Below are 115343 nucleotides of genomic sequence, written 5' to 3'. Positions count from 1 at the left end.
ACCCTGGCTTCGGTCGGCGACATTCTGAGTATCAGCATGGGGGGCTCGAGCGGCGTTCTGCTGTCGATCTTCTTTACCGCCGCAGCCAAGGCCATGGCGGAAAAATCCGATATCGCCGCGGCTCTTCTTGCCGGGCTCGATCGGATGACGTTTTATGGTGGAGCCGGGATCGGTGACCGCACGATGGTCGATGCGCTGGCCCCGGCGCTCGCAGCCCTCACCTCCGGCAGCGTCGCGGCGGCGGCGAAGGCGGCTGTGGCAGGTGCAGAGTCGACGAAGGCAATGAAGAAGGCAAAGGCCGGACGTGCCTCGTATGTCGGAGAGAAGGATCTGGAAGGAGTGCCCGATCCTGGTGCGGTGGCGGTCGCGGGCGCATTCGAGGTCGCGGCAGCCATTGCAGCGACAAGCATGGCGTAAAAACGCGCCGCCGTTGGGAGGATATGAGGTGCAGGCAGAACCAGTGCTTGTTTTGGGACTGATCGAAGCTTGCCGGGCGGTCATCACGGCGAACACAGATCATCTTTGCGCGCTTGATTGCGCGATCGGCGATGGAGACCACGGCAGCAACATGCGGCGCGGATGCGAGGCGGTGAGCGCGCAAGGGGCTGCCCTTTCCAACCTCCCCTTGCCGGATGCCGTGGAGAAGATAGGAATGACTTTGGTGATGAATGTCGGCGGCGCTGCGGGTCCTCTTTACGGGACACTGCTGATGGAAATCGGCCGGGAGCTGCGCGCACGGGACGGGACTGAAGAGTTTCCGATCGTGCTGAAAAAGGCGATCGATGCGGTTGCAAGGCGCGGACGTTCGCATGCAGGCGACAAGACGCTGCTCGACGTGCTCTATCCGGTACAGGATGCGCTTGCCCAATCTTCGACGCTGATCGATGTCGCGCGGCGCGCCGAGCTCTCCGCCAATCTGACCGCCGCCATGAAGGCCATGCGCGGCCGCGCGTCTTATCTCGGCGATCGTTCGATCGGTCATGTCGACCCGGGTGCGTCAAGCTGCGCGCTTTTGACCACGGCCATCTGCCATTATTTCGGGGAGAACCATCGGGGATGACGACTGGAAATGCCGCAAACGTCGGAATCGTAATCGTCTCCCACTCGCCGCTGGTCGCGCGAGGTATTGCCGACATGGTGCGGCAGATGGTGGGTGATTGCGTGCCGCTCGCCTGGTCCGGAGGCAATGTTCGCGGCGAGCTCGGCACCGATGCTGGCGGCATCCTGCGGGCAATCGAGGCGGCCTGGTCGGATGCAGGCGTCGCCGTCTTCGTCGATCTCGGCGGGGCGGAAACGAACAGCGAGATGGCGATCGAAATGCTCGGCGCGCCGCGGTCGGCGCTCGTTGCGATCTGCAACGCCCCTTTGGTAGAAGGCGCCGTCATCGCGGCGGCAGAGGCCTCCGGCGGTGCGTCGCTTGCAAAAGTCGTCGCCACGGCCGAGGAGCTCTCACCCTGATGAGCAGTGAATTGCGAATAGAGACCACGGAGGCCACGCGATTGCATGTCAGCTGCCAGACGGAGGTGGAGGTCAAGCATGTCGTTGGACTGCACGCGCGCCCGGCCGTGACATTCACCCGGCTAGCAAAGTCGTTCCCATGTTCGATCGAAGTCGCCGTGAACGGCAGCGATGTCTGGCTGAACGGCAAGAGCATTATCAAGATCATGAGTGCCAGAATCCGCAAGGGATCGGTTCTACGCATAAGAGCTGACGGCATTCTGGCGGAAGAGGCAATCAAGGCATTGAAGGAACTCGTCGAACGCAATTTCGACGAGGACAAGAACCATGGCCGAACGGGATAGCCTGAAAGCAACGAGCGCTTCTTCCGGCGTCGCCTACGGACCGGTGCACCTTGGGGAACTGCCTGATGCCGCCCTCTCGTCTCGACCGCAGTCCGCTTCAGGATATCAGGCGCTCATGGACGCCATCGAAACATCGGTCGACGAACTTGAAGCCCTTGCCGGGAGGTCGGACGCCGAAAGCCGGGACATCATCGATTTCCAGATCGAGGTTCTTCGCGACCCGACGATAGCGGAGACGGCTGAAGCGCGTATGAATGCCGGAGAAAATATCGTCTTCGCATGGGCAGGTACGCTTGACGACTACATCGGCGAATTGGAAACGGCAGACGAAGAGCAGGTACGGGCGCGCGCCGTCGATATCCTGGACATCAAGAACCGTGTGCTATGCGCATTGACCGGAACGCCCATCGCGGACTTTCCGGCCGGCTCGATCTTCGTTGGCAGGGATATGGAGCCGAGCCGCTTCCTGGCACATGATTGGTCGGGGGGCGGAGGCATCGCGCTCTTCAATGGCAGTGCCATCGGCCACGTCGCGCTGCTCGCACGGGCGAAATCGATCCCTATGGTCGTCAACGCTGGGCGTTTCGCCGTTTCGGAAGGCGATTATATTCGGGTCGATGCGGACAGCGGTGCAGTCGCCGTCCATGCCGACGGTGCACGCGTTGAATCGGCTTCCCCGCAATCGATTTCCACGTTCACGCATGCCAGTCCTTGTGACAACGGTGAGGTACGCACGGCCGATGGAACGCGAATCCTGCTGTCGATCAATGTTAACGACCCGGCCGAACTGGACTCAGTTGAGCCGGTGACGACGGCAGGCATTGGATTGATGCGATCGGAATTTGCAGTCTCGTCGGTCGCGGATGCGGCGAGCGAAGAGAAGCAGATTGTCATCTATCGTCGCCTCCTGAAATGGGCGGCTGGCAAGCCGGTGATTGTCCGCATGCTGGATATCGGCGGCGACAAGCCGCTTGCCGGGCTCGGTGTACCGCCTGCCGGACCGACAACGGATCTTCGGGGCATCAGGCTCCTGCTCGCACACCCAGAAATTGCTCGCGTGCAGGCACGCGCCCTGCTGCGTGCCGCAGTCCACGGCGATCTTCGCGTGATGCTGCCAATGGTGACCTTTCCGTCAGAGATCAACGAGATGCGGAGCATATTTCATGAGGAAGCCGTGCGGCTCGCCACACGCGGCATACCTCACCCCATCCCTGCGATCGGCATGATGGTGGAAGTGCCGGCCGCTGCAGTGATGCTGGACACCTTTGAAACCGCAGATTTCTTTTCGTTCGGAACCAATGACCTCACACAGCATCTCGCTGCTTCGTCTCGCGACGGCGCCAACTCGACGGTCGTTCATCGCGCGACCATACCCGCGCTGTTTCGTTTCCTTGAAGGAGCGATGCGCCTTGCGGCAAAGGGCGGCAAACCTGTTAGCATCTGCGGAGACATCGCGGGCGATCCGCAATGGCTTGCGGGATTGCTTGCGATCGGCCTGCGGCACTTTTCCGTGGCGCCCGTACAGCTTCCCGCGATAAGATCCGCGATCGTCGGATTGAGAGCCGATGGAACAAAGGCAGCCGGAGAGTAAAATGGCGCGCGACGACACCGAAGACGCCATTATCGCCTACAAGTCCATCCTGGCGCAGATCATCGACAATCGCCCCTCCGGCACCCGCCAGCGACTTGCCACGGAGCTCGGAAAACACCGAAGCTTCGTTACGCAGGTCACGAGCCCGACCTATGCAACACCTCTGCCGGCCCGGCATTTGGCGACGATTTTTCGGGTTTGCCACTTCAGTGCCGCCGAGCAGGAGCGTTTCCTGAACGCCTATCAAACAGCGCATCCGGGGAAACTTCCGGAGCTTGGCAATGCTGAAAAGTTGCGGCAACTTTCCATCATGGTTCCGGATTTCGGCGACGACAGGAAGAACCGTCTGCTGGAGGAGGCGATCTCCGACTTGGTGCAGAAGATCGCCGCGCTTTCCGCAGGTACGGATTGATCAGCATTTCGCGGAACGGCTGAGGACCTCAAACATAGCGCCGCCTTGGGGAGGGCTCGATGAAGAAGTTCATGAACACTGCGGCAACCATGGTCGCCGAAAGCCTGGAAGGCTTCGTGCGCGCCCATGGGGAGATCGTCGTGTTCGGCGCAGGGCGAAAATGCGTCCGCCGTCGACACTTCACACCAGGTAAGGTCGCACTCATCTCGGGTGGCGGCGCCGGTCACGAGCCTATGCATATCGGATTTGTCGGCAAGGGAATGCTGGATGCGGCCTGCGTCGGGCATATTTTTACCTCGCCGACGCCCGACCAGATCGTGAGCGCCATAGAGGAGGCGGACACAGGTGCCGGATGCCTGCTCATCATCAAGAATTATGACGGCGACATCATGAACTTCGAGATGGCGATAGAAATGGCCGCCCACCGGCACAGGATCGAAACTGTCATCGTCAGCGACGATATCGAGACGGGCAGAACCGGCGAAGGCCGAGGACGCCGCGCCGTTGCAGGCACACTGGTCGTCGAGAAAATCATCGGTGCGGCTGCGGAACGGGGCCTGCCGCTTGAGGAATTGAAGCGGATCGGCGACCGCCTGAACGGACGTATCCGGACAATGGGGGTGGCGCTTAGCGGAGTCACGATACCACAGATCCAGCGCACGACATTTTCATTGAACACGGACGAAATGGAAATGGGCGTCGGCATCCATGGGGAGCCGGGCCATTCGAGACAACGCCTCCTGGCCGCCGACGCCATCATCCGTCATCTTTGCGAAACAATCTCGGCAGACATCTCCATCCAGCCGGATACGAAAGCCTTGCTCTTCGTCAACGGCCTTGGCGGCACGCCGCCGGCCGAACTCTACCTTGCCTACAACGCCGCTCACCGTTTCATGGAAGAGCGGTTGATTCACATCGAACGCGCGCTGGTTGGCACCTATGTCACCTCGCTCGATATGCAGGGCTTGTCGGTCACACTGGCTTTGCTGACCGACGACGAGATCGCTTTATGGGACTCGCCGGTGGCAACGGCAGCGCTGCATTTGTCGCCGTGACGGGGCATGCCGTCGTCTCACGCCCCCGCCGAGCGATCCTCGACGCATTGTTCAAGGGAAGGCATCCATCGCGAACCTGCGGGTGCCGTTCCAAATACCTCCGCACGAGCTTTAAACACGTCGCGATCCTTAGAGTCGCTAGTCTGGTCGTGCGGCGAAAGCGCGCGCAACGCCCGCCTAATAGGGCCGCCGTTACTTGCCGAATTTCATAATTGCACCCTCACGCCCCACAGAGTGTGCGCGCGTTCAAAAGCCCCCACCCGAAGATCGGATCCTTGCCGGGTTCGCCGAGATCTTCCGCGCTTCGCGTCAGCGCATCGCGAATGCGCTCGGGGGCAAGACCAGGACTTGCGCCTTTCATCCGCGCGGCTGCCGCGGTGACAAAGGGCGCCGCGAAAGAGGTACCGGTTTTCGCTCGCCCACCGCTGACGGATGCAGCAGTCCAGACCGCGACACCGGGGGCTGCCAAGTCGATGTGCTGACCACGCCCCGCGCGTCTGTAAGGGTTCTTGTTCCGGTCGATTGCCGTAACAGCAACGACCTCCTCATAGGCCGCAGGATAGGATGGGTCGGACCTAGGGCCGGCATTGCCGACGGCGGCAACGATGATGATGCCGCGTTCGCTGACCCTCCGCACAGCCTCTTCGAGCAGCAAATTGGCGGGGCCGGCAAGACTGAGATTGATGACCTCGACCTCACGCTCAGCCAGCAAGTCCAACGCCCGTACGAGATTATAGGCCTCCGAGCGATCGTCCTGACGTCGCGCCCGATAAAATGGGTCGACAGCGATCAACGTCGCGCCTGGTACCAACCCCGGCGTCCGGCTCGTCGTCGCCCCGACCAGAAGGGCCGCAACAGCCGTTCCATGCTGCTGCCCCGAATCCGGCAGCGTATCGTCGGCGAGCCGGATGGTTTCGATGCTGCTGCCGGCGAAAACGCCGTGATCGGCATTGACAGCTGTATCGACCAGTCCGATGCCAACTTCGCTTGCGCAAGTTCCCTCTCCTTCCTGCTCCGCCGGCCAGCCTATAACGGTCCGCGCAAGGCAATCGGCCGTGCCGCAGCGCAGGTCGGGGCTCTGCTCCGGCCGATAGTAGTGATTGAAGTCGATCCTGGCTTGCGGCGCCAAGGTGGCCGCCAACTCTCGCGCAGCATTGAGTGCAAGACTGGACGGAATGCGCAGCTTTACCACTTCTGTGTTGACAGCGGAGAGCGCTTGCCGCTCGATGATTTCGAAACCGGCTGCCGATAGCTGGTCGAGCTGTAGCGCAGTAAAACCCGAACCCACGATCTCGTCGGGGTCCTGGATCGGCAAATCGGCAACCGATGAACGCGCGCGCCGCGGCGCGCGCGGCGCATTGCCGAACATCCTAAAAAGGCTCCTGCCGCCTGAATCGGAGGCATCAGACCTCCCGCCGCCATGATCATCGCCATCGTCATCACCATCATCACCACCATCATCGTCATCGGCAAGAGCGGATCCTATGCCCACCAGTTCGGCCGCGGGCCAGCCGTCAGCAAGCGTGAGGCCGCTGGAAAGCAAAAGAGCCACAAGAAAGCGTCCCTTGGTCCTTGGTCCAAACAGCGATAACCATTCTCGCATTTTATGCCTCCTCAATGGCTGCGGGTTGTCTATCGGGCAGAACCAATCACTTGGAGTAACTGGGCAATAACGATAGATTGCCAGAAAACGCGCTTAACCGCGCGTTATTCCGATCAAGGGAAGAACCAATCGACCATGACCATGCGGAAGGAGAGCGTTGAAGACCAACTGATCGCCTTTCTGCCGAACATGCGGCGATTTGCAATATCGCTCTGTGGAACGCGCGACATCGCCGACGACCTCGTGCAAATGGCTTGTGAGCGCGCGCTTGCCAATACAGAACGATTCGAACCCGGTACACGCTTCGACGCCTGGATGTTCCGCATTCTCCGCAATCTCTGGATCGACCAGGTCCGCCGGCAGAAGACGGCAGGCATTCAGGAGGATATTTCAGAGCGTCACGACATCGCAGGCTCTTCCGGCGAGCGCATTGTCGAAGCGTCACTGACGCTCAAGAGCGTCGCTGAGGCAATTACCGATCTTCCAGACGAACAACGCGAGGTACTTATCCTCGTCTGCGTCGAAGAGCTCTCCTACCGCGAGACAGCCGATATACTCACCATTCCAATCGGAACGGTCATGAGCCGCCTGGCCCGAGCACGAAAAAATCTCGCAGACGCCGCTGGAATAACGGCGGAGACAACCCGTTCTGAGGAGACGAAAGAGGCCAAGGCATGACCAAGACGGATTTTTCAGATGAGACACTGATGCGCTTTGCCGATGGCGAGCTTGATCCTAAAACGGCGGCCGAGATTGAACGTGCCATGGAGACGGACGATGAGCTCGTCCCCCGCGTGGCATTTTTCCTGGAGACACGAGCAGCGGCACAGACGGCGCTGGAACCGCTTTTGGACGAACCGGTTCCGGCCGAGCTGACCCAGGCAATCGAAGCCATGATCGCAAAAAAGAAGGCCGCCGATCAGGGTGCTGCATCCGTGTTGCCATTCCGGCGACGTACAGCCAACGATCAGGTCGTCGCCCGCCGCTGGTTCACCCCGATCGCCGCGTCGCTTACCGCCATTCTCGGTGGATTGGGCGGGTATTGGCTGGCGCAGTCCGAAGAGCCTGCCTCGGCCGGCCTTCAGGTTGCCGGGGTCAGCGCCTCCGCGCTCAACGAGGCCCTGGCAACGGTTGTTTCCGGCCAGGAGCGGCAGTTGGCCGGTTCCAACCAGCGGTTCCGGGCAATCGCAACCTTCCGTGACAATGCGCAGGCGCTTTGCCGCGAGTTCGAAGTCGATTCGCCCGACCGCTCGACCGTGGTTTCGGTCGCCTGCCGGTCCGGTGAGCAATGGCGCGTGGCGTTCGCAGTGGCTGCTGCTGGCGGCAGCGGCGGCTATGCGCCGGCTTCATCCACGGATGCGCTCGACGCCTACCTTTCAGCCATTGATGCCAAGCCGCCGATCGAGGCGTCCGAAGAGGCGAAGGCGCTCGCCGAAATCCGTGACGGGGCGTAAAATTAAAAGCGTTCGGAAGTCGGGAATAGAACCTTGTGCCGCCCGTTACTCTGCCGGACCGGAGCAGCCGGTCCTGTTTTCAAAAGGAGTAACTGGCATGAAAAAATCCTGGAAACTGAGCACGGCCCTTATCGCCGGCGTCGCGGCGCTGGCAGGTTCTGCCGTACAGGCCAAGGAATACACGACGATACAACCTGACGGCGGGAAACAGTCGAGCAGCCAGAGCGACGGTGCAATCGTCGTTGCCGGCAATAGCTCGTCAAATTCGAGTTCGAATTCATCAAGCAATTCGAACTCCAATTCGTCTTCGAACAGTTCATCGAATTCTAACTCGAACTCATCGTCGAACCGTTCTTCGAATTCCTCTTCGAACAGTTCTTCCAATTCGAGCTCGAGCGGTTCTGATGGCTCGTATCATTCGCGTCACCATTGGCGCTCCTGGCGTTAATGACAGCGCAGGATAAGGAACGGGGGCCGGACTATCCGGCCCCCGTCTCGTTGCTCGCTCGCTGAAATTTCAGCGGGCAGCGCGTGCGCCCTTGCGGTACCACCCGTGGCCGGCAATGGTGTTGCGGTAGATTGTCTGGCGGTTCATTGCCTCTTCCCGGGTTTCGCGGCGAATTTCCGCATTGATTGCCGCGCGATTGCGGTGAATCGGGATCACCTGCACAAGCGGCGTTCCCTTCTCGATGACATAGAGTCCGTCGGGCGCCGTCGCAAAAAACGGAAAGTGGATATGAGCCGTGTAAGTGTCGGTGTCGACGATACCCGCCACGCATTCGAACGGCTGCGCTGGCCGGTTGAGCGGCGGCACGAAGAGGCAACTCCATCCAGGTGGCGTGCGGATCGACCAGTAATTATGAAACTTGCAGGGCGGGCCGGGCTCTTTCGGATTGCCCGCGACCTGATGGACGCCGTGATTACTGACCATGACCCGGTCGAACTCCCAGCCCGCCTCGACGCTCCTGCCGTCCTCCTTGATCTCAAGCCGTACCGTCGCTGCCAGCGGCAAGATCCAGCCGGTCATCATAGCGTCGAGAAACGGCATGCAGCGTTTAATGGTCAGACCGCTATCTGTGGTCGACTGATGCTTTGCATCGACCACCGGCAGCTTGCGATACCACTCCGGCAGAACCGACTTGGCAGGCACTGGTGGCGCGATGACCTCAAGATCTTCCGGCTGGCAAAGGAAATGAATCTTGTCTGGGTCTTTCTGTCGAAAATGAAACATGCTCGTTCTCCGGTCCAATGATCGGGTAGAACGTGAAGAGACCGACTTTATTCCCGCGAAATCGCGACAGACTACCGGATTCCATCTAGGCCGGTTGAAGCCGTGCGCGCGGCAGCGCCGGGAAGGCAAGCGCGACCGCGACTGCGCCGAGCCCGACCATGGCCGAACCGATGAAGAGCCAGGAGTAGTTGGCGAAGGTATCGAAGACCCAACCACCGGCCAAAGGGCCGACGGCCATGCCGATGCTCGAGAGCATGGTCACCGCCCCGAACACCGTGCCGATGATGCGCGGTCCGAAATATTCGCGGGCAAGCACTGCATAGAGCGGCATCACACCACCATAGGCTCCGCCGAAAACAACGGCGAGGGTGTAGAATTCGCTAAGCCGGCTGACGAGAAGATAGGCAGCGATCGCAACTGCCTGGACCATCAACCCCGCGACCAGCACCGGTTTTACGCCGAGCCTGTCTGCAAGCAGGCCGAACACAATCCGGCCACCGAGCCCCGCCAGGCCCTCGATGCTGTAGATGCTGACTGCGGCCATTGGCGCCACGCCGCATACCATTGCATAGCTCACCATATGAAAGATCGGGCCCGAATGCGCCGCGCAGCAGGCAAAGAATGTCAGGGCGAGGACGAGGAGCTGCGGCGAGCGGAACGCTTGCTTGAGCGACGTTCCATTGCTCTGCGCAGGAAGGTCCTGGTCTATATCGCCGGAACCAGCGGCAGCCGGCGGACGGCGCACCAGCAGAGCCGCCGGCACCAGAAGCGTCCAGGCCACGATGCCGATCGTGAGCATCGCTGTGCGCCAGTCATGGGCCGAGATCAGCCAGCGCGCGAAGGGTGAGATCGTCATCGGCGCCACCCCCATGCCCGCTGAGACCAGGGAAACGGCAAGGCTGCGGTTCTTTTCGAACCATGCGGTGGTGATTGCGATCATCGGCGCGAAGAAAGCGCTGGCAGCAAGGCCAACGAGAACGCCGTAGTTCAATTGAAACACGAGCAGCGACTCCGCCCGGCTGGCAAGGACAAGTGCAAGCCCCAAAAGCCCTGCACCAGTCAGCACGACGATACGGGGACCGAAGCGGTCGGTTGCCGCGCCCCATGCGAAACCTCCGACGCCCATGACGAGAAAATTGAGCGTCATGGCGCCTGAAATGCCGGCACGCGACCAATGGGTGGTCGTGGCCATCGGCTCGAGAAAGATCGCCAGCGAAAACATGGCGCCAAGAGCGACACAGGTCATCAATGCGCCAATCCCGACAATGATCCAACGATACGAAACGCCCATCTCCATCATCTCCTTGCTCTTGCGAGATCGCAAAACCGCTTTCGGCGCCGTGGCGCCACTACCGACCTTAGGACGTTCAGACAGGCAAAAGATCGACACGAGGAGCACAAATTTTTGGCAGATGCGGACATTTTCATTCTGGCGGAAAATGGAAAAAACGATTCTGCCGGCACATCCCAAACGCGATCCGGGGGCGTGGGACGTGGCCCATTTAAATTCGGATGGGTCTGCGTTAAATGCAGCATATGAGCGGATTTGGGCCTGTTCAGCCGGAACCGGCTGATGGCGGTCAGTCGTCATATGGCTTCTGAGGCGGCGAAAGACAACCTAGACGGACGATGGATCATTTCAACCAGGGCGCAGCATTGAACGAATTGCGCTGCGCATATGGCCGCTGAATTCAGCACCCTCTTTGCCAATTAGTTTAATCGGCATGCGATATGCGAAGCAAATCGAAAAGATGCCCAGAAACAAGGTTTCGGAAAGTAGTACGATGCTCGCATGCGTATTTTCGAGCCGCAGAACGTAAGCGATGACAAAGCAAGGAATGCCAACCATGGCCGATACACGCATACCGTATCGATGCTCCATGATTAACTCCATGAGGGAGACGCGGGCTACTTGGCAGGCAAACGCGGTGATTACGCAAAAGTATACAAAAATGGCAAGTCCCACTGCTGTCGCCACTGCTGATAGTCCATACTCGACAACTAGCAAAGTGCCGCATACTGACAGGCACGCATAAACAGCTTGCGATAGTATAAGCGCGCGTATGGACGCCGTTGCGCGCAGCAGAGACCCACTCACGCGTGAAGCCAACCTAAAGTACATTCCGATAGCAAGATAGGAAAACACGGGGATAACCTTCTCCCATTGCTTGCCGAGGAGGGACAAAACAATTTCCGGAGCAAGAATATAGATCACTGCGCTCATTGGCATTCCAAAAAGAGCGGTTAGACCAACGCCTCGCAGATACGCTTTCTTGAGCCGCTCTGGGTTAGACTGCACTTGCGCCATCGCCGGAAAAACGACCCGATCCGCTATTCGAGCGTAAACGTCCGTCGGAAGACTCATGAGACGATATGCTCGTGAGTAGAGGCCAAGGTGAATTGCATCCAAGGATCGGCCGACAATGGTGATGTCTGCGCGAAGCGCGATAAAGTTGATTACCCGTGATGCAGTAAAGCCAGATCCCTTTCCCATAAGGCGACGGCTGGATTGGCTATCAAATAACGGTCGAAGGTTCGGTTTAGCAGCATAAACCAGGACGAAGGACAGGAAACTGGCCTCACATATCGATGCCGCCGCAAGGGCCCAGTATCCGAAGCCCGCAAATGCCAAACCGATGCCGGTCGTGCCGTATGCGAGCGTTTTGGCCGCAATCTCGCTCATTCGGATGCGGCGCATTTCCAGTCGCCGTAAGAGCAGGCCCTCTGATATCGAGGTAAATGCTTGAACGATGATGATGAACGACAATACTCTAACAACATCTTCCGACGCGGGCATGTTCATGAAGCGCGCAAATGGCGCAGCACAAGCCTGTGCCAAAAAGAAGAGAATGGCAGACGAGATCAGCACTAACGTGAGTGCCGTCCGCTGCTCAACTTCTGTGAGGCTTGGCAATTGAACGATCGTCGCGCCAATTCCGATTTCACGCAAAAGATTGCAAAATGAGAGGAACAAGATCGCCGTTGCCATGACGCCAAAATCCGCTGGCGACAGGAGGCGTGATAGGATGGCCATGTAAGCCAAATCGATGGCTATGCCTGCGCCTTGGAATATCGAGGTCATCGCGACCTCGGATCGGACTTTGTGACTGAGACCTTTGTTCCCGGGCTCTGACGAAATCATCTAGATCAAGCGGCCCTGTCCGCGCGGGGCGCTGCCCCCCAGCCTCTGAGTAGGCCCATAAGACGATTGGCAAGAAGAGCCAGTGGCCTCAGCCACGGAACGAATAAAATAACGCGCGTAAACCAAGCTGAGATGACTGGTTTCTCGTTGAAAGCTGCCTTTAGCAGATAGCTTGCATCATCTTCCAGCCCTATCAAGGCCCGCCGCCTGGCCTCCGAGGCGAGGCTTGTCGCAAGATCCTTTGACCGCGGCCGCATCAACGCCGAAATCGGCCCATTCGCGTCCAAGGGATCGGGCCTCCCTGCCATGCGCTCTCGGGCACAATACAAGGCGAAATCTCTGCAGCTCATCGCAACTGCCAGCTTGCGCGGATCGCCGGTTACGGAATCCTTGCGCTTCCAAGCTTTGTATAAAATCTCGGGAACGACAGCCATCTCCCCGTAGTCCGTCATGCGCAGCCACAGATCGAGATCCTGCCGATATACGAAGAAAGGTCTATATCCCCCAGCCCTTTCATATACAGAGCGTCGCATAAGGACTTCGCCCTGCGAAAAAGGATTGCCGTTAAAGAGTTGTACTTTTATATCCTTATGGACGAGCGGCCGAACGGTGTAACTCCTCGAAGCTATGTCTGATACGACTTCCCGATAGCAGCCGACTGCAACGACATCAGGATACTCCTCTAAAAATCGAACCTGGCTCTGCAGGCGCATTGGATAAGATATATCGCCTGATCCCTGAACTGCGATGAATTCGCTATCCGTGCAGGCGATAGTCGAGATCATAGTCCGCGTGAACCCTACGTTGCGTTGCGTAGAAACGCGTATTTTATCCGACTTGTATTTCAAAAGTGCATGATAGGTGCCGTCTTGCGACCCATCGTCAACGAAATAGGCCTCGAAATCCTGATATGTCTGATCGCGAATTGCCGTGACGGTCTCATCGACTAAGTGAGCCCTGTTGTAGTATGGGGACACGACAACCACGCGAGGCATCAATTCCACTTTCCTGATTGAACCGAAAGATGAGCTGGTTGGAGCAATCCGTCGGGACGAACGTGACGAACTTCGCAGTCCATTAAAAAGCCGCTTCGTTCAAAAATCGTCCTTCTTATTAAATCGATCAGGCCCAGCACGTCCGAGCTCGTTGCACCGCCGAGGTTAACGATAAAGTTCCCATGACCAGGGGCAATCTGAGCTCCACCTATGCGACGTCCCCGCAAGCCAGCATCCTCGATCGCTTTTCCGGGGGGACCTACAACGTCATACATCTTGGGGTCACTGAGGAAAACGGAACCGCAGTTTGGGAGGCGAAGGGGGAATTTCTTTCGTCTCGACACCATAATTTCAATCATCCTTCTTCGCACGTCCGCCTTGTTAGCGGTGGAAAACTCAAAAGCTGCTTCCAAGAGAACCAGGTCCGGCCGCTGCAGGTTGGATTTTCTGTATGAGAATTCACATGCGTTTCGATCCAAGATGTTCACCTTGCCATCAATGTCGACGACCGTTGCACTAACAAGGTTGCTGCCGATCCCCTTTCTCTGGCTGCCACCGTTCATAACAACCAGGCCGCCCAGCGTTCCTGGAATTCCCACCGTGTGCTCCGCACCGGTCAATCCTGCACATCCGACTTTTCGCGCAAAAACAGGAGTCCAGATTCCGGCTTGAGCAACGACGTGTGTGCCGTTGATTGCAATCTGGGACATTCTTCTTCCGATCCGCAGGACCACACCTCGAAAACCTGCATCATCAAAGAGAAGGTTCGTGCCATCGCCAATCACCAAGAATGGCACTTTCTCCGCACCGAGGCACTTCAAAACCTCGCTGACCGCTCGCGCATCGAGCGGTTCAACCACGACGTCAGCCGGTCCGCCGATCTGCCATCGCCCGACGTACTTCAGCGGGACATGAGATGAAATCTCAACGTTCTTGATGTTCCCGAGAAGCGACGAAACATTCTTGCTTGATATCTTCGGAGTGTTCACAGTCAGTTCCACGGTGACCAACAGCGCCATTTCCGCCTGTCTTCATTCGGCGAGGACGTCCCCACCCAGCGATGTAACTTTCTCGATGAATCGATCGTAACCACGTTCTATTTGCCAGGCGTCGCGCACGATCGTCTCTCCGTCGGCGACGAGACCGGCCAAAGTCAGGGCGATGCCTGCGCGAAGATCACGTGCTGTAACTTCCGCCCCACGCAACTTGGTGCCGCCGCGAATGCGTAGGAGATTATCTTCGATGGAATAGTCAAGTCCCATCAAACCCATCTCTTCCGCGTAGAGGTAGCGTCCCGGAAAGCGCAGATCAATTATCTTGCTCTCACCGCGTGACATGGCACCGAACGCTGCAAAGAGAGGCTGCATGTCGGAATTTATTCCTGGATAGGCGCCCGTGCTGATCTCCACGGGATAACAGTTGCCGCCGCGAACGATTATGCTCTCTTGACCGGTATAGACACGCGCGCCGCTTTCCTTGAGGTGTATGAGGGGAACTTCCAAGTCCGATAGCGGAAAGCCATGGATCTCGACGTCGCCGTTGGTGATACACGCCCCGACCAGCCACGTTAGAGCTTCCATGTTATCGCCAATGACCCTATGTCGAACACCCGTGAGCCCTTCTCGACCTTCAATCTCGATGCGCTCCTGACCGAATAGCTTGATCTTCGAGCCCATCGTTCGAAGCATGGAGATCAGATCGATTATTTCAGGGCGGATATGCGGGTTCCAAACGGTCGTGACACCGCGGGCCAATGCGCCGCACAACAGAGCGTTCTCGGTAGCGCCGGTTGAGCGGATCGGCAAACGGATGTCGGCGCCCGTCAGGCCTTGCGGTGCATAGGCTTCGAGATTGGTGTCTGTTTCTGTAACGGTCGCACCAAGTGCTTCCAAAAGCATAACATGCAGGTCATGCTTTCGTTCACCGAGTTTGCAGCCACCCGGCAACGGCACAGAGCCTCTCCCGGTGCGAGCCGTTAGGGCACCCAATATCAAGAGTGTGTTGCGAATTGAGCGGCCCTTCCACACCAACTCCGACGGCGGGGGGACAATCTCCTCGATATAGGCCGTCTCGCCTTCGACAATGCAATGTTTTCCAAGCGCCTCCAGCATCCCAAGATGAACCTGAGCGTCCAAGAGCATCGTGGGATAGTTCGAGATCTCGATTTTGCCAGATGTCAGCAGCGAGGCTGCGAGAAGACGCAGAACACTATTCTTCGCTCCACTTACTAACACTTCCCCTTCGAGGCGGGACGCATGGACGCGATATCTCGACACTTGCCGTTCGCTGTGTGTTTGAGAAAATGGCTGATACGCTCCCAACTCAGCTTTGGTTTCAATGAGCATCTCTCAACTCCTGGTGAAGCTCTCGATATCGACTGGCTAGGATTCAACAGAGCATCAGTAAATGCGCATCAGCTGGTCGCAGGAATAACGCCGCGCTTCATGTTAGAATATTACTGACAAAAAATCTAATCTTAAAAAGCAAATCTATTTTCAACAAACCAAGAATGCGATACAATAAAATACAATCTTAAATTGACCTGCAGACGTCGCGCATCGAACTGAATATAATACTGACGGGCTATAGAAGTAACCTTTCATAGCCTGAATGCAATAGACGTTTCCGTACTACTGCGACGCGCCGTTTAACATTTATTTACTTGACGTTAAAAGAAACAACTTTCTTAGATAGAGATCGAATCCACGTCGCTCGTGCGACAACCGATGGTTCAATGGGGGACATGATGTCATCTCATCCTTGGGTGAAAAGCGGCGCAATTTCCGGCGAACGCAATGCTTCTCGCCGGGCTATTTGGGTCGCCATTGCAATGCTTGTTGCGGCCGTAACTGATACGCGATCGGAGGTTTACCAGCTGCAGCCCGGAGACGCCGTCAATTTTGATTTTCTTGACGACGCCCTACTGCCAGTTCTGTTGACAGTTGATGCAGATGGGGCTGCGCAATTTCCCTTGGTCGGCGGCGTCGAGATCGGAGGGCTCAGTGTCAACCAGGCGCTGGAAAAATTGCGGACCGAATACAAGAACCGGCAGATATTGGTCGATCCTAAAATTGCGTTGAACATAGCGACCTACAAGCCGGTTTTTGTTCTGGGCGAGGTCAAGAACCCCGGATCCTTTCCCTTTTTTCCGGGCTTGACGGTCGAACAGGCTGTCGGCCTTGCAGGTGGAACTTTGACGGCGGCGTCGAGTGCGGCTGACAAGATCATGGCCCGCGCGCGATTGCGGGGGACGATGGACGGCGCCGAGGTGGAAATCGTCCATGAGGCGATTTATGCAGCGCGGTTGGCGGCCCAGTTACGTGGGGCCGAAACCATCGATTTGCAAGACGCCCCAGAGAGCGCACGCCCCTATCTCGAAAGAACATCTCTCAAGAGCGTACTCGAAATCGAGGAGAAGATCCTGAAAACCGATCTGATCACGACACAGGCTCAAGTCCAGATTCTGACACAGGGGATTGCCGAAACAGAGGCAGGTTTGAAGATTCTCGCTCAGCTTGAAGTCGAACAAAAAGGCGTCGTCGAGATGAACGAGCGAGATCTTGAACGTGTGACCGCGCTACGCAAACGCGAACTGAATACGGAGACCGAGATCGCGCGGGTCAAGAATACGACTTCGAACGAGAAAACCCAGCTTCTGGAGATATACGCGGAGACATCCCGGTCGAGACGCGAACTCGGCAACCTCAAGCTGGAACTCGCGAAACTGCAGGCGGATCGGGAGAAAGACATATTGCTGAAGCTCCAGGAGCGCGAAACGGCGATCAAGAAGCTCGAATCCACACGCCAATCCGCCGAAGAGCAATTCTATCTCCTTGCTTCGGTAGCCGCGGACGAAAGAAATCGCGACCAGATCTCCTTCACTTACGAGGTTCGCCGCCCCAAGAGCGGGGTCAATACCGTGATCGATGGTGCGCCATTCACGGAGTTGCTTCCGGGGGATGTCGTCGCCGTCTCGATCGCGGGCATGTAACAATCCGAGGAGCGAACGTGGACCCGAGCATCAACGCCACCTCCCTATATGAACGCGGGATCGAAAACCGATGGAAATAGGCGGCGTACGCATGTTGAGCGACGTCTTCGGCAGGACGCTTGTCATCGCCCCCCATGCGGACGACGAGGTTCTCGGGGCAGGTGGTACAATTGCGCGGCTCGCTTCGGAGGGAGCCGAAGTTCGGATCGTCATCGTAACCGAGGGCAAGCCTCCGCATTACGCATCCGAGGCCGTCTCTCGCGTGAGGGAAGAGGCGCGCCGGGCGCACGCGATCCTTGGTGTCGGCAGAACCGATTGGATGGGTTTCCCCGCAGCCGGCCTGGCCGAGACGGCCGTCTCCGATTTGAACCGCTCGCTGTTCGAAATCGTTTCGGCATATTCCCCGCAAACGCTTCTCCTCCCTTTCGTCGGAGACATGCATGTCGACCATCAGATCGTCTTCACGTCTGCGCTCGTGGCGGCAAGACCTCATCAGGAACAATATCCGAGATTGATTCTGGCATATGAGACGCTCTCGGAGACGAATTGGAACGCGGCCTATGTGACGCCCAGTTTCATTCCACACGTCTTCATCGATATCGAGGAGCATCTCGAAACCAAATTGGAAGCGATGTCGGCTTTTCAATCGCAGCTCCGGCCAACCCCACATGAACGCTCTATCGAAACCTTGAGGGCGCTGGCGACGTTGCGCGGCGCAACCGTCTTCAGTCGAGCAGCGGAAGCCTTCGTGATGGTTCGTCAGGTACTGTGATGCAGGAACCAGTTTCGGGAAGCGGATATCGCGTCTAAGACGGAGGGCGAAATGGCGCAGTGGCCCGTTTTTGATGAAGAGCAGATCGAAGCGGTCGCTTCCATGCTTCGGAGCGGTCGGGTCAATGCCTGGACAGGTCCCTATGTGGCGCAATTCGAAGAAGCGTACACCGCCTTGCTCGGGGTTGAACACGCCATCGCCGTCACAAATGGAACCGCTGCTCTCGAACTCGCACTGTTCGCGCTCGGCTTGCGCGCTGGGGACGAAGTAATCGTGACGCCACGCAGTTTCGTCGCATCTGCTGCTTGCGTACCCTTTTGCGGGGGGGTGCCGGTCTTTGCAGATATCGATCAGGATAGCCAGAATATCACGACAGCCGCGATAGCAGAGAAAGTTTCGTCAAGGACCAAAGGCATCATCGCCGTCCACCTTGCAGGATGGCCATGCGACATGGCTGAGATCATGGCTTTTGCCCACGAGAGAGGTTTGTGGGTCATTGAAGATTGCGCCCAAGCGCATGGCGCCGACATTGACGGGAAGCCGGTCGGGTCGTTCGGCGATATTGCGGCCTTTTCGTTCTGCCAGGATAAGATCATCACCACCGGCGGCGAAGGCGGCCTCATTGCGATGAACGATACAGCACTTTGGAAGAAGGCATGGAGCAGAAGGGATCACGGCAAGTCATATGACGCCGTTCAGCAAAAGTCGGTTCGAAGCGGTTTTCGATGGCTTCACGAGTCCGTTGGCACCAACTTGCGGATGATGTCGTATCAGGCGGTGCTTGGCCTCTGCCAACTCGCCCGGCTAAAGGAGTGGCAAGCGGCAAGAGAAAGAAACGCGCAGATTCTTATCGCAGCGACTGCCGACCTCGACGCTCTTCGAACACCCGTGCCGCGTGAGGGCATTCGCCATGCATATTACCGCTTTTATACGTTTGTTCGTCCGGATCGACTGAAGATGGGCCATGATCGTGACGAGATTCTGGTGAAGCTGAATACCGCAGGCGTTTCCTGCTTTGCCGGAAGCTGCTCAGAGATCTACCTCGAAAAGGCATTCGCTAACCTGGCGCAACCGGCGCGAAGATTGCCTGTCGCGCAAAAACTCGGCGAAACGAGCCTGGCTCTCCTCGTCGATCCGAGTTTAACCGAAGAGGCAGTCCATCAAAATGCCAGGGCGCTGCGGGAAGCTGTCCTTGTTGCAACCGATGGCGCCAGAAATTCGGCGTAAACCAACAGTCGCCAGCAGGCTTGTTTCGGAGCGAGCTGCCTACGGTCTAGCCGGTTTCTGCCGGTAGGCGACCCGCATCATCGTGGATACCGACCAGCGATCCGTTCTTCCGAGAGCCATTCCATGAATTCGTCGAAATGGGCTGGGCCGTCAGGGTTCCTCACCGACCAGGCATCACTCACGCCGGGCTTGGCGGCAAATTTGGCCTCGACGGAGTCGGCCATTCCGTCCTGATCCTCGTCCCTATAAGGGGCTCCGGTTGCCATCGACGGAATCTGACCTGGTTCGCTCACCATCCTCCCGTCGCCCTTCTCCCCCTCCGCTCCCATAGCGTTGGCCCAGCCATGATCGAGACTGTCGCGCGGGAACGCGCCCGACCGTGTTCGCACGTCATGGTAAGCCTTTGCTGCCGGAGCGACGGCAGTTACGCTTAGGGCGCAGGGCGGACTGGAGACAAGGAAGCGCTCCGTATCGGGCGCCACCGTGACGATCGTCTTAGAAGGCGGTGCCCAGGTTACATTGCCTTCCTGATAGATCTGCGGATCTGCAACCCTTGCGGCATCTTTCGACCGAATGGCATAGGTTAGGTCGTTTGTATTCGGGCCTGCTTTGAAATAATTCCCGGCATATGCGATCGGGGTCCCCCCAGGAAACTGCGAGAAAATCTCCGCCCACTCGGACCGCGCATTGAAGAAAACGTTATTAACGATCTCAATACAGGACTGTCCGTAGTGATTGTTGTCTGGATTCCGATCATTATTCGACAGACACAGGTTCCTGAGAAATGTCAGTTTTTGCGGCGCCCGTGGATCGGATCCAAGCAACGTGCATTTGCTGTGTTTGTTGAGGCCCTCCGCAAGGATCGAATTTGCGATCGTGACCTCCGTGGCGTCGGCATGGGTACTGATGTTCTCGTCCGTCGCCCAGGAAACCGACACGTGGTCGACGTACACCCTTTGGCTATTCTCGATGACCAGCCCGTCAACGTTTTTGACAGTGTTTGGGAGCTGCGGCCGGATGCGAATATGTCGCACGATAACGTCATTCGTTCCCTTGATTCCCAGCAGCGTATTTTTTCCCTTTTTGTCAGGCCGCTCAATCGTCAAGACTATGCCGCTGCCGGGTGCCGTCTGCCCGAGGATGGAGACTGACGCATTGTCGCTTCGAACGATCAGCGTTCGCTTGAGCTTGATCGTACCGCCAATCTGGAAGACGCAGTTCCTCGGACCCGCCGCCTCGATGCACGCTCTGAGGCTTCCGGATCCGCTGTCTTCCAGATTTGTGACAGCGATGATCGCGCCGCCTCTTCCGCCTTGCGCACTCTTTCCGTAACCTTCGGCGCCAGGGAACGCATCGGATGCTGCGTTTGCAGCCTGAGCGTGGCCGACAGCCCCAAGGCTGATTAAAGTGAGTGCTAGTAGGCAGGTTGCAGCGATGAACATTGGAGCGCAGCGGCGCCCTTGCCAATGCATACCATCTCTTGCGTCCATGCCGTTCGCATCCACCATCTCACAACCCAATAACAGCTGAAAAGAGCGCCCCTCCTGCTATCGTCAGTTAGCGTTCAGCCGGACGAAGATGAACGCTTTTCGACGCGCTCTGTCGAATTGGGCAGTGCTCCAGTACAATCAATAACTAATTAGGGTGATATCAAATATCGCACCATTCGGCGATACTATTGCCAATACGGTTTACACAGGTAAATCCATGGGTTCGAGGCCAATAGTCGTAGTCTATCCGTTTGTTGGCGATAAATTCGGCGGAAGCGACATCTCAGCAATCAAGCTGATTGAAGCGCTTCAGCCCTCCGAGGTGCGGCCGGTGGTCGTGCTCCATAAGCCAAACGGAGATTTCGTAAAATATTTGGACAAGCGTCAGATTGACTATCTGACGGTCAAGGTGTCCGTCCTCAGACCTCGATATCGCGGCGCCGGAAGCGCGGCGGCAGCAGGCTACCTTTATACCGTCGCCCGATTGATCCGTTTTCTTCGCCGGCACAAGGCCGATATCGTCCACACCAACGACGGGTCGATACACGCGACATGGGGGCTTCCAACCGTGCTTTCCGGAGCGCGCCTACTATGGCACCATCGCGGCGACCCGGCGGGACGGGGCATAAACCTTCTCGCGCCGTTTATTGCCAGTCATATCGTTACCGTCTCCAACTATGCAAAGCCGACCTCACCTTTGCTCCCCATCAGCGCCCGAACCTCGGTGATCCATAGTCCTTTTGACCATCCCGAGCCCCTGCTTGACAGAGAGGAGTGTCGTCTGGATCTCGTGCGGGAGCTCGGACTGGATGAGAAAACACGCCTCATTGGATTTTTTGGCACACTCATCGATCGCAAGCGGCCAATCCGCTTTGTCGAAGCCATACACGCGTTTTGCGCGCAGCATCCTGAACTGACGGTCGCAGGCTTGTTGTTTGGCTCGCCCGAGCATTGCGGCGAGCGACTTGATGTCGAGGTGGCGGCGCGTGCGCGCGAGTTGGGGATAGAAAAGGCCATTCACCTGATGGGTTTCCGCTCGTCGATCAACCGTCTGATGTGCGCTATGGATATTCTACTTGTACCCGCAATAAACGAACCGTTCGGAAGAACCCTCATCGAAGCGATGCTGGTCGGGACGCCGGTCGTCGCGACGAACCACGGTGGAAATCCCGAAGCAATCGTCGATGGAGAGACCGGCTATCTCGTCGAGCCGGAAGTGCCGAGCGCTTTTGTGCCGCCGATGGCCAAGCTCTTAAAGGATCCGTCTGAATGGCAGCGCGTGAGCGCAAACGCGCAAAAATCTGCTTTGGCACATTACGGAATTCGCCCTCATACAGAAAAAATAATGCATATCTATCGCGAGCTTGCCGGCAGAACCGCATGATCAAATGCTTTGGTCAGCATAGGTGGGGACTGAATTGCCAATCTGCGGCAAAGCGCGCCGTCCCCAACGGGGCCGCCGCCGGCCACTTGATCCCCGATTTCAAGGGATTTCGAGCCCTCGCGCGGCCGAGGGCTGTTTTCGGATGGCGGGCCGCTTAAACGCAATCGTCGCGCCCGCGCTTTCTTTTGTCCAATCTCCTCTGCCCATAAAATATTGTAGGATGCGCTGACCTGCGACCTTCTCGGATGAGAGGATGGATTTGGTTTTCAGTTTTTCAACTATCCGGCTTCTCATGTGGAAGCTCATTCATGCGGTTTCTTTCTGACGAAACCGTGCTTTGACTTGCGCCCACAGCCCGGATTTCGCCAGCGCTGCCTTGCCGGCTTCAGGCTTCGCGCCTTGGTTGAGAACGCCTCCAAGGATGAAAGGTTGGTTGACCGAGAGGCGGTTCAACGCATTGACCAGCTTTCGTTCCGTTGTGCGTCCCGCCGAGACGACCACGATGATGGAATCCACATGGGCGGCGAGCCAAACGGCCCCTTCCTCGTTCTCTAAATTAGGCGCGTCGATGATGACCAGATCATACATTTTGCGCAAATAAGAGCAAAGTGGTCCTGAATCGTCGGCAGTGAAGCTTGCGAAGACGACGTCAAGCCTGGGATGGGCCGGCGAAGTCATGCTGGAGATGCATAAATCGGGCGGATCTGCGATCTTTGGCACCAGGCCAGGCGTGGCTATGCCAAGAAGCGCGCCCGCACCTTTCGCTGATGAGTCAAAGTCAACCAGAACCGTGCGAAGATTGCTCGTTGCCGCCGCGGCGGCCATGCCGAGGGCGAGCGCGGTCTTGCCCTCACCAGGCGAGGGTGAACAAAACATCACGATCTTTCCACCAATCGAGCGTTCGATTGTTCGCCACCCAAGACACAAATTTCGCATTGCCTTTCCGAAGGGCGAGGATGGATTGTCGACGGCAAATTCGAATGAGCTGGAACCGTGCCGGAAATGCCGGGTCAGGCGCGGAACGGTCACCAGGTTCGGCCGGCCCAGAATGTCTTCCAGGTCGTTCGAGCGATACAGGCGATCGTCGAGCACATCGACAATGATGACCGTCAGGACCGCGAGGATGAGAGAACCCATCGACCCCGACACGACGACGAGAGCCGGCTTCGGAAACGTCGGGCTCGTCGGCACCTCCGCATAGGACGCGACACTTGCTGACGCTTTGTGCTCGCCCCGCTCGGGATCTAGATCCCCTAGTCGAAGCACGACCTGATCATAACGCTTTTGTTCGGCCAGCAAATCCCTCTCAAGTTCGCGTCTACGGATTTCCGCAAGACTGCGCCCTTGTATCTGTTTCTGGAGCATCGCTACATCGGTACTAAATTTGGCAGCACGGCCGGCCGCGACCTCTGCGCTATTTGCCAATTCCTGGACAATTCGTTCTGCTTCGTCCGTCATCATCCGTCGATTGGCTTCGAGTTCGGCATCGGCATCGGCGACCAACGGATGGTTCTTGGCGAATTTAGAGCTAAGCTGTGCCTTCAGTCGTTCCAGGCGTGACTGCTCGGTGCGAAGACGATCCAGCGGCTCTGACGCGACCACACGTACAACGGATGATACATCGCCCGACGCAATCAGTGCTTTGGCCTCGAGATACTTCGACCGCGCGGCGGTCTCGTCAGTACTTGCCACTGTAAATTGCTCATTCAGAAGCTCCAACCGTGACCTGAGAATGTCATCCTTCGGATCGAAAGTGAGATCGCGATTGGCCGAAAACGCGGCTATCTCGCGTTCCATTGCCGCTATGCGGCTGCCAAGCTCCCTCGCCTGACCTCGAAGATAGTCGATCGTGTTCTTCGTTGCTTCGTCCGTGAGTTTGGCAGTCCAATCAACATAATGTTGAGCAATGGCGTCGGCGATCGCCGCTGCCTTCAGCGCCCTTGTCTGCCGCACCTGGATCGTCATCGCAAGGCTTTCACCGTTGCGGTCGACGGTGAAGGAACCGAGCAACGCCGATATAGCCCTGTCGCGTTGAACGCTCTTTGAAACCAGCCGGCTGCGAACCGTGTCGGGATTCTGCTTCGGGGCGAAGAATTTGGTCGTAGCAGAAACGAGAAGGCTGATACCTCCTTCATTTTCGTCGTCACGACGCGGAAGGTAAGTATTGTAGTCGGGGTCGCTCACCAAGTCGAGCGCGTCCACAACCGTGCCCACGAACACCCGCGATTTGATTACGTCCAGTTCCGTTTCCATTACGGACTTGTCCCGCTCCTGTTTGCGGAGTTCCTCGACGGCCTCATAGGGACGGGCATCGTTCCGATCGAAAACAATGGCAGACGAAGCGACATAGACCCTTGTCATAAAGCCGGCGGTCAAGGCTGTGAGAATCAGCCCGCCCACAAGGACCGACCCAAAGGACCATAGGTGCCTGCGCACCAATTCCAGCAGATCGACAATTCCATAGCCTGAACGCGGGCGGAGCAGGCGCCGCTGATAAGTGATGCTGTGATGTCTGCCCGCAGGCGATGGAACGAGCCCATGTGGTGTTATTTTCACCCTCTCCAAGAGATGACCCTCCTCGTTGCATCGAGCTGTTGGTTGATCGCGTCGGCCTCCCGCCCACAGGCTCCTGCAGCCTCTCGGCCCGCATGGTCATGATTTGAGAGACCCATGCGATCGATAAGTATTTCGTTGATTGAGTGGACATTGAACCTGGTGCAGGCCAGTTCGCGCGAACGCCGACCCATCTCAGCAGCCAGCCGTAGCCCGTCGGCAAGCGGCCACATGGCGCTCAACAGGCTGTCTGCGCTTCGCGGCATGACAAGATAGCCGTTCTCCCCAGGTTCGATGGTTTCCCGGCAACCCGGCAGGTCCGTTGTAATAATCGCGCGCCCGACTGCCATCGCTTCCAGGATGCTGCGGGGTATTCCCTCTCGGTAATAGGAGGGGAGGACGAATATGTTGCAATTCGCGAGGAAGGGGCGGACATCCTTTGTCTCGCCAAGATAATCCACGATCCCTTCTTCGATCCACTCTTGAACCTGCAGCCGCGATATCGCCCCTGGATTGGGATCAAACGGTCCGAGAAGTTGGAATTCGGCATTCGGCCGCTGCCGCTTCAAGCGGCGCGCCGCCTCCACATACTCGAAGACGCCCTTGTCTTTGATCAGCCGGGCCACCAGGAGAAAGACAGGCTTTTCCAATGGGGCGGGTGCGAAGGCGAAGTGATCGACATCCACGCCGGAGCCGGCAACACGATGAATAACGGAAACGTCGTGGACCAATGAATTTTCAATGATGTCCGAGCGATCTGCATCATTGTAGACAAAAACCGTCCTCGCTCCCGCCATCGCCAGCCGATAAAGCCGAACGCACAGTCGTTTGATCCAACGGCCCTTTAGCGTCCTGAGGCTCGCTTCTGAAAAAACATGCCCCAGACCGGTTACGAGAAAACAACGCCCCGGAACACCCGCTGAGCGGGCTGCGATTCCGCCGTAGACGATCGGTTTCATCGTATAGGGGACCACGACGTCGGGCCTTATCTTCTTTATAAGTCGCCGGATCTGGAGGAACGTCGCAATGTCCCTGACCGGGCTCAAGCTGGCGCGGGCCATCGGGATTGTGGCGAACTCAACCCCGATCTTGGAAAGATCGGCCTTCACCTCCGCGTCGTCTTCAGGACCTGCAGCTACTACGACATGGCCGGCGCGCACCATGGATTTCAGAAGTTCCAAACGGAAATTCGTCAACGAACGGCTATAGCTGGACAGCACCAGAATGCGCTGGCTTCGTTCCTGCTGCCGCCAAAGCAAGCGATCCAATGGAGTGCTATCCGTTGGTGCCGCATCTACATTCAACACAGTTCTCTCCAGACGAGATCCAATAGACTAATTTCGTGGGAGCGACCGGCGCCTGCCGCTGATTGGGTTTCATTGCAGCCGTGATGGGCTGATCCACCCAGACACCTCAGCATTTCCTCCATCAGTCTCAGCCACAAGAGCTGCAAGTAAGTTGTCCGGGAGACCCACGTCATCATGATCCTCGCCCTCTTCGCGAGTTCCATCATGCACTGGAGCCAGTGCCGCTCCGGCGAATGCGGGACGCTGCCACGCATAACCTGGGACAAGGCTGCTGATGAGGGCGAGCACCATGGATGCATCACCCAATTCAGCGAAGCGCTCCAGCCTGGCGAACGTCGTGCGAAGCTTGGAAAGGGGCACGGGCCTGGGAATTGCGCCGAAAACCCCCGGAACAGGTGACGGAACCGGAGTATCATTCATATCGAAAAGCTCCTCGTAGCACTTTTCGCCGGGACGCAGCCCGATGACCTTGATCGCTATATCCTTGTCGGGGACAAGACCTGCAAGCCTGATCATCCTGCGTGCGATGTCCATGATCTTCACCGGCTTTCCCATATCCAGAACGAAGATCTCACCTTTTCCGATGTCGCCCTCGAGCCCGTAAGCGGAGGCCTGTAGGGTAAGTTCCACGGCTTCCCGAATGGTCATAAAAAACCGCGTCATGTCCGGATCGGTCACGGTCAACGGTCCACCGCTGGCGATCTGTCTCTTGAACAACGGGATGAGGGAGCCGCTCGAGCCAAGAACGTTGCCGAACCGCACGGTCATGTAACGTGGCCCGCTTCCCCGCTCCACTCCTTCGAGGTCCAGCGCCTGACAATAGAGCTCCGCGAGGCGTTTCGTCCCTCCCATGACGCTTGTCGGATTGACCACCTTATCGGTAGAGATCTGAACCATCGCAAGGGCGCCGATCTGCCTGGCGGCATTGGCGACGTTCATCGTGCCGATCACGTTTGTGAGCGCGCCTTCACACGGATTGATCTCCACCATCGGGACGTGCTTGAGCGCTGCCGCATGGAAAACCAGCTCCGGCCTATATTCTTCGAAAACGTCGTTGACACGATTGGCCCGCCGAACATTGCAGAGACAGGTTGCGCGGGGCAACGTCGCGAAGCGTTCCGCGAGCTCAAGGTCAATTGTGTAAAGATTGAACTCGCAGTTCTCGACGAGAACGAGCTGCGACGGCTCACAGGCAGCGATCTGGAGCGTGAGCTCGGAGCCGATCGAGCCGCCGGCACCAGTGATGAGAACGCGGCGCCCCTTTATGAGCCGCAAAATGGCATCCCTGTCCAAAGCGGCCTGCGGCCGCTCCAACAGATCCGTCAGCTCGATCGACTTGAGTTCAAATCGGTTTTCCCGCTTGGCATTCTTCAGCTCGGTCATCTGGGATAAACGGGAAACGGTGATGCCGAGCGCTTCGGCCTGCCTGATGAGCTTTTCGCAGACCTCCTCACCGAATACGGAAGGCGCCTCGGTGAAGACAAGGTGCCGCGGGAAGGAATTGGCGAGGCGTAGTTCCCTTACAACCCTCTCAAAATCCGTCAGGGCACCCAAAATCGGCACGCCGTGCATCATTATCCCTTCGCAGGCGCCTGTCGGCTCGATGATGGCAACCGGACGATGGAAGCAGCTGCGGTCGCGGCTCACAGCGCGCAGATAGAGATCCGCAGCATCTCCCGCACCAACCAGCAGCGTCGGTATCTTTTGCTCCCGCTCGGGCGCTTGCTTCAGCCATCCAGCGTTATCCGGCAGGGACAATTCGTTAATGCGAAAGGTCAGCCGCGACGCCGAAAGGAACAGTGAGAGCAGGAGCGCCTCGAGAAGCAAGGCTGCGCGCGGGATATCTTCCAGCCTTGTTATGAAGAATAGCACGCAGACCAAAAGGGCCGTGGTTATGAGGACTGCCCGTAGGATTGTCCAGAGATCGGAGATCGAACCGTACCGCCAATTGCGGCTATAAAGGCCGGCCATGGGAAAGACCACGATGCAAATCGCAAGATACTGCGGACCCGCAAATAACAGCGTTTCGATCAGCTCCGGACTTGCCTGAACCTGCTCCAGTCCATAGCGCGCGACGAACGCGAAGCTCAGGGCGAAGCATGCGGACACGAGGTCGGTCGCAAACAGCAAGGGTGCCTGCCGAACCTTGCGAAGGTGAGAACGGGCTGTCTTTTTTGATAGAAGAACCGCCGCGCTGACCACAGAATCGGCATAGCCAACCGCGGCCTTCCAAGCCGCCAACACCTCGTCCTGTCTAGCACCCATCTCCCGCCGGTGAGCAGAGATGACTTTGTCACCCCGAGCCATGCATGCATCCCCCGTACAACTGCAACGCGCGCCGTTGTCGCGACGCGAATAGCAAGATAAACTCCGATGCCTTGCGAATCCCGGCTTTAGCCGGTAAAACATAAGCGTACCGTGACGTTTCCGTGACAGTTTTAATCAAGTCTTCTGTTTGTTCTAGGACGGTACATCAGCAATTTTTTTTGTAAAGCCACATTATATTAAAGCTAAATGATATTAATACTTTAATATACTGATTAATCATTTAGTTTTATATACATAAGCGATAATATTATATTCGCAATCCCAAGGCGAATTCAATTAAAACGTGTTTTTCAATTCGTGGGCGGCTACTCTTTCCCCTCTATCGCGAGTAAACGCCCGGACACTCTCGGAACGTTTAATCGCGCCGCAATTTCCGATTGCTTCTTATTGAGTTTCTCGTTTGAAGACTCACGTTCTCTGGACGTTGTAACACTTATGATGTGTGCGGATATAATGCGCGCTGGCGGCTCAGAGACAACCCTGCGGACTTGGCGGTATCAGCGCATTATAAGTCACGCTTGGCGTGAAAAGAAAGGCGGCCTTCAAGCAGACTTTCACGCTGCAACAGTTGCAGCCAAATGTTATGCCATTCTAGCGGACGCGAGCAAGCGATCGTACCCTTTTTGCAGGAAGTACGCCGCGATAGCGGTTGTCGGAATCCCCACCGCGACAATTAGGATCAATGGATCAAGCTCAATTGCAGCCGAAAGTGCTTCCAAGATCCTGTATACGGGACGGTGCAGAAGATAGGCGAAGAAGCTGGCATAGGCCGCCCGCTCAATCCACATTGTCGCCGTATCCGAAAGGTCGTTAAGCCGCCGGGTGGCTAAGCAAAACGCGGAGACCGAGGCGAGCACAGCCCAAGGCAAAAGGACAATATCTGTCCCATCGATCGGCACAGAAAGCGTGGCGATACAAGCGATTGCGGTCACAAGCACTACCGGCCAGACCGCTTTGGGCGGAGCCGATCCAGACAAAACAATTCCAGCCACGAAGCAGGGGAAGTAGATCATCAAACGATTGTCCAGGCGCTCCCAGAGCCAGTCGACAGCCAGCAATCCCAATAGGATTATGACCGTTACAATCAACAACAACGTCAGCGATCTCCGTTTGATCCAGAGCAGCACTGGTGCACACAGGTAGAAGAGCATAATCATATTGATGAACCATAGCGTAACCGCTGCCGGTTCATCCAACATAGCCACCAGGAAGACGCCTTTAATCAGCGCAAGATGATCTCCGATATTCATCACGAGGAATATCAGGCTAGCTCCAACGAATGGTACGTAAATCCTCCAAAAGCGTCGCCTATAGAAGTCGAAAAGATCGCGGCCGCGGCCTCCTTGTAGGTAGCCAGATAGAAGCACAAAAAGCGCCAAAGCGGCGACCGTCACCATCAAGGTCACGGCGTTCTTGCCTACTTCCCTGATTGGCGAATATCCTATCGGATGCCAGACGCCAACGATCCAAAGGACGCTGACTGCCCTTAAGAGGTCAACGGTCGTGTTGCGCGCTGGTATTGCTGCAACCAGCCCCAAGTCGTTCTGATTGCCGTGTTGCATTATCCAAATTAACCCCCGGCGCACATTAGAAATTCATCGGCGTCGCGGCCCATTGTGTCAAGGTGGCCGAGATATAAATTCGTTGACGTGATTTGATGCTCACTTGGTGAAAGGCCGGACCATGCTGCCGAAGCCGGAAAGCTCTCGTCACACCGGAGTACGAAGCGCAAGAGCTGCAAGATCCGAGCACGACCTGGGATCATTTGGTGTCCGGGTAGCAGTGGCACATCTTTCCTGAGCCGCGTCTTCAATGGAGGATCATAGCTGACCCCTACCGTTGCCTCCAGCCACGGCAGGCTCGCGGCTACGAAGTCAAACAGGGCGCGAACAGGCTGTCCAAAAGACTGCAGCTGAAAGGAAATACCGCGACCCGCCCACTTGCATATTAGCAATCTATAAATAATATGGTCCTGTTCTCTCGGGAACGTTTGTCTGCAGCGGCCTGCGATATACAGAATGTGACCCCATTCGCCAGCACGCTCGGCCTGAATAGGAGCAGATGATGAAGGCCGCGTTTAAGTCTGTTGCCGGATATGCTTTGCGACCATCATTGTGGCCGACCATCCCATCGCTGGTTTCCCGTACGCTGTTTCCCGCTGAAGGTGAGGCAACTGGCCACCTCGCGAAAGCTCGTTGTGCAACAGAGGCAATTGAATGTGATCGCCTTCCTTCTGTCATGTCCGGATTTGTTTGGACCCCGTTCGAGGACGCGCAGCCTGAACTGGCGCGCCTAATAGCTAAGGCCCGAAGTGTCGCCCCCCAATACATTGGGGGTGGGGCCGATATGTCCTTCCTTTATAGCATGGCTGAATCGTTGAACGCCAAGCAAGTTGTTGAAACGGGAGTCGCCCTGGGTGATTCCAGTCTCGCTATTCTTGCGAGCGTTTCCAAACGAAGCGGGGGAAAGCTTATCAGCGTTGATAGACCCTACCTGCGTTTTGGAAGCGAAAAACATGTTGGGGCAGCGGTTCCTCCATACCTTCGCATTTATTGGGAACTTATCCGAGAAGCCGACCGCAGCGGGATAGGCAAGGCACTAGGGCGCTTGTATCCGTTGGATATGTGTCACTACGACAGTGATAAAAGCTATTCAGGAAGAATGTTTGGCTACAGCCGCCTTTGGCAGGCTCTGAGGCCTGGTGGTGTTTTTATCTCCGATGACATTCAAGACAATCTCGCTTTCTTCCATTTCTCAGAAACTGTTCAGCATAAATACTTCGTTGTAAAAAGCAGGAATAAGTATATTGGCGTCATGGTAAAAGGAACCACTGACAGGTGATCTGTTGACGATACCTGGGGACAAATGGACATTCACCTTTACCTGCGAGCACAATAAATGCTCGGCAGCTTGACCGGGCGTTCTTCGTCGATCTTCAAACGAGCTTTACTTTGGTCCCTTACGGAGCGTATCGCGACTGCTCGCAGCAAGAACGGCCGCAGCAAGGCGTTTCTCGTTCCGTCTTTCGCCGAAAATCATAACCAAAACGGTCTTAGCGATTATCTCGGCATCCATTAGGCATGTGCGGTTCTCGATATACCAGATATCCAGATCAACCTTTTCATCGTCAGTGAGCTTGGTGTTCCCATTTACCTGTGCCCAGCCGGTTAGTCCGGGCCTCACTGAACACCGCAAGATCCCGCGCTCGCCAAGGGCATGTATTTTTTCCAACAGTATCGGCCTTGGCCCTATGACGCTCATGTCACCAATGACGATACTCCACAATTCGGGCAGTTCATCCAGCCGGGAACGTCGCAACAGCCCGCCGAATTTTCCAGTGCGTTCGTCGTCGCTCAAGAGCTTCCCATCAGGATCCACAGCGGTGGTCATTGACCGGAACTTCTTCATCCTGAATGGTCGACGCTCTTTGCCAGCTCTCTCCTGGCTGAACATGATGGGAGAACCGAGAACGATTCTTACAGCAATAGCCAAGATGATAAGGACTGGCAGTGCCAATAGTCCTGCGGTAACGGAAAACAGCACATCGAACAGCCGTTTCAACATCGCCAGCCACCTCGAAGCGTCGAAACCGTTACACATGAGGTTCCAACTCATATCCAATACCGGGCTTTCGGGCATTGAAAGACGTCTGACAAATATTGCTTAAAAATAGCAAGCTTGCCAATAAAGAACGACGGAGTTCGCCTCAACCCGATTATGCGGTCTTACGGAGCGATGTTATTTTCTCTTTTAACTGCTGCCTTGCATTGGTTCAGAAAATAATCGTATTTTCGTACTATTACGCCCAAGTCGTACTCTTCTTCGATGCGCCGTCGTGCCGCCCCCGCATATTCAGCATATCGAGCAGTTCCACCGTCAAGAAGAGTTCGTATCGCCGCGGCCAGCGCGTCCGGATCCTGGGAGGGAACTGCCAGGCCGCCGTCGCCGATGATACTTGCAGCGTCACCCACATCAGTCGTAACAACAGGTAGCGCATAGCTCATCGCCTCCGCCAGGACGTTTGGAAAGCCTTCTGTTCTCGAAGACAGCGCGAGAATGTCGATCGATCGATAGAAAGCTGCCATGTCCTCGACTTCGTCCAAGAGCTGGACATTTTCTGGCGCCAAGCCTGCGGACAAGATCATCTGTGAGACGGCTGGATTGCTCCAGGACAGGCCACTTCCCGCAGCCACGAATGTCAGTCCCTCATGCGTTTGAAGAAGGCGAGCCGCGGCCCTGAAGAATGTCGGGTAATCCTTCTGCGGATGGAAGCGCGCTGCAATCCCGATCCGCTTGGCCGATCGAGGTTGAGGGGTCACGGATTGCGGCAGCTCAAAGCCGTTCGGTATGACCACGGCATTGTGCGTTCGATAACCAGCCGCCGCATGCATTTTGAGCGCCCTCGCTGAATTGAAGACGAAACCCGCCGGATGCCAGGATAGCCACTTTGCCAAAGTCACAGCGGCGCGTGAACTCCGGGTCAAAGACGTCCAATCGTCCAACGACTGACGCACGTTCCAGATCACTGCAGTGCTGCGATGTGCCAGCAAGGCCGCGACCGTGCCAACAATCATCGCATGATACATCCAGCACAATATGACGGGTGGCCTCTCCTGCCTGATGAGTTTGGCAAGTTTCAGCGAGGCGTGTGCGAGAGACGTCAATTTTGTGGCTTCGAGCGATACGTACTCCACACGGGGATTGCTCGAAATCTTAAGATTTCGCTCCGAAATCCCCATGAGCGAAACAACCACTATACGCTGGTCGACTGAGGCATGCAGCAGCCGTGCCAGCATTGTCTCAGCGCCCGCATGCGCTGTGAAATTGGTAATGACATGCATGACATCTGCCTTGGCCATAGTGCCCCTCAGCGCGTGGCAAGACGACAGCGCCCGCAAGGCCTCTGGACAGGAATTGCGTGCTCGTGTTTTTATACCTTCTAAAGAGCCTCCCGTGAAGGCAAGCCTTGCTTGATATAACATGACCGAGCCCGTAGCCTCGCTCGGCATAACTCGATGTCGTGGCCCCAGAATGCGGATCGTTCTCGTCGGAGCAGTGGAAGGTTCAAAAGTCGCCCTTGCAGCGCTCGTATCCTCTGAGCGACCGCCAGCGCTTGTCGTAACCCTGCCGCCAACCGCTGCTGATCGTCACTCGGATTTTGCCGATCTCAGTTCAATGGGCCGCGCGAGCGGCATTTCGTTCTTTTATACGACGAATGTGAACTCTGCGGAGACCCTGGCGAAGATTGCCAGTATCGGTCCGGATGTGACCCTAGTCGTCGGATGGTCCCAAATGTGCGGGCGCCCATTTCGCGAGCTTGCAAGCATCGGAACGATCGGCTTTCATCCCGCCGCCCTTCCACGACTAAGGGGGCGGGGGGTAATACCTTGGACCATTCTTCGCTCCGAAAAGACGACGGGATCGACCCTTTTCTGGCTTGATGACGGCGTGGATTCGGGACCGATCCTGCTTCAGCGCCTCTTTGACATAGCCGATAATGATACCGCCCGCAGTCTATACGAAAAGCATCTGCTGAATATTCGAGAAATGGTCCCCCAGGCCGTCAGGATGGTCGAGTCCGGCAACGCGCCAAGGATCCCTCAGGATGATGAAAAGGCCTCTTATTGCGCGAGGCGCCGGCCTGAAGACGGCTTGATTGACTGGCGCCTGCCAGCCGCTGACATCACGCGCTTCATACGTGCGGTCGGAGACCCCTACCCCGGCGCTTTTACCCATTCTGGAAGCGAGAGGATATATATCGATGCAGCCGATCTATTCCCCAACCCGGATCGCTACATAGGCCTTCCGGGACAAATTCAAACGGTCAGCGCCACCGGTTTTCTCGTCATGTGTGGCGACGGCAATTGTGTTGATGTCAGCGCTTGGCGTCCTCAAACATCGCGGCTGCGGACGCATAGCCATTTGCGGTCCGTGTCCTCGCTCAAGGCTTGATCGCAATAAGCATAGTTCAGTCTGGAAAAGCCGTCGCCGCTTCAGACGCCTAAAGGGATACGGGATGACGTCAGCAGCGATCAAGATCCTCGTTTCATCCGCCGGTCGACGGGTCGCTCTCATCGACTGCTTTCGCAGGGCGGCGAAAGAGATCGGCATATCCCTGACGGTGGTGGCATGTGATCTCGATCCAAGAATGAGCCCGGCCTGCCGATGCGCCGATACGAGCTATGCTGTCCCAGCCTGTGACGATCCGGGCTTCGTTTCAGCGCTGCAAGAAATTGTATCGCGTGAAAAAATCGATCTGATCGTTCCAACGATCGATCCCGAACTCCCGGCTCTCGCAGGGGCGATGGACGATTTTGCGGCACTTGGCTGTCGCGTTCATGTCAGCCAACCGGCGGTGGTCGACATCGTTCGCGACAAGCTTGAAACGATGACTGTGCTTGAGGCGGCGGGAGTCCCCGTCCCGCGCACCATCGCACTTGAGCAGTTCGCCGCGACCAGCGAATGGTCTTGGCCGGTATTTGTAAAGCCGCGGTCTGGAAGCGCCAGCCGCGCGATCAGCGTCGCCGGTTCGAGAGATGAGCTGCCCGCCAAGGTCACCGAACCGATGATTGTGCAAGAAAATCTGACCGGCGCGGAATACACGGTCAACGGCTTTGTCGACGTGCGCGGCAGACTACAGACAGCCATTACACATCGTCGCGTTCGTGTCAGAGCCGGCGAGGTCGAAAAAGGCATCACCGAGCGCCAGCCGCGACATTCCCGCATCGCGCATGATATCGTCGCTGCGCTGCCGGGCCTCAGGGGTGCGTTCTGCTTTCAGATTATGGACGACGGCGCTGTCGGCCCCAAAGTGATCGAGATCAACGCACGGTTCGGAGGAGGCTATCCTCTGGCTGATCATGCGGGCGCGCATTTTGCAAAATGGCTGCTCGAGGAAGTCTCGGGCTTACCTGCAAGCTGTCATGACAACTGGCATTCGGGCGTGTTGATGCTGCGTTACGACGAAGCGATCTTCGTGGATGGTGAAGATGTGTGAACCACGAGGTGGTGTTCTAGTCTTCGATCTGGATGACACACTCTATCTCGAAAGCGACTTTGCCAAGAGTGGTTTCGAGGCCGCGTCCGCGTGGCTGGATCGAGAAATGGGCGTTGCGAATTTCGCTGATCATTGCCACGCAATCTTTGCTACGGGCAGACGCTCACGCGTGTTCGACGAAGCGCTCGCCGCTGCAGGCATGGCCGGGGACCGGACGTTGACTGCAAAGCTAATTGAAGTTTACCGGCAACATCATCCACGCATAGCGTTGGCCCCCGATGCTTTGGAATATCTTTGCAATCCTGCGAGGAAGGCGCGCCTGGCCCTCATAACCGACGGCTACGCAGCAACACAAATGGCAAAGGTCAAGGCGCTGGGCCTTGAGGAGATTCTAGACCACATCATTTATACAGATGTCTGGGGCCCAAAGTTTTGGAAACCGCATCCGCGGGCGTTCGAGGCTATCCAAGAATGGTCAGGAGTGCCGTGCGCGGAGCTGGTTTACGTAGCTGACAATCCCGCCAAGGATTTTATCGCTCCGCGGCGTCTGGGATGGAGGACGATCCAGATTGCCCGGATCGGCCGCATCCACATGGCATCCGCCACCAAGCCTGACCAGAGACCCGATGCGGTGATAACCAGTCTACTTGATCTCGACGCGTGCCTCGCGACGCTCCGCACTGCGCCATAATTTACAATCACGACCCCTCCCAAGGGACTACGCTTGCGATCGTTTCACAAAGGCCTGCGCTAGAACGGCAGGAATAAGCAGCGGAACCGGCCAAAAACGTCCATACATATGAGTCATTGCGTTGCCCATAGCCAAAAACGCCGCAACTGTCGCAAAGATGCAGATCGCGAACGGAAGGCCGTTCTTGATGCGACTAGCCGCAAGCGCCGGTCCCAAGAGGCTGATCACCATGACGGCAAAGCCAAGGGCCGCGATGAGGCCCCCCTCCGTCCAAAGAAGCAGGTAGATATTGTGTACGGGCCTCTGTACGGCGCTGCTCACTCGGTACTGATCCGCTCCAATCCCGAGCAAAAGCGTGGAGCCCGTTTGACCGGCCGCCTCCTGTATGAGCTCAAAGCGACGACCAAACGTTCCCGCCTGGCTGATGTCTCCTGTATCGACAGCGGTAAGCACGCGTTTTTGGAAAACGTCCGGCAGATAGTCGCGCAACGGTGTAATCGCGACAAGTGGAATGCAGAGGCAGAGAGCGGCGGCAGGCACAACCGTTCTCCACGTAAGATTGAACAAGAGAAAGATCGCAATGCCTATCCCGCAGCCAATAAGCCCGGTATTAGAGCCAGTCAGAAGAAGACCGTAGGTCATGACTATAAACGCGCAAAGCGCGAGCAACCTGTTTAATTTTCTTAAGGAAACGAGCAGAAGCAGGACCTGAATTGCGAGCGCAATAACGGCGGCGCACGCATTTTCTCTTTCCATCAATCCGTTAAAGCGTCCGCTCCCGGTGACGAACTGCGTATTTGTCTCTCCGAGAACATGAATGAGAAAAATACCGTGTATACAAATTATAAATATCGAAAAGACATAAATCTTTGCGGCCACTAAGAGCTCGTCATAGCTCCTTCCACCAAACAAAAGCAGCACAATAAAGTACGCGTAGAAATACTGCAGGACGACCACGAGTCCCCGTTCCGGCGCGGGGCTTACGATGCTGCTTGCTGTCAATCCCAAAAGCAGCAAGGCAAGCCCAAAACACCAGGCGGCCGTGCTCAGCTTGCCAATTACATCGACGACAATATTCGCATTCGCAACAGCGAGGGAAAAGCAAAGAAAAAAAGACAGATCTGCAAGCGTGAAATAAATGTAGTCACTTCTAAAATAATTCATCGAGCATAGAAATATAGCAGCAAAGAATGCATATAATTCCAAAGATTGCGAAATTGTCGCGACCGAAGGTTGTCCATGCCCCTTTGCACGTTCATCGATTTTATCAGCCGATGTAACGTCATTTAAGCTCATCGCCAACGCCTCCGTCTGTTTAAGGTATTCTAAAACGCAAAAAAGTGAAGTAACTTCCAAGCTTGGAGAGCTTGTCCTTCAATCATCTTCGATCGGAGACCGTACGATGCCGCTGCGAAGTCTGGCGAGATACCGTCCTCTGCGGCGAGTTGCACTACATTTCCTTCGCACTTGGGGAACGCGCGATATTACCGTGCGCCATCATTGGTGGCGCGATGCGCCCATAAGATTAAACCTGTATAGACATCGGGGATATTGGTTCAAAGGGAAGCACCGCGAGAAGCATATCATGAAGACGCTCGCCGAGCTTGCAAAGCCCGGAGATATCGTTGTCGAGCTGGGCGGCCATATCGGCTATCTTTCGGTTCATTTAGCAAAGATTGTTGGCAATGACGGTACTGTTATCGTTTTCGAACCTGGGCCCAACAATTTGCCATATCTTCGAACCAATACAGAGCGCTTTGCGAACATTAAAATCGTTGAGGCCGCGTGTGGAGATCTCGATGGCCCCGTGGAATTCTGGATAGAAGGCCTATCGGGCCAGAACAATTCATTGGACAAAAACTATAAAAATTTTGAACAAAACCGAGAAAATGCGTTCAGCGATGCGCTGATGGAATCCGTCACGGTCGAGATGATGCAGCTTGACACGTTCTTGGAAGAGACGGGCCTTCGTCCGGCGCTGCTGAAGATAGATGTGGAGGGTGCCGAACACCGTGTGCTTCTCGGCAGTTCGCACTGTCTGGCGAATATAAGGCCACTTATAGTGGTGGAAGTTACCGAGAATTTTGACGATGTAGCCAGGATATTTAGCGAAAACGATTACGCAATTCATGATCGCAGTCGCCCCGAGTGGGTGTGCATTCCGGCCGAACGCGCCGGAGCGTCCCAACAAGTATCGCAGCATTGAGGGGTTCGTTCTCGTCATCCCGTCATCGAAGCTTTCAACTCCGCCGCTTGCCGAAATACAAGAGCGGCATGAAAACGTCGTTATTCCCGCCTTCGCTCATAAGGCTCTCAAAGCGCAGATGTTGGTAGCGGGATCTGACGTCAGGCAATACAGCCATGCTTTTTTTAGGGGTGACAGACAGAGATTTGTCTGCAATGAAGACCGCGATGAGAGACAGGGGCGTTCGTTGCAAGACGGGCTGAGAAGTACCCTTCGAACCTGAACCGGATAATGCTGGCGGAGGGAGTCGCTCGGAGCCTTGTTCAGTCCGGCTCCCCGCGCATTTGCCCCGCCGGAAAGGGGCAGATGCCGATACGAAGTTCACCCGGACACTCGCTGCCAGGGGCGCGACGCCGCTGCTCGTGCAATCATCACCGACTACGTCGCGATGAATATCGGGTCTGGATCCATTTCAGGCGTTTCGTTGACGCGCTTGTGCAGCTCGCGACCATGACTGACGCAATCCGAAAGGCACGCGCATGATATGTAACGTTCTTTCCATTGCCGGCTCCGACCCTTCGGGCGGCGCGGGCGTCCAGGCCGATTTGAAAACCTGTTCGGCGCGCGCCACCTATGGCATGGCCGTTTTGACCGCCTTGACGGCTCAGAATACCCAGGGCGTTTCCAGCGTGCATGCAGTTCCCGCTGACTTCGTCGCCGAGCAGATCGGCATGATCTTCGCCGATATCCGCGTCGATGCGGTGAAGATCGGCATGATCGCCAATGCACCGATTGCCGAAGCTGTCGCCAATGCGCTCTTGCCGCACTGCGGCATACCGATCGTGCTCGATCCGGTGATGATTGCCAAAGGAGGTGCTGCCCTCCTAGATGTTGAAGCCATCGATTTTCTCAAGACCCGGCTTTTGCCGCTCGCAACTCTTCTTACCCCCAATCTGCCAGAAGCCGCCGCTCTGCTCGGAGAGCCGGTTGCAGGGACCCGAGATGCAATGGAGCGGCAAGCGGAAAAGCTGCGTGGGCTCGGTCCCTCTGCCGTTCTCGTAAAGGGTGGCCATCTTGGCGGGATGCAAAGCCCTGACGTCCTGGTAAGCGAAAGCGGGATTACCTGGTTTGAAGCGCCACGCGTTCCGACCAAGAACACGCACGGCACCGGCTGCACGCTTTCGAGCGCGCTTGCAGCAGAGCTCGCAAAGGGCGGATCGCTCGAGGCCGCGGTCGCGACAGCCAAAGATTACCTGGCTGCCGCCGTTGCCAAAGCCGGCACGCTCAGCGTCGGTTCGGGCCATGGTCCGGTTCAGCATTTTCATCAGCTCTGGCCATGATGCACGGGTCTGCTTAGGTCTTCACGGCGCCAGCGGTCAGACCGGCGATGATATGCTTTTGGGCCACGAAGAACACGATCACCGTCGGCAGGATGGTAAGCGTGATGAAGGCGAGCACCAGCTGCCATTCGGTGCCATACTCGCCGCGATAGACCATGATGCCGAGCGGCCACGGATATTTCGATTCCGAATTCAGCATGATCAGCGGCAGGATATAACTGTTCCAGCTGCCAACGAAGGAGATGATGCTGATGGTTGCAATGATCGGCCGCGCAAGCGGTAGCGAGATGTACCAGAAGAAGCGCAGATAGCCGCAACCGTCGACAAAGGCCGCCTGGAACAATTCTTCCGGGAGGTTTTTGAAATAATTCCTGAAAAGCAGAATGCTCATGCCGAGGCCGAATGCGACCTGCGGCAGCACCACGCCCCAATAGGTATCGAGAAGACCCAGATCGCGGATGCGGATGAAGAGCGGCAGGATCGCCGTTGCTGCCGGAAACATCAGGCCGAGCAGGAAATAGTTCAGCAGGAACGACGAGCCGAAGAAACGGACATGCGCAAAGGTGAAGGCGGCCATCGACGAGACGATCAGCGTGAGAGAGACCGTGAGCGCTGCAATTACCAACGAATTGAAGATCTGCAGCCAGTATCGCTCCGCGAAGAGGATATCGGTATAGTTCGACCATTGCCACTCTGTAGGGAGCCCAAAGGGATTGGTGCGCAGGTCGCCCAGCGTCTTGAAACCGCCGAGCGCCGTCGTCAGCAACGGTATGAGAACCAGCGCCGCAATCAACGTCAGCGACACGTAGAGATAAACGCGCGTCTGCAGCGGCATGCGAATGGTGGAGCTCGTATCAATCATTGCGCATGAAAATCCTCTTGTAGCCGAAGGCGAGTGACATGCAGATGATGAAGAGGACGACACCGACGGCGCTGCCGAGACCAACCTGCATGCGCATGACCCCGTAGGTGTAAAGGAAAGTCACCATCGTCTGCGTCGAATTCGATGGCCCGCCGCCTGTCAGCGGCATGATCATGTCGAAGAGCTGCAGCGAACCGATGACCGCAAAGAAGATGGAAAGGCGCAGCGTGGATCCAAGCAGTGGCAGTGTCACATAGCGGAACTTCTGCCAGCCTGTCGCCCCGTCGATCTCAGCTGCTTCGAGCACATTTTTGTCGACCGATTGCAGGCCGGCGATGAAGAGCATCATGTGAAAGCCGAAATACTTCCAGACGATAACGGCAAGCACTGCGTAGATGGCGAGATCCTTGTCGGCGAGCACATAGGGGGTCGCGAAACCGAAGAAGTTCGAGATTGCGGCAAAGAGCCCGTAGTCGCCGTCATAGACGAAGCGCCAGATCAGGCCAGCTGCGACATCGGCAAGAACGTAGGGGAGAAAGAAGATCAAGCGGAAGGCGACGACGCCGGGGATACGGTGGGCCAGCATCGTCGACAGCCAGATCGCCAGCGGAACCTGGATGGCGATGGATATCAGAATAATGAGCCCATTATTGACAAGCGCCTGTGTGAAGGCGGCGTTGCGCAAGAGGACTTGGAAGTTGCGGAGCGCGATGAACTCCGTCGGCATGCCGTAGCCGTTCCACTTATAGAGGCTGTACCAGGCCGCCTCGCCCATCGGCATGATGACGAAGAGCGTAAAAAGCAGCAGAGCCGGCGGCAGAAAGAGCAGAAGTACGGCCCAGCGGTCATGCGCGGCCGAACTGCGGTTTCTGGTCGCGCTCCTGACCGGTCTTGCCGCACCGATCGCCGATGAAATGGAAATATTCGCCATTTGTCTTGCCTTCGCATGCGCCTGGTTCGATCCCGGCACCTGTTGAGAAGGCGCCGGGACAAAGGAAGCGGAGGGGTTATTGCTCCAGTTCGAAGGCGTCCTGGATCTGCTGGGCGCCATCCTGCGAACTCATCTGGCCGGAGACGATTTCAACGGAGACGTCATTGACGACACGGCCAACGGCAGCGCCGAGATCCTGATCGAAATAGTTCTGGTGCCAGGTCGAGGCGGCGAGTTGCTTGGCGGATTGAGCCAGAAGCGAATTCGTCACACCATCATCGGCGCCGACGGCCACCGGCAGAAGCATCGCGGCTTTGGCCATGGATCTTTCGTTTTCTGCATTCGTCAGGAAGGCGAGAAAATCGATTGCTTCCTTGGAAGCCTTCTTGGTTACCGCCCAGCCGTTCAAACCACCCAGAGTATCGGTTACCTTACCGGCGCCGCCTTCTACGGCCGGGAAGTTAAAGCGGCCGATGTTTTCCGGCGAAAGTCCCTTTCCGTCACCGGCATTCTTGCGCTGATTGGCTTCGGTATTCTCAAAACCGAGGATCATAGCGGCCTTACCATCGCCGAAGACGCCCAGCGTTTGCGGCCAGGTCGCACCCAGATAGCCAGGCTGGAAGGGTTCAAGCTTCCCGAGTTCGGCAAGATCCTCACCGGCTTTGATGATCGCCGGATCCAAGAAGCCTTCGCCCTCGCCTTTCTTGGCAGCATCGAAGACCTTTTCTCCGCCTTCGCGCATGACGAGATAGCTCCAATAGAAGTGGATCGGCCATTTTTCGCCGCCGCCACCTGCGATCGGCACGATGCCGGCGTCCTTGAGCTTTTTCACGGCTTCGAGAAAGCTGGCCCAGGTCTTGATATCCTCGGCCTTCACGCCAGCCTTTGCAAAGAGCTCCTTATTGTAGAAGAAGCTGACGAGTCCGACCTTGTATGGCATTGCCCAGACCTTGCCGTCAAAGGTCAGACCACTGACAGAGGCGGCGCTATAGGCATTGCGCAGCTTGCCGCCATCCGCATTGAGCGCGGCTGTCACATCCTGAAGCGCACCGGTCTCAGATTGTTGTTTGAGGACGCCCCCGCCCCAGCTGAAAAAGAAGTCCGGTAAATCGTCGGACTGGAGAAGCGTCGGCAATTTTGCCTTGAATGCCTCGTTTTCGAGAAACTGCATCTGGATGTCGACATCCGGGTGCTTTTCTTCATAAGCCTTGGCAATTTCCTCCCACTTGGCCACGTAAGCTGGATCGAGCTCCAGATGCAGCCACTTTACGACCGTTGTTGCGCAGGCTGCACCGGCTCCGAGCATCACGGAAATGCCTGCGGCAGCGGCCAGAAATGCGATGCGCTTGGCGCGAAGAGCAGCATTCGTGCGAATATACGTCATGGATTTTCCTCCCGGGGGCCAACGTCCTCACTAATTTTTCCCCTATGCGGAATAATTCAACGCAGCTCTGACTGATGTCAACCCGATAGAGCAAATTTTTGGCAAATCTGCTTGACAGCATCCGCAAACTGTTTGTTATTTAATTCGTATCCCGTCGAAAATAATCGGGGCTGAGCCCTGAAGCAAAGCGATTGCCCGGCTAGTTTTCATGAAGACCGCAGATCCTGAATTAATGCGCGCGATCAATCGCTTGAACGTGCTGGACACGATCCGCCGCCACGGACCGATCGCACGTGTAGAGATCAGCGAACGCACCGAACTTTCGACCACGACGGTATCGGCAATTACCGCCTCGCTTCTCGATGACGGGCTCATTTTGCCGCGCCACGAAGGCGATATCCGCAACGAGGGGGCTCGCGGCCGTCCCCGTGTGATGCTGGAATTGAACCCGGATGCCGCGCGCGTCGTCGGTGCCAAAATTGCCGCAAGCCGGCTCGTTTTCGTCCTCACCGATTTCCGCGGAGACGTGCTTTCGAAACTCACCCTGCCTATCCGCATCGACCGGCAGCCGATCACAGTCATCGCCGACCTGGTGGAGGATGGCGTGCGCCGCTGCGTCGTGGATGCCGGCTTGTCGCTGGAAGATGTCGATACCGTTTGCCTTGGGCTTCCGGGCGTTATCGAGCATCGCACTGGCCATGTTCGCAGCAGCCCCATCTTTCGGGATACGAATGTCGATTTCGCCTCGGAGATGACTGCGCGGCTTGGGACGTCGACCATCATAGAAAGCGATGCACATGCAATCACCCTTGCTCATCACTGGTTCGGCAAGGCGCGAGATCTCGAGGATATGGTGTTGATCTCCCTGGAACAGACGCTCGGGCTTGGCGTGCTGCATGGCAATCAACTCTTCCGCGGTGCCGGCGGCCTCAGCCACAATCTCGGCGATCTCGTGCTCGGCACGGGGTCGCAGGGCACCGTGCGGCTGTCGAGCCGGGCTGGCGAAAGTGCAATCCTTGGCGAACAGCAGGCCGACGGGCGTTTTGCGGAAGCAATCCGTCTCGGCCGCGGCATGGCCCATGCTCAGGCGCTGATCAAGGCGGAGGACAATGTCCTCATCGGCGCCGCCGTCCGCGCCGGCGAGGCCGTCGGGCTGACGATTGCCAACATCGTCACGCTCTTTGCCCCGCCGCGTGTGATCCTCGTCGGTTCCAGCCTGGCGCTCGGCGAGCCCTTTCTGAACAGCCTGCGCGATGCCTATGCACTTGCGATCCCACCATCCTTAAAGGGCGTCACCGAACTCATCTTCGACGACTCCACAGACGATTTCTGGGCGCAAGGTGCGGCAGCCGTTGCCCTTTACGAACTCTACGAGTCTCCTTGGAACACGACGGGGCCGGCACTGTAAAAGCTGTAACTGTAAAATCGATTGGGAGGAAATCATGGAGAGAGTCGGCATCGGCATCATCGGATGCGGCAATATTTCAGGCGCATACCTCAAGGCCATGGCCTCTTTCCCGATCCTCGATATCCGCGGCATCGCCGATCTCAACCGATCGCTGGCGGAGGCAAAAGCCGCCGAATTCAACGTCCCGGCGAAAAACATCGACGAGCTCCTTGCTGATCCAAAGATCGAAGTCATTGTCAACCTAACAATACCGAAAGCGCATGTGGCAGTCGGCCTGCAGGCACTTGAAGCAGGAAAACACACGTATTCGGAAAAGCCGCTCGGAATTAGTTTCGTGGAAGGGAAAAAGCTCGCTGAAGCCGCGAAAGCGAAAAACCTTCGCATCGGCGCGGCACCCGATACCTTCCTCGGCGGCGGGCATCAGACGGCGCGTGCCCTGATCGACAAGGGCGTGATCGGCCAGCCGGTCGGCGGCACGGCCACCTTCATGTGCCCCGGCCACGAACGATGGCACCCGAACCCGGCCTTCTACTACGAGGTCGGCGGCGGGCCGATGCTCGACATGGGACCTTATTACATCACCGATCTCCTCAATCTCTTCGGACCGGTAGCGCAGGTCGCGGGCTTTGCGATTGCGCCCCGCAAGGAGCGTATCATCACCAGCGAGCCGCACAGCGGCGAGCATATTCCCGTGCACGTGCCAACCCATGTCGTCGGCATCATGGCCTTTGCCAACGGGGCGGTCGTTCAGATTGGCATGAGTTTCGACGTCGCCGGGCACAAGCACGTGCCGCTTGAACTCTATGGCACGGAAGGCACGCTGATCGTTCCGGACCCCAACCATTTCGGCGGCGAGGTGCAGCTTCTGAAAAAGGGCGGAAGCTTCGAACCGCAGGAACTGACTGCGCCTTACGCAGACGGCAACTACCGCTCGCTCGGCGTTGCAGATCTTGCACATGCCATCCGTTCCAATCGCCCGCACCGGGCAAACGGCAGCCTCGCGCTGCACGTTCTCGAAGTCATGGAGGCGTTTCACGCGGCCTCCGAAACCGGCCGCACGGTCACGATCGCCACAGAGACGGAGCGCCCGGCGCCGCTGTCGGATTCCCTTATCAATGGACGGTTGGGCAAGTAGTATTCAGGAGGAAAGAACATGCGCGAAGCACTGATTGTCTGGGGCGGCTGGAGCGGCCACGAGCCACAGGAATGCGCTGCCATCATCAAGGACATGCTTCAGGAGGACGGCTTCAAGGTCTATGTCGAGCACAGCACCGAAGCCTTCGCCGATCCGTCGGTGCATGATATGAGCCTCGTCGTGCCAATCGTCACCATGTCGAAGATCGAAAAGGAAGAGATCAAGAATCTCGCTGCTGCGATCGAAAACGGCGTCGGCATCGCCGGCTATCACGGCGGTGCTGGCGACAGCTTCCGCGAGTGCGTCGAATACCAGTTCATCATCGGCGGCCAATGGGTCGCCCATCCGGGCAACATCATCGACTACACGGTAGATATCACGCGGCCGGACGACCCGGTCATGGAAGGGATCAGCGATTTTTCCTATACGTCGGAGCAATATTACATGCATGTCGACCCCTCGAACGAGGTGCTCGCGACGACGACGTTCACAGGTGATCATGCCTACTGGATTGACGGCGTGGTAATGCCGGTCGTCTGGAAGCGGAAATACGGAAAAGGCCGCGTCTTCTATTCCTCGCTCGGCCATCAGTCCAAGGAATTCGGCGTGCCGCAGATGAAGTCTATCTTCCGGCGCGGCGCCAATTGGGCAGCACGCTAAACCCGCTGGCCTAGAAGGCGAAGCGCTCTCTGCGATGTGATCGGAACGGTCCGGAACAAATGGCCGCCTTTGCCGTTGTTGCCGCGTTGATCAGCTCGAAAGGATTTTGATCATGCGCACGATTTTCGCGGTGACTTCGATTGTCTTTCTCGGCATAGCCGGTCCCGTGTTGGCGCAATCCAATATGGGCACGGATTATACCGGGCGCATTGACGGCACTCCTCCTCTCGGAACCTCGCCGGAAAGCCCAACGACGAATGGTCTCGTCATTCCGCTTGATCCGGTAGAAACCGGCAGTGTTGATGTCGTCATACCGCGCCACACCGGCCCGACTGATGTCAGGCGCTGCCCACCGCCCAAACGCGGCGTTGCAGGCAAGACAAGCCGCTATGGCCAGGCGTGCCCGCAATAGGACAACCGAGGGCGCAGCAAAGCCGCCACGCCAATTTCTATCTCGCTGGCATGCATTTCGTGTTAGTGGAGACCACGAATTTCCGTGAGGCCTTGCCGCAATGCTACCTTGGATACAGCTCGACTCCACGATCATCCCCGGGGACGGCGGAGAATTGCGCCTGAAGCAGCGAGGCCGCGAATTCTCCATCATGCTCGGCTCGAACGAACTGATGAACAGCCGTCTCAGCGGATCTGAAGAAGCGCTTGCAACGCTTTCCTGGGATCGCATCAAAGGCCACAGACGCCCGAAGGTCCTCATCGGCGGCCTCGGCATGGGCTTCACCTTGCGCGCAGCGCTCGCGGTCCTACCCGCGGACGCCGAAGTGGTTGTCGCTGAGCTGGTTCCGGCCGTGGTCGCCTGGGCACGAGGGCCAATGGCGGAGGTTTTTAAGGGATGCCTCGAGGATCCGCGCGTCTTAATCCATCAAGGCGACGTCGCAGAGGCGATCCACTCAGTCAAAGCAGGCTTCGACGCAATCCTGCTCGACGTCGACAATGGGCCGGACGGGCTGACCCGCAAATCCAACGACAGGCTTTATGATTTCAACGGCCTGCGAGCATCCCGCGAAGCCCTGCGCTCTGGCGGCGTTCTCGCCGTCTGGTCTTCCGGCCCCAATGCGAGCTTCAGCCGCAAGCTGCGCGACAGCGGCTTTTCGGTGGACATGGTCAATACACGCGCCAACGGTAAGCGCGGCGGGGCGCGCCACGTCATCTGGCTTGCTGTAAAATCGTCCGCCTAGTGGCCGGAGGCAAACGTCCGGGCCGCGGCGATCGCACTGGCGGCGCCAGCGCGCAGCTGCGTCGTATCGGCGCTCGCAACGACAAGATCGCAACCGAGCCTCAACAGCTCGCCAGCACGCTTGCCATTGCTGCCGAAGGCGCAGGTGAATTTCTTGTGTGCTCGGCACCGCGCCACAATGTGCGCGAGTTCCTTGTCGATCTCGTCGGTGTCCGGCGCAAGCCTTGCACCGTTTGAAAGGGCAATCGACAAATCGGACGGCCCGACGAAGACGCCGTCGATGCCTTCGACACCAAGGATGCCGTCGACGGCATCAAGTGCTGCCCGCGTCTCCACCATCGCAATCGTCAGCGTCAGCCGGTTGGCGGCGCGCAGGTATTCATCTGCCGAGAGCTTCATGTGGTTGAGTGCCAGCGTCGGTCCCCAGCTTCGCTCGCCAAGCGGTGGATACTTGGCAAACCGCACAAGCGCCTTTGCATCGGAGACCGAATTGACCATTGGCGCGATGATGCCAGTGCAACCAGCATCGAGCAGCCGTGAGGCCGAAGCGAAATCGCCAACCGGAATGCGCGCAATTGCCGGTTTTCCCGCAGAACGGGATTGCGTAACGGCATTCGATGCTGAAGCCATATCCCACATGCCATGCTGCATATCGAGCACGACGGAATCGAAATCTTCCTGCACCAGATGATGGACGACCAACGGTTCGGGTATACCGATCCAGGCGGAAACCAGGCCTGCATGCCCGTCTGTCCTGATCCTGTCCGCGAAACTGTCGATTGCCGGTGTCTCCGTCATGTCGTTCTCCATTCACTGCTCAGGCGAGCATGTGTTTGCCGATCTTGAAATTCCTCGATGAATGTTTTCTGCAACAAGATTCCGTCCCACTCGTCTTCGAAAAACGGTGAATCGTAAATCAGCGTGAACGGACCGACGTAACCCGCAGCGCCGCAAGCCTCCAGGCACATGAGGTAGTCAGCAGCATCCAGACCGGAGGCATTGTAATCCGCCTTCGCATGACAAAGTTCCGCGCGGCACATGATATCGGCAAGGTCCGCGTATTTTTCGGGCGCAGTCCAGTTGCCAAGATCGCCATTGAGCCCGACCTTACCCTCAAGCCCGTCCAGCAGCCAGTTCATCTGCCGAGGCGAAGGCAGAAGGTCGAACCAGTTTTCGACGACGATGCGCACCCCGCTGCCATCGGCTTCCTTCGCCAGCTGCCTCAGATGCTTCAAAGCCCGGCTCAGATTTTCTTCGGTTGGCGGCTGCTTGCCCGCAATTACGCGTAAGTTCTGTGCTCCCACCACGACCGCCCTTTCGATCCAGCCGGCCATCCACGCTGCGTCGCGTTTGGCATGATCAGCCGCACTCGGGTCGCCATCCTCAAGCAAGAGGGTCTGAAAAAGCACGCCCGATGCCTTCATCGCACCGCGGAGGTCATCGAGATAACCGGCCTCAAGGCTCGGCAGGTGAAAGGAGCAGACCTCAAGCCGGTGAATGCCACGCTCGGCAAGTTGCTGCGGCAACTCGATCAGAGAGGCCATACCCGGGCCGTAGGGTTCCTGGCGCGCAGCACTTCTTTCCGGATCAGGACTATAGCGATAAACCGGTCCAAGGAGGCGATGCAACGACCATGTAGAAACTGCAAAACGGCCGTTCGGCAAAGCCTGCCCCATCATCGCCCCCTCGTTTGTTCCCATCCTAGGCATTGAAGGCTTTGTCCTTCAAACGAAATCGCCGCGAATGACGGCTTCTGCAGAAAGTGCGGCACCAAGCAACACGTCGTCGCCATTGGCCGGCGCCGACAACAGGAAGCCGACCGGCATCCCGGCATCGCCGGCGCCACACGGGATCGACACGCCGCACCAATCGAGAAAGTTGCCGAGCGCCGTGTTTCGCAGTGTCTTGGCGTTCGTCGCAAAGAAGAGGTCGTCATCCATCTCCAGAGGCGCGATCGGCGGCGCCACATGGGCGACGGACGGGAATGCAAGCAGCCGGTCGCCGATCAGCCGCTTGCATTCGGCGATGAGCCGCTCGCGAATCTCCAGGATTGCAATATAGTCCGGCATTCCTGTCTTTTCGCCAAGACGCGTGCGCATGACAACGCGACGATCCATGCCCGCAGCCTCCGGGCCGGCCAGGCGCTCGCGATGCAGCGCGAAAGCTTCGGCGGTTACCAGCGCTCCGTAACGGGTCATCGAAGTCAAGGTTTGGTCAAAAGCGGGTATCGTCATGTGGCTGATGATGGCCCCGGTCCTCGCCAGCCGTTCCACCGCCGCGTCAAAGGCAGCCGCAACGCCCGGCTCGATGCCGTCGAAGACCACATTTGTGGGAATCGCAATCTCAATGCCCTTCAGCGGACGGGCACACACCTCGGATGAGGTCAGGCCGCGCATCGCAGCATCGATCCACACGGCATCCCTGACTGTTCGGCACAGTGGACCAAGCGAATCCAGGCTCTTTGCAAGGGGAAAGACGCCGTCCATGGAATATCGGCCGCGCGTCCCCTTATAGCCCACGAGGCCGTTAAGTGCGGCCGGGATACGGACTGACCCGCCCGTATCGGTTCCCATCGCGACCGGTACGAGGCCGGCGCCGACAGCCACAGCTGCCCCTGAAGAAGAGCCGCCCGGGATGCGCGGCACGTCAAGGCCGTGGGAGTTATGCGGTGTGCCGTAATGCGGATTGATGCCGAGGCCTGAGAAGGCGAATTCGCTCATATTCGTTCGCCCCACCGCAATCATTCCGGCCCGCTTAAGCGCCATAACGGTCGCTGCATCGCTTGCCGCCGGCGCAGTGCTCGCCAACACTTTCGACCCGGCTGTTGTTGCAAGGCCCTCGATGTCGAAGAGATCCTTCCATGCGATCGGGATACCATCGAGCGCGCCCAGCGAGCGGCCCCTACGGATGCGCAGTGAGGAAGCTTTGGCCTCGTCAATCGCCCGTTCCTTTAGAAGCACCGTGAAGACCGCCTTGTCGGGATGGCCTTCGATGCTCTCGAAGATCGACCGCACGACCTCGACCGGGTCAACAGCGCCGCTCTGAATGAGGATCGACAGTTGCGCGACAGTCATCGCGCCGAATGGCTTGGTCATGGGAGAATCCGTAAAGGCATCGTTCCCCTTGACCTATCGCGGATCGTCGCTGCGGACCAGCCTGTTTACCCTGGTATCCGGATTGGTCTGATTTTCTGAACACTGAGTTTGCAGATCGGCTCTTCAACTCTGCCCCATGCACGACCACATGCACCCGACACGCGGGCCTCCCAACGGGCATCATATTTTGATCCACCCGGTCCCGCTGTGCCGCAGGAGCAATAAAAATGACGCATCACGATATTTTAAACCCGCGCCACAACGATATGGTGGCACATCACCCAACAAACGCACAAGCCACCAGCGAAGGTGAGCGCGATTACGTGGAACACATCAACGCGCAGAAGCTCTCTCTGGGTGAACGGCTGCTTGTGGTCGGCGCCTTGGTCCTTCTCGGTGTTGCCGGATTGACTGGGCACCTTAATTCTTCGGTATCGCCTGAGGTGACCGGTGCTATTGCTGCGCCTGCGACACCCGCATCATCTTCTGGCAGCCTGGATTCTTGCCGGGAATACAGCCCTTTCGCAGAGAAGAGGTGTTGACTTCGGATCGCTAGGCCCACTGCATGGAAGTCAGCTGCCTTCGACGCGTCGCACCAGAAGGAGAAAAACCATGGCCGGTCACGTCGACTACAATCTCGGGCGCTTTATCGATGCACAGAACGGGATATACGACCAGGCCCTGCAAGAACTTGGCGAGGGACGAAAGCGCTCGCACTGGATGTGGTTCATCTTCCCGCAGGTTGCCGGGCTAAGCTCGTCGGCGATGGCCGAGAAATATGCGATCCGCTCAGCGCAGGAAGCTGCCGCCTATTTGAGCAACCCCATTTTGGGCGGCCGACTTCTTCGCTGCGTCCAAGCGACCCTCTCGGTCGAAGGTTGCACGGCGCACGAGATTTTCGGGTCCCCGGATGATCTCAAACTTCGCTCTTCACTGACGCTGTTTGCTGCCGTCAGTGATCAAGGTTCACTGTTTCATGAAGCGATCGATCGGTTCTACGGCGGAAAATTCGACGAGCGGACGATAGAGATCCTCAATGCCGCGACTTAACGGCCGGGAGACTGTTCCAGCGCTGCAATCTCGTCGGAGATTTCGTTGAGGCGCTCGCGCAGATCGGACTGCGTGCCATCCTCAAGTTCTTCCTCGCCAAAACAATTGCGCGCATCGTGAAGCTCGAGTTTGGATTCCAGTTCGGCGCGCTTGGCATACAGACGATGGAGATAGGTGTAGTTCATATCTCTACCAGCTCCGATATTGCCTTCCTCATCAAGCTGGAAAACGATCTCGAAGATGGAAAGGTTCCGATATGGCCCCCGGGCTTAGCAGAGCGATGCAATTGCCGCACTGCAGGCTTTTGAGAAGTGGCTGCAGCAACCGTCGCTGCCCATCGCCTGCCGGGTGACGCGCGCCCCTTCCAAAAGAAGTGTCAGAGTGTCGGCAAGAAGTTGAGGCTCCCGAGCCCCGGCGGCGGAACAGAGCTCTTCAAGGCGTTGACGTTGCTCGGCCTTATGGCGCTCGATCACCTCATGGGCAGGGTGTCCCTCTCCCTTTAGTTCGATCGCCGCATTGGCAAGATCGCAGCCGGCCGGCTCTCCGTTCAGACACTCAGCCCGCCCCTGAACCCACGCGTCGAGCTGCGCCCGGGCGTTGCCCGGAGCCGTTGCCTCGAGATCACGCCAGATCGCTTCGGCCTTTTCGCAGGCGCGACGCAGCGTCTCGCAGACGAGCTCGTCCTTCGAGCCGAAATGCCGGTAGAGCGTCATCTTGTTGGTGAGCGCCGCATCTGCAATCGCATCGACGCCAATGCCGCGGATGCCATGTTCGCGGAAAAGCTCAGAAGCCGTCGAGACGATGCGTTCCCTCGGCGGGATTTTCTCGTTTGTCAGCACCTTTGGGATTTCATGCGAAGTTTCGGATTTTTTTACGGACGAAGTCCTTGACATAGATGTGACCGATCGGTAACAAATGCATTGTTACTTACCGGTAACACCGCTGATCGTACAAGTCAATGCCGAGAGGGCTGGCGGCGTCAGCGGAACACGGGCGACCGCCCACGAAAGGAGGACGAACCATGAGAAAGACCAGTGACCTCACGATATCCGAAGCTCTTCGCGACCCGCTGATTGCCATGGTGATGCGCGCCGATGGCGTGAAGCTTGATGATTTCAAGCAACTCCTGGAAACGGCAGCCCGCAAACGCGAACCGAATGCCTCCAAGGTAGATGGCTTCATCAACGCGATCGCCAATCGCGCCGGCGTGAACCCGACGACGGTTTCCTGCTTTTGCTGACTTCCCCGGGGACCTTCCCTGCCCCGTGCGAGAGCTGCCGTCTTCCCCCAACGGCGGCTCTCGCTGTATTTGCGCCACCTGGGGGGCGTCCAATAACTGCGTCCGGGCACATTTTCCCGTAATATGACATCCAGATGGTCAATTCGTGATCACCCGAGTCACTTGGCGAACGTGAAGGCGCATCTGTGTGAACCGGTTCAGCGCATGATGCGGGCGAGACCGTGCAGATATTGAAACGCGGCAAGCCGGTGGCAGAGATTATAACGAATCCGAAAGCCAAAAAGCCGGGTGACGAAGAGCAATTGAAGGCGCTGCGCGCGTCGCCCCGCGGCAGGAGATAAGCGCAGGCGACTTTGTCCGCCAAATGCGTGATACCGATCACTACTGATGTTCTATCTCGACACTTCCCTCATCGTTGCTGTCTTGACGAAACGAGGAAGCCAGCGATCGCGCAAGCGCCGTCTTCGAGCGATGCACACCCGAGCAGGTGTTCCTGATTAGCGATTGGTCTTTGACCAAAGTCGCCTCGGCGATCGCGCTCAAAATCGAATACGCCAACTGGAAGAGGAACACCAACGAGTCTTATATAGGCGTTTGATTTCCTTCGAGAGGCGATCACCGCCACGCCACGGTGCTCACCCTTGATCGCGCAACGGCTGAAGCTGGAGACATTTTGGGGATCGGGAAGGAGCTGATCTAGCTGATCGCCACCAGGTGCCCCGGCGAAACCGTATGGTACTGAAGCGGCACGATCTTGTAGTCCACTGCCCGGATCGGACTTTTGATCTCGTCATTGGCCGCCATCCGCTTCTCGCGCCGGCGATCGGGATCGGGCACGGGAACGGCGGCCATCAGCATCTTCGTATAAGGATGCTGCGGGTTGCCGAAGATAGCAGCGCGCGGGCCGATCTCGACGATCTCACCGAGATACATGACCGCAACACGATGGCTGACGCGTTCGACGACGGCCATGTCATGCGAGATGAACAGGAAGGCGAGGTTGAGGCTCTGCTGCAGGTCCAGCATCAGATTGATGACCTGCGCCTTGATCGAGACGTCGAGGGCCGAGACGCTTTCATCGGCGACGATCACCTTCGGATCGAGCGCCAGCGCCCGGGCAATGCAGATGCGCTGACGCTGGCCCCCGGAGAACTCGTGCGGAAAGCGCGCCATCATATCGGCTGAAAGGCCGACCTTTTCCAGAAGGTCGGCGACCTTCTCTTTGGCCTGCTTTGCCGTTCCCATCTTGTGTTCAAGAAAAGGCTCGGCGATCGCTGCACCGACGCGGATGCGCGGATTGAGGCTGGCGAACGGATCCTGAAAGATCATTTGTACGGTCTTGCGCATCTCGCGCATTCCGTTCTTGTCGAGTGCCAGCACGTCCCTGCCATCGGCCTTCACGGACCCGCTCTGCGGTTCGATCAGCCGCATTATGGCGCGGCCGGTCGTCGATTTTCCGCAGCCGGATTCGCCGACCAAAGACAGCGTCTCACCGGAAAAGAGATCGAAGGAAACGTTTTCAACGGCATGCACGCGTCCGGTCAAACGGCCGAAAAGACCAGAGTGGATATCAAAGCGCTTGGTGAGGTTCCGCACCTCCAAGACCGGCCCTGCAGAAGCAGCAACCGTGTCGCCGACTTCCGCCGGAATGTCGCATTCGCCTGTCGCTGCATTGACGACGGGAAAACGCAGCGGCCTTACGTGCCCCTGCATTGAGCCCAGCACCGGCACGGCGGAAAGCAGCGCACGGGTGTAGGGGTGGCGGCCGCGATGGAAGATGTCGGCCGTTGCCCCCGTTTCAACCTGCTCGCCGCGATACATCACCACAGTTCTGTCGGCTATTTCGGCAACAACGCCCATGTCGTGGGTGATGAAGAGAACGGAGGTTCCTTCCTCCTCCTGCAGCATCTTGATGAGATCGAGGATTTGCCCTTGGATGGTGACGTCGAGCGCGGTCGTCGGTTCGTCGGCAATCAGCAGCTTCGGTTTCGAGGCAAGCGCCATGGCGATCATCACGCGCTGACGCATGCCGCCGGAAAAACGGTGCGGATATTCATCGAAACGCGAGGCAGCGGAGGAAATGCGGACCTTTTCCAGAAGCCGGATCACTTCGGCTCGTGCTTCGGTCTTCGACATGGCCGAATGGCAAAGCAGTGCTTCGGAAATCTGGTCGCCGATCGTAAAGAGCGGGTTGAGGCTCGTCATCGGCTCCTGAAAGATCATCGAGACGTCATTGCCGCGCACCTGCCGCATGCCACTTTCCGGAAGCGCCAGCAGATTGCGGTCGCCAAGCATGATCTTGCCTTCGATCCGGCTCGTATCCGGCTGCAGTAGCCGCATGATCGACAGCGACGTGACGCTCTTGCCAGAACCCGACTCGCCGACAATTGCAACCGTTTCGCCCGGCGCCACGCGGAAGGAAACATCGCGGACGACAGGCTTCCACTCGCCCTCGACCAGAAACGACGTCGTGAGATTCTCGACGGAGAGAACGGCTTCTGCCTGCTGGATCGTCTGCACCTGAAAGCCTGCCATGTTTGGTTCCTCTTGGATGCCTGAAAGCCGGAAAGATCAATCCGGCCAACGCAACACAGCGTCGAACCGGTGCTTGCCGCGGATTTCGATAGGCGTTGCGATGATCTCGTTGGAGGCGTGCGCCTTGTCCAGTTCTTCGGCCAAACGGCTTGCAACGATCTTTTCCTGGCCTGGGTGCAGGTTGCAGGGGTCGAGATAGAAATACTGATGCTCGACCTCGTGGTCGCGGACGATGATCGGCGGCGTCCCGCGCGCCAGCGCGTCGGCCAAATCCCAGGCGGTGATATGGGCTTCCTCCGGTTTGAGGATGACGCGCAGGCGATCAAGCGGATTCTTGGTCGGATCGGGTTCGATCAGCGCGGTTACGCCGGGGCGGTCGTCCAACATCCGCTTCCAGAGATTGAGGTAGCCCGTTTCGCGCTCGCGAATGCCGGTGTGGTCACGCATTTCCCAAGCCTCCAGGGCGGCCATGGCGCCGAAAATGCTTTCCTTGCCGACCTTCATGCCGCGGCCAATGCCCATGTTCTGCAGGAAGGCGTTGCGTACCAGTTCCTTTTTGCCGGCGACGATGCCCGAGGTCGGACCGCCGAGGAATTTGTGACCGGAATAGAGCGCGATATCCGCGCCTTGCTCCAGGAAAACACGCAGGTCGTACTCCGACGCCGCATCGACGATGACCGGCACGCCCTTGGCGTGGGCGATCTCGACGAACTCCTTGAGGTTCAGAAGGCCATAGTCGACGACATGGTGCGACACGACGTAGACGGCCGCAGCCGTCCTTTCGGTGATTGCATTTTCCATGTGAAAACGATGGGTCGATGTCGCCTGACCGATCAGCACCGCCTTGGCCCCAGCAAGGCGGATCGCCTGATCGACGGGTGCGCCATAGCTCACAACGTGGCCCGTCTGCACCAGAACCTCGTTCTTTTCTGGCGTCACGTTCGGCAGTTTCTCGATCGCCAGCAGGTTGTTGCCGGTGATGGCACCTGCGACGGCCAGGGAAATGCCCGCGGAGCAGGATGCCGTCACGAAACCGGCTTCGGCACCCGTCAACCGGGCAATGACGGCACTGGCCTTGCGCTGCAGGTCGTTGATTTCGACAAATTGCGGCAGGATCGACGACATGGCCGCGATTGCCTCGGGGACGACGATCGATGCGCCGAGGCTGGTCATCGTGCCGGAAACGTTGATGACCGGACGAAGGCCGATCGACGCGCGAATGTCATCAGACATGTGTATCTCCAGATTGAATGTCGAGATGGCGAGTGTTGCAGCTTGTATCCTTAGCGGCTATCCCATAGTAATGTAATAGACTCATGCCCGCATACGAGGAGCGTGGAATTGGACGGCAAGACACCATCAGTAATTTACTCCGAAGACGAGCCGCCCATTGAAGAACCCGGGGGTAAGGGCGCACGTCGCTCGCGGGTAAGCGGTATCGACCGCGCGCTGCAGGTCATTGATCACCTTTACGAAACGGGCTCTCCGACGGGAGTCTATGCAATCGCCAAGGCTGTGAAGGCGCCGCTCTCGACCGTCTACGTCATCGTTGATGATCTGGTCGAAAAGAACATGTTGACGCGCAATGGCGACGGCACGATCTGGCTCGGTTCGCGGCTCTACCATTACGGTCTTGCCTATGCCCGCTCGCTCGATTTCATGAGCGTCGCGATGCATGAGATGCACGATCTTTGCCGTCAGGCGGGTGAAACCGTTCAGGTTTGCGGCCGCGACGGCGACTATATGCTCGTGCTTGCCATGGCTGACGGCCCGAGCCATTTCCAGGTCGCTTCGCGTGTCGGCACGCGCATTCCGCTGAACTGGACCGCATCGGGTCGCCTGCTTGTCGGCCACCTGCCGGAAGAGGAGCGCTTCGAACTTTTCAAGCGCTGCGCCAAATCTTCGCCGACCGGCCGTGCCGAAATGGACCCCGGCGTGCTTTCCGCCTCGGCGGGTGCGGCGTTTCAGTCTCGCCTGTCGATCCAGGCCGGCGAGTCCGACTATGCGGTCGCCTGCATCGCTTCGCCGATCTGCGACAGAGATGGCCAATGCGTCGCGACCATTTCCATTGTCCTTCCAGAACAGAAGGCCTTTTCCGACGAGAACCACTATACCGCGCACGTGCGAACATCGGCCGAACGCATCGAAAAGATCATGGGCTGGCGCAACCACTAGGCTTTCCCCTCTTCAATCACGCAAGGCGATGATCGCCTCGATTTCGACAGTGATGTTACCCGGCAGCGAGCCGAAGCCAACCGCCGAACGGGCATGGCTGCCGGTGTCTTTTCCAAAAACGTCGACGAAGAGATCCGAGCATCCGTTGATGACGCTTGGATGGTCTGCAAACTGCGGCACGGCGTTAACCATGCCGAGCAGCTTCACGACGCGCTTTACCCGGGAAAGATCGCCAAGCGCGTCATGCATGACGGCAAGAAGATTGATGCCGGTGAGACGCGCATGTCTATAGGCATCTTCGACGCCGATCTCAGCGCCGACCTTGCCAGAATATAGAAAGCCGTCGGCCTCGCGCGGCCCCTGACCGGAGAGGTAGAGAATATTACCTTCCAGCACATGCGTCACGAAATGGGCGATCGGCGGCGGCGCGGGCGGAAGCTCTATACCGAGCGCAGCAAGCCTTTCATAGGGTGAGCTTGCCGGCTTGGCGTTAGCTGGAGACGTGTTCACGCAAACTCCTGTCATGCGGATTTCTGTTCTGGCTCTTAGCGGTAGGAATAACCGTGGCTGTGACGCACGAGCCTGCGGGCACGCGGAATGTAACGGCTTGCGGCAATTGCCTCGCTGCCGATCACCGCATAGCGAGGCTCGAACAGCTTCATAAGAACGGAAACGTCGCCGTTGGAATCGGTGGCTTCGACATCGGAATCGACGAGATCGAAGACCGTGAAATCGGCGCGCTGTCCGACGGCAAGCCGGTTTTCCATCGAAAGCTTGATGACGGAGGCAGGCGCATGCGTGACCGCTGCCACCACCTTGTCGAAAGGCATGCCGACGCAGAGCAGCTTCGACATGGTCGTCGCCAGATCCCAAACCGGAAAATTCATCGAATGGCCATGCAGGTCCGTCGAGATCGAGAAGGGCAAGAGGCCGCGCTTGATTGCGGCTTCCGCGACCTTGAAGGAGAAGGAGGCGCCGCCATGGCCGATGTCGAGGCGGATGCCCTCGCCCGCGCAACGCTGCGCGAGATCGAAAAGGTCCTCGTCTTCCATGATGCTCGAACCGGCCTTGCCGTTGAAGCAATGGGTGATGACGTCACCGGGACCAAGGATCTCCAGCACTTCATCATAAAGAGCCGGTGGCTCGCCGACGTGCACCATCATCGGAACCTTGAGGATCTTGGAGATCTTCTTGCCGAGCTTTACTGGTGTCGCACCCCACGAGCCGGTGATGACGTGGCTGGCGCGCACCTTGATGCCGACGATGTGCTCGCTGTTTTCAGCATAGCATTCAAGGATGCGGTCAAGATCAATGTCGCGGATGTCCCGCAATTCGGCGACGCGGTTGCAGGCGACGAGACCGATCGAACCGAGGTTCAGGAAGGCTTTGATGCGCTCGCGCGCTGTGTCGATGATATATTCGCGGAAACCGTGGAAATTGGCTTCACCGGCAGAACCCGCATCGACCAGCGTGGTTACGCCGCGCTCGGCACCGCATTCGGATGGGCGGACCGAGATATCGGTGCCGCCATGCCAGATATGGACGTGGAGATCAACCCAGCCCGGTGAAATCCAGGCGCCCTTGCCATCGACGCAGATCATCTCGTGAGAGACTGAAAGCTGCGGACCGACCTGCGCGATTCGGCCGTTGCCGTCGATGAGGATATCGACTGCACTGCCTGGGGTTTCAGCACCGAAGGCCATAGGCTTCACATTGGTGAGGAGGAGCGGCTTGCGCGCTTGTTCCCCGGTCATTCAAAGGTCCTTTCGAAGTTTTGGATCGAGCATGTCGCGCAGCCCGTCGCCGACCATCTGCAGTGAGAGCACGGAAAGAACAATGGCGACGCCCGGAAACAGCGTCATCCAGTCGGCCTGGCCGATATACTGCCGCCCGGCGGCGATCATCGTTCCCCAGGTCGGGATTTCGGGGCTGACGCCTAGGCCCAGGAAGGAAAGGCCGGCTTCAGCCAGCATGGCGCTTGCAAACAGGAAGGTGCCTTGCACCAGGATCGGCGAAAGCAGATTGCGAAGGACATGCCGGGTCATGATATGGAAGGTCGAAATACCGAGTGCTTGCGCGGCCTCGACATAGGGCAGTTCGCGGATGACCAGCGTCGATGCACGGACAATACGGGCAAGACGTGGCGAATACACGATCGACAACGCGATGATGACCGTTGTCAGCGACGGTCCGAGGGCTGCGACCAGCGCGATCGCCAACAGAATGTCCGGGAAGGCCATCATCGCGTCGATCAGCCGGGCGATTGGCGTGTCGAATTGCTTAAAGAAACCGGCAAGCAGACCGAGGCTCACCCCGATCAACGCCGAAAGCACGACAACGGCAGCGCCGACGAGCAGCGACAGGCGCCCGGCAAAGATCGTTCGCGAGAAGACGTCGCGGCCGAATTCATCCGTTCCAAAGAAGAACAGTCCGCTCGGCGGTTTCAGCCGGTTGACGATCGAAAGCTTGGAGGGGGAATAAGGAGTGACCCATGGAGCAAGGATTGCCAGGAGCACGAAGACTGTGAGGATGAGCACGCCGAAGGCAACGGTCTTGCGCTTCAGAAAACGCCGGAGAAACTTGCTGCCCTCGCTTAAGGCAGGCCGTGTTGCAATATCCGTCATCAGTAGCGCACCCTCGGATCGACCAAAAGATAGAGCATGTCGATCGCAAAATTGATCAGCACGTAGAGGGCTGCAATGATGAGCAGCGCTCCTTGGATGACCGGGTAATCGCGGCGAAGGACCGCCGAAACGACCAGATTGCCGACACCTGGAAGGCCGAAGACCGTTTCGGTCACGACAGCGCCTGAAATCAGCACCGCCGCAGTCAACCCGATAACAGTCAGGATCGGGATCAACGCGTTCTTGAGGGCGTGCTTGAGGATCACCCGCCGTTCGATCAGGCCTTTGGCGCGTGCCGTGCGGATATAGTCGTCGCCGAGCACATCAAGCATCGAGGCACGTGTGAAACGCAAGATCAGCGCCGAGGAAACAATACCGAGCGCAAAGGCTGGCAACGTCAGGTGATACATGCGCCCAAAGAAGTTCGCGCCTGGTCCGCCATAGCCGGAAACCGGAAAGAAGTTGAAGCGCACGGCAAAGAACTGCATCAGAATCAGGCCGAGCCAAAAGCTCGGAATGCTTGCCGCAAACATTGCAAGCGTCGTGGCCGCCTGATCGACGAAGGAACCACGGCGATAGGCAGCATAAATGCCGATGGGCAGCGCGATGACGCAGGCGATCGCCAGCGAGAACACCGTCAGGAAAAAGGTCGGCTCGGCGCGGTCTAGGAGGGCTGCGGTGACCGGCATATTCAAGAAGATCGATTGCCCGAGGTCGCCTCTGAGGAGCTGACTGATGTAATAGACATATTGCACCACGAGCGACTGATCGAGCCCGAGGCGACCGCGAAGCTCGGCAATATCCTGAGGCGTTGCATCTGGGCCCAGCATGACGGCTGCCGGATCACCTGGCGTGACGCGCACGATGACAAAGACAATCGTGACGACGAGGAACATCACGACGACCATCCCGAAGAGGCGCTGGAGAATGTAACGGATCATTGAATTGCGGTCCCCTGTGCCCAACCGGGCACCGTCGAAGAGGGATACCGGCCGGCAGGACCGGCATCCCGAGGATCAATCGTCACTTCTTGATCGAAGCGTTCCAGAAGTACGGCCAGGGAGCCGGATCGACACCTTCGAGCTTGTTCGATTCCGCCGAAACGGCGTTGAAGTCGCCGATCTTCATGAAGGGCGCATCTTCATAGATCGCTTTTTGGACATTGGCCCAAAGTTCGATGCGCTTGGCAGAATCGACTTCTGAGGTGAAGGCATCGACGGCAGCCTTGCGGGCAGGCGTATCCCACCACCCCGGCGAGCTGGTCGAGAGCGAGCCGATCAGCGCCGGCTCCGGCAGGAACGGGCTGTGGCTGATATAAATGTCCCAGAGTTTCGGATCGGCACGGCGCTGCGTCAGCGTCGCCCAGTCGACGACCTGCATGTCGACGGTAAAGCCCGCGAGCTTCAGATACTCCGCTGCAACCTGCGCCATCTTGTAGTGGAATTCATACTGCCGGCTGGTGAGGATACGCAGCGGTTCGCCGTTGTAGCCCGTCTTCTTCAAGGCTTCGGCAGCCACTTCGGGCTTTGCAACATTGTAGTTGCCTTCGACGCCGGCATCCGTGTGCCAGGAATAGGCTTCCGGATAGATATCGCCGTCCAACGTGTAGAAATCCGTGCTGCCGAAGGCAGCGGCCAGCATGTCCTCCATGCTGAGGGCCTGGCGGATCGCCTTGCGGACCTCGATGTTCTTCGCAATGCCCTCCTTGGTATTGAAGACGAAGACCGGATAGCCGAAGGGCTTGAGGATGATCGGCTGTGAGGCCGTCGATGCCTTCAGCTTGTCGAAGGATTCGACCGGGATGGAATCAACATAGTCATACTGGCCGGAGACGGCAGCCTCGACGCGGGTGTTCGGATCCGGCACCGGAACGAAGCGGATTTCATCGAGATACTGATGACGCGCGCCGCCATAGCCATCGCTCTCGCCATCGCGTGACTTGTAGCCGCTAAAGCGAACGAGCTGAATATACTGGTCGGCCTTGCGCTCCTTCAGCATGTAGGGGCCGGTTCCGATGAAATCCTTCATCGGCTCGTCCTGCTTGTCGGAAGGAATAATGATTGCGGCGGAATTATTGAAGGCAAGCAGAGAGGTCAGAGGCGCGTAGGGCTGCTTCAGCGTGATCTTGACGGTTGCCGGATCGACTGCGGCGATCGCTTCGATGAAGCCTGCAGCCTGCTTGCCGCGCGAGGCGATCTTTGTCCAGCGGGTGAGCGATGCAACGACATCTTCCGACGTCATGTCGCTGTTGTCGTGGAACTTGATGCCGGTGCGCAGCTTGATCGTGTAGCTTTTACCGTCCGCGCTGATATCGGGCAGGCTCTCGGCCAGAAGCGGTGTGACGTTCCATTTCTTGCCGAAGGTATAGAGTGTCTCGAAGATGTGCTGCGTGACGATCCCCACGAGGTCGGCAGTCGAGGACATCGGATCAAGCGTCGGCGGCTCACCGATCGTCGCGACATTGATGATACCGCCTTTTTCCTGCGCCATCAGTGGGGTCGGCAAGGCGACGAGTGCCGTGCCGAGAAGGAATGCGACTAGAGTCTTCATTTCATGCTCCCGGTTTGTTGTTCCATATTTATGTTATATAAGTCTTTATAATAGAATATCGGCCATAGTGGTCCTGTCAACCGGGAATGTGGACCTGTCCGCAGAAATGCGAAGGCGCGCGCAGGGCTGCGCGCGCCTTCGCAAGCCGGGCTGCACCTATCTGTCGAACAGGCGGTATTCGATCCGCTCAATGTGATCAGGATCAGCGATCGCCTCGATCGTGGCGATCTTCTCGCCATCGAAACCGATTTTGACGACGATGCGCAGTTGATCCTGGATGCGAACGATGAAACCGAAGCCGCCGTCTACGAAAGCCGGCAGCGCGCCCCGCGCCCTCCCGTTGAATGTCGTTGCAACCGCTTGCGCGCCGTGCAGGGCGCCGGCATGGCCGAAACGAGCCGCCGTCGCATCAGGCGCGAAGACAACATCGGGATGAAGAACAGCAAGCAACGCCTGGAAATTACCGTCGCGCGAGGCGGCGAGGAATGCCCGGACGACCTCTTTCTTATGCTCGATGCCGGCCTCGGGCGCCTCGGTCGTCCCCTGCACGCGGCGGCGGGCGCGGCTTGCGAGCTGCCGGGTTGCTTCCGGTGTGCGGCCGATGACGGGCGCAATCTCGTCAAAGGGCAGATCGAACATGTCATGCAGGACAAAGGCGACACGCTCTGCCGGCGCAAGCTGTTCCAGCACGACCAGCAGCGCGACGCCGACGGAGTCCGCCAGCACGATCTCCCGCTCGGGGTCGGCGGACTTCGCGGTATCGGCGATCTTTTCATGCACCGGCGGATCGAGCTGTTCTTCGCGCCGGGATTTCCTAGAGCGCAGCATATCGAGGCAGATGCGCGCCACGACCGTCGTCAGCCAGCCGCCGAGATTGCCGACTTCGCTTGTGTTCGAGCGGCCGAGCCGGAGCCATGCCTCCTGCACCGCATCCTCCGCCTCGGCACGCGAGCCGAGCATGCGGTAGGCGACAGTCTTCAGATGCGCGCGGTTGGCCTCGAATTCGTCCGCCAGAAATTTCTTCTCGTCCATCGGTCACATTCCTTCATCGCGTTACGTCACCACCATGACGAACGAATTCCGGCCGATGTGACAGACAAGCGGCCGGCGACGTCATTCGCTGAAACATAGCAAGGAGACATATCATGCAATCGAGAATGGGAAATCCGGCCGTCGTCATCCCTGAAGCCATGCAGGCGCTGCTCGCTTTCGGGAATATTCCCCAAAAGTGCGGCCTTTCGCCAACGCTGCTCGAGCTCGTCAACCTGCGCGCCAGCCAGATCAATGGCTGCGGTGTCTGCGTCGACGGTCATCCCCGCATTGCCCGTAGGCTCGGAGAGACCGACGAGCGCCTCTTTGCCGTTTCCGCCTGGCGTGAGACGCCTTATTTCAGCCCGGCAGAACGCGCGGCCCTGGCGCTGACCGAAGCCGTCACCCGCGTCAGCGACCGCGCCGATCCGGTGCCGGACGAAATCTGGGACGAGGCGGCACGCCATTACGACGCCAAGAGCCTTGCGGCCCTCGTCATCGCCATCGCCAACATCAATGTCTGGAACCGGCTGAACGTCGCGACGCGCCAGATCGCCGGCGAATGGAAGCCTTGAGGTCCCCTGGCCGCCGCTGTTGAAGCGGCGGCCAGGGCGCCTTGGGAGGCCTAGACGATACCGCCGCCGCCAGCCACGGAGGCCGGACGTTCGGCGGAAACCTTTTTCCTGTAGCCGCTGGCGCGATAAGCCGTGACCGGATCAATAGCGCCGCCGGCGCGCCGACGCGCTTCGGCAAGGATCGGCTCGACATCGGTGCGATACGCGCGCTTCAGCGTTTCCGTCGCCATCAGCGCATCATTGTCATTCTGATGGCCGGCCAGCGCCTCGCGATCGACGATCAGGGCCTGCGCATAGGCGCGGCGGATTTCGTTGGCGCTATTGATCAGGCTTTCGATCGGGTCAGTGACATTATGCGACTGATCGATCATGTGAGCCGGATGAAAGCCCTTCACGCCGCGATACTCGGCATCGACCAGCTCATTGAAGACGAGGAATAGACGGTAAGGCTCGATCGCACCGGCATCGAGGTCATCGTCACCATATTTCGAATCGTTGAAGTGGAAACCACCAAGCTTGCCAAACTGAATCAGCCTGGCGACGATCATCTCGATGTTGGTGTTCGGGGCATGATGACCGAGATCGACGAGGCACTGGGCTTTCGGCCCGAGTGTCTGCGCGATCAGATAGTTCGTGCCCCAATCCTGCACGATGGTCGAATAGAAGGCCGGCTCGTACATCTTGTGCTCGGAAAACAGCCGCCAGTCGTCAGGCAGCCCCTTGTAGATCTCCGCCATCGCCGCAAGATAGCGCTCGAATGCCTTGGTAAAGTTGCTCTGGCCGGGGAAATTCGAGCCGTCGCCGATCCAGACCGTCAGCGCCTTTGAGCCGAGCGCCTTGCCGATCTCGATGCATTCCAGATTGTGCTCGATGGCCTGCTGTCGTGTCGCGGCGTCCGTATGGCTGAGCGAGCCATATTTATAAGAGCGCTTCTGACCTGGCGCGTCCGAGAACGTGTTGGAATTCATTGCATCGAAACTAAGACCGAGCGCATCGCCTTTGGCCCTCAACTCGCCGGCATCAGCCTTATCCCAGGGGATGTGGAGCGAAACTGTCGGCGTTGCTTGCGTCAGCTGATGAATGACGGCGCAGTCGTCCAGCTTGTCAAAGATGCCACGCGGTTCTCCGGTGCCGGGAAAACGGGCAAAGCGCGTGCCACCCGTCCCGACGCCCCAAGAAGGAACAGCCACGAAGAATGCTGCGACCTTTGTCGTAATGGCGTCGATATCAATACCGCGGCGTCCAAGGCTTGCGCCGAGCGCGTCGTAATCGGCTTCGAGAGCCGCCGCCCGCTTGGCATTTTCCTCGGCAATCAGATGCTGCGCAATCTTAAACTCGGCCATCAAATCCTCCCTGAGACACGAACCATAGGCCCTGTTCTGCGTTCTATTGCTTTATTCCTCACCCACCAAAGAGGCGCTAGTGGACGTTATCCGCATCCTTCTCGCGATCATCCTGCCGCCACTCGGTGTCTTCCTGCAGGTCGGGGTCGGCCTGCATTTCTGGCTCAATATCCTACTGACGCTTTGCGGCTACCTGCCCGGGATCATCCATGCAATTTGGGTTATACTGCGGAAGTAGACTCCTAGCGCGGGAAGCTCTGTGCGTTGCCGGCATCCACGTTGATGATGTTGCCGGTGGATTTCGCCGAAAGATCCGACGCGAGGAAATAGATCGCCTCGGCGATATCTTCAGGAAAGACGTTGAGCTTCAGCATCGAGCGCTTCCGGTAGTGTTCCTCCAGGTCGTCCACTTCGATCTTCGAAGAAGCCGCACGCTGTTCGCGCCACTCGCCGTTCCAGATCTTTGATCCGCGCAGCACCGCATCCGGGTTCACGGTATTCACCCGAATGCCTGCTTCTGCCCCCTCCAGCGCCAGGCAGCGGGCCAAATGGATCTCGGCGGCCTTCGCCGTGCAATAGGCAGCCGCATTCGGCGAGGAGGCAAGGCCGTTCTTGGAGGCGACGAAGACCACGTTACCGCCGAGGTTCTGACGACGGAACAGGCGGAAGGCTTCGCGCGATACCAGGAAATAGCCGGTTGTCAGAATATCGATATTCTTGTTCCACATCGAAAGCTCGGTGGTTTCGATGGGCGCTGAGGACGCAATACCGGCGTTCGAAACGAGGATGTCGATGCCGCCAAACTCGACGCAGGATTCGGCAAAGGACGAGACCACGGCATCTTCCTTGGTGACGTCGAGCTTCACGCTGCGCACCGCATCTGCACCGTACCTCTTCACGAAATCGGCTTCCGTCGCCGCCAGTGCCGACTCATCGATATCGGCAAGCACCACGCAGGCGCCCTCGCCTACCAGACGGGCCGCCGTCGCACGGCCGATGCCGCCGGCTCCGCCGGTGACAAAGGCCACCTTGCCGGCAAGGCTCTTCGGCTTCGGCATGCGCTGCAGCTTTGCCTCTTCCAAGAGCCAGTATTCAATGTCGAAGGCTTCCTGTTCAGGCAGACCCTGATATTCGGAGACCGTCGACGCACCGCGCATCACGTTGATGGCGTTGACGTAAAATTCACTCGCGATGCGAGCCGTTGCCTTGTCACGGGCAAAGGACAGCATGCCGACGCCGGGAATGAGGAAAATGACCGGATTGGCATCTCGAATCGCCGGTGAGTTGCCGTGTTTGCAGTCATTGTAATAGCGCGCGTAATCGACACGATAGTCTTCCAGCACCTTGTCGAGACCGGCAACGCTCGACTCTACGTCCGGTCTTGCCGGGTCGAAGTCGAGGATCAGTGGGCGGATCTTGGTACGCAAGAAGTGGTCCGGGCAGCTGGTACCGAGTGCGCCGAGGGTGCGGAGATTCTTCGAGTTGACGAATTCGAGCACGCCGTCCTGATCATCGAAATGGCCAAGCTTGCGTTCCTGCTTGCCGATCCGCCCGCGGATTTCCGGCATCAGGCGGGCAGCGATGGCCCGGCGTTCAGCCACTGGCAGGCTTTGGGTCGCCTGGCCGCCGAAGATCGTCCTGCCTTCAGTCTGCTGGGCGAACCATTCGATTGCCTTGTTGATAATGGCGAGCGTCAGCTCGTAGCAGGCCTTGGCGTCGTTCGCCCAGGTGAAAAGGCCGTGGCTTTCGAGGACGACACCCTTGGCATCCGGGTTCGCCTTGACGAACGCTTCAAGATCGAGACCGAGCTGGAAGCCCGGGCGGCGCCACGGCAGCCAGCCGATCGCGTCGCCAAAGACCTGCTTCGTCAGTTCCCTGGAGTTCTTGGCTGCAGCGATCGCAATAATGGCGTCCGGATGCATGTGGTCGACATGCGTGAAGGGCACAAATCCATGCAGCGGCGTATCGATCGAGGCGGCGCGGGAATTCAGGTTGAAGGTGCAATGCGGCAAAAAGCCGACCATGCGATCTTCGTCTTCGACGCCCTTATAGATGCTCTTAAGCGAATCAAGCTTGTCCTGATAGAGCGTCGCAAAGCCGTCGAGGTTAATGGTTCCGACATCGCCGCCAGATCCCTTGACCCAAAGAACCTTGACCTTCTCGCCGGTCAGTGGATCCGTTTCCATCACCTTTGCCGAAGTATTGCCGCCGCCGTAATTGGTGATGCGCTTATCAGCGCCAAGGAGGTTCGAGCGATAAAGCAGCTTACCGGGTTCATCGAGCCCCGCTGCGTAAGAATCATCCCAACGGTTCTCAAGAAGCCGGACGGTGGCCGCCATGTCATCCTCCCTTGTGTGCCTGATGCGCAGACCAAAACCACGCTGTATCCGGTGACGGTATCGCTCATCAAAATGCATATTGTCAATCGAAAACGATCAAAAACAATTATTGTGCATCGCAATATGAAAATTTGTGATCGTTTTTGATTGACAGCTTTTAACGGATACGAAATAAATACGGACAGGGAGGAGCCAAATGCACGAACGCGAACGCCATCGCATCATCCTGAGCGCGGTCCAGGAAAAGTCGGTCGTCACGATCCAGGATATTGCTGAGCTGACCGAAGCTTCGGAGGCCACCATCCGGCGTGACATCGCGGCTCTCCATGTGCAGGGCAAGATCCGCCGCGTGCGCGGCGGCGCAGAAGCCGTCCATCCGCCGCAGCTCGGCAATCTTGCGGGACGTCCTTTTAGGGTTTCAGAATCGGTCAATATCGATAAAAAGCGCGCAATTGCGCGCGCCGCCGTGGATCTGTGCGACCCGGGCGATGCGATCATCATCAATGGCGGCACGACGACGTTTCAGATGGTGCACTTCATGTCGGCACACCGCATGCAAGTCATGACCAATTCGTTCGCGATCGCCGAACATCTGGTAAAACATTCCAAGAATACGGTGACGGTGCCGGGCGGTGTGATCTACCGTGAACAGAGCCTCATTCTGTCGCCGTTCGACAATGACGCCATCCGCAATTTCTATGCACGCCGCTTTTTCATCGGGGCCCAGGGCGTCGGCCCGCTCGGCATCATGGAATCCGACGCACAGATCATTCAAAGCGAACAGAAGCTGATGCATCAGGCCGACGAACTCGTCGTGATGGTCGATTCCAGCAAATTCCGCCGCCGGTCGAGCCTCATTCTGTGCCCGCTTGACCGTGTTTCGACGATCATCACCGACGACGGCATCCAGGAAGATTCCGCCAAGATGATGGAGGATGCAGGCATCAAGCTCGTCGTCGCGAGCGCTGGCCTGCAATCGGTGAAGGAGGATTCCTCGTCGGTCGCCTGAGAAGCGACGACCAGGTGTAGTTAGTCTCAATCAACGTGGGAGGATGAAAGCATGAAACTCGCAAAGAAACTCGCGGTGGGCGTCGCACTCGCCGTCGCCATGATGGCAGGCACGGCCAGTGCTGCCGACATGAAGATCGGCCTTGTCGTCAAGTCACTCGGCAACGGCTTCTTCGACGCCGCCAACAAGGGCGCCCAGGAAGCCGCCAAGGAGCTCGGCGGCGTCGAAGTGATTTATACCGGCCCGACCTCGACGACGGCCGAGGGCCAGATCGAAGTCATCAATTCGCTGATCGCACAGGGCGTCGATGCCATCGCGATTTCGGCGAACGACCCGGACGCAGTCGTTCCGGCTTTGAAAAAGGCTACCCAGCGCGGCATCAAGGTCATTTCTTGGGATTCCGGCGTTGCTCCTGAAGGCCGCATCCTACAGCTCAACCCATCGTCCAACGAGCTGATCGGCAAGATGTGCCTGACCCTGGCGCAAAATCACCTCGACGGCGGCAAGGGCGATTTCGCGATCCTTTCGGCGACGACCACCTCGACGAACCAGAACATCTGGATCGATCAGATGAAGAAGCAGCTCAAGGACTTCCCCGGTCTGAACCTCGTCACTACGGTTTACGGCGACGACCTTTCCGACAAGTCCTACCGCGAAGCCGAAGGCCTCTTGAAGTCCAACCCGAATGTAAAGGTCATCGTCGCTCCAACGACGGTCGGCGTTCTGGCGGCATCCAAGGTCGTGGAAGACAAGGGCCTCGTCGGCAAGGTCTATGTCACGGGTCTCGGCCTGCCCTCCGAAATGGCCGGCGCGATCAAGTCGGGCGCCACGAAGGAATTCGCCATCTGGAACCCGATCGACCTCGGCTATTCGGCCACGCAGATCGCCTATCGCCTCGTCAAGGGTGAAACCGACGGCAAACCGGGTAGCGAGATCGAAACCGGGCGCATGGGCAAGATCAAGGTTGGCGACAACGGCGAGGCCGCAATGGCAGATCCGTTCGTCTATAACGCTTCGAACATCGACCAGTTCTCCAAGGTCTTCTGATGTGAACCATCACGCATAAAGCCCGGCGGCCTTGGGCCGCCGGGATTTCTCATTCGACACCGGTAAAGCGCTGATGAACACTGCCCTTCAACAATCCGCCACAGACCGCAAGGCCGCAGATGCGCCCGCCATCCTCGAAATGCGGGGCATTTCGCAGATCTTTCCCGGCGTAAAGGCGCTCGACAAGGTCAGCATCGCACTCTATCCCGGCAAGGTGACCGCGCTGATCGGCGAAAACGGCGCAGGCAAATCCACTCTCGTTAAGATCCTGACCGGCATCTACAGGCCGAACGAAGGCGAAATCATCGTCGACGGCCAGCCCGTCGCCTTCGCCAGTGCGCAGGCCGCAATCGATGCGGGCGTCACTGCCATCCATCAGGAAACTGTCCTCTTCGACGAATTGACGGTTGCCGAAAACATCTTCCTCGGCCATGCGCCGCGCACAAAATTCCGCACCATCGACTGGAAGGCGATGAACAGCCGCTCGAAAGAGCTGTTGACGTCACTCGAAAGCAGCATCGATCCGACGATCCGCCTGAGGGACCTCTCGATCGCGCAGCGTCATCTGGTGGCAATTGCCCGCGCTCTTTCGATCGAGGCCCGCATCGTCATCATGGATGAGCCGACGGCTGCCCTTTCGCGCAAGGAGATCGACGATCTCTTCCGCATCGTTCAGGGCCTGAAGGAAAAGGGCAAGGCGATTCTTTTCATAAGCCACAAGTTCGACGAACTCTACGAGATTGCCGACAACTTCGTCGTCTTCCGCGACGGCCGCGCCGTCGGAGACGGCAGGCTGAAGGAGACGCCGCAGGACGCGATCGTGAAGCTCATGGTCGGCCGCGATGTCGAGAACGTGTTTCCGAAGTTCCCGGTAGAGATTGGCGGCCCCGTTCTCGAAGTCCAGGATTACTGTCACCGAACGGAATTCCGCGATATTTCCTTCACGCTTCGCAAGGGTGAAATTCTCGGCGTCTATGGCCTGATCGGCGCTGGTCGTTCGGAACTCTGCCAATCGCTTTTCGGCATCACCAAGCCGCTTTCCGGCAGGCTCATGCTCGACGGCAAGAGAATTTCGATGGCATCGCCGCTCGATGCCATCCGTGCCGGCATCGTCTATGTGCCGGAAGAGCGTGGCCGCCACGGCCTGGCGCTGCCGATGCCCATCTATCAGAACATGACGCTGCCTTCACTGACGCGCACGTCGCGCAAGGGCTTCCTGAAGGCCGCCAACGAATTTGCGCTCGCCCGTAGATACGCCGAGCGGCTGGACCTTCGCGCAGCCGCACTGTCCGTCCCCGTCGGCACGCTGTCTGGCGGCAATCAGCAGAAAGTCGTCATCGGAAAATGGCTGGCGACGCAGCCCAAGGTCATCATCCTCGACGAGCCGACCAAAGGCATCGATATCGGTTCCAAGGCGGCGGTCCACGGCTTCATCAGCGAGCTTGCCGCCGAAGGGCTCTCCATCATCATGATCTCCTCTGAACTGCCGGAAATCATCGGCATGTCCGACCGTGTCCTGGTGATGAAGGAAGGGTTGTCGGCCGGTCTGTTTGAGCGCGCGGAGCTTTCGCCAGAGGCATTGGTGCGCGCAGCGACCGGAAATGCATGAGGTAATGGAATGGCACGACTGATTAGAAAACGCGAAACCCTGCTTTTCCTCATCATCGTCTTGATGATCGCGGTCTTTTCGGCGCGCGCTGCAGATTTTGCGACGCCCTCAAACCTCGCCGGCATCTTCAACGATACCTCGATCCTCATCATACTGGCGCTCGCGCAGATGACCGTTATCCTTACGAAATCGATTGACCTTTCGGTCGCCGCTAATCTCGCCTTCACCGGCATGGCAATCGCGATGATGAATGCCGCCTTTCCCGATCTGCCGCTGGTCGTCCTGATCCTTGCAGCGATTGCGATCGGCGCCTGCCTCGGTGCGATCAACGGCTTTCTTGTCTGGGCCCTTGAAATCCCCCCGATCGTCGTCACGCTCGGGACGCTGACCATCTATCGCGGCATGGCCTTCGTGCTCTCCGGCGGCGCCTGGGTGAACGCCCATCAGATGACACCGACCTTCCTTTCCGTGCCCCGCACGCCGATCCTCGGCCTGCCGGTTCTCAGTTGGGTTGGGATCGCAATCGTGCTCTTGATGTATATTCTGCTGAAATATACCCAGTTCGGCAGATCGGCCTATGCGACTGGCGGCAACCCGACGGCGGCCGTCTACGCGGGAATCGATACCGGGTGGACGAAATTCCTGGCCTTCGTGCTGTCCGGTGCGCTCGCCGGCCTTGCAAGCTACCTGTGGGTCTCGCGTTACGCGGTCGCCTATGTTGATATCGCCAGCGGTTTCGAGCTCGACAGCGTCGCCGCCTGCGTCATCGGCGGCATCTCTATCGCCGGCGGTGTCGGGTCAGTCATCGGCACGGTGCTGGGCGCCCTCTTCCTCGGCGTCATCAAGAATGCGCTTCCCGTCATCGGCATCTCGCCCTTCACACAGATGGCGATCTCAGGCACCGTGATCATCCTTGCCGTCGTCTTCAATGCCCGTCGCGAGCGCAGTCGCGGCCGTATCATCCTGCGCGACAAGGCAGCTGCAGAAACTCCAGCCGAGGTCGTCCCATGAGCACCTTTTCCGCCCCAACCGAAAAGCGCGTCATTCCCGATCGTCTCGGCACCCCGTTCCGCCGCATCATGGCCAGCTGGGAAGTGCTGCTTTTCGGCGTTGCCATCTTGATCTTTGTCTTCAATTCCATGGCATCGCCCTACTTCCTGAATGCATGGAACCTCTCGGACGCAACCTTCAATTTCACCGAAAAAGCGATGATCGCCTTTGCCATGGCGCTGCTTGTGATCGCAGGCGAGATCGATCTATCGGTTGCAGCCATCATCGCGCTTGCATCGACGGCCATGGGGGCGGCCGCACAGGCCGGCATCGCGACACCGGGCCTCGTGCTGATCGGCATCGGCACGGGGTTGGTTTGCGGAGTTTTCAACGGCGTCCTCGTCTCCGTCCTGAAACTGCCGTCGATCGTCGTCACCATCGGCACGATGAGCCTCTTCCGCGGCATCTCCTATATTGTGCTGGGGGACCAGGCCTACGGCAAATATCCCGCCGATTTCGCCTACTTCGGCCAGGGCTATGTCTTCTGGGTCTTTTCCTTCGAATTCGTGCTGTTCTTCGTGCTGGCGATTCTCTTCGCCATCCTGCTGCACGCCACGAACTTTGGCCGCCAGGTCTATACGATCGGCAATAACGATTTTGCCGCCCGCTTCTCCGGGATTCCGGTCGAACGCGTGAAATTCATCCTCTTCATGCTGACCGGTGTCATGAGCGGTATTGCAGCGGTGTGCCTCACCTCGCGCCTTGGCTCCACCCGTCCCTCGATTGCGCAGGGCTGGGAGCTCGAAGTCGTCACCATGGTCGTGCTCGGCGGTGTCTCGATCCTCGGCGGCTCGGGCACGATCGGCGGCGTCGTCATCGCAGCCTTCGTCATGGGCCTCGTTACCTTCGGCCTCGGCCTGCTCAACGTTCCGGGCATCGTCATGTCGATCTTCATCGGCCTGCTGCTCATCATCACCATTGCCATTCCGATTATCGCCCGACGTATCAAAGCCATGAGTTCCAAATGACCGTTGAAAAATACGCCTTCAAGATGAAGCTCAATCCAGGCATGGAAGCCGAGTACAGGAAGCGGCACGACGAGATCTGGCCGGAGCTCGTCGAGCTGCTGCACAAGTCCGGCGCGAGCGACTATTCGATCCATCTCGACCGCGAGACGAACACGCTCTTCGGCGTGCTGACGCGGCCGAAAGATCACACGATGGCGAGCCTGCCGGAACATCCCCTGATGAAAAGGTGGTGGAGCCATATGGCCGACATCATGGAAACAAATCCGGACAATTCACCGCTCCAGAGCGACCTCGTTACCGTCTTCCACATGCCATGAGCAAACCGCCCGGTTACCGCCGTATCGCCGTTCTCGATATCGGCAAGACGAATGCAAAAGTTGTCGTGCTCGACAGCCAAACCGGCACGGAAATCGCAGCCGCAAAGACGGCGAATACAGTCATCCGGTCCGGCATCTATCCGCGCTATGATATCGAGAACCTTTGGGGTTTTGCGGTCGACGCGCTGAAGTCTTTCGCGGCAAAGCCGGGTTTCGATGCAATTTCGATCACGACCCATGGCGCGTCAGCAGCACTGCTCGGCGCAGACGGCAAGCTTGCGATGCCGGTTCTCGATTACGAACATGAATATCCGCAAGAGATCCGAGACGCCTATACGGCGCTGCGCCCTCCCTTCGAGGAGACTTATTCACCGCGCCAGTCGATGGGGCTGAATGTCGGCGCCCAGCTTCATTATCAGAAGACGGCCTTTAGGGAAGAATTCGCGAAGGTGGCAACGATCGTCACCTATCCGCAATATTGGGCGGCACGGCTGACGGGCGTTACAGCTAACGAACTGACCTCGCTCGGCTGCCATACAGATCTGTGGAACCCAAAAACAGGCGAATATTCCTCGCTTGTCGATCGGCTCGGCATTCGCAATCTCATGGCGCCGATCCGCTCGGCTTTCGACGCGCTCGGCCACGTCCTGCCGGACATAGCCGCCGAGATCGGCCTGGCCACAGAAATCCCGGTCTACTGCGGCATCCATGATTCAAACGCCTCGCTGCTGCCGCATCTCGTCGCGCGCACGGCGCCCTTTACGGTTGTCTCGACCGGCACATGGGTTGTAAATTTCGGCGTCGGCGGCGATCTCACCCATCTCGACGCGAAGCGCGATGCGCTCGCCAATGTCGATGCCTATGGTCGGGCCGTGCCGTCCTCCCGCTTCATGGGCGGCCGTGAGTTCGAAATTCTTTCCGCAGAAATCGGCAATGTTCCGCTTAAGGACGTTGCCGCAGCACTCGGCCCGGTCATTGCAGGAAACCTCATGTTGCTGCCGAACGTGGCCCCCGGCTCCGGCCCCTTTCCCGACCGCAAAAGGCACTGGCTGAATGCCGATGGCGCAAGCCCTGCGCAACGCTACGCCGCCATGTGCCTCTACCTCACGTTGATGACCGAGGCCTGCCTCGGCCTCATCGGCGCCGATGGACCTGTCATCGTCGAAGGGCCGTTCGCGCTGAACGAGACGTATCTCAAGGTTCTCGCGGCATTGATGGAACGGGACGTGATCGCGCTGCCGGGCTCGACCGGCACCAGCCAGGGCGCCGCACTGCTTACCGGTATCAGACCCGCGCCCGGTCCGGAAAGATGTTTCACGCCGGCCGCGATTACCGGTCTCAAAAACTATCGCTGCGCCTGGTACGCAGCGATGGAATAGCGGTCTTTCCATCCGTGCGCTTTACCTCATCTTATGCCGGCAGCTAATGTCGGGTCGTTCAAAAACAGGCGGAGGAAATATTATGACGGATTCAAACGCGGTCTTCGATCCGCGTGCCCTTGCCGCGCGACTTTACAGCCTCCACAACGCGGGCAAGCAAGTGCCGACTGCCGATTTCGCACTTCCGACCGACCTGCGCCACGCCATGGACGCGCAGAATTTCCTCGCCGCCGGGCAAGGCATTACCAGCAATGCGTGGAAAGTGGCGACCTCGCCGGATGACCAGGCTGTGGCTGCGCCGCTTCATCCCTATATCGAAGCCCTTTCCGGCGCCGAAATTCCCTGGGCGGAAGGCATGAAATTTGAAGCGGAGATTGCCATTCGGCTCGGCACGGATCTGCCCATCCGCGATAGCGGCTACAGCCGGGCCGAAGTCGCCGATGCAGTTGCGACCGTCCATCTCGGCGCAGAACTCCTGGTTTCCGCCATTCAAGAAGGCGGCAGGGCTTCCTTTTTGCTTTTCCTTGCCGATCGCCTCGGCAATAGCGGCTATGTGCTTGGTCCGCCCGTGCCGAAAACACTCATCGACACAGCGACCGGAACGCCAATGAAAGTCACCTTCAACGGCCAGCCGGTCTACGATGCCCCCGCACAGCATCCGACGGGCGACGTGCTCACCTGGCTTGTCGGCTACGCCAATGACAGGTTGCGGCCGGAAAGCTCGCTGAAAGCAGGCGCGCTGATTACGACAGGTACCCTCTGTGGCGCGATCGAACTTAGTTCGCCGGGCGAGATCGACATCCTTCTCGGCGAGACAAGCAAGCTTCATCTTTCGCTCGTCGCGAAATGATCAGACCTTGCTGCGAAACATCTCGATGATGGCGGAAAAGTCCCTTCCGCCATTGCCCTGCTTTTCGAAGAGCGCGTAAAGCTGCGCGGCTTCGGCACCAAGCGGAGTCGATGCGCCGCTCAACAGTGCCGCCTCCTGCGAAAGGCGCAGATCCTTCAGCATCAAGGCAGCGGCAAAGCCCGGCTTGTAGGCATTGTTGGCCGGCGAGGTCGGAACCGGTCCCGGCACCGGGCAATAGCTATTGATGGACCAGCACTGACCGGACGATGTCGATGCAACATCAAAAAGCGCTTGGTGTGAAAGGCCGAGTTTTTCAGCCAGCACGAAAGCCTCGCAGACGCCGATCATCGAAATCCCGAGGATCATATTGTTGCAGATCTTGGCCGCCTGCCCAGCGCCCGCTTCACCACAGTGAACGATCTTCTTGCCCATGGCTTCAAGGATCGGCTTGGCCTTGGCGAAACTCTCCTGCGAGCCACCCGCCATGAAAGTCAGCGTTCCCGCCGCAGCCCCGCCCGTTCCGCCGGAGACGGGGGCGTCGAGCGAAAGACAACCTGCTGCCTTGGCCATCGCATGGGCCTTGCGCGCGCTTTCGACGTCGATGGTCGAGCAATCGATCACCAGCGTTCCGGCGGGAATGGAAGCGAGAATGTCCGGCCAGGCCGTCAGCACGTGTTTACCTTGCGGCAGCATCGTGACGACGGTCTCGGCACCGGCCACAGCCTGGCTCACGTGGCTCGCAGGTGTCACGCCGCTTTCCTCTGCCGCCTTGAGAACCGGCGCGGCGAGATCGAAGCCCGTCACCTCGTGGCCGGCCTTGACGAGATTGGCCGCCATTGGCCCGCCCATGTTGCCAAGCCCGATAAATGCGATCCGTGTCATCATGGCCTCCTACCTGTTATCTTCGAGGATCATCGCGGCCGCCTTTTCGGCGATCATGATCGTTGGCGAATTCGTATTGCCTGAGGTAATCGACGGCATAATGGAGGCATCCGCGATCCTGAGCTTGGCAAGCGCGCGCAACTTCAGCCGCGGATCAACGACGCTGTCTTTGTCTGCGCCCATCCGGCAGGTTCCGACCGGATGGAAGATTGTCGTGCCGATGTCTCCCGCCGCCCGCTCCAGATCGGCCTCCGTCTGATAGGACGGACCGGGCCTGAACTCCTCCGGCTGAAAGCGCGCAAAGGACGGCTGTGAAACGATCCGCCGCGTCAGCCTTATCGATCGAACAGCTATGTCGCGATCACGCTCCGTCGAGAGGTATTTCGGAGAAATCGTCGGCTGCGTGGCAAAATCCGGGCTCGCAAGATGCACGGAGCCGCGGCTTTCCGGCCGCAGATTGCAGACGCTTGCGGTGATTGCCGGAAAGGCGTGCACTGGATCGCCGAACTTGTCGAGCGAGACCGGCTGTACGTGATACTGCAGGTCGGGTGTTTCCTTGTCTGGCCCCGAGCGCGTGAAGATGCCAAGCTGGCTCGGTGCCATAGCCATCGGCCCGGAACGGCGGATCAGATATTCGAGCCCGATCGCCGCCTTGCCGATCAACTTTGTCGCCTTCTCGTTCAGCGTCGGCACGCCGGTGACCTTATAAGCGAGGCGAAGCTGCAGATGGTCCTGCAGGTTCTCCCCGACGCCCTTGACCTCGGTAACGACGTCGACGCCGGCATTGTTCAGCACATCGCCGCGACCGATACCGGAGAGTTCCAGGATATGCGGCGAGCCGATGGAACCGGCAGAAAGGACCGTCTCTTTGGCCGCATAAGCGCGCTTTGCCGCGCCGTCGTGCTGGAACACGACGCCGGAAATGGCACCCTCCTCCACCAGCAGCCGCCGCACCTGCGCCTTCATCAGAACAGTCAGATTGGTGCGCTTCATAGCCGGCCGGAGGAAGGCCTTTGCGGTGTTCCAGCGAATACCGGAGCGCTGGTTGACGTCGAAATAGCCGGAGCCTTCGTTGCTGCCGCGGTTGAAATCCTCCGTAATCGGAATGCCGGCTTCCCGTGCCGCCTGCTGGAAGGCGTCGAGCACGGCCCAGCGCACCCGCGCTTTTTCCACGCGCCATTCGCCACCCGCACCATGCATCTCGTCCGCGCCGCGGTAATGATCCTCCGATCTGCGGAAGAAGGGCACAACATCGCTCCAGCTCCAGCCGCTGCATCCCATCTGCCGCCAAAGGTCGTAGTCGCGCGCCTGGCCGCGCATGTAGATCATGCCGTTGATCGAAGAGCAGCCACCGAGCACCTTGCCGCGAGGGTAGCCCAGAGCCCTGCCGTTCAGCCCTTCCTCGGGCGCGGTGGTATAGCACCAGTCGGTGCGCGGATTGTTGATGCAGTAGAGATAGCCGACCGGTATGTGTATCCAGTGGTAGTTGTCGCTGCCGCCGGCTTCCAGCAGCAGCACGCGGTTATTGCGGTCTTCGGACAGGCGGTTCGCCAGCACACAGCCCGCACTGCCAGCGCCGATGATGATATAGTCGTAGCGATCCATCTGATGTCACCGGCCGCTCAACGGCGATACACGAAGCCCAGTTTCCGGCCGATCCACGAGGCGTAGAATTCTCCGACGATCCCGCGACGGAAGATCAGCACGCAGATCATGAAAACGACGCCGGTGATGATCGTAACGGGGAATTCCGATGTCGCGAGATAGTTCTGCAGCGTCACGACAAGCCCCGCCCCGAAGATCGGACCAATCAGCGTACCGATGCCGCCGAGAAGCGTCATCAAGATCACCTCGCCCGACATCTGCCAGGCGACGTCCGTCAGCGTTGCGAACTGGAAGACGAGCGACTTCAAGGCTCCCGCCAGCCCGGCCAGGGCGGCCGACATCACGAAGGCGCCGAGCTTGTAACGCGCCACCGAATAGCCGAGCGAGATCGCTCGGTTCTCGTTTTCCCGGATCGATTTCAGGATCATGCCGAAGGGCGAATGGATGAAACGCCAGATCAAAAGCATGCCGATGACGAAGACCGCCAAGACGAAGTAGTACATGCTGGTCGAATTATTCAAATCGATGAGGCCGAAGAGATGCCCCCTAGGAACGGACTGGATGCCGTCCTCACCTTCGGTGAATTCCGCCTGCAGGCAGAAGAAGAAAAACATCTGCGAAAGCGCAAGCGTGATCATCGCGAAATAGATGCCCTGACGGCGAATGGCGAGATAGCCCATGACGAGGCCGAGGAGTGCAGCACCCGCAACGCCGATCAGGATGCCGAGTTCCGGCGGAACCCCCCATGCCTTGACGGTGTAGGCAGTGAAATAGGCGGCCCCGCCAAAGAAGGTCGCATGCCCGAAGGAAAGCAGCCCAGTATAGCCGAGCAGCAGGTTGAACGCGCAGGCAAAGAGCGCAAAGCATAGCAGCTTCATCAGGAAGATCGGGTAGAAGAAAAACGGCGCGAGCAGCAGGAGCAAAAGGCCGATGATGAGGAAGCCGGCCTGTACCGACAGTGCGGTGCGGCTCTTTTCTGCACGAATGGTTTCGGTGATGTCCGTCATCTTACGCATCCCGGCCGAAGAGGCCCGCGGGCCTGACGAGAAGCACGATCGCCATGATCACGAAGATCACGATGTTCGACGCTTCCGGATAAAAAACCTTGGTTAGCCCCTCCGCAACGCCCAGAACGTAACCGGTGACGATCGCCCCCATGATCGAACCCATGCCGCCAACCACGACAACGGCGAAGACGACAATAATGATGTTGGAGCCCATCAACGGCGAGACCTGGTAGATAGGAGCAGCCAGTACGCCGGCAAAGGCTGCAAGACCGGCACCCAACGCATAGGTCAGAGTCAAAAGAACCGGCACGTTGACACCGAAGACCTGCACAAGCACGGCATTTTCCGTCGCCGCCCGAAGATAGGCTCCGAGCTTGGTCTTCTCGATAAGAAGCCAGGTGCCGATGCAGACCACCAGCGACATGACGACCACCCAGCCGCGATAGATCGGCAGGAACATGAAGCCGAGGTTGGTACCACCGGCAAGGGCTGACGGCGTGGCATAGGGCTGGCCGGAAGATCCGTATAAATAGCGAAAGGTCCCTTCGATCGCGAGCGCCATGCCGAACGTGAAGAGCAATCCGTAGAGTGGATCGAGATCATAGAGCCGCCGCAAGAAGAGCCGTTCCACGACGGCGCCGACAAGGCCGACTGCAAGCGGGGCAAGAACAAGCGCGGGCCAGTAGCCGATGCCGCCGTAGGCGAGCATCAGATAGGCAACGAAGGCGCCGAGCATATATTGCGCGCCATGCGCAAAATTGATGACGCGCAACAGGCCGAATATGATGGCCAGGCCAAGGCTCAAAAGCGCGTAGAAAGAGCCGTTGATGAGGCCGATCAGCAACTGGCCGAGTAGTGCCTGAACGGGAATGCCGAATATCATCGTCATGGAATCAGACTCCCAGCACCCTGTGCAGCGTATCCATCCGCTCAGGCAATTCGCCGACCGGGAACTCGGACACCATCTGGCCATGGTCCATCAGATAGAAGCGGTCTGCAATGCGGCTTGCAAAGCGGAAATTCTGTTCGACGAGGAGTATCGTCATGCCGCGCTCCTTCAGCTTCCTCAGAACCTCACCGATACGTTGGACGATGACGGGCGCAAGACCTTCCGTCGGCTCGTCGAGCAGCAGCATCTTGACACCGGTGCGCAAGACACGAGCGATCGCCAACATCTGCTGCTCGCCACCGGAAAGCTTGGTCCCGGCGCTCGCGCGGCGCTCGTAGAGGTTCGGAAAAAGTTCGTAGATCTCGTCGAGGCTCATGCCGCCTTCGGCAACGACCGGCGGCAAGATCAGGTTTTCCGACACGCTCAGTGTCGAAAAGATGCCGCGCTCCTCGGGCACGAAGCCGATGCCCTTGTGTGCGGTCTTGTGCAGCGGCACCTGCATCATATCCGCTCCGTCAAAGCTGATCTTGCCCTTGCGGGCCCGAACGATGCCGGTGATCGTGCGAAGCGTCGTTGTCTTGCCGACGCCGTTGCGGCCGAGGATAGTAATCGTTTCACCTTCGCCAACGCGCATGTCGACGCCGTGCAGGATGTGGCTTTCGCCGTACCAGGCATTGAGGCCCTGAACTTCCAGCAGAGCAACCATCAACCTTCCTCCGTGCCCATATAAGCCTCACGGACGCGCGGATCCTGGCTGACGGAGGCGTAGTCGCCCTCTGCGAGGATCTCGCCACGCTGAAGTACGGTCACCTGCTGGCAGATATTGGCGACGACGGAGAGATTGTGCTCGACCATCAGCACCGCCCGGACGCGGGCAACCTCGCGGATGATGGCGGAAACGACGCTGACGTCCTCCTGCCCCATGCCGGCCATCGGCTCGTCGAGAAGCAGAACCTTCGGATCGAGCGCAAGCGTCGTGGCGATCTCCAGTACGCGCTTGCGGCCATAGGAAAGATCCGCAGCGATATGGTCGCGTTCCTTGGAAAGGCCGACACTTGCCAGCAACTGTTCGGCGCGGTCGTTCAGGCAATCCAGCGCAGACACCGGCCGCCAGAACTGGGTGGAGAGATTGTTCGGTCGCTGCAGGGCGACGCGCACATTGTCGAGCACCGACAGGTGCGGGAAGACCGCCGAAATCTGGAAGGAACGCACCAGCCCCATGCGCGCCACCTTGTCCGGCGGTGTGCTGGTGATATCCGTACCCATCAGCGTGATCGTGCCGTGAGTAGGCTGCAGGAACTTGGTCAGCAGGTTGAAAACCGTCGTCTTGCCCGCGCCATTCGGTCCGATAAGGGCATGGACGCTTGCATCGTGTACATCGAGATCGACATTCTTGACGGCCGTGAAGCCGCCGAAATCCCGGCGAAGGCCGCGGGCGGAGAGTACCACCCGCGGCGTTGGATTCGTCTCTGTTGCGGGAACCGCCATGGGCTTATTTCACCAGATCGCAGCCGCTCTTGGCGGGATCGATATAGGCGTCCTTGCCGGGGATGGTGGCGAGAACGTTGAAGTAGTCCCAGGCCTCCTTGCTCTCGTCCGGCTTTTTTACCTGCAAGAGATACATGTCATGGATCATGCGGCCGTTCGGGCCAACGGTTCCACCGCGGCCAAAAACGTCGTCCACCGGCATTTCATGCAGTTGCTTGGCAACGGCTTCCGTTTCGTCCGTTCCGGCCTTCTGGATTGCCTTCAGATACTGAAGCACGGCGGAATAGGTCCCGGCGTGGATCATGTTCGGCATCTTGCCGGTGCGATCGAAGAATTTCTTTCCGAAAGCGCGGCTCTCGTCGTCACGGTTCCAGTAATAACCTTCGGTGAGCGTCAAGCCTTGAGCGGCTTCGAGACCGAGGCCATGGACGTCAGCGAGCGTGAAAAGCAGTGCCGCGAGACGCTGGCCACCCTGCGTGATACCGAACTCGGCCGCCTGCTTGATTGCGTTCGACGTATCGAGGCCTGCATTGGCAAGACCGACGACCTTGGCGCCGGAGGACTGGGCCTGCAGCAGGAAAGACGAAAAATCCTGGCTGGCGAGCGGATGCCGGACGGAGCCGACGACATTGCCTCCATTGGCCTTTACGAAATCACTCGTCTGCTGTTCCAGAGAATAGCCAAAGGCATAGTCGGCCGTCAGGAAGAACCAGCTGTCGCCACCCTGCTTCACAAGTGCGCCACCGGTGCCGACAGCAAGGGCATGCGTGTCATAAGCCCAGTGGAAGCCGTAGGGCGAACAGGCCTTGCCCGTCAGATCCGTTGTTGCCGCACCCGTGACGATGTCGATCTTCTTCTTCTCTTTGCCAATTGCCTGGACAGCGAGCGCAACCGACGACGTCGTCAGTTCCATGATAGCGTCGACCTGCTCGGTGTCGTACCACTGCCGGGCGATGTTCGATGCGATGTCCGGCTTGTTCTGATGGTCGGCGTCGACGATCTCGACTGGAGCGTCGAGCACTTTGCCGCCGAAATCTTCGACCGCCATCTGGGCGGCTTCAACGGACGATTTACCGCCGAAATCGGCATAGACGCCGGATTGGTCGTTCAGGATGCCGATCTTCACCTTGCCGTCGGAAGCACCATCGGCGAGTACGGCGGTGCCGCTGGCAAGCAGGAATGCCACGGACGCAATGAAATTCTTTCGCATATGTCTCTCCTCCCAGAGATGGTTAGATCGCGCGTCTGTTCAAAATTGGCCAGCCGCTCTCCTCAAGCCAGCCGACGCTTCGCCTACGATCAAGGAAAATCTGCCTTGAGGCAACCGGTGGTTTGCAGTTAATTACAAACAGTATCTGTTCGTTTCTGAACAGAAGGTTGAAACCGGCACTTAGGGCGCTTTCCATTTCTTGGGCAGCGATCGGCGATTAGACCAAAGACGCAGATGGACGCGCGACGCTGCATGAGCAATCCTCCGCAATTTACTTGGGACGATCTTCAGTTTTTTCTAGCCGTGGCGCGCACCGGCCAGCTATCGACGGCTGCAAGGCAGCTGCGCAGCAGCCATGCCACCGTCTCGCGGCGCATCGACCGGCTTGAATTTGCCCTGAAGGTCAAACTCTTCGAGCGCAACGCGCGCGGCTACGTGCTGACGGCGATGGGCACGCGTTTCGTAGACACCGCCGAAAAAATGGAACATGAGACCGAACGCCTGCGAGCCGATCTTGCCGCAGGCTCGATGACGCAGCGCGGCGTCGTGCGGTTGAGTGCGCCGGAGGGTTTTGCGAATTTCTTCTTTGCGAGCGTGCTGCCGAAATTCGCAGCACATCATCCGCATCTGTCGCTTGAGCTTGTGACGATCCAGCAGATCATGTCACTGTCGCGCAAGGAGGCGGACATTACCGTCGTCTTGGACGAACCGAAGGGAGGACCGTATTTTTCCGAGAAGCTGACCGACTACCATCTGCAGGTTTACGGCTCGCGCGATTATCTTGCCAAGAGCCCGCCGGTCACCTGCCGCGACGATCTGCTGAACCATCCCTTCATCAGCTATATCGAGGAGATGATCTTCGCGCCGGGGCTTGATTATCTCGGCGACGTGCATCCGCGCATCAAGCCCCAGTTCCAAAGTTCCAGCATCTTTGCGCAGCTGACGGCGACGCGAAACGGCCTGGGGCTTTGCGTGCTCCCCTACTTCTTCGCAAGCCTTTATCCGGAGCTTGTGCGCGTCCTGCCCGATGAGGTGGACCTCTGCCGCAACTACTGGGTTACTTGCCATCAGGATATGAGACAAGCACCACGCGTGCGCGCCGTCATCGACTTTCTGCGCGAGGCCGTGAAAGACGAAGACGCCCGTTTCATCCCGCCATTTGCGGCTGCAATCCATTCCGGCCGAAAGCCCGGATGACTATTTCAGGAATTCCGCGCGGTGCGGTGTGAAGGTGTCAATCAGCCGTCCCTTCTCCAATGCCTTGACGCCGTGAACGAGGTCCGGCGGCACAATGAAGCTGCCGCCTTTTTTCAGCACCTCGGTCTTCCCGTCGATGGTGACCGCAAAGCTGCCTTCGGCAATATAGCTCGCCTGGATGTGCGGGTGCGAATGCGCAGCACCGACTGCATCCTTTTCGAAGGCGACTTCGACCATCATCATCTCGGGCAGGTAGACCATGATCCGGCGCGTGACGCCCGGCTCCGGACTGATCCAGTCAGCGCCTTCGGCATGCACGAAAAGAGCGCTCGATGTCATGTTCGCCTCCTCACTTCGATTCCCATCGGGCGGCAAGTTGGAACATTGAAGTCTGTTTGAAAAGGGCGCATCCGTATATTCCTTCCAATTGACGCCGAAGCTGCCCGGGTTTATGGCGGGCTTGATCAGGCTTGCCTGAAAAAAGGTGAGGAGACGCCGTCATGCAGCACACCCGCGAAACCTTCGACTGGGCCGATCCCTTCCGGCTGGCAGAACAGCTGACCGACGAGGAGCGCATGGTGCAGGACACGGCACACGCTTATGCGCAGGAAAAGCTCGCTCCCCGGGTGCTCGATGCCTTCCGCAATGAAAAGACCGATCCGACGATCTTCCGCGAAATGGGCGAACTCGGCCTGCTCGGTCCGACGATCGCGCCGGAATACGGCGGAGCAGGCTTGGGTTATGTCGCCTACGGCCTGATTGCCCGCGAAGTCGAGCGCGTCGATAGCGGCTACCGCTCAATGATGAGCGTGCAGTCGTCCCTCGTCATGGTGCCGATCGAGGCCTTCGGCTCGGATGCGCAGAAACAGAAATATCTGCCCAAACTTGCAAGCGGCGAATGGATCGGCTGCTTTGGGCTCACCGAACCGAACCACGGCTCCGATCCGGGCTCGATGGCGACGCGCGCCAAAACAGCCGATGGCGGCTATAACCTCACCGGGTCCAAGACTTGGATCACCAATGCGCCGATCGCCGATGTCTTCATTGTCTGGGCCAAGACGGAGGACGGGGTGATCCGCGGCTTTATTCTGGAAAAGGGCTGGAAGGGCCTTTCCACGCCAGCCATTCACGGCAAGGTGGGTCTGCGCGCCTCGATCACCGGTGAGATCGTGATCGACAACGTTTTCGTGCCGGAGGAAAACATGCTGCCCGATGTGACCGGTCTGAAGGGTCCGTTCACCTGCCTGAATTCCGCCCGTTTCGGCATTGCCTGGGGCGCGCTCGGCGCGGCCGAAGCCTGCTATGCAACAGCCCGGCAATACACCCTCGATCGCAAGCAGTTCAACCGGCCGCTTGCCGCCAATCAATTGATCCAGAAAAAGCTTGCCGATATGGCGACCGAGATCACGCTCGGCCTGCAGGGTTGCCTGAGGCTCGGCCGCATGAAGGAAGAGGGTCACCCGCCGGTGGAACTCACTTCAATCCTCAAACGCAACTCCTGCGGCAAGGCACTCGACATTGCGCGCACTGCCCGCGATATGCTCGGCGGCAATGGCATCTCCGACGAGTTCGGCGTCGCCCGCCACCTCGTCAATCTTGAGGTCGTCAATACCTACGAGGGTACGCATGACATCCACGCCCTCATCCTCGGCCGCGCCATCACGGGAATTCAGGCCTTCGCGAACTAGCGTCCCGCCCGGCGGCGCCAGAGCGTATAGGCAACCGAAACAACAACACCTACCACGATGCCGCGCGCAACGTTGCCGTAGGTGACCGAGCCCTACCCCTAAGGTGATGCCGATCGCGATCGGAAATGCAAGATCCTTATCCATTCTAAGCTTCTCTCCGCATTTCGGAAATGGGCCATGGGGCGTGAATTGCAACCGTTTGGAGATTGTGCAACGCTGCCGTCGCCGATAGAGCGCCAATAGGGGAAGGGGTTTCTCGTATGCTTCTATTCCTTGCATTTTTGATCGGAATTATTGCCGGCCTAAGGGCCATGACTGCGCCCGCCGCCGTTGCCTGGGGCGCCGCACTTGGCGCCTTCAACGTTTCTCAGACGTCTCTCGCCTTTATGGGCTACCGATGGACGCCGTGGATTTTCACGGTGCTTGCCGCCGTCGAAATGATCACCGACCAATTGCCGACAACGCCAAGCCGCAAGGTGCCGATGCAGTTCGGCGCCCGTATCATCATGGGCGCATTGGCAGGGGCCACGATCGGCGCTTCGGGTGGTTTTCTGACAGCCGGGCTTATCGCGGGCATCCTCGGTGCCGTTGTCGGAACGCTCGGCGGTGCCTTTATCCGTGGCAAGCTTGCGAAGGCTTTCGGCAAGGATTTGCCGGCGGCACTTATCGAGGATGCCGTCGCCATCGGCGGCGCGCTGTTGATTGTGGTGGCCGTGCCATGAAAAGTTACGACGCGATCTTTATCGGGGCCGGTCAGTCCGGCCCCTTCCTCGCCGCCCGCATGTCCGAGAAGGGCATGAACGTAGCGCTGATCGAGCGAAAATATCTCGGCGGTACTTGCGTCAATGCCGGCTGCATGCCGACGAAGACGCTGGTCGCCAGTGCCCGGGCCGCCCATGTCGCGCGCCGCGGCGGCGACTACGGCGTGAAGATCACTGGCAACATCGAGATCGACATGATGATCGTGCGCCAGCGCGCCGAAACCGTTACCATGAACGCCCGCAACGGCCTGATCAGTTGGCTTGCCAACATGGAAACAATGGACGTGATCTACGGCCAGGCCAGATTTACCGGTCCGAAGACAGTCATCGTCAATGGCAAGATGCTGTCGGCGCCGCAAATCTTTCTGAATGTCGGTGCCCGCCCGGTCATTCCGGATTTTCCCGGTATCGAAGACATCGACTATCTCACAAGCACGTCGATCATCCACCTCGACACGCTGCCACGCCACCTCGCCGTTATCGGCGGCAGCTATATCGGTCTCGAATTCGCGCAGATGTACCGTCGCTTCGGCGCCGAAGTCACCATCATCGAACGCGGGCCGAGACTTGCCTCCCGCGAAGACGAGGATATCTCCGACGCAATCGCGCAGGTTCTCGGCGCGGAAGGTATTGCGGTTCACACTCAGGCAGATCGTATCGCATTCGTAAAGAATGGCGATGCGGTTGCCGTCAGCACCGGCGCCGGCAAGCCGGCGGTCGAGGCAAGCCATGTGCTGATTGCAACCGGCCGCAGGCCGAACACCGACGATCTCGGCCTCGATGCCGCCGGCGTTCTGACGGACAAGCGCGGCTACATCACGGTGGACGACAGGCTGATGACCAATGTCGAGGGCATCTTCGCGCTCGGCGACTGCAACGGCCGCGGAGCCTTTACGCATACGTCCTATAATGATTTCGAGATCGCCGCGGCTAACCTGATTGATGGTGGCGATCGCAAGGTGAGCAGCCGCATTCCCGCCTATGCACTTTATATCGATCCGCCGCTTGGCCGCGTCGGCATGACGGAAAAGGAAGCGCGCGCTTCCGGCAAAAAGATCATGGTCTCGTCCCGCCCGATGAGCCGCGTCGGTCGTGCCAACGAGCGAGGCGAGACCATGGGTTTCATGAAGATCGTCGCTGAGGCCGAAACAAAGCGAATCCTCGGTGCCGCAATCCTTGGCATCGAAGGCGACGAGGCAATCCACGGCATCATCGATGCCATGAATGCCGGAACGACCTACCCTGCCCTGCAATGGTCGGTGCCGATCCATCCGACCGTCTCGGAACTGATCCCGACGGTGCTGGGAGATTTGAAGGCGATTTGAAAATTACCTCTCTGCGCCGGAAAGACGTTGAGAGGTCCTTATTCCATCACGATCTGCAGCTTGACATCCGTCGGCCGCGCTTCGACGGCGCGATCGAAAGCCTTGATCGAGTCCTCGAACTGAAAAACCCCCGAAATCAGCGGTTTGAGGTCGACGCGGCCGGAGCTGAGGAGTGCGATCGAGCGCTCGTACTGGTGCGCGTAGCGGAAGACCGTTTCGATGCGGATTTCCTTGGTCGAAGCCGTAGAAACGTCGAAGCCGACAGGACTCACCGGCAGGCCGACGGCAACGATGACCCCTCCGGGGCGCGCCAGATCCATGATCGTTTCCCAGGCCTTTGGCGACCCGGAGCACTCGAAGATCACGTCTGCGCCCCAGCCGGCGGTCAGCCGGCTCACCTCTTCGGTGAGATTATTCTCGCGAACGTTGACCGGAATGACGCCCTGATACTGCGCGGCGATATCGAGCTTCGGCTGGGCGAGATCGGCAACAATCGCCCGGGCACAGCCCCCAGCAAGCGCGGCAATCGCCACCATCGTGCCGATCGGGCCGGCGCCGAGGACGACGGCCGTGTCGCCGGGTGCGATCTTTGCTTTGGCCGCGGCCTGCATGCCGACCGCAAATGGTTCAACCATCGCGCCTTCCGCAAAGCTAACATTGTCCGGCAGCTTGTAGGTATAGTTGGCGGGGTGAACCACTTCCGGTGTCAGAACGCCGTGAACCGGGGGCGTCGCCCAGAAGGTTACGGCAGGATCGACATTATACATGCCAAGCCGGCTTGCCTTGGAGTTCGGATCGGGGATGCCCGGTTCCATGCAGACGCGGTCGCCGGCTTTCAGATGCGCCACGCCTTCACCGACTGCGACTACTGTACCGGCCGCTTCGTGCCCAAGCACCATCGGCTCACTGACCACAAAGGGCCCAATCCTGCCGTGCGTGTAATAATGCACGTCCGAGCCGCACACGCCGACGGTATGGATCTTGATCTTCACCTGTCCCGGCCCGGTTTCCAGCGATAGATCGATATCGCGAAGGGCAAGCTCATGCTGACGCTCCAGTACCAGCGCGCGGACTTTGGCCATATGTCGGTTTCCTTCCCTGATGGTTCGTCCGATTCACCCGGACGTTTGACCGACTATACGACCCGCCAGGCCCGCAGTTCAACAGAATTGCGAGGCTTTTGCTCGCAATGTGATGAATTGCTCAGTCAGCCGCGGCCTCCGGCCACTGCGCAAGCTTGGTGCCGATGGCAAGCAGGCCGAGATAGAATCCCGAAGTAGCCGAGCCTGGCCACCAACGCGCCGACCTCCTCCATCCGGTGTCATCGCCCGAATAAAACTCAGTCAATGCGTCCTTCCGTAGTTTCTGCTGGCATCCAGCAGGTGCCGAGAATAGCCATGCTCGACGGCTCCTTTTCGCAGCCGTTCGATATCCACCTCTTCGACGATCTCGCCTGCCTCCATGATGGCGACGCGAGCGCACATGTGGGACACGACGGCCAGATCGTGGCTGACGAGCAGATAGGTCAGACCGCGCTCCTTGCGCAGATCTTCCAGCAGATTAAGAATTTCCGCTTGAACCGATACGTCGAGCGCCGACGTCGGTTCGTCGAGCAACAGCACGGCCGGATTAAGCACGAGGGCTCGGGCGATGGCCACGCGCTGACGCTGCCCTCCGGAGAGCTGGTGCGGGAAGCGGTAGGTGAGCGACGGATCGAGGCCAACCGCCAGCAGCAGGGCATCCACGTCCACCGAGTTGGTGGCAAGGCCCTGGTTGCGGAGCGGCTCCTTAAGCTGCGAGCGGATTGTCTTGCGGGGATGAAGTGAACCGTAAGGGTCCTGAAAAACCATCTGCACACGCCGGAAGAACTGCCGGTCGCGCTGCCGATCCAACGTGTCTCCATCCACCTTGATCCGGCCTTCGTAATTCGGGTTGAGCCCGGATATTGCCCGCAGGACCGTGGACTTTCCGCAGCCGGATTCACCAACCAGACCGAATGCCGTGCCCCTCTTGATGAGAAGGCTGACGTTCCTGACGACCGGCCTCTGACCGGAACCGAAACGAATCGTGAGATTGTTAATTTCGATCAATGCGGCGTCTCCAAAGTGATGTCATCGAACCAGGCCGGATCGCGCTTCAATACCGGCAGTCGGGCGGGCGGATTTTCGATCGACGGCAAGGATGCCAGCAGGCCTTGCGTATAGGGATGCCTTGCATTCTCTAGATCAGACGCCTTGAGAACTTCGACGACCCGCCCGGCATACATGATGAGTACGCGGTCGCAGAAGTTCCGGACGAGGTTCAGGTCGTGACTGATGAAGATCAGCCCGAGGTTGCGGCGGGCGACGAGTTCATCAAGCAGTGCCAGGATTTCGAGCCGCACCGTCACATCGAGGGCAGACGTCGGCTCGTCGGCAATCAGAACCTCTGGTTCTGCAATCAGCATCATCGCGATCATGACCCTCTGACCCATGCCGCCTGAAATTTCGTGTGGATAGAGCCGAGCCACCCTTTCGGCATCACGGATCTGGACCGCTTCAAGCATCTCGATCATTTTCCGGTCAGCCTGTTTTGCAGTCGACTTCGGATAGTGAAAGCGAAAGGTTTCGGCGATCTGCTCGCTGATCCGCATGACAGGGTTCAGAGAATATTTCGGATCCTGCAGGATCAGTCCAATACGCCGTCCCCTTATCATCATCATCATACGCTCGTCAGCCTTGAGCAGATCCACGTCGCGAAACGTCATCCGCTCGGCGCGGACGACTGCCGTTAGCGGCAGCAACTTCATGACGGCGCGCCCGACGGTCGACTTGCCCGACCCGGATTCGCCGACGATGCCTAGTTTTTCGTGTCCTAGCGAGAAGCTGACGCCGCGCACGGCGCGCACGGTTCCGCCGCCGAAGGCAATCTCGAGATTGCGGATGTCGATGAGGGAAGACGTCATTCCGAACCTCTCGGGTCAAGAACGTCGCGAAGGGCATCGCCGACAAGATTAAACGCAAGGCTGACCAGCGCGATGGCAATGCCGGGCGCTGCGATGACCCATGGACTGTCGAGCATGAATTCACGTCCGGTCGCGGCCATTGCTCCCCATTCCGGCCAAGGCGGCTGCGCGCCAAGACCGAGGAACCCGAGGCCTGCCGCCGTGATGATGATGCCGGCCATATTCAGGGTCACGCGAACGATCACCGAGGGAATGCACATCGGCAGGATGTGGCGGGTGATGATCGCCATTGGCGTCGCCCCTTGAAGACGCACGGCAGCGATGAAATCGGCCTTGCGCAGACTGAGCGTCTCGGCGCGCGCAAGCCGGGCGATTGGCGGCCATGCCGTCAACGAAATTGCGATGATCGCGTTGGTGATGCCGGGACCGAGTGCCGCTGCAAATCCCAACGCCAGCACCAGGCCTGGAAAGGAAAGGAAGATGTCGGTGATGCGCATCAGGACTTCATCGACGATACCACCGAAATAACCCGAACAGGTGCCGATCAGAAGACCCATCGGAGCGACGATGACGGAAACCAGCATGATGATGTAAAGCGTCGTACGCGCACCGTAGATTACCCTTGAAAAGACATCGCGGCCAAAATTGTCGGTGCCGAGCCAATGTTCTGCCGAAGGGGGTGCGAGCCGCCCTGCCATATCCTGGACGATCGGATCGTAACGCGTCAGCAATGGCGCAGCGAGCGCGACCAGGACCAGCAGGCCGATGATGGCGAGCCCCGCCAGACCGAGGGGATGAAGGCGGAACTTCAGCCAGCCCTGATGGAATTGCTGCGCTGAAGACTGAAACCGGCCCTGTGGCTCGGGCGCAAGCAGCCATCTGCGAAGGCTGCTTGCGTGATCTGCATGTTCGGCGGACAGTGTCATCGGCATCACCGTGTTCTCGGATCAAGAATGCGATAAAGGACATCCGAAAGGATGTTGATGGTTAAGAAGACGGCGCCGATCGTCAGCACAGCGCCCATCACGACGTTCATGTCGTTCATCTGAAGTCCGCGGGTGAGATACTGGCCGAGTCCGGGCCAGCCGAAAACGGTCTCGATGAGCACTGCCCCTTCAAGGAGGCCCCCGAAGGTGAGCGCCATGATGGTCAGAAGTTGCACGCGAATATTTCTGAAGGCATGACGCCAGACGACCTTCCGCAGCCCAAGCCCCTTCGCTCTCGCCGTTATAATGTATTCCTGGCCGAGCTGCTCCAGCATGAAGCTGCGTGACATGCGGCTGATATAGGCCACGGAATAGTAGCCAAGGATCGTGCCCGGGAGGATGATGTGTCCGAGCGCGCTTCGAAATACGTCCCACTGTCTCTCGATTGCCGAATCGATCAGGAGAAAGCCGGTCACCGGCGTGACGAGCCCCTCGTAAAATACGTCAACCCGGCCAGATGCGCCGACGAGCTTCAACTTCGCATAGAAGACGAAAAGCGCCATAAGCCCGGTCCAAAAGATCGGAATGGAGTGGCCGGCAAGCGCGATGATGCGTGCGATGTGATCAATGATCGTGCCACGCCTGACAGCAGCGGTGATACCGAGTGGGACGCCGACGAGAGCGCCGACAATCATGGCGATGACGGCAAGCTCAATGGTTGCGGGGAAGATGGTCAGCAGATCGGTGAGGATCGGCTGACCGGTCGTTGCGGATGTGCCGAGGTCGCCCGTTGCAACCTTCTGCACATAGTTTAGGAATTGCACCCAGATCGGGCGTCCCAGTCCCAGCTCGTTGTAGACGCGATCATAGACCTCCTTGCTGACCTCCGCTCCGGTGATGGCAAGCACCGGGTCGGCAGGAAGCAGACGTCCCATCGAAAAGGTGAGGAAGAGCAGGCCAAGGAGTGTGGTTACCACCGCCACGACGCGCCCTGCCAAACGTCGCAGGAGCATCACAAGCGGATGGGGCGGCGCATGAGCTAAGCCCCCCTCATCCAGATTGCGCTCCGCATCCTGTTTCGATGTCAGATCGGCGCTCGCCACGGCCCCTTACTCCTTCGTCACGCCATGCCAACGCGTCGACCAGGTCGTATGCCCATGATAGCCTTTGACATTGGAACGCATGACATAGGGGTCCGTGCGCTGGAAGAAGATGACGAGCGGGGCGTCCATGCCGCTGTAGATGCCGTCCATCTTCTGGAAGATTTCCGTGCGCTTGCCCGTATCAGGTTCTTTCATGGACTGATCGACGAGAGTATTGAGTTCGTCCACCTTCATCCCCGCTCGCCAGAGATAATAGCTGCCGAGACGCGCCTCGTCGCTGTTGTCGGGATTATAGGCGTACTGGGTGGCAACCGCGAAAGGATCCGGCAGCCGGGCACCCGAATTGCCGAGGAGGATTTCATATTTCCGTTCGCGAAATGCGGGCGTGAATTCGCCCGGCACGAGATTGAGATCAAGACCGGCGGCACGGGCGCTCGCCTGCAGCGCTTCGGCGAAGGGCAAGGTCGCGGCTCCCGACGGATTGAGCACTTTCTTCAAGCCATTCGGGTATCCGGCCTCGGCCAGCAATTGCTTGGCCTTGGCGGGATCATACTCGTGGCGGGACGTCGCGTCCTCTGGTGCTCCAATCATGCCGCGAGGGATCATCGACTGCCATGGAAAGCCGGTATAACGCATTATATTGCCGGAGATCGCCTTCCAGTCGAAAGCATGCTGAAACGCTTCGCGGACCTTGGGCTTCTGCAGGTCCGGATCCTTTTGATTGAGAGCGATATAGTAGAAGCCGAGGCCCGGAACGCTATCGATCACCATCTCTTTGTTATTGGCCAAGGCGTCAAGGTCGCCGCTTGCGAGGTATTGCCCGACATCGACGTCGCCGGCTTCGAGCTGGAGCCGGAGATTGCCGGATTCCGGAATGTGGCGTGCGACGACCCGTGCCATGGCCGGCGGGCCAGCCCAATAGTTCTTCTGCGCATTGAAGATTGCCACGTCGTTTGGCCGCCATTGCGCAAGGGTGAACGGTCCACTTCCTGCCGAGTGGGCCGACAGCCACGCTGCCCCGAGATCGCCGTTCGCCTCATGCGACAACGCCGTCTTCTTGTCGATGATGCCGATCGAAGAGCCAGCGAGAGAATAAAGCACAAGATCGGTATTGACGGCGTGTGGCAGTTCGATCTCCAGCGTGTGCCCGTCCTTGGCCCGGACGAGCTTGTCCACGTTTTCGGGCGTGAAACCCCAAAGCGCGACATCAGTGGAGCCGACTTGCCCCATCTTGATGACGCGCTGGATGGACCATGCGGCGTCGTCGGCCGTGACCGCATTGCCGCTTTGGAAGACCGCATCGTCACGCAAGGTTAGCGTAATGAGCCTGCCGTCTTCCGAGACAGTCCATTTTGTGGCAAGCATCGGCTTCAGCGTCTTAAGATCATCCGGCGACAACTGGACGAGATTGTCATAAAGGTTGGAGATCAGCTCGGATACCGTGCGCGCATTGTTCTGCGCCGGATCGAGCGTACGAATACCGGTGAGATTAGTACCGATCACCAGCATGTTCGGCGGTGACGCCGCAAAAGACGGCTGGGCCGTGACCAAAGCACCGGCCAGTGCGATCGTCGTCAGTAAGTTCTTCAGCATCTCAAGACCTCCCAATCTCGTGGCGCAGTGGATCAGCGCCTCTTGCCTGCCTGAATTAGTGTCGAACTCGGCCCGCCGCCTTAGCGGGAAGGCCGCAGATCTCCATGCCCGTGGATGTCGCCTGCAGCCTCCCACCCTTGAAGCAAGCGAAACAATTCTTCGCGATCCGTTTGATCGAGGAGTGGCAGTCCCGGCACGCGCACGGGCCCGACGTCGAGGCCGGAATGGGTCACAGCCTCCTTCACGACCGTCACATTCGCGCCATTGCGGAATTTCGTGCGCATGCGTTCGAACGGTTCGAGGCGGTTGATGATGGCGCGTGCAGCAGCGAAATCGCCCTTGGAGAGCGCATCGTGGACGGCGAGGGACAATTGCGGGGCAACATTGACAAGGCCGGATGTGAAGCCACGTGCGCCAGCGGCAGTGAACGACAGCGCCCAGCTCTCCGCAAGACCGCAGACGAACAGCGCCCCCGCCGGATCGGACGCCGCAATGGCCCTCGAAAGCAGCATCAGATCCGGCGTCGCGAACTTAATGCCGGCAATGTTGCCGTGACCGGCAAGACGGACCATGTCATCGACATTGAAGCCATCCGCCCGCACATAGGCAACCAGCGGCAAAGGCGAAGCGTCCGCAAGATTGCAGAAATAGTCGATCTGAGCCGACGGTGCGGCAAAGGGATCGACAGGCTGGTGCGACATCACCGCGGATGCGCCGATCCTGGCGGCATCCTTCGCCATCCCGATTGCTTCGCGCAGCGACCTGCCGATCGCCGCAGTCACCGGCGCCTTGTTCTCAACGCCGGAAACCGCCGCTTCATGGACGCGGCGGATCTCTTGCGGCGTCAGAGCATAGAATTCGCCGGTGTTTCCGGCAGCAACAATATTGTGGATGCCAGCAGCTGCCACCCTGCGGTAGACCATTGCCGTGATTTGCGGCTCGACTTCGCCATTTTCGTCGTAGGCCGTGACCGGTACACCCGACACGCCCGTCAGCGCCTGACGCATGGTTGCAATGCCCATCTTCTTCCCCTTTCTATCAATTACCGAAGCGGAAGGGCGGCAAGCCCTCGGCGTCCACGTCGAAAGCAACGACCGCGCCTGCTTCGAAATGGCCGCTGCGGTTGGTCGACAGGCTCGTGACGAAGAGCGTCCGCATGTCAGGACCGCCAAAACAGGGCATCGTCGGCGCGGCGACCGGCAGAATGTAGATCTCGAGGATTTCCCCGGCGGGAGAAATCCGGTTAAGCCGGCCCGCGGAAACGCCCGCACTCCAATAGTAGCCGTCCCGGTCGGTTGCGCCGCCATCGGGCCGGCCTTCCTCCTCCGAGAAGACACGAAGCCGGCTGGCGTTTGCGAGCTCGCCTTTTTCCGGATCGAAATCAAAAGCCTGCAGGAAACATTGGCGGCTGTCGGAGTGATACATGCGCCGCCCGTCTGGTGACCAGGCAAGCCCGTTGGAGCTGGTCAGCCCTGTCGCGACGGTCCGTGCGCTGCCGTCCGGTCCCAGGCGGTAGAGCGCAGCGTCATTGGTCTGCGGCTTGGTCTCGCTCATGGACCCGACCCAGAAATGGCCGTCGGGGCCGACCTTCCCATCGTTGAGACGACAGTTGACGCGCCCCACTGGATCGCACAAAAGCTCGAAGCCTCCCGAAACGGGATCGAAAAGATGCAGGCCCGTTCGAAGTGCGACCACTACACGCCGGTCGCGGCAAAGCCCAAGGCTGCCGACCGCCGACGGCATGTCAAAGCGATCGACCTTTCCTTGCGGCGAGATCCGGATGACGGCTGGCGCTTGTATGTCGACAAGCCAGAGCGTACTGCTCCTTTCGTCCCATACCGGCGATTCACCCACTCCCAGCGGCTGCTGCAGCACCGGACGGACTTGCGGACGGACGATCCGCGGCGTCGTCATGGAACCGTCTCCGGGCTCCTGGCCAAACCCTCGGCATTGCGCATGCGTATGTTGCCGTCGTGATTGGTCTCGCAGAACGCTCCGCCCTGGAACGCAAGGGCGACCGGCCCTTCCGACGGTTCCTCGATGCGAGCATGATCACGAGGCCGATCTTGCGGCTGGTAGCCAAGTCTGGTTGCCAACCCGTTGTTCCACCAACTCTCCTCGGCGTCGGAAACGCCATAGACGACGGTTGCGGCGATGAGGGGGTGGGTAAGGCCGATTCTAACCAGTTGCGCCAGGTCACGTGCACTGATCCAGATTGCCACGGATCGCTCGCTGGCCGGATAGGTGCCCGCGTTGCCGATGCGGATGGAAAGCGTGCGAATGCCGCAGGTGTCGTAATATAACCCTGCCACCAGTTCGCCCCAGCACTTGGAAAGCCCGTAGGGGCTGTCCGGACGCATCGGATCCAGCGGCGAGACAAGCTGGCCGCGCGGATAAAAACCGGTCACATGGTTGCTTGAGGCGTAAACCACCCGTTCAATCTTATTGATCCGCGCCGCTTCATAGAGATTGTAAGTGCCGAGGACATTCGCATCCAAAATAGCGCGCATGTCGACGCCGCTTGCTATTCCGGCCAGATGAACTACGCCGTCAACCTCCTGCAGGGCAGCATTTGCCTCATCGCGCTTTGCAAGATCGGCTCTCACGAAGCTTTCGTTCCTGTCCAACGCTGCTGGCTCGTCGATGTCGATCAGGCGCAGGTGCTCGGCATGCGGCCGAAGAAGCGGCCTCAGCAATGTGCCTACCCGCCCGGCAGCGCCTGTGAGGGCAAGCCGCTTCATCTTTCTTCCTCCCATTGTCGCTCAAACGCCCTGGAACATGCGGGCGCGCGCATTCAATATGTGTCTCTTCATAGCGTCGTGGGCCTCGGCTTCGTTTCGCGCAAAGATCGCCGCCACGATGACCGCGTGTTCATCCTGGACGCTGCGTATCTGTTCGGGCGTACGTTTGAGGCTCAAGCTTCGCGTCACGGAATGTCCGATTGCGAAGTGCGGCCCGAACCATTCGCGTACCGTGATGTGGAACTGGTTCCCAGTCGCCATGGCAATTGCATCGTGAAGCGCCTGATCCTCCTCGGCGCCAAGCTTGCCGTCTCTCAGACATTGTTCAATCGCAGAAAGGGCAGCCGTTATCCGCTCCTTGTCGGCTGGTTGCCAATTGCGTGCGGCAAGTTCGGCAGCCTCGGCCTCCAAGCCGGCGCGGAACTCGAAGAAGCGCTGAACGTCTGCAAGCGAGCCGACCGGGACCATTTTCAGCATGGACGAGTCTGGTCGCTGCCGCACATAGGAGCCCGACCCCTTGCGCGAGACGACCAGTCCATCGACCCTTAAACGCTCGAGCGCTTCACGCACGACCGGCCTCGATGCGCCAAACATGATGGCAAGCTTCGATTCCGGCGGCAGCCGTTCATTCACCGGAAAGTTTCCGTCCGCGATCATCCCCACGATCTTCTCGTAGATGATGTCGCTGAAACGTGTTGCGCCCCTGCTGGGATCGGCAACGGCCGACAGTTTCATCATCGTCCTTCTTTCTGTCGCCAGGCAGCAATTTCCGCAGAGGCCCCATCACCGGGAGCGTGAGGGCCGGATATGCTCTGCCCGGCCCCCTTCCGCGCTTCGAAATCTTCGAGGGCCGCTTGCACGAGGGCCACGTTCGCGATCTCCTGCGATATTGCCGCGGGAATGGCGACCACATCGTTGTCGCCGACCATAGCATCACCCGCGCAGACGGCCACAGCAGGGCCGACCGGGCGCGGCGCCTGCGCATTGATCTTTTCAACGCCGCGAATGACGACATTTCGCAAGCCGCGCTTCAACAGCACTGCCGTCAGCGCCGCTGCTGGCACAGGCTTCAGTTTTTCGCACGCAGTACCCGGCAGATCCACGTCTTCGCACTCCCCCGCGACCGTCTTTTGCGGTGACTACAATCACTCTCGATGTCGAAGGGCTACTAAATCTGTCATTATCTGTCAACTCTTGTAATTATTTGAGAACATGTCTATGGTCGGCTCATGGCGCTGATTAGGGCGTCTTGCGCCGAGTTGGAGCTCGTCGCGCCGGTTCACACCAGCGTCGTTCCGGCACAAAAGGGGAGGAACTTCGATGCGCGATGAAATATTGTCTCGCGGCGTGACCAGGCGCGCCGTGCTCGGGGGCATGGCCGGTGTGGCAGCTCTATCCATTGCTGGACGCGTCGTTGCGGCAGGCGGCGAGGCGCCCGCATGGGCGCAGCTTACCAGGGACGGAGAGTTGCCGCCGCTTGCCGAACGGCTACCAAAGAAGCCGATGATCGTGACACCTTTCGAAAAGGTCGGCACCTATGGCGGAACGCTCCGCCGCGGTCTCAGGGGCTCATCCGACCATAACGGCATCCTGCGTATGGTCGGCAACCAAAGCCTCGTGCGCTGGAACCTGGAATTTACGCAAGTTATGCCCAACCTCGCTGAACGTTGGGAGATCAACGACGACGCCTCGCAATTCACCTTCCACCTGATCGAAGGGGTGCGCTGGTCCGACGGTCATCCTTTTACCGCCGACGACATCGTCTTCGCCATTGAAGATTGCGTCAAGAACAGCGAGCTCTACAGCTCGACACCTGCGCAGCTGTCTGTTGCCGGCAAGGCGGTCAAGGTCGAGAAGATCGATGATTTTACGGTGAAGTTCACCTTTGCAGCGGCAAACGCGCTCTATCTGGAAAATCTCGCGACACCTCTTGGCCAGCATCCGACACTCTTTCCGAAGCACTACTGCAGCCAGTTCCTGCCGAAGTACAATCCCAATATCGCCGAAGAAGTGAAAAAGGCAGATGTGGGAAGCTGGACCGATCTCTTCCGCGCGCGTTGCGGCGATATCGAGATCCCGTCGCGGTGGGGCAATCCCGACAAGCCGACGCTCGATCCGTGGATTGTGAAGGAGCCTTACAGCGGTGGCGCGACGCGCGTCGTCATGACCCGGAACCCCTATTTCTGGCAGGTCGACACCCAGGGCAACCAGCTTCCTTATATCGACGAGATCAATTTCAGCATCTCGCAGGACGTGGAATCACTGATGTTGAATGTCATCTCGGGAAAGATCGACATCCAGGAACGCCATATCAGCGTTCTTTCAAACAAGCCGACGCTCTCCCAGAACATGGAAAAAGGCGGCTATCGCCTGCTGTCGCTGGTGCCTTCCGCCTCCCAGCAGTGCCAGATCTATTTCAATATGACTCACAAGGATCCTGCACTGCGCAAGATGTTTGCCGACAAGTCGTTCAGGCAGGCGCTTTCGCTTGCAATCAACCGGCAGGAATTGATCGACATCGTCTATTTCGGCCAGAGCGAAGCCTATCAGGCCGGGCCTCGCCCAGAACACCCCTGGTACCATGAAAAGCTCGCGCGGCAGTTTAGCGAATATGATCCTGATAAGGCCGGCGCGATGCTGGATCAGGCCGGCTACAAGATGGATGGGAGCGGGTCGCGTCTCCGGCCCGACGGCCAAAAAGTGTTTTTTGCAGTCGACGTCATTCCGACGCTCTATCCAGATCTCGTCGACGCCCTGGAGCTGGTCAAGGCGCATTGGGCGCAGATCGGTATCGAGATGAAGGTCAACACGATCGAGCGCGCCCTCTACTACACACGCGGCGACGACAACGCGCATGATGCGGCAGTCTGGCCGGGTCCCGGTGGTCTTGATCCGATGCTTGACCCGCGCGACTTCTTCGCCTTCCACCCGCAAGGTTCGCGCTACGCCATTCCGTGGTCGCTCTGGTATACGTCGAACGGCGCACGCGGCGAAGAACCGCCGGAAAGTCAGAAGAAACGCATGAAGCTTTTCGACGAGGCCCGTTCCACCGCCGATCTTTCCAAGCGCGGCGCAATCATGACGCAGATCTTCGACATTGCAGCTGACGAATTCGAGACAGTCGGTCTCTGCCTTGCCGTCGGCGGTTTCGGCATCATCCGCAACAACCTGCACAACGTTCCAGGCAAGCAGCCCGACAGCTGGTCCTGGCCAAATCCAGGCCCTGCACTGCCCCAGCAATTTAGCTTCACGAGCTGACTTTGCCGCTCCAGCGCCGTCCCTTTGCGGGGCAGCGCTCCTTTCAAGCGCGCTGCCCGCAGCTCGGGAGCGGTGTTTAATGCAAGAGACGTCTCATGCTGGTCTTCATCGCTAAACGCCTTCTATGGATGGTCCCATCCCTTTTCGCCGTCAGCTTCCTTGCCTTTGTGCTTATCCAGCTGCCGCCGGGAGATTACGTCACGACATATATAGCGACGCTTGCGGCATCGAACGAAGTCATCGATCAAAACACCGCGGCGCAATTGCGTGAGCGCTTCGGCCTCGAGGACCCGATGCTCGTGCAGTATTTTAAATGGATATGGGGCATCCTTTCCCGCGGCGACTTCGGCATCTCCTTTGAATGGCAGCAACCCGTCTCTGGCCTCATTTGGGAGCGTATGGCGCTGACGCTGGTGCTCGCTCTTTCGACACTCATCGCCACCTGGGGGATCGCATTGCCGATCGGCGTCTTTTCTGCCGTTCGCAAATATTCGATCGGCGACTATTTCTTCACCGCCTTCACCTTCCTCGGGCTGGCTATTCCGTCGTTCCTGCTGGCGCTGGTGCTCATGTATATCGCGGCTGTCGAGTTCGGCCAGGATGTCGGAGGCCTCTTTTCATCCGAGTTCGAGACTGCGCCCTGGAGCATCGCCAAGGTTCTCGACCTTCTTTCGCATATATGGCTTCCGGTCATCATTCTGGCCGTGTCTTCTACCGCAAGCCTGATCCGCGTGATGCGCGCGAACATGCTCGATGAACTGCCGAAGCCTTACGTCACCACGGCACGGGCAAAAGGTCTTTCCGAGTTCAGGCTGCTGGTGAAATACCCCTTAAGAATCGCGCTGAACCCGTTCATCTCGACGATTGCCTGGCTCCTTCCAAACCTGATTTCCGGCTCCGTCGTCGTGGCCATTGTCCTCAATCTGCCGACGGCAGCGCCCTTGTTGCTGCAAGCGCTGATGGCACAGGACATGTACCTGGCTGGCGCCTTCGTGCTGCTGATCTGCGCGCTCACGCTGATCGGCTCATTGATCAGCGACGTCCTGCTTGCGCTCGTCGATCCCCGCATCCGCTTGGAATAGGGAGCCCTTATGGCCGACATTGCCGTCACAAATCTTGCACCGGATCGCGCCGCGGTCGCCTCGCAGTGGCAGCTCGTCTGGTGGGCTTTTCGTCGGCACCGGCTTGCCATGGTGGCCCTTGTCGTCACCCTCTTGATGTACATCGTTGCCGTCATTCCGGGCTTCTTCGCCATCAACGATCCGAACCTTCAGAACGCTCGGGCGACCTTCCATCCACCGCAGAGATTGCACCTCATCGATACCGGCGATGGAATTTCCATTGGCCTTCACTACTATCCGCTGAAGCTTACCCGTGATCCGCAAACTCTTGCCGCGATCTATAGGGAGGACCGGACGAAGCGTGTCGACGTCCGGCTGTTCGGGCGCGGCTATGAATATTCCGTGCTCGGCCTTTTCAGCACCAACATCCATCTGCTCGCATCATCCGAGAAGACCTCGCCCCTTCTTCTGTTCGGAGCGGACAGGCTCGGGCGCGACGTCTTCAGCCGGACGGTTCAAGGATCTCAGATCTCGCTGTCGATCGGCCTTGTGGGCGTCTTCTTCTCGCTGATGCTCGGCATCGTCCTCGGCGGCATTTCCGGATATTACGGCGGCCGCATCGATTTCTTCACGCAGCGGCTGATCGATTTCGTACTGTCCCTGCCGACGATCCCGATCTGGCTTGCGATGGCGGCCGCCCTGCCGCAGGGCTGGCCAGCTGCGCTTCAGTACATGATGATTACCATCATTCTGTCGCTGACCGGCTGGGCGCAGCTTGCCCGTGTCGTGCGCGGTCGCTTTTTGTCCTTGCGCACCGAGGAATTTGTAGCCGCCGCAAGACTCGATGGTGTTCGCGAAAGGCGCATCATCTTTCGTCACATGCTGCCGAGTTTCGCAAGCCACATCATAGCGTCGATCACGCTTGCCGTGCCGGCGATGATCCTTGCGGAAACCTCCCTCTCCTTCCTGGGCCTTGGCCTGCAGCCGCCGACCATTTCCTGGGGTGTGCTTTTGCGCGAGGCTCAAAACATACGTTCAATCGCTACGGCGCCGTGGCTCTTCATGCCGGGGGCGGCCGTCGTCGTCGCCGTCATGGCGCTCAATCTTCTCGGCGACGGCCTGCGTGATGCAGCCGACCCCTATAACAAATGAGGCCGGCATGACTGACATGGTTCCCATCACCGGCGGCAGACCGCTCCTGCAGGTGAACAACCTGACCGTCGACTTTGCCTTGCGCAACGGCGTCCTTCGCGCGGTTGACGATCTTTCCTTTTCGATCGATCCGGGAAAAACCCTCTGCGTCGTCGGCGAGAGCGGTTCCGGCAAGTCGGTGACGGCGCGTTCCATTCTGCAGATTGTAGACGCGCCCGGCCGCATCTGCGCAGGCTCTATCGTCCTGAACGGCAAAGACGGCCGTCCCGTTGATCTCGTCGGTCTCAGCCCGCGTGGGCGCCAAATCCGCGCCATACGTGGTCGCGATATCGCGATGATCTTCCAGGAACCTATGTCGTCACTGTCGCCGGTGCACACGGTAGGCGACCAGATCATCGAAGCCCTCCGCCTTCACACCAGAATGAGCAAGGCGCAAGCACGCGCCGAAGCGATATCCCTCCTACAGCAGGTGGAAATTCCATTCCCGGAAAAAGCGGTCGATCGATATACCTTCCAGTATTCGGGTGGCATGCGCCAGCGCGCAATGATCGCGATGGCACTCGCATGCAAGCCCCAACTGCTCATCGCCGACGAGCCGACTACGGCCCTGGACGTGACCACGCAAGCCGAAATCCTCGACCTCATTGCCCGGCTGCAGAAGGCCTATGGCATGGCGGTGCTCTTCATAACGCACGACATGGGCGTCGTGGCGCAAATCGCCGACGACGTGCTTGTCATGCACAACGGCGTTGCGAAGGAATATGCGCCGGTCGAGCAGATCTTTCATGCCCCGAAAGACAGCTACACCCAAATGCTGATCGGCTCCGTTCTGAAGCTGGAAGCCAAGGCCGAAATCAGGCTGGCGAGGACGCCGCTCGACAAGACGGCAGCGCCAATCCTCGAACTCCGCAACGTCTCAGTGGATTTCGGCGAGGTCAAAGCGCTCGACGACATTTCCATTTCGCTCCTGCCACGCGAGACGCTTGGCATCGTCGGCGAAAGCGGCTCAGGAAAGACAACGATGGGTCGCTCGATCATGCGCCTCATTGATCCGACGGCCGGCGAGATCGTCTATCGCCGCGCCGATGGTGGCATGATCGATCTGGCGACGGCGAAAGGACAGACGCTTGCCACGGCCCGACGCGAACTGCGCATGGTGTTCCAGGATCCTTTCGGCTCTCTCAATCCCCGCATGACTGTGTCTCAAATCATCGGCGAGCCGCTGCTTGTCAACGGCGTCGCGAGCGGGCGGGCGCTCGACGAGCGCGTCTGCCACCTGATGGAACAGGTGGGTCTCGATCCTGCGAGCCGCGAACGCTATCCGCATGCCTTTTCGGGGGGCCAGCGTCAGCGCATCGGAATTGCCCGCGCCATCACGCTCAACCCGCGCGTCATCGTTGCAGACGAAGCGACTTCGGCGCTCGACGTATCCGTCCGCTCCCAGGTGCTCGACCTTTTGATGCGCCTGCAGGATGAACTCGGCCTTGCTTACATCTTCATCAGCCACGACATCGGCGTCATTCGCTACATGTGCGACCGTGTCGGCGTCATGTACAAGGGCCGGCTTGTCGAGGTCGGGGATGCGGATAGGGTCTGCAACACGCCCGAGCACGCCTACACGCAAGCGCTCATCTCCGCCATTCCGCGCCCCGACCCCCGCGATCGCGATCGCACGCGGCGTTTCCGCTACGTCGAACCAGGCAACTTGAAGAACGGGAGTTCTGTGCGATGAAGATCACCGGAATTAGAACCTTTCTGATGCATGCGGGCCAACCTGCCCCCTCGAAACGGGCCTTGGACACGCGCTCGCAAGACGACGCGTCCAAAATGCTACCGGGCAGCAGAAACTGGCTGTTCTTGAAGCTCGATACCGACGAGGGCGTCACCGGCATCGGTGAATGCTCGGGCTGGCCGCGGGTCATCGAGACGGCAATACACGATCTCGCACCACTGCTTATCGGCGAGGATCCCGCCAATATCGAACGGCTCTGGCAGAAGATGCATATCGCCATGATGGGCCACGGCATGCTGGGAACAGTTGGCGGCGGCGCCATGACCGGCATCGACATGGCGCTTTGGGACATTAAGGGAAAAGCGCTCGGCGTGCCGGTCTGGATGCTGCTCGGCGGCAAGATGCGCGACCGGATCCCGATCTACTCCCATGCAAACACCCCCGAGCGGGCGCTTGCAGCCAAGGAGCGCGGTATCAAGGCGATCAAGTGTGGCGGGGTGACCGATCCGGTCCGCAAGGTCGCTGCTTTGCGCGAGGCGGTCGGCAACGATATCGACATTGCGATCGATCTGCACGGACCGCCCTGGCTGACGCCTGCCGATGCTTGCCGGCTGGTGAGGGCATTGGAGCCATACGAACTCTTCTGGGTCGAAGATCCGATTGCCCCTGACAACACCGATGGCTATCGGCGTATTCGCGATGCGGCGCACGTGCCTTTGGCGGCCGGCGAGCGTTCGGCGACCATCTTCGGCGAACGCGAACTTATCGAAGAAGAACTGGTCGACGTGATCCAGCCCGATACCGGCCGGGCTGGCGGCATTACGCAGATGAAGAAGATTGCGGCAATGGCCGAGGCGCACCATATCCAGGTGGCACCGCATTCCGGCTCGCTTGGCCCGGTGGCCGAATATGCGGCCCTGCACGTGCTTGCTGCGATACCCAACGCCCTCATCCTCGAGCGCATCGATGACGACTGGGATGGCCGCCGGCAGACGATCGTGCCTCATCCCGAGCAGGTCGACGGATTGATTGCAGTTCCTGATGCGCCGGGGCTCGGCTGCGACATCGATGAGACGTTCGTGGCCCGCTTCCCAAGTGGCGGCAACGTCTCGATACCCGTGCCGGAGGATGCCGGCTCGTACAATCCCGGAACCTACAACGAACATCTCTATGTGCAGACACGTCTGTCGCGCCGCGCCTATTTCAATCGATAGAAGGACAACAAGATGAAGATCGACCGCATGCGGGCTTTCATGACCCGCGACAAGGACCGTCCCCGCGTCATCGTCGCCCTCGACACGGATGACGGCCTGACAGGATGGGGCGAATGCTATAACCATGGTCCGGACAAGGCGCTTCCGCCGCTCTTGGATTATCTCTACGCCTTCCTGTCCGGCCAGGATCCGACACGTGTCGACTATCTCGTGAATCTGCTCATCCAGCAAAGCAGATTTCCGCCAGGCGCATTGGGGCTGGCTGCAATCTCCGCCCTCGATCACTGCTTGTGGGATCTTGCCGCCAAAGCCGCAAACGTTCCCGTCTACAAGCTTCTGGGTGGCGAGGTGCGCGATCGCATCAAGGTCTATGCGGGCGTCTATACGGCACCGGATGCGCCGGCGGCCCGCGACGAGTTCGACCGTCTGAACGCTGAATGGGGTTTTACCGCTTTCAAGCTCAGCCCGTGGCGCATCGACATGCACGCCCATCGCTGGGGCAACGTCGTCAAAGCCTCGGCGGACTATTTTCGCACACTGCGGGAAACGGTGCGCGACGACTATGAAATTGCGTTTGATGCGCACGCCAAGATCTTCGAGCCGATCGCAGCCCGCCAGCTCGGCAATGCGCTCGCACCTTATGATCCGCTGTTTTACGAGGAACCGCTTCGTCCGGAAAACATCGAAGCCTGGGGCGACCTCAAGCAGGGGCTCAACTGTGTGCTCGCAACCGGGGAATCGCTTTACAATCGAAATGAGTTCCTGCGCCTGCTGCAGGTTAAGGGCGCAGATCTGATACAACCCGACATCTGCGTGGTTGGCGGCATCAGCGAAATGCGGCGGATTGCGTTTCTCGCCGAGGCTTTCTTCGTCGGCGTGGCACCCCACAACCCCATGGGTCCGCTGGCGACCGCGGTCAACGTTCACTTTTCGGCTGCCGCCCAGAACTTCCGCATTCTCGAATACCGATTGCCGAAGGGCCAGGCCTATGTCTATGGCGGCAACGACATAGAAAGACGGCAGGGTGAGACACGATATGTCGTCGATCCCTATCTGCCGAAGGACGGCTATCTGGAACTGCGGCCCGACCGGCCCGGCTGGGGCGTGGAGATGGACGAAGAGGCAATGACTGAAGAAGGTTACGTTCATTGGCAACGGCGCGTCCCGAAACGGCCAGACGGCTCCTATGCCTTTGCTTGAGAGCGAGACGCGCTCCAAGCGCGGCCCGCTGATCGCCACCGCTCGGCGGCCGGCGGGCGCCTCCAACGTGCTTCTCACCGCGATCGCAGCCAAATAGTTATGCCCTTCGCGCTGAGCCTTCGATTGACCTTATGCGCAGGCGGCAAGGACAGCCGGGAGTAGGCTAAGGTAGCCAGGGCATTTATAAGATTTTTATATTGGCGCTCGCCGCCCCGTCTCGAACCTTTATGCGGTTCGGCCGCATATAGATGCTCGAGAGATCAGCAAGATCATCTCCACGCCAGAAAGCACGAAAGGCGCCATCTTTCAAAGACGGTGCCCTTTGTCTTGTCTGACTCCAAAGAACAACAACAGGAGTCAAGATCGATGATGGACATCATCCTGCTCGGCATCGCGGTGGCGTTCTTCGCACTGTGCTTTGCCTATACCAGTGCCTGCGACAGGCTCTGAACGGAGAAACATCATGACGCTCGATTACATCCTAAGCGGTGCGGTAACGGTGTTTCTGACCGTTTACCTCATCTACGCTCTCATTCGCCCCGAGCGCTTCTGACTAAGAAGCAGCCGGGTACTGAAAGTTATCTCCCATGACCCTCAACGGATGGCTTCAAATCCTGCTTTACTGCGGGATCCTCATTACGCTCGTCAAACCGCTCGGCGGCTACATGACGCGTGTCTTCAATGGCGAGCGCACATTCCTTTCACCCGTCCTCGTTCCGATCGAACGGGGGCTTTACGGCATTGCCGGCACTGGCGAGCGTGAAGAACAGCATTGGACCTCCTATGCCTTCGCCATGCTTCTCTTCAATTTTATGGGCGTGCTGGTTCTTTATGCACTGATGCGCCTGCAGGCGGGCCTTCCCTACAATCCGGCTGGCATGGCTGCCGTTCCGCCAGAGCTCTCTTTCAATACTGCCGTCAGCTTTGTCACCAACACAAACTGGCAGAATTACGGCGGCGAGAGCACGATGTCGTATCTCACTCAGATGGCTGGTCTGACGGTTCAGAATTTCGTTTCCGCAGCAACCGGTATCGCCATAGCCGTTGGCCTGATCCGCGCCTTTGCGCGCGCATCCGGTAAGGCGATCGGCAACTTCTGGGTCGACATGGTCCGCAGCACGCTCTACGTGTTGCTGCCGCTCTGCATCGTCTTGACACTTGTTTATGTCTATCTCGGCGTGCCGCAGACGCTCGGTCCTTATGTCGAAGCGACGACGCTTGAAGGAGCCAAGCAGACGATCGCCGTTGGCCCCGTCGCCTCGCAGCTCGCAATCAAGATGCTCGGTACCAATGGCGGCGGTTTTTTCAATGCCAATTCCGCGCATCCCTTCGAAAATCCCGATGCCATCTCAAACCTCGTGCAGATGCTCTCGATATTTGCGATCGGAGCCGCATTGACCAACGTCTTCGGCCGCATGGTCGGCAACCAGCGCCAGGGCTGGGCGATCCTTGCCACCATGGGCATCCTGTTCGTCGTTGGCGTCGGCGTCACCTACTGGGCTGAAGCTGCCGGTAATCCGCTGATGCATGCCTTTGGTCTCAATGGCGGTAATATGGAAGGCAAGGAAGTCCGCTTCGGCGTCGCCCTGTCCTCGCTCTTTGCAGTTATCACCACCGCCGCCTCCTGCGGTGCGGTCAATGCCATGCATGGCAGCTTCACCGCACTCGGCGGCCTCATTCCGCTGATCAACATGCAGCTCGGTGAAGTCATCGTCGGCGGCGTCGGTGCAGGCTTCTACGGTATCCTTTTGTTTGTCATCATCGCGATCTTCGTCGCGGGTTTGATGGTCGGCCGTACACCGGAATATCTCGGCAAGAAAATCGAGGCCAAAGAGATGAAGATGGCCGTTCTTGCCATTCTCTGCCTGCCTCTGGCGATGCTGGTCTTCACCGCGATTGCCAGCGTGATTCCGTCGGCCGTCGCCTCGATCGGCACGGCCGGCCCGCACGGCTTTTCCGAAATCCTCTATGCCTATACGTCGGCTGCGGCCAACAACGGCTCGGCTTTCGGTGGCCTGACGGGCAACACGCCCTGGTACAACATCACCCTCGGCATCGGCATGCTGATGGGCCGCTTCCTGGTCATCATTCCGGCTCTTGCGATCGCAGGCTCCCTGGTCACCAAAAAGACGGTGCCTGCCTCGGCAGGCACCTTCCCGACCGACGGCCCGCTCTTCGTCGGCCTTCTGAGCGGCACGATACTGATCGTCGGCGGCCTAACATTCTTCCCGACGCTGGCGCTTGGCCCGGTCATCGAGCACCTGATGATGATCGCCGGCCAAACCTTCTGAGATGAAGACAAGACATGACCCTTCGTCACAGACTTCGCAAATCCTCTCACGTCCCGGTTTGCCTGGACGTGAGCGTGAGCGGCTGACGCGCGCCTCCGACATCATTCTCGTCATGATGGCCGATCTCCTCGTCATCCTCGCCGCCCTTAGAATTTTCCATGGCTGACCGGAAAGCCGGTCGCCTCACCTCGTCTCAAGCTGGAGTCTCTTATGAGCCAGGCAAAATCCGCGAGCATCATGGATTCTCGCATCGTCATTCCGGCCGTGGGCGCCGCCTTCAAGAAGCTTAACCCGCGCACGCTTGCCAGAAACCCGGTCATGTTTGTTGTGGCCACGGTCTCGGTGCTCACCACCGTCCTCTTCCTGCGCGATCTTGTGGCGGGCAATGGCAATCTCGGCTTCTCTTTCCAGATCAATCTCTGGCTCTGGTTCACGGTGCTTTTTGCCAACTTCGCCGAGGCCGTCGCCGAAGGCCGTGGCAAGGCGCAGGCGGACTCACTCCGCAAGGCACGCACCGAAACACAGGCCAAGCTGCTGACCGCCAATAACGGCACCGGTTACCGCATGGTCCCCGGCACGAGCCTGAAGGTCGGCGACCTTGTTCTTGTCGAAGCCGGGGACATCATTCCATCGGACGGCGAAGTCGTCGAAGGTGTCGCCTCGGTCAATGAAGCCGCAATTACCGGTGAATCCGCTCCGGTCATCCGCGAATCGGGCGGTGATCGTTCGGCGGTCACCGGTGGCACGCAGGTGTTGTCCGACTGGATCCGCGTGCGTATCACGGCGGCTGCCGGATCGACCTTCCTTGATCGCATGATCTCGCTCGTCGAAGGTGCGGAACGCCAGAAGACACCGAACGAGATCGCGCTCAATATCCTGCTTGCAGGCATGACGCTGATCTTCGTGCTCGCGACCGCGACGATCCCGAGCTTTGCGATCTATGCCGGCGGCTCGATCCCGATCATCATTCTTGTCGCGCTCTTCGTGACATTGATCCCGACGACGATCGGCGCCCTGCTCTCGGCAATCGGTATTGCCGGCATGGATCGTCTCGTCCGCTTCAACGTGCTTTCCATGTCCGGCCGCGCCGTCGAAGCCGCCGGCGACGTGGATACGCTGCTGCTCGACAAGACCGGTACGATCACTCTCGGCAACCGTCAGGCAACAGCCATCCATCCGGTCCATGGCGTCTCCGAACAGGAGCTTGCCGACGCGGCCCAGCTCGCTTCGCTCGCCGATGAAACGCCCGAAGGCCGTTCCATCGTCGTGCTTGCCAAGGAGAAATACGCAATTCGCGGCCGTGAGATGGCAGGCCTGAAGGCGCATTTCGTACCCTTCACCGCCCAGACCCGCATGAGCGGGGTCGATGTCGAGGGCTCGTCGATCCGCAAGGGCGCTGTCGATGCCGTGCTCGCCTATGTCAGCTCCGGTTCCACGTCGGTTTCGGGCAACGCCGCCGTCGCCCTGCGAACCAACAGCAACATAATCAGGGAACTGCAGACAATTGCCGACCAAATTGCCAAGGCCGGCGGCACGCCTCTTGCCGTTGCCCGTGACGGCCGTCTGCTTGGCGTCATCCAGCTCAAGGATATCGTCAAGGGTGGCATCCGCGAGCGCTTCGCAGAATTGCGTCGTATGGGTATCCGCACCGTGATGATCACCGGCGACAATCCGATGACTGCGGCTGCGATCGCCGCAGAAGCCGGTGTCGACGATTTCCTGGCTCAGGCAACGCCGGAGAACAAGCTGACACTGATCCGCGAGGAGCAGGCGAAAGGCAAGCTCGTCGCCATGTGCGGCGATGGCACCAACGACGCACCAGCCCTTGCCCAGGCCGATGTCGGTGTCGCGATGAACACCGGCACGGTCGCCGCCCGTGAGGCGGGCAACATGGTCGACCTCGACAGCGATCCGACGAAGCTCATCGAGATCGTCGAAATCGGCAAGCAGCTGCTGATGACCCGCGGCGCGCTGACGACCTTTTCGATCGCCAACGATATCGCCAAGTACTTCGCCATCATCCCGGCGATGTTCCTCACCTTCTATCCGCAGCTCTCTGCTCTCAACGTCATGGGTCTGTCAACGCCGCAAAGCGCCATTCTTTCGGCAATCATCTTCAACGCGCTGATCATCATCGCGTTGGTCCCCTTGTCGCTCAAAGGCGTGCGCTACCGTCCGATTGGTGCCGGCGCCCTGCTTTCCCGCAACCTTTTGATCTATGGTCTTGGCGGCATCGTCGTCCCATTCATCGGCATCAAGGCGATCGACATGCTGATCACCGCTGCCGGCCTCGCATAAGGAGTACGAGCAATGTTGAAACAACTTCGTCCGGCAATCGTCATGATCGTTGCCACTACGGCCATCACCGGCCTTGTCTATCCGCTTGCCATGACCGGCGCCGCCCAGGCGCTCTTCCCCGCACAGGCAAACGGCAGCCTGATCGCGAAGGACGGCCAGGTGATCGGCTCGGCGCTGATCGGCCAGGCCTTTACCAGCGACAAGTATTTCCACGGCCGTCCTTCGGCGGCAGGTGACGGCTACAATGCCGCAAGCTCCAGCGGTTCAAACCTCGGCCCGACCAGCCAAAAGCTGATCGACCGCGTGAAGGCCGACTACGAAGCGGCCAAGGCCATCAACCCTGGCGCAGAGGTTCCGATCGATCTCGTGACCGCCTCCGGAAGCGGGCTTGACCCGCATATCTCGCCGGACGCCGCCTACTTCCAGGTACCGCGCGTCGCCAAGGCCCGAAACCTGGACGAGGCCGCGGTAAAGGCTCTGGTCGACGGCGCCATACAGCACCCTGAACTCGGTATCCTCGGCGAACCCACGGTCAATGTGCTGGCATTGAACCAGTCTCTCGATGCTTCTATGACTCAGTAAAGGTTGAAAGGCCCGGACGATCATAGGCACTCCAGGGCCCGCGGACAAAGAAAGATTACGTGAATGCCGGACGATAGAAGCGATCAGGCCGCCAGGCCCTCGCCGGACGCGCTTCTAGTAAAAGCGCGCGCCGAGACGCGCGGCCGGTTGAAGATATTTCTCGGCGCCGCCCCTGGCGTCGGCAAGACTTATGAAATGCTGGTTTCCGGACGGGCAAAACTTGCGGACGGCGTTGACGTTGTCGTCGGGGTGGTTGAGACGCATGGCCGCAAGGAAACGCAGGCGCTGCTCGACGGCTTCAGTACCATTCCTCGGGCGAAGGTCCAGTATAAGGGGCACACCCTGGAGGAGATGGATCTCGACGCCATCCTCGCCCGCAAGCCGGATCTCGTCCTCGTCGATGAACTCGCCCACACGAACGCCGAAGGCAGCCGTCACCCGAAACGTTATCTCGATGTCAAGGAGCTGCTGGACCGCGGCATCGATGTCTATACGACGCTGAATATCCAGCACGTGGAGAGCCTAAACGACGTCGTTTCGCAGATCACCCGTATCCGCGTTCGCGAGACCGTACCGGACTCGGTGATCGACTTGGCCGACGATATCGAGATCATCGATTTGACGCCCGACGACCTGATCAAACGCCTGCACGACGGCAAGGTCTATGTGCCGAAAACGGCCGAACGCGCGCTGAGCAACTATTTCACGCCCGGAAATCTGACGGCGCTCCGGGAGCTCGCGCTGCGCAAGACCGCACAGCGCGTCGATGACCAGCTTGTCAGCCATATGCAGGCGCACGCCATCTCCGGTCCCTGGGCTGCCGGCGAGCGTGTGCTGGTTTCGATCGATCAGCATCCGCGCTCAGCCTCGCTGGTGCGTTATGCTACGCGCATGGCTTCGCGGCTGCGCGCGCCATGGTCAGCGGTCTATATCGAAACCAATCAGTCGGTCAGTCTGACAGAAGAACAGCGCGATACGATCGCTGCGACGCTGCGCCTTGCCGAGCGGCTCGGCGGCGAGGCTCTGACCCTTCCCGGCGCCGGGGTTGCCGAGGAATTGCTTCGCCACGCAAGCGCCAACAACGTAACACATATCGTGGTTGGATCACCGGTGAAGGCACCATGGCGCCAATGGTTTCAGCACTCGCCGGTCGACGAGCTGATCCGGCGCGCCGGTGGTATCAGCGTTCACGTCATCTCCGGCAACGAGAAGGGCGGCAATGCAGGCCGCGGCGTCAAGCCGGCACCCGCATTGCCGGCCTTCAACATCAAGGCCTATGTGCTTGCAACGATCTACGTTGCGGCAGCACTCGCCTTCAGCACGGTGCTCGATCAGGTTCTGGACGTGCGCAACCTTGCTCTCGTCTTCCTGATGGCCGTGCTCACCTCCGCCGTCCTCCACGGATTGCGGCCGGCGCTGTACAGCTGCATTCTGGGCGCACTTGCCTTCAACTTCTTCTTCCTGCCGCCGCGTTTCACCCTGACGATCAGGGACCCCGAAAGCGTGGTCGCCTTTTTCTTCTTCATCGGCGTTGCCGTGATTGCGAGCAATCTCACAGCGACCGTTCAGCGCCAGGCAGCGGCCGCCCGCCAGCGTGCGCGCACCACCGAGGACCTTTATCTTTTTTCCCGCAAGCTTGCGAGCACCGGCACGCTCGACGATGTACTCTGGGCAACGGCCTTTCAGATCGCCTCGATGCTTAAGGTGCGGGTCGTCCTGCTCCTGCCCGAAGGGGGTACGATCGCCGTCAAGGCTGGATATCCGCCCGACGATACGCTCGACGATGCCGATATCGCCGCGGCACGCTGGGCCTGGGAACACAATCACGCCGCCGGGCGCGGTGCGGACACCCTGCCCGGTGCGAAGCGCCTCTATGTGCCGCTTAGAACCGGGCGCACCGCCGTCGGCGTCATCGGTCTCGACAGCGATCGCCGCGACGGCCCGCTCTTTACACCCGAACAGCAACGGCTCCTGGATGCGCTTGCCGATCAGGCAGCACTTGCCATCGAGCGCATACAGCTTGTCGCCGATGTCGATCGCGCCAAGCTTGCCGCCGAAGCCGATCGCCTGCGCTCCGCCCTGCTGACATCGATCTCGCACGATTTGAAGACCCCGCTCGCTGCAATCCTCGGTGCCGCCGGCACGCTGCGCGACTATTTCGGCTCCATGCCGGTGGAAGACCGAAACGACCTTCTGGCGACGATCATCGATGAATCCGAACGCTTGAACCGGTTCATCGCCAACCTGCTCGACATGACGAAGATCGAATCCGGAGCCATGGAACCGAACGACGGCCTTCACTATCCCGGCGACATCGCCGGCAGCGCGCTCAGGCGGGCCGCCAAGATTCTTGAGGGTCACGAGGCCCAGATGATCATGCCGGCCGACCTGCCGATGGTGCGTGTCGATCCGGTGCTTTTCGAACAGGCGCTCTTCAACCTGCTCGACAATGCCGCTAAATATGCGCCCGAGGGCTCGGCAATCCGCATCGAGGGCTTTGTCGACGCTGGCAATGTCGTCATTCAGATTGCCGATGAAGGACCGGGCATTCCCCCACCTGACCTGACACGCGTTTTCGACACTTTTTACCGCGTCCGCAAGAGAGATCAGGTGCGCGCCGGAACGGGCCTCGGCCTTTCCATTTGCCGCGGCTTCATCGAAGCGATGGGCGGAACCATCGATGCCGGAAACCGCAAGGATCGCTGCGGCGCCGTCTTTACCATCCGTTTGCCTGAAGCCGATGACATTCCAAAGCTGGATGAGCTCAAATGACCAATTCCGCCGTGAAGATCCTCGTCGTCGACGACGAGCCGCCGATCCGCAAGCTGCTTCGCGTCGGGCTCAGCGCGCAGGGCTACGAGGTTCAAGAGGCACCGAATGCCGCCAGCGCCCGCCAAGCGGTAAAAGATGGTGAGCCGGACCTCGTGGTTTTGGACTTGGGTCTTCCCGACAAGCCAGGTCACGACCTGCTGCGCGAATGGCGCGAGGATGGCCTTTCCATGCCTGTCGTCATCCTCTCCAGCCGCACCGACGAGACAGGCATCGTCAAGGCGCTTGAAACCGGCGCCGACGACTACGTGACGAAACCCTTCGGAATCAACGAGCTCGGGGCCCGCATTCGCGTGGCGCTCCGCCACCGGCTGCAGCAGCAGGGAGAAAAGGCAATCTTCCAGACAGGCGGTCTTTCGATCGATCTCGTCAAGCGGATCGTCAAGGTGGACGACAGAGAAATCAAGCTGTCGCCGAAGGAATACGATATCCTGCGCGTCCTTGCCCAGCATGCCGGCAAG

110 protein-coding genes and 1 riboswitch (2 of these 111 cut by a window edge) are annotated in these 115343 nt (G+C 58.8%); of the genes, 56 read left to right on the top strand and 54 right to left on the bottom strand.

Features of this window, described 5'->3' with window-relative positions:
* The 7 genes in view from RGR602_RS28600 to RGR602_RS28570 are tightly spaced (at most 59 nt apart) and all read left to right on the top strand, a layout consistent with a single transcriptional unit that may run on beyond the window.
* Positions 1-417, top strand: partial view of a dihydroxyacetone kinase subunit DhaK gene (locus tag RGR602_RS28600; protein WP_040115405.1) — the 3' end only. It extends 1239 nt beyond the left edge of the window; 417 of the gene's 1656 nt are visible here — the last part of the coding sequence; the start codon falls outside the window, past its left edge; it ends in the stop codon at positions 415-417.
* A gap of 28 nt (positions 418-445) precedes the next feature.
* A complete protein-coding gene (gene dhaL, locus RGR602_RS28595) occupies positions 446-1060 on the top strand; it encodes a dihydroxyacetone kinase subunit DhaL (RefSeq protein WP_040115404.1) in 615 nt (204 codons plus the stop codon).
* The gene (gene dhaM / locus RGR602_RS28590) at positions 1057-1458 is read left to right on the top strand and encodes a dihydroxyacetone kinase phosphoryl donor subunit DhaM (protein ID WP_040115403.1); all 402 of its coding nucleotides are present in this window, start codon (positions 1057-1059) and stop codon (positions 1456-1458) included. Before dhaL ends, dhaM begins: the two co-directional genes overlap by 4 nt.
* Positions 1458-1802 (top strand): HPr family phosphocarrier protein, encoded by a 345-nt coding sequence (locus RGR602_RS28585; protein ID WP_040115402.1) that lies wholly within the window; start codon positions 1458-1460, stop codon positions 1800-1802. Before dhaM ends, RGR602_RS28585 begins: the two co-directional genes overlap by 1 nt.
* Positions 1786-3393 (top strand): putative PEP-binding protein, encoded by a 1608-nt coding sequence (locus RGR602_RS28580; RefSeq protein WP_040115401.1) that lies wholly within the window; start codon positions 1786-1788, stop codon positions 3391-3393. The genes RGR602_RS28585 and RGR602_RS28580 overlap by 17 nt, the downstream gene beginning before the upstream one ends.
* A 1-nt stretch (position 3394) precedes the next feature.
* The gene (locus RGR602_RS28575) at positions 3395-3805 is read left to right on the top strand and encodes a hypothetical protein (protein WP_040115400.1); all 411 of its coding nucleotides are present in this window, start codon (positions 3395-3397) and stop codon (positions 3803-3805) included.
* Positions 3806-3864: 59 nt separating this feature from the next.
* Complete coding sequence (locus tag RGR602_RS28570; RefSeq protein ID WP_040115399.1) at positions 3865-4860, top strand: dihydroxyacetone kinase subunit DhaK; 996 nt, start codon at positions 3865-3867, stop codon at positions 4858-4860.
* Between the two features lie 220 nt (positions 4861-5080).
* Here the strand turns inward: RGR602_RS28570 and RGR602_RS28565 are convergent, their stop codons facing one another.
* Entirely contained in the window at positions 5081-6463 is a 1383-nt protein-coding gene (locus RGR602_RS28565; RefSeq protein ID WP_040115398.1) for a S8 family serine peptidase, read from the bottom strand.
* 135 nt (positions 6464-6598) lie between these two features.
* On the opposite strand from RGR602_RS28565, the gene RGR602_RS28560 reads away from it, so the two are divergent.
* Together RGR602_RS28560 and RGR602_RS28555 are read left to right on the top strand one after the other, a co-directional pair.
* Entirely contained in the window at positions 6599-7141 is a 543-nt protein-coding gene (locus RGR602_RS28560; RefSeq protein WP_040115397.1) for an RNA polymerase sigma factor, read from the top strand.
* On the top strand, positions 7138-7917 hold the full coding sequence (locus RGR602_RS28555) for an anti-sigma factor (RefSeq protein WP_040115396.1): 780 nt from the start codon (positions 7138-7140) through the stop codon (positions 7915-7917). Before RGR602_RS28560 ends, RGR602_RS28555 begins: the two co-directional genes overlap by 4 nt.
* A gap of 45 nt (positions 7918-7962) precedes the next feature.
* Here RGR602_RS28555 and RGR602_RS37740 read toward each other — a convergent pair whose 3' ends face one another.
* From RGR602_RS37740 to RGR602_RS28520, 7 genes are all read right to left on the bottom strand, one after another.
* A complete protein-coding gene (locus RGR602_RS37740; RefSeq protein ID WP_170250529.1) occupies positions 7963-8301 on the bottom strand; it encodes a hypothetical protein in 339 nt (112 codons plus the stop codon).
* A gap of 133 nt (positions 8302-8434) precedes the next feature.
* Complete coding sequence (locus RGR602_RS28545) at positions 8435-9148, bottom strand: DUF6065 family protein (protein WP_040115395.1); 714 nt, start codon at positions 9146-9148, stop codon at positions 8435-8437.
* Between the two features lie 85 nt (positions 9149-9233).
* Entirely contained in the window at positions 9234-10439 is a 1206-nt protein-coding gene (locus RGR602_RS28540; protein ID WP_040116557.1) for an MFS transporter, read from the bottom strand.
* A 348-nt stretch (positions 10440-10787) separates the two neighbouring features.
* Positions 10788-12230, bottom strand: coding sequence for a lipopolysaccharide biosynthesis protein (locus tag RGR602_RS28535; RefSeq protein WP_040115394.1), 1443 nt, complete (start codon positions 12228-12230; stop codon positions 10788-10790).
* A gap of 65 nt (positions 12231-12295) precedes the next feature.
* Complete coding sequence (locus tag RGR602_RS28530) at positions 12296-13285, bottom strand: glycosyltransferase family 2 protein (RefSeq protein ID WP_052451786.1); 990 nt, start codon at positions 13283-13285, stop codon at positions 12296-12298.
* Positions 13285-14304, bottom strand: coding sequence for a UDP-N-acetylmuramate dehydrogenase (murB, locus tag RGR602_RS28525; protein WP_052451785.1), 1020 nt, complete (start codon positions 14302-14304; stop codon positions 13285-13287). The genes RGR602_RS28530 and murB overlap by 1 nt, the downstream gene beginning before the upstream one ends.
* Before the next feature lie 12 nt (positions 14305-14316).
* The gene (locus RGR602_RS28520; RefSeq protein ID WP_082046716.1) at positions 14317-15630 is read right to left on the bottom strand and encodes a UDP-N-acetylglucosamine 1-carboxyvinyltransferase; all 1314 of its coding nucleotides are present in this window, start codon (positions 15628-15630) and stop codon (positions 14317-14319) included.
* 401 nt (positions 15631-16031) lie between these two features.
* On the opposite strand from RGR602_RS28520, the gene RGR602_RS28515 reads away from it, so the two are divergent.
* The 3 genes from RGR602_RS28515 to RGR602_RS28505 all read left to right on the top strand — a co-directional run bounded on the left by RGR602_RS28515 (position 16032) and on the right by RGR602_RS28505 (position 19275).
* Complete coding sequence (locus RGR602_RS28515) at positions 16032-17276, top strand: polysaccharide biosynthesis/export family protein (RefSeq protein WP_040116553.1); 1245 nt, start codon at positions 16032-16034, stop codon at positions 17274-17276.
* A 70-nt stretch (positions 17277-17346) separates the two neighbouring features.
* A complete protein-coding gene (locus RGR602_RS28510) occupies positions 17347-18048 on the top strand; it encodes a PIG-L deacetylase family protein (protein ID WP_210263486.1) in 702 nt (233 codons plus the stop codon).
* Positions 18049-18099: 51 nt separating this feature from the next.
* The gene (locus tag RGR602_RS28505) at positions 18100-19275 is read left to right on the top strand and encodes a DegT/DnrJ/EryC1/StrS family aminotransferase (protein ID WP_040115393.1); all 1176 of its coding nucleotides are present in this window, start codon (positions 18100-18102) and stop codon (positions 19273-19275) included.
* 77 nt (positions 19276-19352) lie between these two features.
* Here RGR602_RS28505 and RGR602_RS28500 read toward each other — a convergent pair whose 3' ends face one another.
* Positions 19353-20381 carry a pectate lyase family protein gene (locus RGR602_RS28500; protein WP_203226241.1) on the bottom strand — a complete coding sequence of 343 codons (1029 nt, stop codon included), beginning with the start codon at positions 20379-20381 and terminating at the stop codon, positions 19353-19355.
* 538 nt (positions 20382-20919) lie between these two features.
* On the opposite strand from RGR602_RS28500, the gene RGR602_RS28495 reads away from it, so the two are divergent.
* Positions 20920-22149 carry a glycosyltransferase family 4 protein gene (locus RGR602_RS28495; RefSeq protein ID WP_170250948.1) on the top strand — a complete coding sequence of 410 codons (1230 nt, stop codon included), beginning with the start codon at positions 20920-20922 and terminating at the stop codon, positions 22147-22149.
* A 306-nt stretch (positions 22150-22455) separates the two neighbouring features.
* On the opposite strand, the gene RGR602_RS28485 is transcribed toward RGR602_RS28495, so the two are convergent.
* From RGR602_RS28485 to RGR602_RS28470, 4 genes are all read right to left on the bottom strand, one after another.
* Positions 22456-24402: a GumC family protein gene (locus RGR602_RS28485; protein ID WP_203226240.1), complete on the bottom strand. Its 1947-nt coding sequence runs from the start codon at positions 24400-24402 to the stop codon at positions 22456-22458.
* Positions 24403-24701: 299 nt separating this feature from the next.
* Positions 24702-25970: a glycosyltransferase family 4 protein gene (locus RGR602_RS28480; protein ID WP_063856021.1), complete on the bottom strand. Its 1269-nt coding sequence runs from the start codon at positions 25968-25970 to the stop codon at positions 24702-24704.
* A gap of 108 nt (positions 25971-26078) precedes the next feature.
* Positions 26079-28274: a polysaccharide biosynthesis protein gene (locus RGR602_RS28475; RefSeq protein ID WP_082046713.1), complete on the bottom strand. Its 2196-nt coding sequence runs from the start codon at positions 28272-28274 to the stop codon at positions 26079-26081.
* 644 nt (positions 28275-28918) lie between these two features.
* Positions 28919-29899 (bottom strand): acyltransferase family protein, encoded by a 981-nt coding sequence (locus tag RGR602_RS28470; RefSeq protein ID WP_040115389.1) that lies wholly within the window; start codon positions 29897-29899, stop codon positions 28919-28921.
* 502 nt (positions 29900-30401) lie between these two features.
* Here RGR602_RS28470 and RGR602_RS28465 point away from each other — a divergent pair.
* Positions 30402-31178 carry a class I SAM-dependent methyltransferase gene (locus RGR602_RS28465; RefSeq protein WP_166677424.1) on the top strand — a complete coding sequence of 259 codons (777 nt, stop codon included), beginning with the start codon at positions 30402-30404 and terminating at the stop codon, positions 31176-31178.
* Positions 31179-31283: 105 nt separating this feature from the next.
* Here the strand turns inward: RGR602_RS28465 and RGR602_RS28460 are convergent, their stop codons facing one another.
* The gene (locus tag RGR602_RS28460; protein WP_040116547.1) at positions 31284-31901 is read right to left on the bottom strand and encodes a sugar transferase; all 618 of its coding nucleotides are present in this window, start codon (positions 31899-31901) and stop codon (positions 31284-31286) included.
* 161 nt (positions 31902-32062) lie between these two features.
* Complete coding sequence (locus tag RGR602_RS28455; protein WP_082046767.1) at positions 32063-33178, bottom strand: glycosyltransferase; 1116 nt, start codon at positions 33176-33178, stop codon at positions 32063-32065.
* Between the two features lie 190 nt (positions 33179-33368).
* On the opposite strand from RGR602_RS28455, the gene RGR602_RS28450 reads away from it, so the two are divergent.
* Genes RGR602_RS28450 through RGR602_RS28440 form a run of 3 tightly spaced genes read left to right on the top strand, consistent with a single transcriptional unit; the run spans position 33369 to position 36025 of the window.
* Complete coding sequence (locus tag RGR602_RS28450) at positions 33369-34289, top strand: methionyl-tRNA formyltransferase (protein ID WP_063856019.1); 921 nt, start codon at positions 33369-33371, stop codon at positions 34287-34289.
* Positions 34210-35334 (top strand): ATP-grasp domain-containing protein, encoded by a 1125-nt coding sequence (locus tag RGR602_RS39540; RefSeq protein ID WP_323808297.1) that lies wholly within the window; start codon positions 34210-34212, stop codon positions 35332-35334. The genes RGR602_RS28450 and RGR602_RS39540 overlap by 80 nt, the downstream gene beginning before the upstream one ends.
* A complete protein-coding gene (locus RGR602_RS28440; protein WP_052451781.1) occupies positions 35327-36025 on the top strand; it encodes an HAD family hydrolase in 699 nt (232 codons plus the stop codon). Before RGR602_RS39540 ends, RGR602_RS28440 begins: the two co-directional genes overlap by 8 nt.
* 27 nt (positions 36026-36052) lie before the next feature.
* On the opposite strand, the gene RGR602_RS28435 is transcribed toward RGR602_RS28440, so the two are convergent.
* Positions 36053-37321, bottom strand: a complete 1269-nt coding sequence (locus RGR602_RS28435; RefSeq protein ID WP_040115387.1) for an O-antigen ligase family protein — start codon at positions 37319-37321, stop codon at positions 36053-36055.
* 289 nt (positions 37322-37610) lie between these two features.
* Here RGR602_RS28435 and RGR602_RS28430 point away from each other — a divergent pair, with 289 nt between their 5' ends.
* Both RGR602_RS28430 and thiD read left to right on the top strand, forming a co-directional pair.
* The gene (locus RGR602_RS28430) at positions 37611-38231 is read left to right on the top strand and encodes an FkbM family methyltransferase (RefSeq protein ID WP_040115386.1); all 621 of its coding nucleotides are present in this window, start codon (positions 37611-37613) and stop codon (positions 38229-38231) included.
* Between the two features lie 205 nt (positions 38232-38436).
* Positions 38437-38533, top strand: a riboswitch (TPP riboswitch).
* A gap of 216 nt (positions 38534-38749) precedes the next feature.
* The gene (thiD, locus tag RGR602_RS28425) at positions 38750-39550 is read left to right on the top strand and encodes a bifunctional hydroxymethylpyrimidine kinase/phosphomethylpyrimidine kinase (RefSeq protein ID WP_040115385.1); all 801 of its coding nucleotides are present in this window, start codon (positions 38750-38752) and stop codon (positions 39548-39550) included.
* A gap of 13 nt (positions 39551-39563) precedes the next feature.
* On the opposite strand, the gene RGR602_RS28420 is transcribed toward thiD, so the two are convergent.
* The 3 genes from RGR602_RS28420 to RGR602_RS28410 all read right to left on the bottom strand — a co-directional run bounded on the left by RGR602_RS28420 (position 39564) and on the right by RGR602_RS28410 (position 42727).
* A complete protein-coding gene (locus RGR602_RS28420) occupies positions 39564-40412 on the bottom strand; it encodes a carbohydrate ABC transporter permease (protein ID WP_040115384.1) in 849 nt (282 codons plus the stop codon).
* Positions 40405-41343 (bottom strand): carbohydrate ABC transporter permease, encoded by a 939-nt coding sequence (locus RGR602_RS28415; protein WP_040115383.1) that lies wholly within the window; start codon positions 41341-41343, stop codon positions 40405-40407. The genes RGR602_RS28420 and RGR602_RS28415 overlap by 8 nt, the downstream gene beginning before the upstream one ends.
* Positions 41344-41419: 76 nt before the next feature.
* Complete coding sequence (locus RGR602_RS28410; RefSeq protein ID WP_040115382.1) at positions 41420-42727, bottom strand: ABC transporter substrate-binding protein; 1308 nt, start codon at positions 42725-42727, stop codon at positions 41420-41422.
* Positions 42728-42935: 208 nt separating this feature from the next.
* Between RGR602_RS28410 and RGR602_RS28405 the strand changes: the two genes are divergently transcribed.
* The 5 genes from RGR602_RS28405 (at position 42936) to RGR602_RS28385 (ending at position 47123) form a co-directional block, all read left to right on the top strand.
* The gene (locus RGR602_RS28405) at positions 42936-44135 is read left to right on the top strand and encodes an ROK family transcriptional regulator (RefSeq protein ID WP_040115381.1); all 1200 of its coding nucleotides are present in this window, start codon (positions 42936-42938) and stop codon (positions 44133-44135) included.
* A gap of 34 nt (positions 44136-44169) precedes the next feature.
* Positions 44170-45270, top strand: coding sequence for a Gfo/Idh/MocA family protein (locus RGR602_RS28400; RefSeq protein ID WP_040115380.1), 1101 nt, complete (start codon positions 44170-44172; stop codon positions 45268-45270).
* Between the two features lie 18 nt (positions 45271-45288).
* Positions 45289-45930, top strand: coding sequence for a ThuA domain-containing protein (locus RGR602_RS28395; protein ID WP_040115379.1), 642 nt, complete (start codon positions 45289-45291; stop codon positions 45928-45930).
* 112 nt (positions 45931-46042) lie between these two features.
* A complete protein-coding gene (locus tag RGR602_RS28390; protein ID WP_040116543.1) occupies positions 46043-46342 on the top strand; it encodes a hypothetical protein in 300 nt (99 codons plus the stop codon).
* 100 nt (positions 46343-46442) lie between these two features.
* Positions 46443-47123: a spermidine synthase gene (locus tag RGR602_RS28385; RefSeq protein ID WP_040115378.1), complete on the top strand. Its 681-nt coding sequence runs from the start codon at positions 46443-46445 to the stop codon at positions 47121-47123.
* Here the strand turns inward: RGR602_RS28385 and RGR602_RS28380 are convergent.
* The 3 genes from RGR602_RS28380 to RGR602_RS28370 are packed head-to-tail and all read right to left on the bottom strand — an operon-like array spanning position 47120 to position 50217.
* The gene (locus RGR602_RS28380) at positions 47120-47920 is read right to left on the bottom strand and encodes an HpcH/HpaI aldolase family protein (RefSeq protein ID WP_040115377.1); all 801 of its coding nucleotides are present in this window, start codon (positions 47918-47920) and stop codon (positions 47120-47122) included. The genes RGR602_RS28385 and RGR602_RS28380 overlap by 4 nt on opposite strands.
* Positions 47917-48822 carry a sugar phosphate isomerase/epimerase family protein gene (locus tag RGR602_RS28375; RefSeq protein WP_223844154.1) on the bottom strand — a complete coding sequence of 302 codons (906 nt, stop codon included), beginning with the start codon at positions 48820-48822 and terminating at the stop codon, positions 47917-47919. Before RGR602_RS28375 ends, RGR602_RS28380 begins: the two co-directional genes overlap by 4 nt.
* Positions 48823-48846: 24 nt before the next feature.
* Positions 48847-50217, bottom strand: coding sequence for an amidase (locus RGR602_RS28370; protein WP_040115376.1), 1371 nt, complete (start codon positions 50215-50217; stop codon positions 48847-48849).
* Between the two features lie 227 nt (positions 50218-50444).
* Between RGR602_RS28370 and RGR602_RS37735 the strand changes: the two genes are divergently transcribed.
* A complete protein-coding gene (locus RGR602_RS37735; RefSeq protein ID WP_223844133.1) occupies positions 50445-50759 on the top strand; it encodes a hypothetical protein in 315 nt (104 codons plus the stop codon).
* 70 nt (positions 50760-50829) lie between these two features.
* Complete coding sequence (locus tag RGR602_RS28365) at positions 50830-51267, top strand: DUF1810 domain-containing protein (RefSeq protein WP_040115375.1); 438 nt, start codon at positions 50830-50832, stop codon at positions 51265-51267.
* Here the strand turns inward: RGR602_RS28365 and RGR602_RS28360 are convergent.
* Both RGR602_RS28360 and RGR602_RS28355 read right to left on the bottom strand, forming a co-directional pair.
* On the bottom strand, positions 51264-51452 hold the full coding sequence (locus tag RGR602_RS28360) for a hypothetical protein (protein ID WP_028740048.1): 189 nt from the start codon (positions 51450-51452) through the stop codon (positions 51264-51266). The two genes, RGR602_RS28365 and RGR602_RS28360, sit on opposite strands and share 4 nt — an antisense overlap.
* An 84-nt stretch (positions 51453-51536) precedes the next feature.
* Positions 51537-52160 (bottom strand): TetR/AcrR family transcriptional regulator, encoded by a 624-nt coding sequence (locus tag RGR602_RS28355; RefSeq protein ID WP_040115374.1) that lies wholly within the window; start codon positions 52158-52160, stop codon positions 51537-51539.
* Positions 52161-52288: 128 nt separating this feature from the next.
* Here RGR602_RS28355 and RGR602_RS28350 point away from each other — a divergent pair, with 128 nt between their 5' ends.
* Positions 52289-52507, top strand: a complete 219-nt coding sequence (locus tag RGR602_RS28350) for a hypothetical protein (protein WP_040115373.1) — start codon at positions 52289-52291, stop codon at positions 52505-52507.
* 696 nt (positions 52508-53203) lie between these two features.
* On the opposite strand, the gene RGR602_RS28340 is transcribed toward RGR602_RS28350, so the two are convergent.
* Both RGR602_RS28340 and RGR602_RS28335 read right to left on the bottom strand, forming a co-directional pair.
* The gene (locus RGR602_RS28340) at positions 53204-55042 is read right to left on the bottom strand and encodes an ABC transporter ATP-binding protein (protein WP_040115371.1); all 1839 of its coding nucleotides are present in this window, start codon (positions 55040-55042) and stop codon (positions 53204-53206) included.
* Positions 55043-55078: 36 nt separating this feature from the next.
* Positions 55079-56275, bottom strand: coding sequence for an aminotransferase class V-fold PLP-dependent enzyme (locus RGR602_RS28335; protein ID WP_040115370.1), 1197 nt, complete (start codon positions 56273-56275; stop codon positions 55079-55081).
* Positions 56276-56377: 102 nt separating this feature from the next.
* Between RGR602_RS28335 and RGR602_RS28330 the strand changes: the two genes are divergently transcribed.
* Complete coding sequence (locus RGR602_RS28330) at positions 56378-57217, top strand: IclR family transcriptional regulator (protein WP_040115369.1); 840 nt, start codon at positions 56378-56380, stop codon at positions 57215-57217.
* A gap of 12 nt (positions 57218-57229) precedes the next feature.
* Here the strand turns inward: RGR602_RS28330 and RGR602_RS28325 are convergent, their stop codons facing one another.
* The 6 genes from RGR602_RS28325 to RGR602_RS28300 all read right to left on the bottom strand — a co-directional run bounded on the left by RGR602_RS28325 (position 57230) and on the right by RGR602_RS28300 (position 63423).
* Positions 57230-57742, bottom strand: a complete 513-nt coding sequence (locus RGR602_RS28325) for a RidA family protein (protein WP_082046710.1) — start codon at positions 57740-57742, stop codon at positions 57230-57232.
* A 20-nt stretch (positions 57743-57762) separates the two neighbouring features.
* Entirely contained in the window at positions 57763-58971 is a 1209-nt protein-coding gene (locus RGR602_RS28320) for an amidohydrolase/deacetylase family metallohydrolase (protein ID WP_040115367.1), read from the bottom strand.
* Positions 58972-59841 carry an ABC transporter permease gene (locus RGR602_RS28315; protein ID WP_040115366.1) on the bottom strand — a complete coding sequence of 290 codons (870 nt, stop codon included), beginning with the start codon at positions 59839-59841 and terminating at the stop codon, positions 58972-58974.
* A complete protein-coding gene (locus RGR602_RS28310; RefSeq protein WP_040115365.1) occupies positions 59841-60782 on the bottom strand; it encodes an ABC transporter permease in 942 nt (313 codons plus the stop codon). Before RGR602_RS28310 ends, RGR602_RS28315 begins: the two co-directional genes overlap by 1 nt.
* Positions 60783-60864: 82 nt before the next feature.
* On the bottom strand, positions 60865-62391 hold the full coding sequence (locus tag RGR602_RS28305; protein WP_040115364.1) for an ABC transporter substrate-binding protein: 1527 nt from the start codon (positions 62389-62391) through the stop codon (positions 60865-60867).
* Positions 62392-62547: 156 nt separating this feature from the next.
* A complete protein-coding gene (locus tag RGR602_RS28300; protein WP_040115363.1) occupies positions 62548-63423 on the bottom strand; it encodes a sigma-70 family RNA polymerase sigma factor in 876 nt (291 codons plus the stop codon).
* A gap of 113 nt (positions 63424-63536) precedes the next feature.
* Between RGR602_RS28300 and RGR602_RS28295 the strand changes: the two genes are divergently transcribed.
* Positions 63537-63995 carry a carboxymuconolactone decarboxylase family protein gene (locus tag RGR602_RS28295; RefSeq protein WP_040115362.1) on the top strand — a complete coding sequence of 153 codons (459 nt, stop codon included), beginning with the start codon at positions 63537-63539 and terminating at the stop codon, positions 63993-63995.
* A 50-nt stretch (positions 63996-64045) separates the two neighbouring features.
* Here RGR602_RS28295 and rhaI read toward each other — a convergent pair whose 3' ends face one another.
* The gene (gene rhaI / locus RGR602_RS28290; RefSeq protein WP_040115361.1) at positions 64046-65338 is read right to left on the bottom strand and encodes an L-rhamnose catabolism isomerase; all 1293 of its coding nucleotides are present in this window, start codon (positions 65336-65338) and stop codon (positions 64046-64048) included.
* Positions 65339-65417: 79 nt separating this feature from the next.
* On the opposite strand from rhaI, the gene RGR602_RS28285 reads away from it, so the two are divergent.
* On the top strand, positions 65418-65576 hold the full coding sequence (locus RGR602_RS28285; protein WP_040116541.1) for a YqaE/Pmp3 family membrane protein: 159 nt from the start codon (positions 65418-65420) through the stop codon (positions 65574-65576).
* A gap of 4 nt (positions 65577-65580) precedes the next feature.
* Here RGR602_RS28285 and RGR602_RS28280 read toward each other — a convergent pair whose 3' ends face one another.
* Complete coding sequence (locus RGR602_RS28280; RefSeq protein ID WP_040115360.1) at positions 65581-67677, bottom strand: bifunctional rhamnulose-1-phosphate aldolase/short-chain dehydrogenase; 2097 nt, start codon at positions 67675-67677, stop codon at positions 65581-65583.
* A gap of 196 nt (positions 67678-67873) precedes the next feature.
* Between RGR602_RS28280 and RGR602_RS28275 the strand changes: the two genes are divergently transcribed.
* From RGR602_RS28275 to RGR602_RS28240, 8 genes are all read left to right on the top strand, one after another.
* Entirely contained in the window at positions 67874-68686 is an 813-nt protein-coding gene (locus tag RGR602_RS28275) for a DeoR/GlpR family DNA-binding transcription regulator (protein WP_040115359.1), read from the top strand.
* Positions 68687-68737: 51 nt separating this feature from the next.
* Complete coding sequence (rhaS, locus tag RGR602_RS28270; RefSeq protein WP_040115358.1) at positions 68738-69733, top strand: rhamnose ABC transporter substrate-binding protein; 996 nt, start codon at positions 68738-68740, stop codon at positions 69731-69733.
* A 73-nt stretch (positions 69734-69806) separates the two neighbouring features.
* Positions 69807-71342 (top strand): sugar ABC transporter ATP-binding protein, encoded by a 1536-nt coding sequence (locus RGR602_RS28265; protein ID WP_040116540.1) that lies wholly within the window; start codon positions 69807-69809, stop codon positions 71340-71342.
* A 9-nt stretch (positions 71343-71351) separates the two neighbouring features.
* Positions 71352-72353, top strand: a complete 1002-nt coding sequence (locus RGR602_RS28260; RefSeq protein ID WP_040115357.1) for an ABC transporter permease — start codon at positions 71352-71354, stop codon at positions 72351-72353.
* Positions 72350-73360 carry an ABC transporter permease gene (locus RGR602_RS28255; RefSeq protein ID WP_040115356.1) on the top strand — a complete coding sequence of 337 codons (1011 nt, stop codon included), beginning with the start codon at positions 72350-72352 and terminating at the stop codon, positions 73358-73360. The genes RGR602_RS28260 and RGR602_RS28255 overlap by 4 nt, the downstream gene beginning before the upstream one ends.
* Complete coding sequence (gene rhaM, locus RGR602_RS28250; RefSeq protein ID WP_040115355.1) at positions 73357-73677, top strand: L-rhamnose mutarotase; 321 nt, start codon at positions 73357-73359, stop codon at positions 73675-73677. The genes RGR602_RS28255 and rhaM overlap by 4 nt, the downstream gene beginning before the upstream one ends.
* Positions 73674-75056, top strand: a complete 1383-nt coding sequence (locus RGR602_RS28245; RefSeq protein ID WP_040115354.1) for an FGGY-family carbohydrate kinase — start codon at positions 73674-73676, stop codon at positions 75054-75056. The genes rhaM and RGR602_RS28245 overlap by 4 nt, the downstream gene beginning before the upstream one ends.
* An 82-nt stretch (positions 75057-75138) precedes the next feature.
* Entirely contained in the window at positions 75139-75906 is a 768-nt protein-coding gene (locus tag RGR602_RS28240; RefSeq protein ID WP_040115353.1) for a fumarylacetoacetate hydrolase family protein, read from the top strand.
* Here RGR602_RS28240 and mmsB read toward each other — a convergent pair whose 3' ends face one another.
* From mmsB to RGR602_RS28205, 7 genes are read right to left on the bottom strand one after another with little or no spacing between them, the layout of a single operon-like run.
* Positions 75907-76788 (bottom strand): 3-hydroxyisobutyrate dehydrogenase, encoded by an 882-nt coding sequence (gene mmsB / locus RGR602_RS28235; protein WP_040116539.1) that lies wholly within the window; start codon positions 76786-76788, stop codon positions 75907-75909.
* 9 nt (positions 76789-76797) lie between these two features.
* The gene (locus tag RGR602_RS28230; RefSeq protein ID WP_040115352.1) at positions 76798-78393 is read right to left on the bottom strand and encodes a GMC family oxidoreductase; all 1596 of its coding nucleotides are present in this window, start codon (positions 78391-78393) and stop codon (positions 76798-76800) included.
* 17 nt (positions 78394-78410) lie between these two features.
* Positions 78411-79400 carry a branched-chain amino acid ABC transporter permease gene (locus RGR602_RS28225; protein WP_040115351.1) on the bottom strand — a complete coding sequence of 330 codons (990 nt, stop codon included), beginning with the start codon at positions 79398-79400 and terminating at the stop codon, positions 78411-78413.
* A 1-nt stretch (position 79401) separates the two neighbouring features.
* Positions 79402-80289 (bottom strand): branched-chain amino acid ABC transporter permease, encoded by an 888-nt coding sequence (locus tag RGR602_RS28220; RefSeq protein ID WP_040115350.1) that lies wholly within the window; start codon positions 80287-80289, stop codon positions 79402-79404.
* Positions 80290-80293: 4 nt separating this feature from the next.
* Positions 80294-80995, bottom strand: a complete 702-nt coding sequence (locus RGR602_RS28215) for an ABC transporter ATP-binding protein (RefSeq protein ID WP_040115349.1) — start codon at positions 80993-80995, stop codon at positions 80294-80296.
* On the bottom strand, positions 80995-81777 hold the full coding sequence (locus RGR602_RS28210; RefSeq protein ID WP_040115348.1) for an ABC transporter ATP-binding protein: 783 nt from the start codon (positions 81775-81777) through the stop codon (positions 80995-80997). Before RGR602_RS28210 ends, RGR602_RS28215 begins: the two co-directional genes overlap by 1 nt.
* Before the next feature lie 4 nt (positions 81778-81781).
* Entirely contained in the window at positions 81782-82987 is a 1206-nt protein-coding gene (locus RGR602_RS28205; RefSeq protein WP_040115347.1) for an ABC transporter substrate-binding protein, read from the bottom strand.
* A 252-nt stretch (positions 82988-83239) separates the two neighbouring features.
* Between RGR602_RS28205 and RGR602_RS28200 the strand changes: the two genes are divergently transcribed.
* Positions 83240-84184, top strand: coding sequence for a LysR family transcriptional regulator (locus RGR602_RS28200; RefSeq protein WP_040115346.1), 945 nt, complete (start codon positions 83240-83242; stop codon positions 84182-84184).
* Here the strand turns inward: RGR602_RS28200 and RGR602_RS28195 are convergent, their stop codons facing one another.
* The gene (locus RGR602_RS28195) at positions 84185-84523 is read right to left on the bottom strand and encodes a cupin domain-containing protein (protein ID WP_040115345.1); all 339 of its coding nucleotides are present in this window, start codon (positions 84521-84523) and stop codon (positions 84185-84187) included. It lies immediately after the preceding gene.
* A 161-nt stretch (positions 84524-84684) separates the two neighbouring features.
* Between RGR602_RS28195 and RGR602_RS28190 the strand changes: the two genes are divergently transcribed.
* From RGR602_RS28190 to RGR602_RS28180, 3 genes are all read left to right on the top strand, one after another.
* Positions 84685-85872: an acyl-CoA dehydrogenase gene (locus RGR602_RS28190; RefSeq protein WP_040115344.1), complete on the top strand. Its 1188-nt coding sequence runs from the start codon at positions 84685-84687 to the stop codon at positions 85870-85872.
* 260 nt (positions 85873-86132) lie between these two features.
* A complete protein-coding gene (locus RGR602_RS28185) occupies positions 86133-86594 on the top strand; it encodes a membrane protein (protein WP_040115343.1) in 462 nt (153 codons plus the stop codon).
* Complete coding sequence (locus RGR602_RS28180) at positions 86591-87958, top strand: FAD-containing oxidoreductase (protein ID WP_040115342.1); 1368 nt, start codon at positions 86591-86593, stop codon at positions 87956-87958. The genes RGR602_RS28185 and RGR602_RS28180 overlap by 4 nt, the downstream gene beginning before the upstream one ends.
* Before the next feature lie 38 nt (positions 87959-87996).
* Here the strand turns inward: RGR602_RS28180 and RGR602_RS28175 are convergent, their stop codons facing one another.
* The 12 genes from RGR602_RS28175 to RGR602_RS28125 form a co-directional block, all read right to left on the bottom strand.
* Positions 87997-89040 carry an NAD(P)-dependent alcohol dehydrogenase gene (locus tag RGR602_RS28175; RefSeq protein ID WP_040115341.1) on the bottom strand — a complete coding sequence of 348 codons (1044 nt, stop codon included), beginning with the start codon at positions 89038-89040 and terminating at the stop codon, positions 87997-87999.
* A gap of 121 nt (positions 89041-89161) precedes the next feature.
* The gene (locus RGR602_RS37730) at positions 89162-89305 is read right to left on the bottom strand and encodes a hypothetical protein (RefSeq protein ID WP_170251021.1); all 144 of its coding nucleotides are present in this window, start codon (positions 89303-89305) and stop codon (positions 89162-89164) included.
* Complete coding sequence (locus RGR602_RS28170; RefSeq protein ID WP_040115340.1) at positions 89302-90048, bottom strand: ABC transporter ATP-binding protein; 747 nt, start codon at positions 90046-90048, stop codon at positions 89302-89304. Before RGR602_RS28170 ends, RGR602_RS37730 begins: the two co-directional genes overlap by 4 nt.
* A complete protein-coding gene (locus tag RGR602_RS28165) occupies positions 90045-90902 on the bottom strand; it encodes an ABC transporter ATP-binding protein (RefSeq protein WP_040115339.1) in 858 nt (285 codons plus the stop codon). The genes RGR602_RS28170 and RGR602_RS28165 overlap by 4 nt, the downstream gene beginning before the upstream one ends.
* The gene (locus tag RGR602_RS28160) at positions 90899-91828 is read right to left on the bottom strand and encodes an ABC transporter permease (RefSeq protein WP_040116538.1); all 930 of its coding nucleotides are present in this window, start codon (positions 91826-91828) and stop codon (positions 90899-90901) included. The genes RGR602_RS28165 and RGR602_RS28160 overlap by 4 nt, the downstream gene beginning before the upstream one ends.
* A 5-nt stretch (positions 91829-91833) precedes the next feature.
* Positions 91834-92931 carry an ABC transporter permease gene (locus RGR602_RS28155; RefSeq protein ID WP_040115338.1) on the bottom strand — a complete coding sequence of 366 codons (1098 nt, stop codon included), beginning with the start codon at positions 92929-92931 and terminating at the stop codon, positions 91834-91836.
* Between the two features lie 6 nt (positions 92932-92937).
* Complete coding sequence (locus RGR602_RS28150) at positions 92938-94524, bottom strand: ABC transporter substrate-binding protein (protein WP_040115337.1); 1587 nt, start codon at positions 94522-94524, stop codon at positions 92938-92940.
* Positions 94525-94604: 80 nt separating this feature from the next.
* Positions 94605-95546, bottom strand: a complete 942-nt coding sequence (locus tag RGR602_RS28145; RefSeq protein WP_040115336.1) for a dihydrodipicolinate synthase family protein — start codon at positions 95544-95546, stop codon at positions 94605-94607.
* A 16-nt stretch (positions 95547-95562) separates the two neighbouring features.
* Complete coding sequence (locus RGR602_RS28140) at positions 95563-96438, bottom strand: SMP-30/gluconolactonase/LRE family protein (RefSeq protein ID WP_040115335.1); 876 nt, start codon at positions 96436-96438, stop codon at positions 95563-95565.
* Positions 96435-97265 (bottom strand): NAD-dependent epimerase/dehydratase family protein, encoded by an 831-nt coding sequence (locus RGR602_RS28135; protein ID WP_040115334.1) that lies wholly within the window; start codon positions 97263-97265, stop codon positions 96435-96437. Before RGR602_RS28135 ends, RGR602_RS28140 begins: the two co-directional genes overlap by 4 nt.
* 21 nt (positions 97266-97286) lie before the next feature.
* Positions 97287-98000 (bottom strand): FadR/GntR family transcriptional regulator, encoded by a 714-nt coding sequence (locus tag RGR602_RS28130; RefSeq protein ID WP_040116537.1) that lies wholly within the window; start codon positions 97998-98000, stop codon positions 97287-97289.
* Positions 98000-98368: an RraA family protein gene (locus tag RGR602_RS28125; RefSeq protein ID WP_052451779.1), complete on the bottom strand. Its 369-nt coding sequence runs from the start codon at positions 98366-98368 to the stop codon at positions 98000-98002. Before RGR602_RS28125 ends, RGR602_RS28130 begins: the two co-directional genes overlap by 1 nt.
* A gap of 217 nt (positions 98369-98585) precedes the next feature.
* Here RGR602_RS28125 and RGR602_RS28120 point away from each other — a divergent pair, with 217 nt between their 5' ends.
* The 14 genes from RGR602_RS28120 to RGR602_RS28065 form a co-directional block, all read left to right on the top strand.
* Positions 98586-100523 (top strand): ABC transporter substrate-binding protein, encoded by a 1938-nt coding sequence (locus RGR602_RS28120; protein ID WP_040115333.1) that lies wholly within the window; start codon positions 98586-98588, stop codon positions 100521-100523.
* A gap of 95 nt (positions 100524-100618) precedes the next feature.
* Positions 100619-101605, top strand: a complete 987-nt coding sequence (locus RGR602_RS28115; RefSeq protein ID WP_040115332.1) for an ABC transporter permease — start codon at positions 100619-100621, stop codon at positions 101603-101605.
* 9 nt (positions 101606-101614) lie between these two features.
* The gene (locus RGR602_RS28110) at positions 101615-102736 is read left to right on the top strand and encodes an ABC transporter permease (RefSeq protein WP_040115331.1); all 1122 of its coding nucleotides are present in this window, start codon (positions 101615-101617) and stop codon (positions 102734-102736) included.
* Positions 102737-102743: 7 nt separating this feature from the next.
* Positions 102744-104468, top strand: a complete 1725-nt coding sequence (locus RGR602_RS28105; protein ID WP_040115330.1) for an ABC transporter ATP-binding protein — start codon at positions 102744-102746, stop codon at positions 104466-104468.
* Positions 104465-105682, top strand: a complete 1218-nt coding sequence (locus RGR602_RS28100) for a mandelate racemase/muconate lactonizing enzyme family protein (RefSeq protein ID WP_040115329.1) — start codon at positions 104465-104467, stop codon at positions 105680-105682. Before RGR602_RS28105 ends, RGR602_RS28100 begins: the two co-directional genes overlap by 4 nt.
* A 12-nt stretch (positions 105683-105694) precedes the next feature.
* Positions 105695-106882 (top strand): galactarate dehydratase, encoded by a 1188-nt coding sequence (locus RGR602_RS28095; RefSeq protein WP_040115328.1) that lies wholly within the window; start codon positions 105695-105697, stop codon positions 106880-106882.
* 327 nt (positions 106883-107209) lie between these two features.
* Positions 107210-107332, top strand: coding sequence for a hypothetical protein (locus tag RGR602_RS39315; RefSeq protein WP_267285123.1), 123 nt, complete (start codon positions 107210-107212; stop codon positions 107330-107332).
* A gap of 13 nt (positions 107333-107345) precedes the next feature.
* Positions 107346-107435: a K(+)-transporting ATPase subunit F gene (gene kdpF, locus RGR602_RS28090; protein ID WP_040115327.1), complete on the top strand. Its 90-nt coding sequence runs from the start codon at positions 107346-107348 to the stop codon at positions 107433-107435.
* A gap of 34 nt (positions 107436-107469) precedes the next feature.
* Positions 107470-109173 carry a potassium-transporting ATPase subunit KdpA gene (gene kdpA, locus RGR602_RS28085; protein WP_040115326.1) on the top strand — a complete coding sequence of 568 codons (1704 nt, stop codon included), beginning with the start codon at positions 107470-107472 and terminating at the stop codon, positions 109171-109173.
* A 1-nt stretch (position 109174) separates the two neighbouring features.
* Entirely contained in the window at positions 109175-109339 is a 165-nt protein-coding gene (locus RGR602_RS37725) for a hypothetical protein (RefSeq protein WP_166677419.1), read from the top strand.
* Positions 109340-109383: 44 nt separating this feature from the next.
* On the top strand, positions 109384-111471 hold the full coding sequence (gene kdpB, locus RGR602_RS28080; RefSeq protein ID WP_040115325.1) for a potassium-transporting ATPase subunit KdpB: 2088 nt from the start codon (positions 109384-109386) through the stop codon (positions 111469-111471).
* Between the two features lie 12 nt (positions 111472-111483).
* The gene (kdpC, locus tag RGR602_RS28075; protein WP_040115324.1) at positions 111484-112053 is read left to right on the top strand and encodes a potassium-transporting ATPase subunit KdpC; all 570 of its coding nucleotides are present in this window, start codon (positions 111484-111486) and stop codon (positions 112051-112053) included.
* A gap of 63 nt (positions 112054-112116) precedes the next feature.
* The gene (locus RGR602_RS28070) at positions 112117-114825 is read left to right on the top strand and encodes a sensor histidine kinase (protein ID WP_040115323.1); all 2709 of its coding nucleotides are present in this window, start codon (positions 112117-112119) and stop codon (positions 114823-114825) included.
* Positions 114822-115343 carry the 5' portion of a response regulator transcription factor gene (locus tag RGR602_RS28065; RefSeq protein ID WP_040115322.1) on the top strand. Its footprint extends 171 nt past the window's final position, so the window shows 522 of its 693 coding nt (coding positions 1-522); it begins with the start codon at positions 114822-114824; the stop codon falls past the right edge of the window. Before RGR602_RS28070 ends, RGR602_RS28065 begins: the two co-directional genes overlap by 4 nt.

Origin of the sequence: Rhizobium gallicum bv. gallicum R602sp (genome assembly GCF_000816845.1) — a bacterium.
GTDB classification, from domain to species: domain Bacteria; phylum Pseudomonadota; class Alphaproteobacteria; order Rhizobiales; family Rhizobiaceae; genus Rhizobium; species Rhizobium gallicum.
This window is presented reverse-complemented; position numbering and strand designations above follow the sequence as displayed.

Coding starts and splice junctions, on each gene's coding strand:
- RGR602_RS28265 (WP_040116540.1), top strand. CDS start 69,807: ATGAACACTGCCCTTCAACAATCCGCCACAGACCGCAAGGCCGCAGAT.
- RGR602_RS28280 (WP_040115360.1), bottom strand. CDS start 67,677: ATGGCGGCCACCGTCCGGCTTCTTGAGAACCGTTGGGATGATTCTTAC.
- RGR602_RS28395 (WP_040115379.1), top strand. CDS start 45,289: ATGCGCGAAGCACTGATTGTCTGGGGCGGCTGGAGCGGCCACGAGCCA.
- RGR602_RS28130 (WP_040116537.1), bottom strand. CDS start 98,000: ATGAAACTGTCGGCCGTTGCCGATCCCAGCAGGGGCGCAACACGTTTC.
- RGR602_RS28215 (WP_040115349.1), bottom strand. CDS start 80,995: ATGGTTGCTCTGCTGGAAGTTCAGGGCCTCAATGCCTGGTACGGCGAA.
- RGR602_RS28405 (WP_040115381.1), top strand. CDS start 42,936: ATGAAGACCGCAGATCCTGAATTAATGCGCGCGATCAATCGCTTGAAC.
- RGR602_RS28100 (WP_040115329.1), top strand. CDS start 104,465: ATGAAGATCACCGGAATTAGAACCTTTCTGATGCATGCGGGCCAACCT.
- RGR602_RS28195 (WP_040115345.1), bottom strand. CDS start 84,523: ATGACATCGAGCGCTCTTTTCGTGCATGCCGAAGGCGCTGACTGGATC.
- RGR602_RS28205 (WP_040115347.1), bottom strand. CDS start 82,987: ATGCGAAAGAATTTCATTGCGTCCGTGGCATTCCTGCTTGCCAGCGGC.
- RGR602_RS28140 (WP_040115335.1), bottom strand. CDS start 96,438: ATGACGACGCCGCGGATCGTCCGTCCGCAAGTCCGTCCGGTGCTGCAG.
- RGR602_RS28325 (WP_082046710.1), bottom strand. CDS start 57,742: ATGACAGGAGTTTGCGTGAACACGTCTCCAGCTAACGCCAAGCCGGCA.
- RGR602_RS28110 (WP_040115331.1), top strand. CDS start 101,615: ATGGCCGACATTGCCGTCACAAATCTTGCACCGGATCGCGCCGCGGTC.
- RGR602_RS28335 (WP_040115370.1), bottom strand. CDS start 56,275: ATGTCTGATGACATTCGCGCGTCGATCGGCCTTCGTCCGGTCATCAAC.
- RGR602_RS28390 (WP_040116543.1), top strand. CDS start 46,043: ATGCGCACGATTTTCGCGGTGACTTCGATTGTCTTTCTCGGCATAGCC.
- RGR602_RS28120 (WP_040115333.1), top strand. CDS start 98,586: ATGCGCGATGAAATATTGTCTCGCGGCGTGACCAGGCGCGCCGTGCTC.
- RGR602_RS28515 (WP_040116553.1), top strand. CDS start 16,032: ATGTCATCTCATCCTTGGGTGAAAAGCGGCGCAATTTCCGGCGAACGC.
- RGR602_RS28180 (WP_040115342.1), top strand. CDS start 86,591: ATGAAAAGTTACGACGCGATCTTTATCGGGGCCGGTCAGTCCGGCCCC.
- RGR602_RS28535 (WP_040115394.1), bottom strand. CDS start 12,230: ATGACCTCGATATTCCAAGGCGCAGGCATAGCCATCGATTTGGCTTAC.
- RGR602_RS28570 (WP_040115399.1), top strand. CDS start 3,865: ATGAAGAAGTTCATGAACACTGCGGCAACCATGGTCGCCGAAAGCCTG.
- RGR602_RS28360 (WP_028740048.1), bottom strand. CDS start 51,452: ATGAACTACACCTATCTCCATCGTCTGTATGCCAAGCGCGCCGAACTG.
- kdpC (WP_040115324.1), top strand. CDS start 111,484: ATGTTGAAACAACTTCGTCCGGCAATCGTCATGATCGTTGCCACTACG.
- RGR602_RS28370 (WP_040115376.1), bottom strand. CDS start 50,217: ATGACCAAGCCATTCGGCGCGATGACTGTCGCGCAACTGTCGATCCTC.
- RGR602_RS28225 (WP_040115351.1), bottom strand. CDS start 79,400: ATGACGGACATCACCGAAACCATTCGTGCAGAAAAGAGCCGCACCGCA.
- RGR602_RS28095 (WP_040115328.1), top strand. CDS start 105,695: ATGAAGATCGACCGCATGCGGGCTTTCATGACCCGCGACAAGGACCGT.
- RGR602_RS28485 (WP_203226240.1), bottom strand. CDS start 24,402: ATGGAAACGGAACTGGACGTAATCAAATCGCGGGTGTTCGTGGGCACG.
- RGR602_RS28145 (WP_040115336.1), bottom strand. CDS start 95,546: ATGGGCATTGCAACCATGCGTCAGGCGCTGACGGGCGTGTCGGGTGTA.
- RGR602_RS28520 (WP_082046716.1), bottom strand. CDS start 15,630: ATGCTCATTGAAACCAAAGCTGAGTTGGGAGCGTATCAGCCATTTTCT.
- dhaM (WP_040115403.1), top strand. CDS start 1,057: ATGACGACTGGAAATGCCGCAAACGTCGGAATCGTAATCGTCTCCCAC.
- RGR602_RS37735 (WP_223844133.1), top strand. CDS start 50,445: ATGACGCATCACGATATTTTAAACCCGCGCCACAACGATATGGTGGCA.
- RGR602_RS28380 (WP_040115377.1), bottom strand. CDS start 47,920: ATGACGGAGACACCGGCAATCGACAGTTTCGCGGACAGGATCAGGACA.
- RGR602_RS28190 (WP_040115344.1), top strand. CDS start 84,685: ATGCAGCACACCCGCGAAACCTTCGACTGGGCCGATCCCTTCCGGCTG.
- RGR602_RS28350 (WP_040115373.1), top strand. CDS start 52,289: ATGAGAAAGACCAGTGACCTCACGATATCCGAAGCTCTTCGCGACCCG.
- RGR602_RS28580 (WP_040115401.1), top strand. CDS start 1,786: ATGGCCGAACGGGATAGCCTGAAAGCAACGAGCGCTTCTTCCGGCGTC.
- RGR602_RS28210 (WP_040115348.1), bottom strand. CDS start 81,777: ATGGCGGTTCCCGCAACAGAGACGAATCCAACGCCGCGGGTGGTACTC.
- RGR602_RS28230 (WP_040115352.1), bottom strand. CDS start 78,393: ATGGATCGCTACGACTATATCATCATCGGCGCTGGCAGTGCGGGCTGT.
- RGR602_RS28305 (WP_040115364.1), bottom strand. CDS start 62,391: ATGAAGACTCTAGTCGCATTCCTTCTCGGCACGGCACTCGTCGCCTTG.
- RGR602_RS28340 (WP_040115371.1), bottom strand. CDS start 55,042: ATGGCAGGCTTTCAGGTGCAGACGATCCAGCAGGCAGAAGCCGTTCTC.
- RGR602_RS28560 (WP_040115397.1), top strand. CDS start 6,599: ATGACCATGCGGAAGGAGAGCGTTGAAGACCAACTGATCGCCTTTCTG.
- RGR602_RS28440 (WP_052451781.1), top strand. CDS start 35,327: ATGTGTGAACCACGAGGTGGTGTTCTAGTCTTCGATCTGGATGACACA.
- RGR602_RS28070 (WP_040115323.1), top strand. CDS start 112,117: ATGCCGGACGATAGAAGCGATCAGGCCGCCAGGCCCTCGCCGGACGCG.
- kdpA (WP_040115326.1), top strand. CDS start 107,470: ATGACCCTCAACGGATGGCTTCAAATCCTGCTTTACTGCGGGATCCTC.
- RGR602_RS28510 (WP_210263486.1), top strand. CDS start 17,347: ATGGAAATAGGCGGCGTACGCATGTTGAGCGACGTCTTCGGCAGGACG.
- RGR602_RS28410 (WP_040115382.1), bottom strand. CDS start 42,727: ATGACGTATATTCGCACGAATGCTGCTCTTCGCGCCAAGCGCATCGCA.
- RGR602_RS37725 (WP_166677419.1), top strand. CDS start 109,175: ATGAAGACAAGACATGACCCTTCGTCACAGACTTCGCAAATCCTCTCA.
- RGR602_RS28430 (WP_040115386.1), top strand. CDS start 37,611: ATGAAGACGCTCGCCGAGCTTGCAAAGCCCGGAGATATCGTTGTCGAG.
- RGR602_RS28300 (WP_040115363.1), bottom strand. CDS start 63,423: ATGGACGAGAAGAAATTTCTGGCGGACGAATTCGAGGCCAACCGCGCG.
- RGR602_RS28175 (WP_040115341.1), bottom strand. CDS start 89,040: ATGGCCAAAGTCCGCGCGCTGGTACTGGAGCGTCAGCATGAGCTTGCC.
- RGR602_RS28240 (WP_040115353.1), top strand. CDS start 75,139: ATGACGGATTCAAACGCGGTCTTCGATCCGCGTGCCCTTGCCGCGCGA.
- RGR602_RS28310 (WP_040115365.1), bottom strand. CDS start 60,782: ATGATCCGTTACATTCTCCAGCGCCTCTTCGGGATGGTCGTCGTGATG.
- rhaS (WP_040115358.1), top strand. CDS start 68,738: ATGAAACTCGCAAAGAAACTCGCGGTGGGCGTCGCACTCGCCGTCGCC.
- kdpB (WP_040115325.1), top strand. CDS start 109,384: ATGAGCCAGGCAAAATCCGCGAGCATCATGGATTCTCGCATCGTCATT.
- RGR602_RS28420 (WP_040115384.1), bottom strand. CDS start 40,412: ATGATTGATACGAGCTCCACCATTCGCATGCCGCTGCAGACGCGCGTT.
- RGR602_RS28465 (WP_166677424.1), top strand. CDS start 30,402: ATGAAGGCCGCGTTTAAGTCTGTTGCCGGATATGCTTTGCGACCATCA.
- thiD (WP_040115385.1), top strand. CDS start 38,750: ATGATATGTAACGTTCTTTCCATTGCCGGCTCCGACCCTTCGGGCGGC.
- RGR602_RS28585 (WP_040115402.1), top strand. CDS start 1,458: ATGAGCAGTGAATTGCGAATAGAGACCACGGAGGCCACGCGATTGCAT.
- RGR602_RS28460 (WP_040116547.1), bottom strand. CDS start 31,901: ATGTTGAAACGGCTGTTCGATGTGCTGTTTTCCGTTACCGCAGGACTA.
- RGR602_RS28260 (WP_040115357.1), top strand. CDS start 71,352: ATGGCACGACTGATTAGAAAACGCGAAACCCTGCTTTTCCTCATCATC.
- RGR602_RS28185 (WP_040115343.1), top strand. CDS start 86,133: ATGCTTCTATTCCTTGCATTTTTGATCGGAATTATTGCCGGCCTAAGG.
- RGR602_RS28295 (WP_040115362.1), top strand. CDS start 63,537: ATGCAATCGAGAATGGGAAATCCGGCCGTCGTCATCCCTGAAGCCATG.
- RGR602_RS28200 (WP_040115346.1), top strand. CDS start 83,240: ATGAGCAATCCTCCGCAATTTACTTGGGACGATCTTCAGTTTTTTCTA.
- murB (WP_052451785.1), bottom strand. CDS start 14,304: ATGGCGCTGTTGGTCACCGTGGAACTGACTGTGAACACTCCGAAGATA.
- RGR602_RS28115 (WP_040115332.1), top strand. CDS start 100,619: ATGCTGGTCTTCATCGCTAAACGCCTTCTATGGATGGTCCCATCCCTT.
- RGR602_RS28470 (WP_040115389.1), bottom strand. CDS start 29,899: ATGCAACACGGCAATCAGAACGACTTGGGGCTGGTTGCAGCAATACCA.
- RGR602_RS28245 (WP_040115354.1), top strand. CDS start 73,674: ATGAGCAAACCGCCCGGTTACCGCCGTATCGCCGTTCTCGATATCGGC.
- RGR602_RS28545 (WP_040115395.1), bottom strand. CDS start 9,148: ATGTTTCATTTTCGACAGAAAGACCCAGACAAGATTCATTTCCTTTGC.
- RGR602_RS28275 (WP_040115359.1), top strand. CDS start 67,874: ATGCACGAACGCGAACGCCATCGCATCATCCTGAGCGCGGTCCAGGAA.
- RGR602_RS28415 (WP_040115383.1), bottom strand. CDS start 41,343: ATGGCGAATATTTCCATTTCATCGGCGATCGGTGCGGCAAGACCGGTC.
- RGR602_RS28435 (WP_040115387.1), bottom strand. CDS start 37,321: ATGAGCTTAAATGACGTTACATCGGCTGATAAAATCGATGAACGTGCA.
- RGR602_RS28375 (WP_223844154.1), bottom strand. CDS start 48,822: ATGGGAACAAACGAGGGGGCGATGATGGGGCAGGCTTTGCCGAACGGC.
- mmsB (WP_040116539.1), bottom strand. CDS start 76,788: ATGACACGGATCGCATTTATCGGGCTTGGCAACATGGGCGGGCCAATG.
- RGR602_RS28540 (WP_040116557.1), bottom strand. CDS start 10,439: ATGGGCGTTTCGTATCGTTGGATCATTGTCGGGATTGGCGCATTGATG.
- RGR602_RS28220 (WP_040115350.1), bottom strand. CDS start 80,289: ATGACGATGATATTCGGCATTCCCGTTCAGGCACTACTCGGCCAGTTG.
- RGR602_RS28475 (WP_082046713.1), bottom strand. CDS start 28,274: ATGGGTGCTAGACAGGACGAGGTGTTGGCGGCTTGGAAGGCCGCGGTT.
- RGR602_RS28575 (WP_040115400.1), top strand. CDS start 3,395: ATGGCGCGCGACGACACCGAAGACGCCATTATCGCCTACAAGTCCATC.
- RGR602_RS28505 (WP_040115393.1), top strand. CDS start 18,100: ATGGCGCAGTGGCCCGTTTTTGATGAAGAGCAGATCGAAGCGGTCGCT.
- RGR602_RS28555 (WP_040115396.1), top strand. CDS start 7,138: ATGACCAAGACGGATTTTTCAGATGAGACACTGATGCGCTTTGCCGAT.
- RGR602_RS28365 (WP_040115375.1), top strand. CDS start 50,830: ATGGCCGGTCACGTCGACTACAATCTCGGGCGCTTTATCGATGCACAG.
- RGR602_RS28150 (WP_040115337.1), bottom strand. CDS start 94,524: ATGCTGAAGAACTTACTGACGACGATCGCACTGGCCGGTGCTTTGGTC.
- rhaM (WP_040115355.1), top strand. CDS start 73,357: ATGACCGTTGAAAAATACGCCTTCAAGATGAAGCTCAATCCAGGCATG.
- rhaI (WP_040115361.1), bottom strand. CDS start 65,338: ATGGCCGAGTTTAAGATTGCGCAGCATCTGATTGCCGAGGAAAATGCC.
- RGR602_RS28135 (WP_040115334.1), bottom strand. CDS start 97,265: ATGAAGCGGCTTGCCCTCACAGGCGCTGCCGGGCGGGTAGGCACATTG.
- RGR602_RS28530 (WP_052451786.1), bottom strand. CDS start 13,285: ATGCCTCGCGTGGTTGTCGTGTCCCCATACTACAACAGGGCTCACTTA.
- RGR602_RS28105 (WP_040115330.1), top strand. CDS start 102,744: ATGACTGACATGGTTCCCATCACCGGCGGCAGACCGCTCCTGCAGGTG.
- RGR602_RS28160 (WP_040116538.1), bottom strand. CDS start 91,828: ATGACACTGTCCGCCGAACATGCAGATCACGCAAGCAGCCTTCGCAGA.
- RGR602_RS28565 (WP_040115398.1), bottom strand. CDS start 6,463: ATGCGAGAATGGTTATCGCTGTTTGGACCAAGGACCAAGGGACGCTTT.
- RGR602_RS28255 (WP_040115356.1), top strand. CDS start 72,350: ATGAGCACCTTTTCCGCCCCAACCGAAAAGCGCGTCATTCCCGATCGT.
- RGR602_RS28450 (WP_063856019.1), top strand. CDS start 33,369: ATGCGGATCGTTCTCGTCGGAGCAGTGGAAGGTTCAAAAGTCGCCCTT.
- RGR602_RS28315 (WP_040115366.1), bottom strand. CDS start 59,841: ATGACGGATATTGCAACACGGCCTGCCTTAAGCGAGGGCAGCAAGTTT.
- RGR602_RS39540 (WP_323808297.1), top strand. CDS start 34,210: ATGTCAGCGCTTGGCGTCCTCAAACATCGCGGCTGCGGACGCATAGCC.
- RGR602_RS28165 (WP_040115339.1), bottom strand. CDS start 90,902: ATGACGTCTTCCCTCATCGACATCCGCAATCTCGAGATTGCCTTCGGC.
- RGR602_RS28355 (WP_040115374.1), bottom strand. CDS start 52,160: ATGTCAAGGACTTCGTCCGTAAAAAAATCCGAAACTTCGCATGAAATC.
- kdpF (WP_040115327.1), top strand. CDS start 107,346: ATGACGCTCGATTACATCCTAAGCGGTGCGGTAACGGTGTTTCTGACC.
- RGR602_RS28385 (WP_040115378.1), top strand. CDS start 46,443: ATGCTACCTTGGATACAGCTCGACTCCACGATCATCCCCGGGGACGGC.
- RGR602_RS28455 (WP_082046767.1), bottom strand. CDS start 33,178: ATGCATGTCATTACCAATTTCACAGCGCATGCGGGCGCTGAGACAATG.
- RGR602_RS28400 (WP_040115380.1), top strand. CDS start 44,170: ATGGAGAGAGTCGGCATCGGCATCATCGGATGCGGCAATATTTCAGGC.
- RGR602_RS28320 (WP_040115367.1), bottom strand. CDS start 58,971: ATGACCGGGGAACAAGCGCGCAAGCCGCTCCTCCTCACCAATGTGAAG.